The sequence below is a fragment of the Spirosoma areae genome, assembly GCF_054781775.1.
In genome coordinates, this window is sequence record NZ_BAAGTT010000034.1 from 171,079 (window position 1) to 286,421 (window position 115,343).

Consider the following 115,343-nt stretch of genomic DNA (forward strand, 5'->3'; position numbering starts at 1 on the left):
AGCAGTTGATCGGTGTTTTTTGCGCCAATAATAACGCTTGTCACGCTCGGTTTAGCCAGCACCCAGGCCAGGGCAATACGGGCCACCGAAACACCGTGGTCTTCGGCTATGTGCTGCATCACCCCGATGATATCGTAAGCCCGTTCCTGATTGACCGGCGGAAAATCGAATCCCAGCCGGCGTGAGTCGCCTTCGGGCTTATTGTCGCGGGTATATTTACCCGACAGAAAGCCGCCCGCCAATGGACTCCAGGGCAAAATAGCCATCTGCTGATCCTGCACCATCGGCACAAGCTCGTTTTCGAGGTCGCGCCCGGCAATGGAGTAATAATTTTGAGTGGATACGAATTTCGTCCAGCCATATTTATCGGCAATACCATTGGCTTTCATTACCTGCCAGGCAGCCAGGTTGGAGCAGCCAAGGTAGCGCACTTTGCCGCTTCTGACGACATCCTCCAGCCCCCGCATGGTTTCCTCCAGGGGGGTGATGGCGTCAAATCCATGAATCTGATACAGGTCAACATGGTCGGTTTGCAGGCGTTTCAGACTTCCCTCAATCTGCTGCATAATTTGCAGGCGACCCAGGCCTACCTGATTTTTCCCCTCCCCCATGCGACCCCGCACTTTAGTGGCAATCACGAGTTCATCGCGCGACAGACCGAGTGATTTCAGGGCCTGTCCCAACAGCCGTTCCGACTCGCCGAACGAATATACATTGGCCGTGTCGATGAAGTTGATGCCGTTATCGATGGCGGTTTTAACGATGTCGTTCACCGCATTTTGCTGGAGTTCGCCCATTGCCTTCCAGTAGCCGGTACCGCCAAAGGTCATGGTACCGAGACAGATTTCGGAAACCAATACTCCCGTATTTCCGAGCGAGTTATAATTCATGCGTTCGTTGATTGGATTTAGTAGTTCAACCGGGAAACCGACCGATTGTTGATTTAATTACTATCAATTAGCTGAAAATGATTTCTCAGTCAACAAAGAAGCCTCCAATCTTTTCAAAAAGTATTGGAGGCTTCTGCAGACGACGTCTACTTGAAAAACGCGCTATCTATACCCTCCCTAAAAAGTTCGTCGCCTACCTGCAGGCGTTGAGCATACATCGCTTTGGCATCCTCACCGGCTACGTACCGCAGTTGTTTCTTATCATCGGTAGCAGCTTCGTAAACAACATAGGCGATTTGTTCGGCAGTGGAACCTCTTTGCTGGCGTGCCGGGTCGGAAAAGGCAGCCAGTACTTTATTGACATAGGGAGTATAAGCCTCATGGTTAGTAAGCACCAGTGAGCGGCCAGCAAAATCGGTTTTGATACCACCCGGCGAAACAGTTTTAATGCCAATACCAAATTTCGACAACTCGAACGCCATACTTTCGCTCCAGCCTTCCAACGCCCATTTGGTGGCGTGGTAGACCGAGTTAAAGGGAAACGTAACCAAGCCGCCAATGGATGTCGTGGTGATGAATAAGCCCGATTGCTTCTCTCTGAAATAAGGAATAAATGCCTGTGTAACCCGAATAACGCCTAACAAATTGGTCTCAAGCTGTTTCACAATCTGCTCATCGGAGGTGCCCTCTAAGGGGCCAGCCAGGCCATACCCCGCATTGTTGAACACCACATCCACACCACCCCCCTCAATCACTTGCTGAACAATGGCCTGTACTTGCTCTGGATTGGTAACGTCTAAGGGTAATAAGCTGATGTTGGGTAATTGGTTCAGTTCGGTTTCCTTTTCGGGCTGGCGCATGGTGGCAATTACGTTCCAGCCTTTGTTGGCAAACAGCAGAGCGGTGGCTTTGCCTAAGCCACTCGAGGCACCGGTGATGAAAATTGTTTTTGTCATTGGTACAAATGGTTTGATATTCACAGTGTGAACAAACTGGAGTTAACTCCAGAATTCCCGAAACAGTACTTTTTTTTAGAAAAATGTCTATCCGCGAACTATCCAACCGAACGGGCTTTACCCCTGACACGATTCGTTTTTACGAAAAAATGAAGTTAGTGCAAAGTAATCGTCAGGGTCGGCGGGGGCATCGGCAATTCGACGAATCGCACATAGCCGGGCTTTTGCAGATTAAATTTATCAAAGCGATGGGCTTCACCCTCAAAGATATTCAGGAGAAATTCATGGATTGGCAGGCCGGTCGGCTGACGGACACTCAGAAGAAGGCTATCCTGGAAGAACAGCTTCAAAAAATGAACGAAGCCGCGGCTGAAATCGAGCAGGTCCGAGCCTATTTACAAAAAAAGATCGCCCACTTTGATGAGCTGTCCTGTTCGGCAGAGGCTGTCACTTCTCACCCGTCGCCAGTCGGTCAAACGCTGTAATGACTTCAAAACGGTTGGGGTTATCACGTCGATAAAAAACCGATACAAAGAAGCGTTCGGAACCGGCGGAAACAGTGGGAAGGTCATACTTGCCAAAAAGACGAGTACCGTACCGGGCATACCACGTATCAAACTTTCGTTTGCGTGCTGTTTCGCGCGAATTGGAATCATCGCAGATGTACAAGACAACGCGTTCGTAAGCCATAAAAAAGTGAGCGATACCCTTGATAATTGTTGCTTGCACAGACCTGTCAGCCGGAATTCTATCAGGATTAGGGGCAGAAACGAGGTCGATCACAATTTCAAAGACGGTATCCCTCCAGCTATATTCTGAAAAGACATATCCACTCGGCTTAAAACGAACTTCGTAAAAGCGTATACAGCATTTGTTCCTTCTTCCAGCGTGAAGTCGTAAGCAGGAACGCCTATAAACTCAAACGAAAGGGGTTCCTCGTTCTGCATTTCGTTTTAATAATGGCTCAACAGCCTTCCAGAATTCAGGATTATCAGCTTGTTTCCTGATTTCGGCCTCTGTTTCGCGCTTGCTCTGCATTAATTTCCGATAAAACACCAGCAGTCGCTCTTCTTGTCCGAGGGTGAGTTCTTCGTCACGGATGCCCTTGAATTTTTTCTGGGTTTCCATAGTCGTTGCTGTTTAGAACACAAACCTACAGGTTGTCAGAGACTAAACAAATGATGGGCTGAATTGAGTTCGGCCGTGCAAACCCATTTGCCTGTCTACTCGGCCAGATTAAACTTCACCTGCACCCCACCGGCCGTAGTGGCCCGGCGGAACGAGTTCGAGACGAGCGGGTCGTTGAAAGTCCGGTCGAAATAAAGATTGAAGTTTAACCGGCGACTGACGATGTAGCTAATCTGGGGGCGTAGCTGGAAATTCACATTGCCCGCCGTAATGATTTGTTCGGCATCTAACTTCCGCTGAATAGCCCGTGTGTCGCGCAGAGTCAGGTTGCAGGAGAACGTCAGGTCGTTTTTCAGTTTTTTATAGGCCCCGTTGATGCGAAACGGAATCCGCACATTTTGCCGGGTGAAGCCTACCGAGGCCGTCAGGTCTTTGTTGCTCAGCTCAGCTACCTGCGAGTTGGATAAACTCAGGGCCACGTCGCGGCTTTGGTTGTATTCCAGCCGCCCGCTAATGCGGCTCTTGGTCTGGAATTGAACCCCAATCATCGGGGCAAACTTCTCCGACATGGTGATGGTACTCATGGCCACAATCGGCACATACTGACCTAACTGGTTCACGGCCGCTATGAATGAACCCGACTGGCGGGCAATGGATTCGGGCGTGAAATCCTGAACGGCCAGGTTCACATAAGCGGCCCCGTACTCTAAGTTAGAAATGAAGTTGCCAACGCTGTAATTCGAGGAATAACTGTGGGTAATGGTAAAGGCGCTGAACTGCTTCTTAATAAATCCTAAACCCGACAGCCCATTGTAATCAATGCGCCAATTGGGGAGAGGGAAATTATAAAAGGGAGACAGTTGCGCTTTTTCGACCGGCTGACCGCTGTAGGCCGCAAAAAAAGCCGGTATCAGCACATCCTGTGAGGTTTTATCATACCGTCCTTTCGTATCAGGATTTGCCAGTGTCAGTTTGTCGATGAAATACTGACGATAACTCTCAAACCGGTCGAAAATTGGCGAGGTGTTGTCGTCACGCAGGCCAATAAATGCTGTTCTAAACGACCAGAACGACATGCTGAACTGCCCATTCCGCACGGGCGAGTACGTCTCGAACGGCCCGCCCTGCGAACCGGGTCGGTAATATTCCTGGTAGGCATCGGTCCGGTCTAATCGCCAGTTTATCTGCATCCGAAAATCCCTGAACGGCTCTAAGGTCGTGCTGGCCGTAAATTTCTTTGTAATGTTCTGCTGGAAAGCGGTATTGAGCACCGTGCTGGGCGTGAGCCAGCCCCGTGCGGCTGCCTTATAAGCAATGTCGCGGGCCTGACTGCCGAGCACAAAACCCAAACCGGGGGCGTTGTCCTGACCCAACCCGAAGAATCGTGGCGTGGGCAGGAAGCCCGGCAAAATGGTCGATTCCTGCAACGCATACGAGAAATTGATGCCCCGCACCGTGAGCAGTGCCCGCGTGAAATTTTTCAGGACTTTGCTTTCACTCCGTTCAATATCCTCAATGTCGCCGGGGTTGCGGGCAAAGTTTTTTCGCACCGGTGCCGGGGTATTGGCAAAGCGCAGGTAACGGATTTTGTTGTACAACCGGATTAAATCGACCCGGCCAGTAATGCCCTGTTCGCGGTTGTTCCGCAGGACGTTACCAAATGGAACTCCCAGCGAGTCGGCAATACCGAACGAGTTAGCCTGAAACTGGTAGCCCACGCCATACGAGGCATCGGCAGCAATCCAGTCGAGCAGGGGAATTTTATCTAAGGGCAGCCGATACGTCGCCCGAATGTCCTGCACAAAGTTTTTCATCCGGCCCAGCCGCTTCAGACTGCCAACGATTGAGTCGCGTTTGGCCTGGGTGTTGATGTCGCCCGCTGGTTCGTCGATGATGGCGTTGGCCTGGGCGTGGTAAGTCAGCACCAGGGAGCGGGTCAGGTTCCAGGTCAGGTCATAATACCGGTTAAACAAAAAATACTTCTCAAACTGCGGCACAATGCCGTTGGTCGTCAGGTCGGATGAGCGAAGCTGGGTTTTAATAAAACTCCGGTCTAAATCTGTCCGAATCGACACTAATGACGGCAGCAGCGTCAGGTTGAAATCTTTGAGCCAGCGCAGGTACGGAGCCTCAAACGACGCAACATTGCGGAAGGGTTCAAACGCTTTCGGCTGGCCGCTGTAGGTATAGGAAATTCCTCCCCGGTTCTGCCGTTGCAGGTATTCCTCCGTCAGAATGTTTGTGCGTTTGATGTCGTTGAAGGCATACGTAAACGCAAAGTTTTCAATATCCCAGAAATGCGATTTGGCGTTCGGGTTTGTTTTTACCTTCCTGACGTTCGAGAAATTGTATCCCCGGCGCGTGGTATTATCCTGCACCAACTGGCGGTAGCTGTCCCGTTCGTTTTCCGATTTGGTCGAAAGCGAGGTTTCCAGCGGCATGTCGGGGTCGAGCGGGTCGAAGTGCGGGTTCACATTCCGATGGTCGTAATTGATATAGAGCGGGATGCGAAGGCCCCAGCTTTCGGGCAGGAATTTATCGACCGACAGCGCCGACGACAGCCCAAACTCCGACGTTGTTTCGAGAGCGCGTTCGCCAATGCGCGTCTGCACCCCGCCGAACCCAAACGTCGTGATGCGCCCCGAAGCGGTTAGCGTACCCAGGTCAGCCAATTTCATATTCACCGCACCAATGGCGGCCCAGCCTGCGTGCTGATCATAGCCAAACGCCCGCAGTTCATCGACCCAGATGGTGAACGTTTTAGGCCGTTCGCCATCGCTCATAATTTTGGGATTCCGCACGCCAATCATGACCGACTGCACCGAACTCAAATCGGGGTTTCCAACCACCGTAAGCTGATAGCGCCCGTTTGTTGATGGCTCCGTAAAGGGCAGCGATGTCCGGCGGGTTGACTGCCGGTTTCGGTTGGCTTTCAGGTTGATAAGTTCCTCGAATGCAATGTCGAGTTCGTTGGCCGTAGGCCAGACAGCTTCAGGAAGCTGGTCACCGGCAGGAGTAGCGATCAGGCCGGGAATTTCAATTTCGTAGTAGTTGTCGGTATAATCGGTGCCAAGCCGCACAAAAGCCGACGTCTGACCGCTCTCGTCTTCGGCATTGTGCATGTGCACAAACATTTTGAGCCGCTCCCGGAACAGCAGGTTCAGGTTCGTATTCCGAAACGCCCCCCGCGAGTCGCCATCGCGCAGGTTCGTCACACTTAACCGCATGGACTGCTCGTTCAGTTCCACTACGTTCGGCTGGGTAAAATCGCGGTCACGAACATAGCCTGGCGGCACCGAGTAAATGTATTTTTGGCCACCCTGAGCCGATGTCTGTGTACTGCTGTTTTCTTCGATATTCACCGTCGAAACGGTGAAATTGGCGTCATACGGTTCGGGTACTTCCTGCAGGCCGCGCTGGGTCAGGTCGCCAGTGTATTTGCGGTACTGGTTGGCTTCCATCTGTAACTGGGCAAACCGCAGTACCACCGGCTGAGCAAAATCGGTCAGGTACATCCGCATAAAGCGCATTGACTTGAAGCCGTTGATGCTGCCTACTTTCCGCAGTGGCTCCCGAATGGGAATTCGGAACTGATACCAGGTCACAACGCCATTCGGCGCACCCGGCGTGGGAACGGACACTTTATCGACAATGTATTTGCTCTGACCCACCTCTAACCTGCCGGGGCGCAGGTCAATTTCGTACTCGTAATAAGCTTCGTTGTCGTTGACGGTGTTGTCGATGTTCAGGTCTTCAATGTCGGGCAGTGTGGAGGAGGCTGGGGTTAGATACTGATTTATATCGGAGCTTTCGGGCGAGTTGTTTTCCATGCCCATGAAGCGCTTGTAGCGGGCCACGATGTATTTCTGCTGGTCGGCTTCTTCGCCGAGGTAGAACTTAAAATCATCGCCCGACGGGTCCTGCTGAATCTCGGCCAGCACTTGTGGGTTTGTCACCCGCGTTTGAATAGCCGTTAGATACGACTGAAACCGGGTCTGTTCAGCATTATTTTTTAAACCCTCCAAACCAATATCCTGTAGGTCACGCGCTCCGCTCTGGAAAGCATTGGTCACAAATTGCTGGCGGGGTGCCCGGCCCCAGGGTGTATCCTCTGTCCCTCTGTTTCGTATCGTATCCCGCGTTGACGACGTATCGGCTGGAAACCCATTCTCAAACGCATACCGGCCGTCTTTAATGACGTCTTCCGAAATATCACCGAGATTAAAGACCAACTTCCCGCCCGTTGTATTGTTGATGTGCTGAGCCGGGTCGCTGCTACTCCGAATTTTACCAGCTTCGCCTGGCACGAACGGATCCATCAGCCAGAACGTCACATTCTCGACGTTGGCGTTGTCGAAATCATTGTCGGAGGCAATGGCCCGCGTCACGGACCCAAAATTCCCGCGGGGATTGGGCAGGCTGCCGGTCGCGTCCAGATTGGGATTGTAGTTGTACATGCCCCGTTCTGCCGGGAAATACGACACATCCAGGATACTTTCGGGCAACTGCACGGGTCTCGGCGACCGCCCCGGAAACAGATCCTGCGGCAAAAAAGGACGTTCGTACACGTGGGCGTTCACATCGTCGAGGTCGATGTTTGAGCTAACGCCCAGCGCACCGGACGAACCAAACAGGGTTGGGTCAACGGAATAAACCGAGATGCGGGCGCGATTAAAGGCATAGGGCAGCGGGTCGGCAAAGGAGCCCTGCGGAAACTGCTGGGGCGTGGCGCCCAGTCGCCACCGGGTGGGCTGGCGCGTCAGGTCGAAAATGGTCCGGGCCGCTTCAAAATCATCTAAGTAGCTCTCGTTCCGCGCTTTCTGGTTGGTGCCAGGGAAAAGCTGCGCCACCTCCGCATTGATTTGCACGGTCGACATTTCCTTTGTCTGCACAACGGGCAGGGCATCCAGCAGGCGCGTTAGACCGGGCGCATCTTTGCGGATGGTTGCGTTCAGCCCGACAATCGTGTTGTTGACCGGCTCGTTGCCCAGCGCCACCCGCGTCAGAAAACCGGCGGGCGTTTCTTTCATGTGCATAGCCGTCAGGCCAATGCTGATGTCGCGGTTAATGGCGTAGTCTAAGCGCGTGCCAATCAGCGTCCGGATCTGGTTCTGAAACAAATCGGGCTGTTCGTAGCTGATGCGAATTTCGCGCCCGGAGTTGGTTACGCTCTCGTTGATAATCCGCAGACGGCCAATCTGGGCTTCCAGTACGTAGTCCTGCCCCGCCACCAACGGAACACCCCCCGCCGTTACCGTTACCGACTGTTCATTGACGCCATACGGCAACTGTACCTCGGCCCCGTTGCCCGACTGGAACGAGCCTTTCAGGAAAAACTTGTTTTTATCGGCAATTTGCTGGGCATCGGCTAAGGTTGTCCGGTAGAGTTGATTGAACACATATTTGGCCTTCAAATCAGCCTCTTCCGTACCAAATTGCTTTTCCAGAAACGACCCAAACGGCTCCAGCACCGGGAAGATAATTTTCCCGTAGCGGCTATCCATCGTGTAGTTCTCGACGTAGTCGAAATTACCGTCGGGCTGGCCGTCTAACTGCTGGTTCAGCCGGTCCATGCCAAACAGTTGCACTAAGGGCCGATTCTGGGTCAGGCGGCCCTCCTGCAGGTTCGGGTTGTCGATACCCGTCAGGTCGTCTTTGTAGATAATACGTAGCTGAAACCCCTGCCGCGTAATCTGCGACGTGTTGAGGGAATAGATATTTTTCATCATCAGGTTCCACATCGGCAACTGGAGGTTGTTGCGAATTGTGGCCGACTTCAACAGCTTCAGTACCAGCACTTCGTCGTCGCGCCGGGCCTGGTAGTCTTCCGTCAGTTCACCAACTTTATAGCGTCGGCCCTGGTAGGTATATTCGTAGGCAACGGCCAGAATTTCGTCGTTGCGGAGCGGTGTCACCAGCGAGATATACCCCAGATCGGGCTGGAGTTTGTATTCGCGCTCAGTCAGGCGTTTGGCGCCCCGAAGCAGGTCATAATCCGTACCTTTAACCAGACCAAAGGTTCCTGTCAGCACCTCATTCGCCTGGTTAACCTGCCGAAATGGATTCGTCGGGTTGGCGACTAATTTATTATAAAGCCCGTTGGCCTCGTTCGCTGTCGGCGTTCGGTTGTTGCGGGAGAAAGGCGGCAGGTTCGGGTTCGTTTGAGCATACGGATTCCCTTCGCCCAGGTCCTGAAAACCCGCTAAATTTCGGAGTGACTCGGTGGTGTTGGTGCGGTTCGTGACATACACCTCGATGCGCGTAACATTGACCCCCGATGTCACTTGCGGCAATGTTTTGAGCGAGCCTTCGTAGTTGGCCCGGAAAAACTGTGACAGAAAGAAGTGGCGGTTCTCATCGTATTGGTCGGCACGTATTTCAAACGGTCGGTTTGACGTGCCGCCCCGCAACGTAATCTCGCTCTTGCGCGAGCGTTGTTGCGACGCCACCAGTGTGGCATTAAGTTTCCCGAAACGAAGCTGGGTTTTAATCCCAAACAGGTTTTGCACCCCCGGAATTAACTGGCTGTTAACGGCCCAACTGATATTACCTAATTCCAATCCCTGCAAAATACTCTCATTCTGGGGGGTAAAGTTGGGCATCGACCCATTTACACCCGGAACCCCGGGGAGGTTGGGTGCACCCGGCAAGTTGGGCGCACTGGGTAAGTTAGGCACGCTCGGCAACCCCTGCCCCGTGCCGAAAGCGGGCAGGTTGCCCCCTGGTTTATAGTTGAGTTTTAGGGCGTTCTCAAAATTAAAGCTGGCTTTGGTATCGAAATTGGCCAGTACACCTAATTTCTCGCCAATCTTCCCATTGAAGTTGATGCTGATTTGCTCGTTGAACAAAAAGTTGCCATTCCGACGCTGCCGGACGGGCAAAACCGGGTTGTCGATGAATTGGTAGAGGTAACCGAAATCGAGCGTGACGAAGCCGTTGGGTTTAAAATCAATCTGACTACCGCCAAAAAGCCGGTCGACAATGGGCGGCAGTTCGAGCTTCGGAATTAATCCGCGTCCACTTAACGCACTTTGCCCATCGCGCTGAGCGCCGTATTCCCGCCAAATACCCTGTTCAACGCGCTGATTCTGAATGGCATTATAGGTCGAAAACGGAATGGTTTCGGCGGGCCGATAGGGCAGCCCATACTGCGAGGGCGGCAGGGTCGCGACGGGCTGACGGGCTGTACCAACCAACGAAGTCCCGGAAGCAGGTGTCTGGCTCGTTTGGCCCTGCACATTATTTGACAGAGGGGCACCCGATAAGGATACGCCGGTACTTACGCGTTCGGTAACGCCAATACGTCCGTCGGTGTCAAGCCGAAAATCGGTCGAGACACCTTTCGGGTCACGGAGAATAAACGGTGATTTAGACGGGCGTTCCGAGAAACGAGTGGCGCGTCGGTCGGGCCAGTTGATGGTGGGTCGGCGATTGGCCGAGCGCAGGGCGCGAATACTGTCATTTCGGTCCTGAACGGCCTTTTTGGCAGAATCGGCCCGCATAACGGCCCGCCGTCGGGCATCGGCACGGGCCGAATCAGCAGCAGCGGCCTGCCGTCGTCCGGTGGCTCCGCGCCGGGGTTGAGCAGGCACGGTCTGGTCCTGTCCAATACTGATTCCCAGACCAATAAGCAACCAGAATCCCAGCACCAGCCAGCCGTTCGGAACGAACAGAAGCCGGCTGACAGTAGGAATAAGGTGGCTAATGGCAGAACTGTGAACAGAGTACGGGTTCACCATGGGGGGTACTTTCAGGTTCAGAATAGGTAGTGTACGGTACGTTACTTTGATCAAACGGCCAGAATTGGGGCAATCGTCTAATCTGGCAATAGATTTTTTTAACGGCGTTTTTCGCTTCTTTCGGCGCCAACGAGCGGCAAAAGTACGAATTGACTCGATGTCATACGAACAAATTATGCCGTGTGCCTCTGTTTAGTGACAAAAGCGCATAAACAAGCTTACAATTACCGGGCCATAATTTGTAGTGAAGTGCGGCCCAACCCCTCCGGGAGAGGGGTTGGGCCGAGGGTATAGAGCGGGAAGGGTCAGGCCTCCACAGGTGCCGGGCGGCTTCCTGCCTGAATGAGGGAATAGCCGGTTACCATGCCAAAGCCAACCATGAGCATGATATGCAGAAAGAACATACGAAAGTCCTGAATGTAAATGGCCAGCAGTAGCCCACCCAGGAAATACAAGGCCAGAAATCCTTCGGCCACTATGAGCCAGTTGATCGTTCGACTGACGTACTTATTGGCCGCCCAGCTATCGGCAGCCGTTGTTACGTTGAACTTAGGGGTTCGGACAAACGGGGTTTTTCGTCCGACGTACCCCTCAATGACGGCAATGGTATTGTGCAGCGACAGGCCCATCATTAACGACGAATACATGGGAAAATACCAGGCTAATTTTGCTTTGTTGGCGGGCTTCAGAAACCAGAAAGGAATGCCGTAAAAGGCAATGAGAATGAATAAGTTAAACTGAAACAGATTGATGACCACAAAAACCCACTCCCACTCGGGGTGCTGACTCCGAATATAAATAAGCGGCACGCTCATGACCCCCAATACGAGAACCAGAATAAATGTTGCGCTGCTAAACAGGTGAAAAAAGGCGTGCAGTTTCACCGCGACCGATAAGCCGGGTGTGCGGAGCACGTTAACGAAAAGTTTCCGGGCGCACTCAGCAGCCCCCTTCATCCAGCGGTATTGCTGCGATTTCAGGGCGTTCATAGCGACCGGCAACTCGGCGGGCGAACCAACATCTTCGCGGTAAACAAACTTCCAGCCCCGCAGTTGGGCACGGTAGCTCAGGTCCAAATCTTCGGTTAGGGTGTCACTCTGCCAGCCACCCGCATCAACAATGGCCGCTTTGCGCCAGATACCGCCCGTTCCGTTGAAATTCGCCAGAAATCCGGCGGCATACCGGCCACTCTGCTCAATGGTAAAGTGAGCGTTCAGCCCAAACGCCTGCAACTGAGTCATGAGCGAAAAATCTTCGTTGAGGTGCTCCCAGCGGGTCTGAACGATGGCCACTTTGGGGTCGGCGAAATGCAGCACGGTTTTAAGCAGAAAGTCGGGAGCGGGCACAAAGTCGGCATCAAAAATGGCAATAAACTCCCCCTTCGCCAGTGTCAGTCCGTAGGCTAATGCCCCGGCTTTAAAGCCTTTCCGGTCGGGTCGTCGAATGTGGTCGATGGCGAAGCCCTGCCGTTTATACTCGTTCACCTTGGCCGCAATAAGCTCCACCGTTTCATCCGAGGAGTCATCGAGAAGTTGAATGTCAAGTTTATCTTTTGGATACTGTAGCTGCACAATGGCGTCAATCAGCCGTTCGACAACATAGAGTTCGTTGTAAACCGGTAGTTGCACCGTCACGTGCGGCAGTTCGTCGGGCACCGTCAACTCAGCCAGTAAATTCATGGTCTGACGCTTTCGCTCGGAACGCAAATAGATGATTATCAAGCTTAATTGACCACAGTTATAGAGGAACAAGAGTAACAGCGTTGCTGCATATAAAATCAGAACCAGGGCTTCCATATGGTTGAGTAAAGCAGTTGTGGGTTAACGAATCGGTCAGAACCATTAAAACCACATCCTCCCACCACAACCACCTGATTTACGCTTTTGTTACTGATTGTGACCGTAGGGGCGTTTAGCCAATGTGTTCTTAAGCAACCCTATCTTACCAATACGAGTCTGATTCCCTTAAAATGTTCTATACTTGAGCATGGAAATTTCGTTCATCGGCGCGGGCAACCTCGCCTGGCACCTCGCCCCGGCTCTGGAAAATGCCGGTCATCACATCAATGAGGTCTATAGCCGTCAGCTTCAGCATAGCCGCCAGTTGGTCAGTAATCTGTACGATGCCCGCACGCATTCTGACCTGAACCTTGCCGATAGCCCGTCGCGGTTGTTTGTCCTGGCCGTTGCCGACGACGCCCTCGAGGCTGTTTGCTCGCGGCTGGTATTGCCCGAAAACGCCGTAGTTGTGCATACGTCTGGGGCGAAATCCCTTCATTCGCTGGAACAGTGGATGGCCATTTACAGCGATGTACCCGTTCGGACGGGTGTTTTCTACCCCCTTCAGACATTCACAAAAGGCCAGTCATTCATGCCGTTTGAGGAGATTCCACTGTGTATCGAAGCAACCGATAAAGACACCGAAGATGCCCTGGTTCAGGTGGGCCAGGAACTTAGCGATATTGTTTATTTGATCACCTCCGAAGAACGCCGAACCTTACACGTTGCGGCCGTTCTGGCGTGTAATTTTACAAATCACCTCTTGTCACTCGCGCATGAGCTGACAACGGATTACGGCCTGGAGTTTGACCTGCTCAGGCCGCTTATTACCGAAACATTCCGTAAAGGTCTGGCGGTTGCCAATCCCGCTGATGTGCAGACAGGCCCGGCCCGCCGGGGCGACCTAACAACAATTAGTGAACACCTTGCCTTCTTAGCCCATCAGCCGAAAGTAGCCGAAATTTACCAGGTTATGACCGACAGCATTCGACAACACTATGGACGGTAATTAAACTCTGATCCTTCGCAATTGTTACCTTTAAAATAAAACAGTAAATATAATTACATATTAAGCAAACCATTAAACCCATGTGAGATACTTTTTATATCAGTTATAGCCCACTTATTGCCTATTGTGGTAATTTGCAGACGTCATGGCTGGTAGAGACAATCAACGTTTGGCTTTGGTATAAGGGGTTTGCCCAATAGGGCTACTGGTTATTAATCTGATGAGGGTCATGGGTACGTTCAACCAATCGAACAGGAAACAGATTGCTCAGGAATCACTCCGGAAGGCCAGCCAGCTTGCTTTATACGAACAGTATGGTTCGATGGCGTATGGCCTTATTTTGCAGATACTTCCCAACAATCCGGAAGTAGCGCAGACTGTTCTGGTCGATGTATTCTCGTCGCCAGAGTTAAAAGCATTGGCTGAGAAATCCACGCGACCAGCCGGAGAGCTTATTCGGCTGGTCAGAGCCAACGCACTTGAGGCCCGGCAATCCACCATGGCCTCAACGCCATTACCAGCCAAATCACTTCAGGCCACGAACGATACTACTGAAAAACTCGTTTTCGATTTATCGTTCTGTCAGGGCTACACACCCGATGCCATTGCCGAGAGTCTACAACTATCCCGTCCGAACGTGCTGAAAGCTATTTACTCGTATTTTAAGCATCTTCGTTCGTCTTAACTGAATTGTCCTTGAAGAACTACCATTATTTGGCAAGCGGTGTTTTGGAAGCCTATCTGCTGGGGTTGGCTACCGAACAGGAGAAAGAAGAAGTCGAGCAATTGCTGACGACCGATGCCGACGTTTTAGCGCAGTTAAGCGAACTCGAAACGGATATGGAAGAGTACTTTATACGTCATGCCGTTCCTCCTCCACCGGGCATTCGCGAGGCCATTGAACTGCGAATAAGTGAAACAGACATTAAAAAATGGGAACCCGCCAAACAGGCCGGCCCAGAACCGAGGGAAACGCGTTCCAGGCAGCCACACTATGTGAACGTTGAGGTTGACGAGACGCACATCCGTGTCCATAAAAATTGGCGAACGGCCTTTATCGCCGTCTTTATTCTGTCGAAGATCTTTTTAATCCTCGGGCTTTATTTCTACTTCAAGGCAAACAGTCTGGAGCAGGAAATTACCCGGCTCAAAACTGCTCCTCAACAAACGGCACCCCTACCCCGAACCCAGTAAACCAAATTTGGGTTTGTGTATCTGACCGATGGCTACCCATTCCCGTCGTGGTTACTACGCTCCCAATGAAACATACTCTGCTCAGTCTGTTCGGCTGTTTAGGCTCTTTTTTTTCGGCCCGCGCTCAGTGGCAGCCACAGGTCATTGGCACCGATGCCAGTTTCCGGGCGGTGAGTGTTGCCAGCGCCGATGTTGCCTGGATTGGCGGCACCAAAGGCACATTTGTCCGCACGGCCGATGGCGGAAAAACCTGGCAGACGGGCACTGTTCCTGACGCCCAAACCTGCGACTTCCGCGATGTGCAGGCCATTGATGCCCAAACCGCCTATCTGATGAGTGCCGGACCCGCCGAGCAGGGCCAGGCCCGGCTATACAAAACAACCAACGGCGGGCAAACCTGGTCGCTGCTTTTCCAAACTCAACAGCAAGGTGTGTTTTTCGACAGCATGGATTTCTGGGATACCGATCATGGGATCGTGGTGAGCGATCCCATCGACAGCAAATGGTTCATGCTCACTACCGACGATGGGGGAAAAACCTGGCAACCTGTACCGCAGGCCACGTTGCCATTGATGGAGTCGAAGGAAGCAGCTTTTGCTGCCAGCGGAACGAGTTTGGTGGTGCAGGGAAAACGAAACGTCTGGATCGCATCGGGCGGGGGGCGGTTCGGGCGCGTGTTTCGTTCCACCGACCGGGGCCACACGTGGGCCGTAAGCAACACTCCGCTGCCAGGTGGCGAAACAACGGGGCTGTTCGGAATGCAGTTTTTCAGCACTAAGATTGGTGTGGTGGTAGGGGGTAATTACAAACAGGAGCAACAACGCGGCCCCAATGCGGCCATCACCCGCGATGGCGGAAAAACCTGGGAATTAGTCGCCCCGACCGATCCGCCCGGCCTGAAAGAAGCGATTGCCTTGCTTCCCGGCGACCGGTTGGTGGCCGTTGGCCCATCGGGCACGAGTTTATCTGCCGACCAGGGGCAGACCTGGCAACGGCTCGACACCGAAGGCTTTCATTCGCTGGCGTGTGCCAAAGGAACGTGCTATGCAGTAGGCGCGAAGGGAAAAGTGGCCGTGCAGCGGTTTAAGTAATGCTTATTGACGTCCATTTGTTCATCACTTCCGACGATGCGTGTAAGCGTTTTTTTACGTAAATTTGTTCGTGTAAAATTACCACCTCATGGTAGCAATCGAATCGACCGGAACCATAGATCAGCAGGGGCAGCTTACGTTAAATTGCCCGCTTAGCCTGCGAAACCAGAAAGTCAAAGTTTTGATTCTGATTCCTGACTTATCCGACGACGAAGCGTGGCTCACAACTATGGCGACTAACCCATCTTTTGATTTTCTGCACGACGAGGCTGAAAATATCTATACACTCGCCGATGGTGAGCCATTGACGGATGAAAAATAAAATTGTTCTTGTTCCCTTTCCCTTTGATGACTTAACAGGAAGCAAACTACGTCCTGCCCTTTGTTTAACGAATACTATTGGTACATACAACCACGTCGTTGTCAGTTTTATTACCAGTCAGGTGGCAAAGGCTAACGAGCCGAGTGATTTACAACTTCTGACCGCCCATCCGGCGTTTAAACTTACAGGGCTAAAAGTCGACTCGTCAATTCGATTTCATCGTTTAATTACCATTCCTACTTATTTGATCCAACGGCAGTTAGGCGTTTTACCAACAGCGTATCAGGCCGATCTGGAGCAGAAGCTTCGCTTGCTATTTGAGCTTCACTAATTTGTTTGACCTATTCTACCCTAACCCCTCGAGACAACCAGGAACGTGCTATGCAGTGAGCGCGAAGGGAAAAGTGGCCTTGCAGCGGTTTAAATAGTTTTCAAAAGCCAGTAAAATAGCCGCCCCATCTTCTTCGTTATTCTGCCGTGTTGTACGATTAACCCTCCCTGGTTATGTTTGTGAAAGCGGCTTTATCCCTGTCTATTTTCTTATTGATTGTCGCCTTTTCTGGCCCGTTGCCTGCCCAACCCCAGGAGGCCCCTGTGCGCCTTTTTGGTTCCGGTGCTTTTATTTGTAACTATACCGGTGGCAACGTTGGCCCACAGGTCATCTGCTCACCAACCACAACTTCCAACGGTCATGCGGAGAAAGTGGTGGACCGGATTCTGCGACCTATCGGGTTGATGCGTAATTTTAAGGTCATCGAGTGCTCCAACACCGACAACTGCTTCGCCACGGTGCTGAAAGGCCAGCGGTTTATCGTATACGATGGCGCGTTCATGGAGAAGATTGAAGAAGAAACCGAAACCGACTGGTCGGCTATCAGCATCATGGCCCACGAAATCGGGCACCATTTGCAGGGCCACACCATCGACGGGCGGGGCGGGCAACCCCAAAAAGAAATCGAAGCCGATAAGTTTTCGGGCTTTGTGCTGCACCAACTTGGCGCATCGCTGGAAGAGGCCTTAGTCGCTGTCAGGACGCTGGGCGATGAACACGCCACCCCGACGCACCCGGCTAAAATTGCTCGTCTTGAAGCCATTCGGAAAGGCTGGCACGAAGCCGAAGCCATGTACCCAAAAAGCCGAATCCCGGTGAGGGTTCCGGTGGCAACAGCGCCCAAACCTATGGCGGCTACCAGCACGAATTCAGTAGCCGCTACCCGGCCGGTAGTCGCGCCCACGGTTCCGGCCCGGCGGTCTGGTGGTTCAGCTACAGTTGGTTGCATGTCAGGCGATTGCCAGGACGGAACAGGCGCATTCGTTTACCCAACCCGCGAGCGGTACGTCGGCGAATTTGAAGAAGGTGATAAGCACGGCGAAGGTACTGAGTACTATGCCGATGGGAAGGTGAAGTACAAGGGGAATTTTCGGGATAACCTGCGCTCCGACTACGGCGTGTATTTCTACCGCAACGGCGACAAATACGCAGGCTGGTTCCAGAACAACGTTCCAAACGGCAAAGGAACCTACTATTTTGCTGATGGCGAACGCTTAGCGGCGACGTTCAGAAACGGACAACCTGTGCAATAGCTAAGGAGAAAGGAAAAGGCAGAAGGGAACAGCGACTGATTCCTTTCTGCCTTTTCCTTTCTCTTCTGTCTAAAACGCCAGCATCGTCTTCTCAATCACATCGCAGGCTTCGTGCATCTGGTCTTCGTTGATGACGAGCGGGGGAGCAAACCGGATTTTATCGCCGTGCGTCGGCTTGGTAAGCAGACCGTTGTCTTTCAGTTTCAGGCAGATTTCCCAGGCCGTTTCGTCGCCGAGGTTCGGGCGTTCAGCAATCACGATGGCATTGAGTAATCCCTTACCCCGCACCGATTTGACAAGGTCTGTTTTGTGGCTGAGCGCGGTCATGCGGGCGCGGAATAGTTCACCCATAGCGGTTGCATTTTCAGCGAGTTTTTCGTCTTCCACTACCTGAAGCGCTTCCATCGTGACAACGCAGGCCAGCGGATTTCCGCCATACGTGCTGCCGTGTTCGCCGGGTTTGATGGTGAGCATCACCTCATCGGACGTCATCACGGCCGATACGGGCATGGTACCGCCGGAGAGCGCCTTCCCCAGTACAAGCAAATCAGGCTTTACGCCCTCATGATCGCAGGCGACGCGCTTGCCGGTCCGGGCGATGCCCGTCTGCACTTCGTCGGCAATGAAGAGCACGTTGTATTTGGTGCACAGGCCGCGCACGCCACGCAGGTACCCTTCGTGCGGCACCACCACGCCCGCTTCGCCCTGAATCGGCTCCACCATGAACCCGGCAATGTTAGGGTCGCTTTTGAACGTATCTTCCAATGCGTTAAGGTCATTGTATGGAATGACGATATAGCCCGGCAGTAGCGGACCGAAATCGTTGGTGCTGCTGGGGTCCGTCGAGGAGGAGATGGCCGCCATCGTGCGCCCCCAGAAGTTTCCGGCGGCAAACACCACCTTCGCCTGATCCTGCGGAATGCCTTTGACTTTGTAGGCCCACTTGCGGGTGAGTTTCAACGCGGTTTCGCCCCCTTCGGCCCCCGAATTCATAATGAGCGCCTTATCGTAGCCGAAAAACTCGCAGAGAAATTTTTCGCAGAGACCGGTTTTATCGTTGTAGAACGCCCGCGAGGTCAGCGTTAGCCGTTGGGCCTGCTGCATCATGGCCTTTATGATGCGCGGATGGCAATGCCCCTGACTGACCGCACTATAAGCCGACAGAAAGTCGAAATACCGTTTATCCTCAACATCCCAAACGAAAACACCTTCACCCCGTGTCAATACCGCCGGAATGGGATGGTAATTATGTGCCCCGTAGCGCCATTCTAATTCCATGGCTTTATCGGCAGGCGAAGTAGGCGTTTTTGGCTCGATAGTCATCGCGAAAAGTAGTTAAGATGTGTTTGTTGGCGAAACGGGGTAGTTTTCTGCAACTAAAGGATGGTACAGGCCGTTTGCTTTCAAAAATACAGCTTCTTCCACAGACGCCCAAAATCATGCCCGTGCAGCCGCAGAAGAAAAAGATTCCGGGTCTACTGGATAACGACTATTACTATACGCCCGAAGGTTTCGTTGTCTTCACGGCGGCTTATCATCTTCGGCGGGGTTACTGTTGCAAAAGCGGGTGCCGTCACTGTCCATACGGATTCAAAAAAAAGCCGGATTGAGTTGCAGATTATGGATAGATTAGTTACTTTTGCGCCCTCATACGGAAAACGAGTACGGTAATGGCCAGAGTTTGTCAAATCACAGGAAAGCGCACACGCACGGGAAACAACGTTTCTCACGCTAACAATAAAACCAAGCGTAAATTTTATCCGAACCTGCAAAAGAAGCGGTTCTTCGTTGAATCGACCGGCGAGTGGATTACGCTGAAAGTGGCTACGTCGGCCATTAAAACCATCAACAAAAACGGCTTGGAAGCTACGCTTCAGAAAGCCTACGAGCGCGGTACGCTCTCAGTTTAGGCGTTCGCAGGATAATTCAGCATCAAGCCTCTTCCGGTCAGGAGGAGGCTTTTTGTGTTTTCTTTAAGTCAATGGGCGGTAGTCGATAGTGGCTGCCTCGCAACTATTGACTACTGACTACCGACCATTGACTTTCTTTTATGAAACTGAATTTTGAAGACCTGATCGTTTTTGAGAATGAGGATTACATACTCATCAACAAGCCGCCCCATGTCGCGTCGCTGGATGAACGTACCACCGACCGGGGCGGGCAGAGCATTATCCGGCTGGCAAAAGCGTACTATGCCGACGCCCAGCTTGGCCACCGCTTAGATAAAGAAACATCGGGCATTCTGGCCATTGCCAAAAACCCGGAAGCCTACCGGCACTTAGCCATGCAGTTTGAACACCGCGAGGTTACGAAACGCTACCACGCCGTAACGAACGGTGTGCATAATTTCGATGGCATTTCAGTGTATTTGCCCATTTCGCCCGTAAAAGATGGAACGGCGGTTCGGATTGACCGCGAGAAAGGCAAAGTGGCCGAAACAATTTTCAACACCCTACAGGCGTATCGCACCACCACACTCGTAGAGTGTATGCCCATTACGGGCCGGATGCACCAGATTCGGGTGCATTTGATGTGCCTCAAAGCACCCATCGTCAACGATGCAACGTATGGTGGGAAGCCGGTTTTTCTGTCCGACATTAAGCGAAAGTTCAATCTTAAACAAGACACTGAAGAACTGCCGCTGATTCACCGCGTTGCCCTCCACGCTCACTCCCTCACATTCAGCCTTATAAACGGCGAAGAACAAACGTTTGTGGCCCCCTACCCCAAAGATTTCAACGCGTTGGTGAAGCAGTTGGAGAAGTTTGCCTAAAAGAAATGAAAAATGGATAATGCACAATGAATAATACGCTGGCTACCCACATTATTCATTGTGCATTATCCATTTTTCATTCTTTATTTTCGTTATCTCTTTGTTCCTGAACTATTTGATTGATGGCGAAAGTCGTTTTTAGTTTATTTTTGAGTATCCTGTTGCTATGGATTGTTCCGGCAAACGGGCAGTCGGTGCCGGTGCTGAAATTCGACCAGTTGAACCAACTCATCGACCAGCCGAACGATACGCTGTATATCGTGAATTTCTGGGCAACGTGGTGCGCGCCCTGCGTGAAAGAAATGCCCTGCTTTGAAGCGGTTCGACAGGCGTATGCCGGGAAGAAAGTGCAGGTGTTGCTGGTAAGTCTGGACGATAAGGACAAATTGACTACGAACGTGAAACCGTTTGTCCGTAACCGAAGAATCCGGTCAAACGTGGTATTGCTGGATGAACCGGATGCGAATAGGTGGATCGACAAACTGGCCCCGGAATGGTCGGGGGCCTTACCCATGACGCTGATTATCAACAGAAAACAGAACGTTCGTCGTCTCATTGATAAGCCCGTAAAAAAAGGAGAACTCGAATCAATCATCAATCAATACAAACTATAATCGTCATGAAAAAGAGCACGTTGTTGTTAATCGCTGAGCTGCTGCTGGCAGTCGTATTAATGAGTGTAGGAACCATGTCGGATGGGTATAAGGTCGGCGATGCCGTAGAGGACTTTAAGCTCAAAAATGTGGATGGAAAAACCGTCTCACTGGCCGGCTGGAAAGATGCAAAGGGCTATATCGTAGCGTTTACCTGTAATACCTGCCCTGTTGCAAAAGCCTACGAAAGCCGGATTATCGCGCTCAATGACCAGTTTGCTCCCAAAGGCTACCCAGTTGTGGCTATTCAATCGAATGATGCCAGCGCATCGCCCGGCGATTCATACAGCGCCATGCAGCAACGGGCTAAAGCCAAAAATTACTTGTTTCCCTATCTGCACGATGACACCCAGGCCATTGCCCATGCGTTTGGCGCGAGCAATACGCCCCACATGTTCGTGGTGAAACGGGACGGAAATGCGTATCGGGTGGCGTATATCGGCGCCATCGACAATAACCAGCGCGATGCGTCGGGGGCTGACAGGAAGTACGTCGAACAGGCGGTCAATGAGTTGCTCGCCGGTAAGCCCGTAACGACGCCAGCGGCCCGCGCAATCGGTTGCGGCATCAAGTGGCGGGATGCATAAAAATTAAACCTATAAGCCGGACCGGCTTGTAGGTTTTGCTGCTCTTACTTTACCGCGCCATTTCTTCCAAACTTCGACCCGAAAAAGTCACCTTTGTTCCAGGTTGGGCGAGCGTCGGCCTGAGCCGTCAGGTAGCCGGTCAGAAACTGCAACTGCGCGTGTTTGGCGGCTGCGCCAAAGTCGAAGGGCTGGTTCATGTCGTCCTGGGGTGAGTGATAAATGGTGGCCCGCCAGTCGAGATTGAGTTTAGTGCCGTCGAGATTGGGGTTGCCCGTTTGCGAACCGCTTTTGATGAACAGGGCCGGAATGCCCTGTCGAACAAAGCTGAAATGGTCGCTTCGCATAAACACAGTTTGTTCGGGAATGGGGTCGGGGCTAACCTGAACACCTAAAGCCGCAGCCGCCTGCCTGACCTGCTGATTCAGGCTTGAATGTTCGGACCCGTAGGGCACAATATCGAGCAGCGGATGAAAGAAAAAAGGCATATCTAACGTCAGATTCGCGACAATTTTATCTTTTGGCACGGTAGGATTACTGGCGAAATAATCGGAACCCAGCAATCCCATCTCTTCACCCGTTACGCCTACGAACAGAATTGACCGCCGGGGTGCTTTAGGCAATAACGAAAAGAGCCGCGCCGTTTCGAGGTTGATGGCCACACCCGATGCGTTGTCGTGAGCGCCGTTGTTAATCGAGTCCCCTTTTATGGGTCGGCTAATACCCAGATGGTCGAGGTGAGCCACGTAGACGATATATTCATTTTTGAGCACCGGGTCGGAACCGGGCAGCATAGCCACTACATTTTGCCCGGCTATATCTTCGACCATGTCCGTCTGAGTCTGCATCCTGACCGAAACGTTTAGTGGAAAGGCCTGCGGTTTGTTTTTCAGGGCAACAGCTACGGCGTCTTTGAAGGAAATTGGTGCATTCGCAAACAGCAACCGGGCCGCCGAATCGCTCAGGGAAGCCGAACCGCGCAGGGCGGGGAAGGTCCGCTGTGGTTTCCCCTGCTTATCTACCCAGCGATATATACCCTGCCGGGCGCGGGGCGCGGCCGTTTCAATGCGATTGCGTAAATCCGTTGGCAAACTGAAGGCCAGCGTACCAACCGCCCCATGCGCGGCCGCATTCTCGGCTTTGGCTGATGAATAATACGCCCGCTGATTGGAGGGGAATGAAGCCGGAGCGCCATTTAGATAGACCACTAATTTACCCTTCACGTCGATGTCTGCATAATCGTCATAGCCCAGCTCAGGGGCCGAAACTCCATAGCCGACAAACACCACCGGAGCGGTTACCTCGCTGCTGGCATGGTCGGGCAGTGGATTAAGAATAAATTGCTTACCATAAACGAGCGATTGTTCAGTGTCTTTTCCACGCACCGTCAGTGCACTGCTGGCCTCGCGTACCTGCCACCGGCGCAACGGCACCGCCTGCCGATAGGTGTTGTTTTCCCCGGCCGGTTGCATCCCTAACGTTTTGAGTTGGGTTTGCATGTAGTTGGCGGCCAGGTCAAAACCTCGCGTGCCAGGTTTACGCCCCTGAAGCGCATCATCGGCCAGAAAGCGCATAGCGGCCTGAATGGCATCGGGGCGGGCCGTTTGAGCAATGCGCTTCACCTTCGCCGGGATGGCATCGGGTTGGGCCAGCAGCGGGCTTATACGATATAGGGTGGCACTTAGGGTAAGTAAGAGATAGCGAGAAAGATGCATATTGCAAAGATAAAAATTGAATCATGAAGAAACTACCCTTATTAATCGACTGCGACCCCGGCCATGATGATGCCGTTATGCTCATGCTGGCGGTGGGCGGTGGCCGGTTCGATATTAAAGCCATCACCACCTCGGCGGGCAATCAAACGCAGGCAAAAACGCTGACCAATGCCCTCAAACTGATAAGCTTACTGGACGTTGACATTCCGGTTTACAAAGGCTGCGACAAACCCCTGTTTCGCGAGTTGATTATTGCGGACTACGTACACGGCGAGATGGGTCTGGATGGCCCGAGTCTGCCGGAGCCGGTTCGCAAACCCGAACCCCAATCAGCCGTAGAAGCAATGGCTCAAATTCTGGCTGATAGCCCGGAAAAAATAACCATTGTACCAACAGGCCCCTTGACCAACATTGCTGTCCTGTTGCTGGCCTATCCACACCTGAAATCGAAAATCGAACGAATTTCGCTAATGGGTGGCGGCATCTTTCGGGGTAACATGACACCCACGGCTGAATTCAATATCTACGTCGACCCCGAAGCGGCTTCGGTGGTGTTTAGTTCGGGGGTGCCGATTACGATGTGCGGCTTAGACGTAACGCACAAAGCGCTGGTTTTTCAGGAGGATATTGAGCGATTCCGGTCGATTGGCAATAAATCGGGGAAAGTAGTTGCCGAATTGATGGATTTCTTCTCCATTTTTTATCGCCGGGAGCGGCCCGAATTAGGTGGTGGAGCCGCTCTGCACGATCCCTGCGCTATTGCCTGGTTGATGGACCCGTCTATCTTTGTCTCGAAACCGTGCTATGTGGATGTAGAAGTAGCGGGCAAACTAACGGCAGGCACAACCGTTGTCGATTTCTTCGATGTGCTCAAAAACGCACCGAATGCCGAAGTTGTGTATGATATTGACCGGGAGCGGTATATCAACCTGATTTATGAGGCCGTTCGTGTACTGCCGTGAACTATTTTTTGACAGGATTACAGGATTAACAGGATTTAAATAAAGAAGTACAAATCCTGTAATCCTGTCAAAAAATTCAGAACCACGGTCGTTTGACTTTAAACGATTTCTTCAGGCCACTAATCAACAAAAACGCACCGACAATTCCGAAGATGATCGCCAGGATGGTGATGTGCAGAATGGCGAAAACAACGGCTACCAGAATAACAAGCACCGACGCTTTGAGTTTCCAGCTAATTCGCTGCCACCAGTTCAGCTCTGGCCGCAGTTTCATGCCCAAACCCTCACGAATCTTGTTGCCGAGTTTAAGCTTCTTTTTGGGTTTCGGTTCGGGTTGTTTATCATCGGCCTGGGTCGAAACCGGCAGCAGCGACTGTGCCCGTTTCATCCGGTGTTCGACGCGGGTAGTGGTGGTCTGTGCCGGGCTGTTTTCCAAGCTGACAACCGCTGATCCTGGGGAGGCCACAACGGCCATTGATGGCGTTTCGACCGCTGCTAAGTCAGGCGTCGACGGGTCGGTCTGAGCTGTTGGCGACTTAATCGGCAATTGCGAAGCTGCCAGGTGAGGTGTTCGCTGAAAATACGCGACAGGCCGGTGGCAGGACGCCAGAAAAAGACAGAACGCAGCAACGAATAAGGCAATAGCGTTTTTCATCAGGTTGTGTTGGACGAACAAATTGCGGGGCAAAAATCCTCTTTACAACGAATCAGGGAGGTCGGTTAATATGAACCCGCCGAAAAAGCCGTTGTGAATCACGGATTCACTAAGTGAAAACCCGCCGGAAAAGCAATGCAACCAATCACTTAAGCCGGGTTTTAACCTGGTGAATCTCAATCTAAACAGTATGAAAAACAGGCAGTTTTGCTTTTCGCTGCGAACTGTTTTCCTGAATCTATTTATGAACCGAATCCTGCTGTGTCTGCCGCTGTTTCTAACGGTGATTTGCTCCGCAATGGCCCAAACTCCCGAACCAGTCTACAACTACGACGAAACGAAAGTTGGTGCCTACACCCTGCCCGATCCATTTCAGACCATTGCTGGAAAGCGGGTAACGAATAAAAATGAATGGGCGAGTCGGCGGGCCGAACTTCTGCAGTTGTTTGCTGAGCATGTATATGGCAAAACACCGCAGCAAGCCACTAAACTTCGCGTTCAACTTAGCCATACCGACAGCAGCGCGCTGAATGGCCTGGCTATTCGGAAGCAGGTTTCCATTTTCTTCACGGACTACCCCAAACTGCCGCCTATTGAGGTGCTGTTATATATCCCGAAAGCGGCTAAACAACCCGTTCCGGTATTTGTAGGCTTGAATTTCTGCGGGAACCACTGCATTACCACCGAAACCGACATTGCGCTCTCGACCCGCTGGGTGGGCAACGCTATCGGTGAGGTTTCGGTTAACAATAAGGCTACCGAGAAAGCACGCGGGATGCAGGCCCGGCGCTGGCCTGTGGAAACCATTTTGAAACGGGGCTACGCCCTGGCAACGGCCTACTACGGCGACATTGAACCCGACCATCCGCAGGGCTGGCGGTCTGGCATCCGATCGGTCCTGGGCGACACTACCCGCGCCAACAATTGGGGCGCTATTGGGGCCTGGGCCTGGGGCATGAGCCGAATTGTCGATTATCTCCAAACCGACCGGGCGGTTAACAGTCGGCGGGTCATTGCCATTGGCCATTCGCGCATCGGGAAAGCCGCTGTGTGGGCCGGGGCTCAGGATGAACGCTTCGCGGCTGTTATCTCCAATGAATCGGGCGAAGGCGGGGCGGCTCTGTCCCGGCGGTGGTATGGCGAAACGGTGGAGCGTATCAATACCAGTTTTCCGCACTGGTTTTGTGGCCGTTATAAAACCTACAACAAACGCGTTGCCGACCTGCCCATCGACCAGCACGAACTATTGGCCCTGATAGCGCCCCGGCCCCTGTATGTTGCCAGTGCAGAAGGCGATCAGTGGTCCGACCCGAAAGGTGAGTTTCTGGGTGCGCTGCAGGCGGAGTCCGTTTATGCTTTATTTGGCAAAACGGGGATAGGTAAGGTCGATTTTCCGGGCGTGAATCAGCCCGTTGGCCAGACGGTCCGCTACCATAACCGAACCGGAAAACATGATGTCATGGACTATGACTGGGATCAATACCTGAAATTTGCCGATGAATTAGTCCGGTAGTCGTGCCTACCTTTGCAGCATGCAACACGACAATGATCCCCGGCCCTGGCAGATCGAATCCTCTGAATACATTCATCAATTACCCTGGTTTACGGTTCGGAAAGATGCCATTCGGATGGAAAGCGGGGGCGCTATTCCTAACTATTTCATCTTTGAATATCCCGACTGGATCAACGTAGTCGCCGTTACCACCGCCGGGCAGTTGGTGCTGATTCGGCAGTACCGGCACGGCATTGCGGGCGTCCATTACGAACTCTGTGCGGGCGTGGTCGATCCCGGCGAAGACCCGCTTGTGGCGGCTCAGCGCGAACTACTGGAAGAAACCGGCTTTGGCGGAGGGCACTGGGAGCACTTAATGACACTCTCGGCTAATCCCGGCACCCACGCCAACCTGACGCACGCGTTTCTGGCGACGGGCGTTGACCTGAAACAGGGGCAGCACCTGGAAACGACTGAAGAAATTACGGTGCATGTTGTTTCACCGGAACGGGCGTTAGAGATTATTAATACCGGCGAAATGATGCAAAGTCTTCATCTGGCTCCGTTGCTGAAATACTTCTCTCAACGTTAATTTAGCTGGCCAACGTTGATTTTGATTATGTCTATGCCTGATGATTTATAGCATCAACCCGGCGACTATCTTTGCTGCCCAAATTGGTATGATGGCCTGGCTGTAAGTCAAAGTCGGTCCGATCAATCAGAAAAATCCCGGTTATGATTATCCCCCTGGCCCACCGTGCCGACCAAACACAGGAATATTACTTTTCCGTTAAATTAGCCGAAGTGCGTCGTCTTCAGGCGGCTGGTCACGATGTGATCAACATCGGCATCGGCAACCCCGACATGACGCCCTCAGCCAATACGCTGGATACGCTAACAAAGTCGGCGCAACAGCCAACAGCACACGGGTATCAGTCCTACAAAGGCACGCCCCCGTTGCGCCAGGCCATTGCTGGCTTTTATCAGCATACCTATGGCGTTACGCTTGATGCGGACACCGAAGTTTTACCACTAATTGGCTCCAAAGAAGGCATTACGCACCTTTCGCTGACGTTCCTGAACGACGGCGATGGCGTGCTCGTACCCGAACTTGGCTATCCGGCCTATCGCGCGGTAAGCCGTATGGTTGGGGCCAATGTTCAGCAATACCCCCTGCTCGAACAGGGCGGCTGGCAACCCGACTGGGAGGCTATGACGGACTTACTAACCGATACAACCAAAATTATCTGGCTGAACTACCCGCACATGCCCACCGGCGCGCCGGCGACTCATGCCCTGTTTGAGCGGGCGGTGCGGTTTGCTCACGACCATCGGGTATTGCTGTGCCACGACAATCCGTATAGCCTGATTCTGAACAAAAAGCCGCCCATTAGTCTGCTGTCGGTGGATGGGGCAAAGGACGTAAGTGTCGAGTTGAATTCATTGAGTAAATCGCACAACATGGCGGGCTGGCGCATTGGCTGGATGGCTGGAGCTAAAGGCTACGTCGATGCCGTGCTAACGATCAAAAGCAACGTCGATTCGGGCCAGTTTAAGCCCCTGATGGACGCAGCCACCGAAGCCCTCACCAACTCCGACGAATGGCATCGTGAGCGCAATGCCGTCTATCAGGGCCGATTAGAGGCTGTTCAGGCGCTGCTCAATACGCTGGGATGTACCTATACGAGCGATCAGGAAGGGCTCTTTATCTGGGCCAAACTGCCCGATTCGGTGGAGTCAGCAGAAGTATTTGTCGATGATTTACTGGCGAACAAACACGTTTTCATTGCACCCGGCTTTATTTTCGGTCCAAAAGGAAACCGGTACATTCGGGTATCATTATGTGTTAATAAAGAGCGTATTGAGGAAGCAACAAAGCGTATACGGGTATGACAATTAGCATTATAGGAATAGGTTTACTCGGCGGCTCCTTCGCCTTATCCGTGCGCGAAAAATACCCGAAAATGCGGTTTATCGGGGTCGATGCGTCGGTTGTGAACGGTCAGTTGGCCTTAGCCAAGGGCATTGTCGATGACGTATTGCCCTTAGCCGATGCCATTGCCCAAAGTACGCTGGTTGTGATGGCAACACCGGTCAACGTCATCATCGACCTGTTGCCAACTGTTCTCGACCACCTGCCAACGGGCGCAACCGTTGTTGATTTGGGTTCGACAAAAGGCACAATCTGCGACGTAGCCGACGCGCATCCGAAACGGGCACAGTTTGTGGCGGCTCACCCAATGGCGGGCACGGAGAACTCCGGTCCGGGCGCAGCTTTCCGGGAGTTATTGCCCGGCAAAAACCTGATCATCTGCGACCGTGAGAAAAGCCATCCCGACAGCCTGACCCTGACCGAAAGCCTGTTTCGGGACATTGGCATGAAGTTGTTCTACATGACCCCGCAGGAGCACGACCTGCATCTGGCCTATGTTTCGCACCTGAGCCACATCAGCGCGTTTGCCCTCGGCCTGACGGTACTCGAAAAAGAAAAAGATGAGCAGGCTATCTTCGATATGGCCAGCACCGGCTTCAGTTCGACGGTGCGGCTGGCGAAAAGCTCTCCGCAGATGTGGGCACCCATTTTCGACCAGAACCGGGCCAACGTTTCCGACGCGCTGGCCGCTTACATCGAATTTTTACAGCAGTTTAAGCAGGTAATCGATAATCAGGACATGAACACCTCGCTCGACTTCATGCAGCGGGCCAACGTAATCCGGCGGGTGCTCGACGGCATCGAGAAGCGGTAATTTTGGTATATTACATAAAAAAATAAAGCTATGACAAAGGCAGCCGCACAGGAATCAGTAGAAAAAATGCCGGATGAATTTCCAGTAGAAGAACTGATCGAACGTTTATTGTTTGTTCAGAATGTGCAGGAAGGACTGCTTCAGTCGGAGCGGGGAGAAACGATACCACTTGACGAAGTACGCCAGCGTTTACAGAAATGGTCAGCATACCGTTCACGAATCGGGCAGTTGCTGACCTTGATGCCATTGGCGAATATCACGCCCATTATTCCCCAGGCTATGCCAGCCATTTACAGGATACACTCATTGCTAAAGCTGATCTACTTCGCCATCAGCCGGAAATGGGCCGTAAAGTACCTGAATTTAATCTTCCATATCTGCATGAGTTAGTTCATAAATCCTACCGGATTGTCTATAAAATGGTTAGCCCCACGCAGATTGACATTATTACCATTCAGCATAGTTCACGGGATATGTCGGAGCGATTTTTCGAAGCTGAGTGATTTTCAGTATTGACTATATCGCTCGACTTCATGCGCGGGCCAACGTGATCTGGCGGCTGCTCGACGGCATCGACAAGCGGTGAATTTTAGGCGTTAATAAGCCGACAAATTAGTACAGGAAACGAAAATGCCCTGGGTGCTTAGCACCCAGGGCATTTTCGTTTGTCTGTCAATTACAATTCCCGAATCTGGATATTCCGGTACCAGACGCGCTCTTTGGGGCTGTGGTTTTGCAGGGCAATTTTGCCTTTAGCATGAGCTGTTGCATAAGGCCAATTCGCAAATTTACTCTTGGCAACCAATGCTTTCCAGTTGTCGGAGCCATATTCGTACTCGACAACTTTTTTGCCGTTCAGGTAATGCTCAACGTGGTTGTTGTTAACCAGAATCCGGCCTTTATTCCAGTCTCCGGCAGATTTCACCACCGACAAATCGGATGGAGCGATGACGTCGTAGTTAGCACCCGATAACTGACTGTCTTTCAGTTTATAGAGTTTACCCTCCCCGTCTAAATAGCCTTTGTCGTCAATCACCTGAAACTCAGGACCCGACATATAAGTCGTCTTAATGTCGGGGCTTTCAGTTACTTTATAAACAACACCGCTGTTGCTGCCTTTGGGGATTTTAAACTCGAATTCCAGCTCAAAATTTTCGTATTCTTTATCGGTCACAAGGTCGCCCCCGGTGCCGTCGGGCGTCATGGCGCCCTCTTCAACATACCAGCCAACAACGCTATTTTTCTGGTAGCTGTGCCACCCTTTAATCGTTTTCCCATCAAACAGAGAGGTCCACTTTGGGGGCGCTATAAAGGCAAGTGGGCTAAACAGAATGGAGAGCAGAAATAATCGTTTCATGGAGTTTAGAAGTTTAGGATAAAGGTATATTTTAAACGCAAAGAGCGCAAAGAAAAACGCAAAAGTCGTTAAAGGGGGTTTCCCGGCGACCTTTGCACATTGCTTTGCGCTCTTTGCGTTTAACTAAAATCAACTGGCCATTTCGCGGGCCGCCTGCGGGTCGTTGTATTTTCGGTCAAGCCCTTCGGTCGACTTCTGGTCGGATCGGTCTGGCCCCGAAATCATGTCCTGCGCCGTAATGCTGCTTTCGTCGGCCATCTCGCGGGGAAACGTCTCCGCTTCCTGTGCCTCTTCGGGGCGTTCACCGGGCTGGTTTTCGGTGGTATCTTTCGCATTTACATCATAGGGGCGCGCCGAGTCGCCGGTGTCTGGTTTATCTTCCATGCCCTCTTCGGTTCCGGGTGCTGCCGTTGCGCCGGCCGCTAACCCTTCATACTGTGTTCCCGGTACGGCTTCGCCCGGTTTCAGGTCATCGGGTTGCCGAACGCCCGGTGCTGATGAGGTAAACGTACTGCTAATCCGGGAGTTTATTTCGTGGGACCGGTCGGGCTGACTTGGTTCCTGAATTTCGGGCGTAACCGGATTTGGCGAACCGGGCAGGTCGGGAATTTCAGGGCCGGGCGTTGGTGGAGCGGGTGGGGTTTCGGGAATGCCCGGCACTGGCTGCATTGGGTCGGGAGTGCCCGGCGTTGGCGGAATCATATCACCACCCGGATAGCTGACACCGTTCCGGTTTCCAGACTCCTGATTTCCTCCTATGGAATTCCAGCCGCCAAACGAATTTGTTGGCGTTGTTTTGTCGTTTAGGTCGGCATTGGTATCTGATTCATTTTCCGAAGGCAGTCCTGTATTTACCGTTGAGCCAGCATCCGGATTGCCCGTAATATCGCCAACGGCAATAGGGTCGTCGGGCATGACCGATGGGTCGAACATCGTACCTGCACGCAGGGCGGCTTCGGAGTTTTCGTATTTCTTTTTATCGTCGCCCTGTAACGCCCGTTCCTCGTCGCTGCCCAGCCGAATGCGGGGCATATCCTCAGAAACATCGGATTCAGTGTCGCCCATTGAGACTAATTTGCCATCCACCAACTTCACCATGTTGGTTTCGGCCTGGTCGGCACCGAACATCGTTTCGGCATGTTCGCTGGAGACGGTATCGGCCTGTCTGGCTCCATCGGAAAGATTTGCGTTGTTTTCCATAATTATTGTGAATGTTTTAGGTGTATGGAAAACCACCGGGAGCCGAAAAGGTTTTTCGTAACGCGGCCGTCCTCCGTCCGCGTTACGTTAATGCGTCGAACAAAATTTCGGCGGGGTGCTGCGCTTTGCGACCCGTTCCGTCTTTAATCTGATGGCGGCAACTGGTACCGGCGGCTGAAATGATCGCAGTTTCGGCCTGGCGAACGGCAGGAAAAAGCACCAGTTCACCAATTTGCATCGACAGGTCGTAGTGCTCGGTTTCGTAACCAAATGAACCCGCCATACCGCAGCAGCCAGATGGAATCAACTGCACGTTGTAGTTTTTGGGCAGCGACAGCACTTTCTTCACCGGAATCATTGACGACAGGGCCTTCTGGTGGCAATGGCCGTGTACTTTCACAAGCCGGACTTCGGTTGTGAACAGGCTTCGGTCAATACGTCCGGCTTCTGCTTCGCGGGCGAGCCATTCCTCAAACAGAAATGTATTTTTGGCAATGCGCCGGGCATCGGCTCTCAACTCCGCCGGAACCAGATCCGGGTACTCATCGCGGAAGGTCAGAATGGCCGATGGCTCCAGACCAATCAGTGGGCTTTCATCAGTAACCAGGTCTTTAAGCAGCGTTACGTTTTTGATGGCTATTTTCTTTGCCTCATCGACCAGCCCTTTCGACAAGTAGGTTCGGCCACTCTCAACGTGCTCAGGGATGGTAACGGCATAGCCTAAACGCTCCAGTAACTGAACCGCCTTCTGCCCGACTTCAACATCGTTGTAGTTCGTGAATTCGTCGGCGAAAAGCAGGACGCGGGGCGGGGTATTTGCGCTCCCTGTTCCCTGCCCCGTGCTCCCTGCCCCCTGCCCTCTGCCCCGCACCCACTTCCGTAACGTCTTTCCTGCCAGTTCCGGCATAGTCCGGTTGGGGTGGAAACCCACGGCCTGGTTGGCAATTCGGCGCAGGGCAGGCGTGTCATAAATTGCATTATAGACCCAGGGCGCTATACTCGCCAGCGACATCAGTTTCGTGAAGTTGCCAACCAATCTCGCGCGCAGGGGAATGCCGTTTTCGCGGTATTTCTGCTGCGTGAATTCGGCTTTCATGCGTGTCATGTCCACACTCGACGGGCATTCGGCTTTGCAGGCTTTGCACGACAGGCATAAATCCAGTACGTCATTAACGGCTTCGTAGTCGTGGTCTGTTGGGTGTTGGGTGTTGCTGTAAAAGTGCCGCAGGATGTTGGCCCGCGCTCGCGTCGTATCGCGTTCGCGTCGGGTAGCCATGTAACTGGGGCACATGGTTCCGCCCGAAATTTCAGTTTTACGGCAGTCGCCGGAGCCGGAGCATTTTTCGGCCAGTTCGAGCAGACCACCATCTTTCGAGAAGTCGAAAACAGTTCTCGGCTGTGGAATGACCACGTCGGCTTCTGAGCGCAGCGACTCGTTCATGGGGGGTGTATCGACCACTTTGCCGGGGTTGAACGTGCTGTGCGGGTCCCAGAGGGCTTTAACTTCTTTGCACAACTGGTAATTTTCGGGGCCGAGCATAAATGCGATGCACTCGCCCCGCAGCCGCCCGTCGCCGTGTTCGCCCGACAAAGACCCGCCATATTTTTTGACCAACTGCGCCGTATCCATCAGCAACGCCCGAAACTTGGCGCGCCCTTCCGACGACTTGAGGTTGATGAGCGGCAGGGCGTGAATTTCGCCCGCTCCGGCATGGGCCGAGTATTCTAATTTCAGGCCGTGCTGTTCCCAGGCCATGCGATCCAACTCCTCGATGTAGTCGGGCAGGTCGCGCACATCGACAGCGGTATCCTCAACCACGTTGGCGGGCTTGTCAGCACCGGGAATGTTGTACATGATACTCAGGCCGGCTTTTCGCAATGCCCAGGGCTTTTTGGTCTCTTCATCGAACAAAATCGGATACGCATAGCCCAGCCCTTTTTTCTGCAATTCATCGACAAACGCTTTTGCCCGTTTTGCTACACCCTGAGTTGTATCATCAAAAAACTCGACCATCAGAATAGCCTTCGGGTCGCCTTCCACAAAGGTCCGGTTTTTGAGTTGCTCGATGTTTGTTTTGGTCAGTTCGAGAATGTAATCATCGACTAATTCAGATGCCGAACAACCGTGCGCCAACGCGACCAGATTCGCTTCGAGCGACTGGCGAATGGTCGAAAAATGGCCGCAAACCAGCGCGGTTTCTTTAGGCGGCAGCGGTAATAGATTTAGTTTAGCCTCGGTGATGAAGCAAAGCGTGCCCTCGGAGCCAGCAATGAGGTGGGCGAAATTGAAGGCAGGGGGCAGGGGGCGCGGGGCAGGGAAAGCCTCAGTCTTCGTGCCTTTAGTTCCCTGCACCGTGCTTCGTGCGCCCTCCTCAAAAAACGGCACTAACGCATCCAGCGCATAGCCCGTGTTCCGGCGGGTGACGGTTGGTTTGGGATAGCCTTCGCGGATATGGCGCTGAACCTCTGGCGTTGACAGCCAGTCCCGAAACTGAACGTACAGCCGTTGTTCGAGCGGGCTGACGACGTTTTCGCCCCGGCATTTAGCATCGAACTGTTCGGGCGTGAGTGGGCCAAACGTTGCTTCGGCCCCATCGCTCAGAATGGCCCGAACTTCGAGCAGGTGATCGCGGGTGGTGCCCCAGATGATGGAATGCAGCCCGCAGGAATTGTTACCAACCATGCCGCCAATCATAGCCCGGCTGGCGGTCGAGGTTTCGGGGCCAAACAATAGCCCGTGTGGTTTGAGGAAAGCGTTGAGGTCGTCGCGGATAACGCCCGGCTGAACGCGTACCCAACGCTCAGTCGCGTTCGTTTCCAGAATCTGACCGAAGTATTTGGAAATATCGACCACAATGCCGCTCCCTACCACCTGCCCTGCCAGCGACGTGCCAGCCGCGCGGGGAATCAGGCCCAGTTTATGCTGCCGGGCAAACCGAAGCAGCAGTTTAATATCAGCAACGGATTTGGGCAGGGCCACGGCGATGGGCATTTCCTGATAGACCGACGCATCGGTTGCATAAAGAATTCGCTGGGCGGTGTGTTCAGGAGATTCGTCGAAATACAGATCCCCCTCGAAGGAGGGCATTAGGGTAGCAAAGGGCAGTTTCTGAGTCAGGAGGAACATAACGGTCACGTTCTAAACGGCTTGTAAAGATACGAAAACCGACATGCGATGTTGGAAATAGTCGCTTCTGTTCAGCCCCTTACCCCCGGTCCAGCGCCCGCTTGAGCAAGCCGCCAATAAAACTGCCGACAAATGTGAGAATCATGGAGCCGTAGAGTCCGAAGTTTTCAATATCACGGTCGGCGGGGCCGTCGGGCGTGGGAACAAAAACCATGTAGCCAATCCAGATGGTAATCGCCTGAACCAGGGCCAGAAACCAGCCTTTTCGTGGCTCCAGGAACCCAATGCCTGCCGCCAGTGCGGGTGTAATGAAATAAGGAAGGTGAATAGTGTGGGTAACTTTGATGCACAGCAGAATGAGTACGCTGCTGAGAAGTGTCAGGCCGAGATTAAGGAGTAGCCGACGGTCGAAGAAAGTCGAATTCATATGTAATGAAAAATGTAGAATGAATAATGGATAATGATTAGCCATCTTAGACGAGCATTGTTCATTACCCATTATTCATTCTACATTTTTCATTCCCTACTGGTTCACATACACGCTGCCGCTGCTGGCCGAAAGCGTAACGGGAATGCCGCCCCCATTCAGGGTGCCTTTAATGTGGTCTTTTTCGGTGTCGCCACTGAAATTGTTGAGGGGAACTTTGATATGGTTGCCGCTCAAATTCAGCGTAATACCTTTGTTGAGGGGCATTTTCACCCGAACATTACCCGCACTGGTTGTTAGCCGGACGGGGCCATCTAATTTAGTAATACTCACATCGACGCCCCCCGCGCTGGTGCTGGCATCAATACTGCCCGCCACGTTCATGAGCCGCACCGACCCGCCCGACGTACTGGCTTTGATGTCGCCTTCGATGTCCTCGCCCTGTACACTACCACCGCTGGTTTGGGCGTCGATGCTGCCTTTCAGGTCGGTCAGTTGAATGCTGCCACCAGACGTATGCAGCCGCATCTTGCCCGATGAGGCTTTGGCATGAATCGACCCGCCCGATGTTTGCAGGTCCACATCTTTCCGGCAACGGTCCATATGAATTGAGCCGCCCGACGTTTGGCCATTGATATCGCCTTCCAGATCGGTCAGGTGCAGGCTGCCGCCACTGGTGCGGAATTTTTGGGTGCCCGTTAGGGTGGACAAATGAAGACTGCCGCCCGATGTGCGTAGATCCGTGTCGACGTTACGGGGCGTATAGAATTTGAAGCTGATGCTCAGCGACCGCTTCCAGTCGCGGTCGTTGTTCCGACGTTTTGCAGTGGCCACAATGGTACTTCCCTCCTGCGCGATGGTAATGTCATAATCACGCAGCCGCTCTTCGATTTCGGCTTTGTCGAGGTTGTTGTTTCCATTGTTAGACCGTACAAACATTTCAACTTTGGCGTTCATGTCGGTTCCGCCTTCAATGCTCAGGCTGCCGCCCGACGTTTCGGCCCGCACAGCGTTGATTTTCCCCGAAAAGGTTTTGGTTTGGTAGGGCGTATCCCGGTCGTCGCGGTTATCAGCGAGAGCGGTTAGGGAAAGAGTGGCTGCGCCCAACAGAGTGAGGAAGAACTGGTTGCGTTTCATAAGGATGTTTTGTTTATGGCTGAAAGATGCCGTTCTGTTTGAGAAGGTTGCACGACGCCTGATGGTTTCTGCATTGACCCGGTCGTCAATGCGTTCAGATAATATTTGGCAAGAGCCGTGCCATGAAATCAACTTATTGATAATCAGGAAAGTACTGAATACATTAAAAATAAACTTGTCCGTTGGTGGACAAGTCGTGTTCGCCGGCGGACAGTTCACGGATGGATTCTGCCTCAGTTTAGTTGATAGTAATCTCGACCCGCCGGTTTTTACGCCGTTCGGCTTCGGTTTCGTTGGCGGCAATGGGGCGCGTGCCGCCAAAACCAGTTGCCGTAATGCGCTCATCGGCAATGCCGTGCCGTTTCAGGTAAGCCGCCACGACTTTAGCCCGATGCTCCGACAGGGTCAGGTTTAGCCGGGCATCGCCCACATTATCGGTGTGGCCCATAATGGTAATGTGCCAGGTCGGATTGGCCTTCATGGCCCCCACTACCCTATCCAACTCAGCCGACGATTCGGACAGCAATACGTAGCTGCTTTGCTCGAACTGCACGTTATGCAAAACGAGAGTTGCGCCCGACTTAATGTCAATAGGCGGTTCGGTGGGTGGTTGGCGAATCGGTGCGACTGAGGCAGTCACTGTATCAGCACTGGCTGTGGTTTTCGACAGTGGCGGGCTGAGAACGGGTTGCGGCCCGACGATTGCCGGGCGTTTCCTGGGAAGACGTTTTGGTGGAGTCGAACTTGCTATTGAGGTGGTGGCAACGGGTTTTGCTGGTTTTTGGGGAACAATAACGGAGGATGGTTTTTGAGAGAAATACTGTGCTGTTATGGGGTCGCTGGGCTTGCTGAACCGATCCAGGAATGTCTTTTTGGCATCGGGGCGTTGCCAGAAAAGTTGGATTTCCCCTTCCAGCATATCGTTGAAGTAATCTACCCGTAAATCGTAATAGTGACCTGCTTCCAGTGCGACAGTACCACTGAAGTTTTGCGAATCATTCAACTGCCAGGAGTCCATCACTTTTTTGTTACCTACCCAAATGCGAATGCCATCGTCAACTTTAGCGTAAAACCGATATTCTCCCGTGGCGGGTGCCAGCAGTTTACCCGTCCAACGGATAGAATAATAGGAATGCGGAATACCGGGACCGGGATTATGGTTTCTCCAGTCGAAGTTGAGTTGAGGATCAACGCGGGTAAATACTTTCCGTTCGAAATTTATTCCGGTATAATAGTCTCCCTTCAGGCCCGGCTGAGCGAGTAGTTGCCCAGCCACCAGCCACAAGAATAGTACCCCAGGTGTCGCTATTGATTTCATCCGTAAGCCTTTGCGGCAAAGATGAACGTTTCGCGAAACCGGCGGTGCAGATTCGTACAGAAGGCTAAAAAATCAACTGAATGTACGTATTTCGATGTGAAGGTTTCCTGATGAAACCCCATGCTGCTTTCTAAGCCCTGGCCCTTAGCAAAGCTCGTTGTTTGATTAAATCTTCTTTCCTAACGAACGTGATGGGCACGAACTCGTCGGTTGGTGAGCCGATGTAATAAAGGGTCCAGTCCCGGTCGTACTCGGCTAAGAGTTGCTGGATACACTCGACCCGGTCGAAGGTCGGCACCCGGCAGTCGCCCCAATAAAACAATTCTACCCGATAATGCAGCGCCTGTTTCTGCCCGTTGATGGTTACGTCGATTTCGATGTCCTGTTTGCCGGGAAGCGAAGAGATAGGTATAGCGATGTATGACATAGTTTTTTTACGGTTAAGGGGTGATGCCGGTCGGTTGTGATTAACTTGACAGCCAGATAGTGAATGATTTTTACCGCTGATAAAGGGGTATCTCTACTGAACAGCCCAAATGTTATACCAGTACTATAAGTATCTGACAGTAACCACATTATAAAAATAAAATGAACGTAACGTGTCCGAAATCGGACACGTTACGTTCATTAGCGGACATCCAAATTCGCAGGTGCAAAAGGATGACTTTTTGCCCGTGCCGGTTTCTTGATTCTATTCATCAGGCAGCCTTACTGCCCGTTCATCTATCGTTCCTGCGACCTGATTGGCCAGTGTAATAATTCGGGAAGCCGTCGTGCGGTCGCATTCGTTGGAGAGCACAACGATACCCATGTTTAATTCGGGGTAGTTGACGCACAAACTGCTGAAACCAGGGATGTTACCATCCTGCCAAATGACCCGGTAACCGAAGGATTGCAGCATTTGCCAGTTCAACCCTGCCGAATACCGGCTTGTATTTCCCCAGGTTGGCCGATGCACCAGCTTGGCCGCTTCGCTCTGTTCGGCCACATTCCATTGGCTGTATTTCAGCATGTCGGTAACGGTCGATTTCAGGGCGCCCGCTGCCTGGAGTTGATCGGCAATGTTCGGCATGAACTCCCCTTTGCAATTATACCCTTTGGCAAAACGAGTCCGGTCCGACGGAGCCAGCGTAATCTTTGTGTCGGGCATGGCCAGCGGCTGGGTTAGTTTCAGGCGCACGAGCGTTTCATACGATTGGCCATATACCTGCTCCAGAATATACCCCAGTAACTGAGCGCCCGTGTTGGAATACCTGAACGTATACCCCGGTACGGTGTCTAATCTAATCCTATGCAAATCGGCGTAAAAATCAGTTTGGGTATAGGGGCGCAGGCGCTGCATGCCAACCGCCGAAGCGGGCGTAGTGGTATTTGTGAACGCTTCCGGGCGATCCGGCAACAGAAACGGCAAACCCGACCGGTGATTGATCAAATGAAACAACCGAATCGGTTGCCCCTGATACGCCAGATTCGGATACTCGCCCGTCAGGTATAAACGAACATCATCGTCCAGTTTCACTTTCTTTTCAACGACGGCCTGTGCCAGCAAAGCGCCGGTAACCGTTTTGGTGATGGACGCAATGGGGTATATCGTTCGGCTGGTTGGGAGTTGTTGCCGGTCTTTTTCGACCGTACCGTAATTATACACGTAGGTTCGTCCAGCTTTCAGAATGCCGATGGAAAGCCCTACGGCCTGCGGTGCCGCCATGAACCGCTGGGCGGCCTGCTCAACGATGGAATCAACCGAACTTTTCAAGGGGTTGTCTGTCGAAGCCATTTCTGGGAACGCAGCTATTGACGCGGGCCGGATCGGACTGACAGACCCTGACTCCAGGGCCACCAGCAGAAGGAAGGAAATGAGCCAGACGTTCATGAGGAATGGTTTATTTGTGTAGCCAGCCCGGCCAGGTTATGACTTTACTTCGCTTTGCGGATATAAATATTGCCGTTCATGTTTTTCATCATGACTTCCGGGCCGCCCCCGTTGATTTTGCCGTACACCCAATCCTCAATTTTCACCTGATACATGCCCGACTGGCTGGTGCGGCTCACTTTCGGCTGGTTTTTATCTACGTCGATATCGAAGTCGCTGTAGATATCACCCCGGTCCGATTTAAGTTTGCTGTTCGCTTTCACCGAAGCCGGAAAGGTTACGTCGACATTGCCGTTCAGCGTAGAAAACGCCATGGGTGTGCCCGAATCAATGGTTTTGAAGGAGGCAATCAGATTGCCGTTTACCGTACTGGCTACGGCCGAACCGGAAACATTGGTCAGGTGAACATACCCATTGACGTTGCTAACTTCCAGATTGCCATTCACATTCTCAATCTCGATGTTGCCGTTATTAACCGTACTGACCTTGAGCGAAAATCGCTGCGGCACTTTAATCGTTAAATCGACAGCGTGTTTAATGGAATTGGCGTGTACATCAACCACATTCGCCCGCTCTTCGGCGCTCACGTCGAGGGGCATCCCCATAGCAATGCGCTTCATTCCGTTAGCGGCCTTGTCGGAACGGTCGTCGCTCATGTCGTCGCCCCGTTTACCGCGTTTTTCACTCGCCACAATGTCGATAACAACCTCTTTACCAGCGTACCCAATTATGTTTATTGAGCCGTTGATGAGGCCTACATGCAGGGAACCGGGCTTGGCTGGGTCACTCAGCGGAACAACCAACTGCTCTTTCACGTCATTCTGCGCGGCCAGTGGACCCGTGGCAAGCAGCCCTATAACAATTAATCCAGGTATCAATTTATTCGTTTTCATCAGGATTGTTTTTTTATGTAAATGCTTCCGTTGAAGGTTTCAAACTTGAATGTCTTGCCGCCACTGCCAATGCGGATGGCCGTGTTTTTGTTGAGTTTATACACCGTGCCGGTGCCGGTTTGCCGGGTTGTTTTAATGGCCTGCACGGGCAGCACCTCGGTGTTGGGAAAGTCGGTAAAAAACTTACCCTGAAACGTTTTAAACTGTAAATCAGCAGAGAGATTAGCCGGGTAGCTCACGTTAATATTGCCGTTGAGAGTGTAGTACGACGAGTTTTCGGGTGGGTTCGCTACATAGTCGACATCCACGTTTCCATTGATGGTGTGGGCATCGGTCGTTCCTTTCACGTTCGTCAGGGCGATGGCCCCGTTCACATTACGCGCCTTTAGTGCTCCGTCTACATCCTTGACGGTCACATTGCCCCCATTCACGGTCGAAACGACTAAATTCAGCCCCTTTGGAACTTTCACCGTGAAATTGAGCGTGAAATCATAGTCGACGTCCCGGTCGTTGTTCCAGCGGTCCGCTGCACTGTTATTGCGCCGGTTACGTCGGGGCCGCGAATCGAACGGCTCGGCAATGTAGGCGATAACGCTATCGCCTTTTTGCTCAACCTGAAGCTGAAATTCCTTCTTGCCGGTTTCCAGGTCCTGGTTGTTTTTGGCGGTAATGGATTTATCAATTTCCAGCACGACCTTATCGCCCGAGTAGCCTTCGACTTTAATGAAGCCGTTGATATTATAGATAGCCAGCGAACTGTTGGCCGCTTTCGATACCGTAAATTCTTTACTGATGTGCTCCTTGAATTCCTGAGCGGTTGCCGGCGATTGGGTACAAGAGAGTACCAGCCCCACCAGCGCGGGGATTACGAATGGTTTCATCGGTTTGTTTGGATTTGTCTGTGAATAAGGCCTTTAGAGAGCATCTGTCAGCCCAGCGTTTTAACGTTGGGCCGGTGTATGAAAACGACCTGGTGCGAAACCGTTTAAACGGTTTTTATGGCATCGCTTCTTTTCCCATTCCACCGATTAAAATCGGTGGCTAATAAGTTCAGGACAAGTCCCGAATACTTTGCTCAATTTTACCCTTGACCAAGTGGTTCAGCTTATCGTCGCGGAGAAGTTGCCGGAGCGGTTTAATGGACTTTTTTTCCTGCAGGTTCACCATCACGTCGGCCAGCGCCGACTGCACCAACGGCGATTCCTGCCGGGTAATGGACTGCACTAAGCCTTCCCGCACGTTTGGGTTATCGGCCAGTTTGGCCAGGGCCTCCAGCGTCACCAACCGCACATTCACGTTTGGGTCGTTGTTGAGTGTTGTCAGCAATGCGTCGACTACTTGCTCATTTACCTGACTGATGTCTTCCGTGTAACTAACAGCCCGGAGCCGCTCAGAAGCTGCCGGGTTCTCCAGAAGCGAGAGCAGCATCATCTGGCGCATTTCCTGCACCTGCGTCGATAGGGTGTCTATCTGCTGCTGTTGATACGCTACTACGGGCGTGCTGGAACGCTGAAACCAATAGCCGACGGCTATACCAACACTCAGTAGAGCAAAACTATATGCCAGGCGAAACGCGGATGTAGGGGTCCAAAGCAGTCGCAGTTTCGTGAACAGGTTTTCGAAAACGCTTTCCTCTTCAGCTATAACGGTATCTTTATACGTATCGAGCATGGCCTGAAACCGAATCCGGGCAGTTGGGCTGGGTTCCGGCATGGGTAACGTTCCCATGCGTTGCCAAACTGCCCGCGCCCCCGTTGCCTCGGCCCGGCAGGCCGGGCATTGGGCGAGGTGCGTTTCCATAATGGCTCGTTCGGCATCGGGTAATTGATTGCTAAGCCATTCGGTAAACTGTTCCTGTGTTTGTTCACAGTTTATAGGCAGTCGTTCCATTTTCAATCGTCAGATAAATTTTCTTTAACTCGTTCATGGCGCGATGCACCCGTACTTTCACTGCCCCCTCCGTTGTGTTCAACACCCGCGCGATCTCCTCATATTTCAATTCCTGGAATCGGCTCAGCACCAATACTTCGCGGTTGTCGGTGCTGAGTTTCGCCATTGCCCGATGCAGCATATCCAGTTCCTGTTCTTTCTGGAGCCGCTCGTCGGCGGCTGGTCCACCGCCAATTTTGTCGGCCACATCGGCCAGGTCATATTGCTGCGCCGACCGCTTATTTTGTTTGTTATAGTCGACCAGAACGTTCCGGGCCAGGTGATACATCCAGCTTCTGAACTCGCCCTCGCCGGTGAACGTATGGCGGTATTTCAGCATCCGATAAAACACCGTTTGCAGCATATCCTCACTGGCTTCGCGTTGCCCTGTCATGTGAAAAAGGAACCCGAACAGCGGACGGTGGTATCGCTCGAAAAGCAACCCCATCGTATCCATTCGGCCTGCCTTTACCTGCAGCATAAGCGCATTATCTGTCAGAGCGTTCAAGCGTGTAAGAAGAAGGTTTAGTGGGTTTTGAACTGGAAACTTCGCGAAGTTGGGGAGGTTACAGAAAAAGGTAAATTTATTTGCAGGGGGCAGGGGGCAGAGTGCGGGGATGTCATGCGACGCAGAATCTGCTCCCTGCTCCCTGCTCCCCGCTCCACACACAGCGCGACCGCCTGAAAACACAAAAGCTGCTCAGGTGGGCAGCTTTTGTGGTATAACTCAGAAATTAACGTGTAAACCAATTCAGTGAGACGTATTCTTCTCTCAACATTTATAAACGCAGCCGAAGCGCCTGATGGCTGAAACCCCTTGCTCCCTGCCCCCTGCTATATTACTGATTCCCGGTCCTGATGCCGAAACTACGTTCGGTTTCTTTAATGATGGCCTGTTTTTCACGCTCAGTTTTGCCAATTACGTTGGCCGTGCGCTCGATGATTAACTCCTCTCCGTCCTTCTGGAAGGTGTATTGCATCCAGAGCCGCCCATTCTCTTTATCCTCCCGAACCAGCACCGACGATGGTGCCACGTCACTCGGCGAGAGCGATGAGTCGGTGCTTGCCTGCATCGATTCGGCAGTTGTTGCAGCAGTTGCTTCTGCGCTCCGGACTGAGGCTGTCTGCTCGCTGCACTGAGTTTTCGTTGACTTTGCTTCGTGCTTCTTCTCAACAACGGCGGTCTTGTACTGATTGGATGGCGCCTGATCCAATGAGTCGAGGATTTGACTCTCCAGTGCTTTTACTGCCTTTGCTTCCATATCCGCCACATCGAATGAGCGGCTGTAATGGACGGAGCGATTAGGCTCCTCAATGTCAACCCGAATGTGAAGCTGCCGACCATCGGTCGTTATGTGTTTGCTGGATGACCGTTGCGCTACGGCGCAGAAGCTAATACCAACCAGTAAGAGCGTACATAGCGTTTTCATAAATCGGCAGAATAGGTTGCTTGTTTAGATAAGTAGAAATACTCCCTCTATCATCGTGCCAAGTCCATAGTTATCTGATTTACAGACACTTTATACTGAGTATGTATACAAAATGTCCGCAATCGGACAAATTTTGTACGACAGCGGACAAGGGTTTTAAGCAGGGGGCGTATAAGGGGTACTTCTAATTGTAAAAAGAAGGTTTCTTTTATTTTTTGCCCGAATCTGATTATCAGGCAGTTATAAAATGAACCCAGAAGCACCAAATGTAAAAACTTGGATCGGCTTTGCATTAAGGTTGGAGAAATAGGACCAGGAACCCGGAAAACCAGGTATAAAATTGGAAAAGCCTTGCAGAAACATCCCGCTGCAAGGCTTTTTTATGGCTTAAATAGCCTTTAAATGGGGCTTACTGCTCTGACTCCACAAACTCGTTTGGCACCCACACAGCGGCTCCTTTATGGTCTCCAGAGAGTAGACGAACCCGCTTCTTAGCGAAACCAAGCTCAATCACCTTTACCTGGCTGTTATTGTCCACAAATACGGCTTTTCCGCTCTGAAGTAGCCCATTTAAGCCATCGGTGTCCTTTGCGGCTGCAAACGTCTGTATTTCGTCGTAAGCGTCCTTATTTAAGCCTGCTGGTAGTCCAATACGGATAATTCCTATATCACCGATATTCAGGGTCTTTTTGGCCGTTGGCGAGGGGATTTCAGGCGTTTTATCCGAAAAGGCGAAGATTGCAGCCCAAAGAAGTACGGCTATGGCTACGAGAACTATGGCCAGTTTGCGTACAAAGGGGTTTTGGCTGTTTTGAGAGGGTGTAGATGTGTTCATGGTTATAGTCAAAAAGATGGTTTAAAGGGCTTAAAATGTATCGCTAATTTTTACATTTGAAATTAGCGATACATTTAGCGATACATTTAGCGATACATACTGAATGGCTTTAATCCAATTCTACCGGATTCCCATCCATCATTACAGTCAGGCTTTGATGCCTGGCGATCTCCCCCACTTCCCAATAGCTTGTAAATGCGTTTGCTGCCTGAGCTAAATGTTTAGCTCGTTCCGGGCTTAGTACTGCTTGGGACTCCACAAGTAGGGAAAACTGCATCTTCCCCACTTCATCCGGTAAATGGTCCACCTCATCTACATCTACGCCCCCAATACGGTAATAAAATTCGGGTATTTGAAGTTTAAACGCATTGGTGAACTGGATGAAATGCGGCTTTCTGACTTTCAAATAAGTTCTAAAAGCACTGGGTAGGACATTGGCACTAACTTCAATTTTAATGGTACAGGTGACTTCGTTGAGAGTAGGCGTTCCAATCATTTATTGATAAAGTTTAGAAAAAAAGTAACACAAACTTAACCACTTCGCCTTATTAATAAACATAGGTCTACTCATATGTTTTTATTAATTTTTTTTATAATTTAAAACAATTGTCAGCCCCTCGCCTGGCTGCTTTTAGCTGCCTGATACATATCTCTATAAAGCGCAACACTATCTTCTAAGGCGGCAATCACCTTGTCTTTATCTGCCAATCTCTGTTCGTATATGTTTTTTTCTGCACTGGGGGTCGCCCCTGCCTGACTTCGTGCCTCATGGCTCATCTCTGAGCCTTCAGTAAGGTCTTTAAAGAGCAGAGTATCCGCATTAATATCAAATAATTTGATTATTGTCACCAATGTATTGAAGTCAGGATAAGACGTGCCTGTTTCATAGTTTGAGATAGTATTTGGCCTGGCATTCAGCAGAGTGGCCATTTTGTCCTGTGTCCACTTCTTGGATTGCCTTAGTTTACGAAGATTACTTCCAAAATAAACCATGAAATAACTTATCAAAAATTTTGATATATCAAATTATTCGATGAATATTGTACTGTTGTCACTCGGTAACAAAAGAAATGGAAACAGTACAGGAAATCAAATCGCATTTACGGAACGGCGATATGTCGAAGGTTGGTGAGATGCTGGGTATATCAAGAAAGTACGCAAATATTTTGCTTGGTCGGCCTACTGCAAAGCTCCATAAAGACGTACTGGAAACCGCTAAAAAAGTCGCAACTGCTAACCAGAATCTTGGACTGTGAAGTGTATAGCCGACATATGGTACACCGGCTTTGCGGAGCTAACGGAGTTGTGTAATATCAACGAAGTCACTGTGCGTCAGGGCATTAGACGCGAGTCCCCTCAGTGGGAATCCATAGCTGATCCAGACGACCGGCGCAAGCGTTTGATTCGCTACGACACGATGGCTCCCAAGTACCAATCCATCGTTCGCCGGGTGCTGTGTGGTGGTCTGGAACCCTGGGAAATTGCGGCCAAAAAGTCGGCTGAAGTTTTGAGCGAACGGCGGATCACTGAGTTGGTTGAAATTGCCCTAACTACCGGGTTTCGTCGGTATTGTGGACTATACCCGGCTGATGATACAAGCCGGGCGGCACTCAAAACCCAAACCTGCCTGGCGCGGGCGGCTGCTGTGGTCGAGCGCATTGGCACCTACATCCAGGAGCGGGATATTGACCCAAAGAGTTACAAGATGTACTATGAAGTTGAAGCCTGGCTGAAGCAGGATGACAACTATAATTTCTATTTCCCGAAAGGGAACCAGTATCTACCGCTTAACCCGATTCGCCTGAAGGAAAAAGTAGTACAGCGTTTCGGTAAGCCTGGCGTAGAGCCACAGCCAATCACAGAGGTGATCCGGCTCCCTCGTGAGGGTAACAAGTCGCGTGACAAGTTCGCTGGCGATGCCGAACTAATGGCCTGGATTGCAATGGCCAGGATGCAGGGCACTAATGACCCGAACGCTTATATCATTCGTAAGATTTCGGAAGTCTGTCGGATCGTTGGGCGGGACGTGCCTTCCAATAGCTGGTTTAGCCAGGTCTTAGCCAGTGGCCAAATGAAGCAGCTAACCGCTGAACCCCGCTTTGGCACTGGCACCAAACAGGCAGGCCGGTACACCCATAGCATTACGATGGCCAGGGCCATGTACGCGGGGGATTGCTGGATGATGGACGCTACCCGCGTCAACATGATTGAGCATGAGACGACGGAGAAGGGTAAATACGCCTTTTTGTACATCATTGCCGTTCGGGATGCCTATTCTGGCGACATCGTAGGCGTTCATTTCGACACCAAAGAAGACCGTTGGGCCTACACCAACGCCCTTAAAATGGCGGTCAAATCGACGGGCTATCTGCCTCACACGCTGGTTTATGACCGCTTTCCAGGGCATTTATCCGATGAAATGCAGTCGATTCTTGATGCGATGGAGCGCAAGGGCGTCAACCTGGTGTGTACCCATAAAGCAACGGGCAAAGCACTCTTAGAACGCTGGTTCGACACCCTGCAAACGGTATTTCTGTCGAAGTCGAAGTACTACTATGGGCAAGGCATTATGTCTACTCGTTCGTATGCCCATCGGTCGCCCGAATACCTGCTAAAAGTCAGGAAGGAAGCAAAGGCGGAAGGGTGGGATTTTGACCGTGCCTGGCAAGAAGCGTGGCAACGTATAGAGGAGTACCGTCAGACGCCTGTTTCTTACTATTCCAGGAAGCATAAAGGCTTAGACCTTAGCCCGGCTACGCTTCACCAGCAAAGCGAAAAGCCCAACGTCGTAGCGGTCGAATTGTGGGATCAGGCATCGCTCTTCTGGATGACCAAAGTGCTGGACATTCGCCGGAATCGACTGGAGCAGGAGGTGCATGGGGTTCGCTACGAATACCCAATCTATGATGAAACCCTACTGTATCGCTATGAGCGCGTGGCCATTCGCTACGAAGAAGCAGACCCGGCAAAAGTAATGCTGTTTGCTGTCGGAGCCGATGACCGGGTGACGGATTTCTTCATTACCGAACTGGCAGAGTCAACCCCAATTACGATGTATGGCCCGAATGCTGAACCGTCACGTTTGGCCGGTCGTCAGGAGAAAATAAAACAGTTTGAGGGGCGTAAGCGGGCCGATCTGCAACGTGCCGTGAACGCAGCAACGGTCGATCCTGAATACCTACTTAACCTGGGAGGGCGCGTACCCAAAGAAGAATTTGAGAGCGTTCAAACGGCCATTATCTACGAACAGATGGGTGTCAGCATTGCGGCCAATGCTCAGGCTCCAGCGAAGGGAAAGCAACCTAAGCCGCCCAAATTAAAGGTATTGCCAACAGCCACATCCGACGTGCCCTTTGACCCCAAAACGCACGTTTACAACAGCTTTTTCAATCAGTAATCACTATAAAACCTAATGAGAGATGATCGTAGAAATCAATGACTTCCAAAAAAAACTGGCGGTTCTTTCCCTGAACCAATATCTGAGCGCATTGCCAGTTCCCCCGCCAAATCACCCGGCAAATCCATTAGATAACACGTTTGACCTGGTTCGCGCTGAAGCGACACAGCTATTGAATGTATTGAACGGACCAGGTGAAGTTCGGATACCACGAAACAGCTTTAAGGATACACCTGAAAAGGTCGCTTAAATGCCATTTAACACCCTTTTAAACCTACATGAGAGATGGTAACAGATGTTCAGAAAATCGAAATCGGTCGGCTGATTGAGATAGAAGCCGAACGGCACAACGGTTGGCAACGAGCCGCCAACAAGCTGGGTGTAAACCAAACCCATTTGCGCTACAACATGCGTGACCCGGATAAATGGTATCTGGTAAGCGATGAGATGTGGGTGAAAGTAGCTGGCAAGCTCAACTATAACCTGAATGATGCTGGCTGGAGCCTGGTCAAGACAACCAATACGTCCATTGTGATGGAAGTGCTGGATAGGGCGCAAAATGAGCAGCTATTTATGGCGCTTAGCCACGATGCCGGGCATGGCAAAACGGCGGGGGTTCGGATGTACATGATGGAAAAGATGGGTGTCTTTTACGTCGAATGTGAAGAGTCCTGGAGCCATAAACGATTCGTGCAAAAACTGGCCGAAACATTAGGATTGCGGGTCGAGCGGTATTGCGTTTCCGACCTGACGGATATGATTATCAATATCCTTCGGGATAAGGCGGCAACCATCCGGCCCCTGCTGGTCATTGACGAAGCCAACAAACTCAAGCCCTCCAGCTTGCGGCTGTTCATTCCCTTGTTCAACAAGTTGCAGGACCAGGTTGGTATGGTCTTAATCGGGGCACATGACCTCAAAAAGCATATTCAGAACGGGGTTCGGCGGGATGGCCGGGGCTTCGATGAATTGGAGTCAAGATTAGGCCGCTCCTACATCTCCCTGGCGGGCATTTTTGAGCAGGATGTCATCGCCATCTGCAATGCCAACGGCTTAACCGACACAAAGGCTCAGGAGCGCATTTGGGACCGATTACGCCCACGCCGAATAGAGATCGAGGGGAAATACTATTGGGTTTCCAGTCAGGATTTACGGGTACTGAAACAGGCCGTGAAGCACGAGAAAGCGGCTATGCAGGTGGCGGCCGCTCAAAAAGCTCTGGCCCCAACGCACTTAGAGTCAACGATGGGGGGTAAAGTGGTTCCGGCATTGGCAGCAGTGGCATGAGAACGCTACGACGACGCAAGCGCGGGGAGTTAACCCCTTTAGAGATTCAGGCACAAATGGGGGGGGGTAAAACGCCTACTGACATGGAACAGAACGCCGGAATGGGCAAAATCATACGCTTCTACGCCAACATCAAACCCAGGGAAATCGTGGACGATCTGACAATCGAAGAACTGAAAGCGGCTGGCTTTGGCCCCTATCGCTATAGGGGTTTGAAAGACCCACTGACAGGTAAGTTCGCAACCGTCGAAGGGCCAAGATACTACGTCCATTCGTCGGTTCCAACGGCCAATTCAATCCATAGCTGTGAGTCGAAAGACTATGAACACCCATTAGTAAGCTATGAAGTAGGGTTCGGCTGGGAAGCCAAATGGGGAGCGGTTCGCTTCTCGCTTCGCAATGAGAAGGAGTTACGCGCCTTCATGAAGCAGTTCAATTATTACGCACCTATAATCAGTCAATAATATGGCTCCACTAAGTCAGGAAGACATTAAACGCCTTCAGGCGGATATGAGTACGCTCTTAGAAAAGCACGGCTTCACAGGTGCCTACCTGGTAGCTGAACACCGGGTTGGCGATAACGAAACTGCACAACAGTGCGTGGTAGCACTATCAGCAGTTTCCCCGTCGATGCCGACCAAATTTATCGACGCCCTGGCCAAACAAACCTTCTCAATCGTGAAGTCGGTCAGCAAAATGGAAGTCCATTTAAGAGACAATTAAACCCTATTCCAATGAACAAGAAGGACAGAACTAAGCTAACAACAGCAATGGAACAGTTTCTCCAGCTTAAAGGGCTTCAGGCCAGCCAGGAGAAGCAAATGGAGGCATTGAAAGATGTTATCATTGGTATAGCCAAAGATAATGCCAATGACTTTTCAGACGGTGAATTGCTCCTGGATGGGGTGGGACTTCTGAAGTACGTTGCCAACCCGCCAAAACTGGCTTTTACGGCTACGGGCAAGGCATTAAACGAAGTGGAAACCATTGGGCTGGTTAAGGATTTAGGCGAAAAATATGCCAAGTCAGCCATCAATATGGCACGGCTCAAAATTGCGGTCACGCAACAGGATCGGGAAGCCATGAGCGTCCTGTTGAATTATGGCGTCGAGTTGGTCTTGTCACAACGGTTGGATGTAAAAGCAGTATAGGCAATGGAAACGCAACAACTACCAGAACCACAGGACGCCACGAAAATAGCTATTCAAGGGTTGACGGATCGACAACTCAAAGCACTTCTCATTCTTTGTGAAGCGGTCATGGAAGACAAAGATGGTGCTGCTCTAAAGAGCATGGGGGCCATTGAATCCCTGATTGGCAGCGAAGGTGACGAAACGATGGGCTACTGGATTCCAATCCTTGCCTACAATGAAGCCAACAGGCGAATTGACCTAAAAACGCCTATGCCCTTTCCGCCAAATATGACTACTGAAGGGCGGGTGTAACTCCTAAAAACATCATGGCTAATCCTTGCCGGGCTGGACCCGGCCCGCTATTCGTGTCTCTAAGTGCTATCATTTTACTATCATTTTAATATCAAAAATCATGAAAACTCTTTTTCTAAGTGCCCTCCTTGTTTTTAGTGCCTTATTCTCCTGTGATTCTAATTCGGTAGAGTCAATAAAGACAGCCAAATCAAGGGCTAATGCACGTACCACCCTTGAAAACGATGCGTCCGGGCAATGGAAGCTACACTATGCAACCAATACGGCCTATCCCTACACCTATCCCCAAGACTGTGGTACGTGCTGTAGTGCTTCTGATGTCTGGTTGTACATGGCCAACGGGGGTACGCAGTACGCTTATCACACAATCACCAATTACAATCCCTGTAATACGCTGTCGTGGTCAGACTTTAAGAGTGACTTCAATGGAGGTGGTTTAGCCTGGGAAACCTACCCCACCTTTTCGAGTGAGTACAGCGGTTGGGTTGACAGTCCATATGATGGAGTGGATAAATTAACGATTGTGCGGGGCGTACCGAACGAGACAAGTGCGATTAGAGAGGTCTCCGTTAGCTTCAACAGCACTAAAACAATCATGTACTGGACTGCCCCCAACTACTCCGCCACCTGGATACGTGCCAGTGGCGGGCCTTCTATTCCTTAATGTGACAGCCGGGAAAGACCGGCACTCTGGAGAGTAGAACACGGGGGTGTAAGCAAGAGAAACTGACATCGAGTAAGCCAGAAGGGAGCGCGCTGGCGAAAGAGAAAATACTTGCGGGCTGAAGGTTGACTGTTCGATAAGCCCATTCAGGGGTTCGACTCCCCTGCTCTTCACAATGGCGATACTGCCAGAAACGAGTACCAAACCAATCATCAAATGGCCAAACAAAATACGTCGGCTACGCCTAAGACGATCAAGGCGAAATTTCAGGTAACATCCGTAGGCAATGACCGGGAACGGGTCTACATGCAAACGGTGGACACTCCCGATGCGTCGGGTAAGAATGAGAACACGGTTTTAGGCGGGGCGCAACTGACCATCCAGGCAGACGATGAAAAAGACTTCTTTCTGTCAGGTGGTGAATACTACGTGGAATTTACACCTGTAGCGGCAAAAGTTTAATCAACCGGGGCGGTCGTTAGCCAAAGCATATTTTGTGCAGCAGCTGATGGCCGTCCATGGAAACCAAACAATCTATGGCAACTGACCAAGACCCTCACGCAGATGATGCGCCCGTCGATGAAAGCAATACGCCGGTAGTCGAGAACGAAGAGCCGAATACCATTTCGGCGGAAGATTATTTTCTAAACTATCAATATTAGAGCCATGCCCAAACTAACATTTCAACGAGTCCAGGGAGCGGACTCCGAACCTCTTGATTTGGATATTGACATGATCGAAGGGGTTGCTGCCTCCATTATGGAAGGACGGTGTATCCTGGCACTACCCGGACGGGGTGTGCTGGTGAAGGGTACGGTCGAGGAAGTGCAGGCACTCATCGACGCGGCCCGCGCGGAAGCTCAGGAATTAGATGAAGACGATAATTGATCCCTTGAACGATGACACGCACATTAGAGCAAAACACAAAATTTCACAAGCTGGTAGGGCTTCGTAAACTGGATAAGGAAGACAAACAGGCGTTGGTGATGGAATGTAGTGGCGGTCGCACTACTTCCAGCGCGACCATGACGGTGCAGGAAATGGCCTTAGCCATCACCATCCTGGATAGTGAGCAGACCAGTTCACTCAAGAAGATGAGGGCCAAGATTATCCATGTGGCCAGAGACATCTTTGGTATGGCTCCAAAAGATGTTTGGGGACAAGAACACTATGACAGGCTGAATAAATTCCTCCTGGATAAATTCAAATGCCCCCTGCACAAGCTGACCTATCAGCAGTTGCCTAACGCGGTTACAGCAATGGAAGCCTGGCGGGGATGGAAGACAAAGAAAATGGTTAACGAACTCTTAAACGCTATTTAATCATGGTTTACTTAATGTGGATACTGGGCTTATTTATTCTTGCTGCCTTCTTCTACGCACTTGGGTTCTTTCGCGCCTGGGGGCTTTGGGAAGAGGTCACAAAAAACGAAAAACTCAGTCAGGAGTGCAGGAATAAAATTGACGGGCTATTATGAAAGTCAAGCTGAAATTGCGGCTCAAATCGGGCGAAGTGGTTGCTCTTAGTAAGCACTTAGCCACTACGTTAGGCAGTCAACAAGTTGAGGAATTGCGAAAAGAACCGGCTGATATGTTAATCATGTCTGCACTCTACGAAATATACAGCAAGGTGAAAGAGCAAAGTGAAAATATTCGCCTATTTGGTAATCGTAGAACCGATGAACTATACGCTGTTACTCTAACTCGTACCCAGGCACTGGCCTTGTGCTGTGTGGTGGTCGATGAGCCGAAAGCCGCAACTGCCATGCAAACTTACGAAGCCAATTTCTTGCAAGGTTTGTTAGGTACAATTCACCAAACCTTTTTAGTATAACCACTTAGTTAATCCTTTTTCGTCATGTATAAAAACTACGTATATTGTGCGTTACTTATTTGCCTCCTTTCGTGGCACCACCGTAACTCACTCATGAAGAACACTCCGAAGTCCTCCACTTCCAGTTCCTCTATGCCCCTTCGTGACCGGCGCAATGCTGACATCCGGGCGGAATATGTTCACCTTTTTAATGTCGAGGGCAAGCGCAACAAAGTAATCCTGGCGCTGCTGTCGAAGAAATGGTACATGGCAGAAGATACCATTGAGCGTATCGTTTTTCAGCGCGGGCGTTATCGGCAAACGCCATCGGCAACGGCATCGTCAGCCGTATTGCCAGCATGAACTTACTCTACATAAGTGATATGGATGCTGGCTTGATCGGCGTTGTGCTGGCTATTGTGCTGGCGGCATTGGGCGGGTTCGCCATCGGCCATTTGATGGGCAACCGGGAACGAAAAATGGAGGAAACGTTTAATCCTAAGTTTCGGCCTGACGGGGAGGGGGTTCGGCTATGATTTCGGTTGCTCAACGCTATTCTATCACTTCTCCCATGTTCGAGGGCCAATTGATGTTCTACTACAATGAGCAGGACGTATTGGAAGGCTTCAGCAACGAAGCTGAAATGAAGCCAGAGCAAATCAAATGGCTGGCAACCCATTTCCCAATGACGATAGCTGATTTAGAGTGGGTGGCCGGGTCAAGTTCTACCATTATTATTCGGCGGACAACTCAGGAGCTAACCTTCGATGAATTTTGGGAAGCCTACAAACTCAAGGTCAACAAAAAGGAGGCACAAGTGGCCTGGGACAAATTAACGGAGCCTGAACGAGTCCAGGCGTTTGAAAATATTCCAGGGTACAATTACTTTTTGATGTATCGACCCAATCAAAATAAGATGTACCCGGATACTTACTTGCGCGGTAAGTTTGCGAATGACTATAAGGCAATGGCTGCGGCCAAATGAGTGTTCATTAGTATTTGTTGTTTATATTCAAAATCCCCGCTGGCATTGCCTGGCGGGGATTTTCGTCTTTTAACCTAAATTATGATATGAGAGATTGCAAAGGTAGTCCTAAACTCGACGTTTTTTAGCCTGGCTAATTTCGACAAATGTTTTGCCCATTGCATAGAGTCCACCAGCGACCAGAAACGGCCAGGAGTCTTTCCACTCAAACTTTTGAGTAACAGCAGCATTGTTCAGCACAAACCCCGTCGATAGCCCGGTAACGTATAACGTCAACGAATTGAGCATCTTGATCGAGCCGCGTAGCTCTGACCTTACTGTAAAGTCCTTTTCTGCTTCTTCCATCTCATTTGGGGATTGTCGCTTGTGCGATAGCTGCTATTGCTGCCAGGATGACTATACCCCAAAAACGGGCTTCTTTGCTCTGCAACCGCTCATTTTGCTGATGCAGTAAGGTGTTTTCTGAAGCCGACTGGAGAAATTGTTTACGCTCGATATTCAGCGTATCCCGAACGGCCATCACGTTTTCGGCGGGTGGTGGCCAGTAGGTGGTATCCGTTTGCGCCAGCACGGGAGCCGCCAGCAGGAGTAAAATCAGGAGGAGTTTCATGGTTAGTTACGGTGAAACCCCCTAAGCTGACACTCCAGCTTAGGGGGTTGTGATTAGTTGTCTTTTACGAACCAAGACGAGGGAAATGCTTCAGCCGCAACGATCACTTCGCCAGCCGCACTAAAGTGAGTGAGGTCGGGAAAGGCTACGAAGATATTTGCGCGTTGTGTGTTGCTATTAACCGCTCCGGTTTCGGTCACGAAGGCTAAATTGACCACCCGCGTTACGCCGGGTAAGCCCGCCCGTATCGCATCGTTAATCTGAGCACGCTGGGCGACTTTGGTGGCGTCACCGGCAATGAGTCCATTCGAGGGCAATGTCGAAATCCAGACCTCTTTGCCAGCCGCTACCCCGTAATTAATGAACTGCTGCAACAGGTCCAGATACGCTTGAACAGACGGGGCATTCAGGGCATCGGTGCCCCCGATACCAATATAAAATACATCGCATTCGTTGTCGAGGGCTTGTGCAAGACCAAGACCGGAGCCGGTTTGGATGAAATGCGCTAATCGCATCGACCCCGCACCCACTCGTTTCCAGGCCGAACCGTTGGCGTTGAATGCGCGAATCGCATACCCCAACTCGACCACGCCACCCCCGCCCATTTCGAGGCTGGCCGACAAAACACATATACTCTTTTTCGTTACTTTCGACAGGGGAACGCCCACCAAATCAACGGGACCGAAACCCGTCACGGCGGTGGTGGTGATGGTGCCCGTTGCGCCAGCATCGCCTAAGATACTGCCCGCTGTAATCGTCCCGGTAGGGCATTGATTACCGCTTGTTACCGTTCTGACAACCCGTAGTTCACAATCGGCATTGGCGTACAGTGGAATCGGAAACGGGTCATTCCATAATTTGGCACCAGGCGTTAGGGTCACTGAATTGGACCGCTCAAACGTTATCTGCTTTTGGGTCGTACCATTGCTCAGATAGGCCTTCGTAATCGTTACATCGTTCGGCCCAGCGACATCGCCGGGTGTACCCAGCCCCAAATCCAGTATCCGCTGATTCGTCCACTCGAATTGGGCGTTTATCATGTCGAACGCTGGCCGGAAAATGTACTTATCCGTTCGTACTGTCTCCGTCGTGGGCGACAGTGCCCCGTAGTGGCTGGTAAATTTTGTATTGCCCGATACCCGGCGCGTACTAAATTTAGTCGTAGTTGAAACGACCGTCGTGCTGCTGCCACCACTGCTGCCACCTCCAAAGGAAATGGTAAGCTGCGCCAGCGAGGGCAGGCTCAACAAGAAGAGTACTAAAAGACTGAGTTGCTTTTTCATTGGCTGTTACGGGGGTTAAAATTCACTAATGATTTTAAAGGACATGAAATCAAGCCCTACCGCACTGGTGGAGGTGCCGTTACAGCGGGCAACCTGGGCACTCTGGCTGAAGTTGGTGGGAATGTCAGTTACCAGCGTGCCGCTGGCCGTTGCGCCCGTTGCGCCATTCACGATAGTGTATTTGATACTCGTTCCCAGCGAGGAAAACTTAAGCTTCAACTTGTAAAAATCTGTACTCAGCGAGTTGGCGGGAAAGCCGCTGCCCAGCGCGATTTTGTTGGCCGTACCCGTAGCGTCGTTGTAGATGATGCTCATATTGGCGTCACCCGCGTCGGCCCCAGCGCCGACCAGTTGAGTAAGTGTGCTTGGATTCGCCCCGGACCAGGTTCCGTTCATCAAGCCAGCGAAGGAGCGAACGTCGGAAACAGCCGCAGCATCGGAGGGAGCAAACGTAAAGACCCACTCTTGGTCATTGGCCGTTAGAGGAAACGAGTTGGTTAGCCGTAAGCCTGCCTGACTGTTGGCAGTGGTGGCACTCACGTACCCAGCCCGGTTCTTAATGGTGAGTGAATTGGTGGCCGCTGGTGTTCGTCCAGTTCCGGTTCCTAATACGGTTGGATTGGAAGGTAGACCAAATACACTTAATCCTACACCACTGCCCTGCGCCTTGACGCTGATAATATCCCAGTCTTTCAGTAAGTAGCGCGTGGAATCAATCGTAGTTCCTCCACTGCCACCCGAAGGGGTTGGTATGTTGAGGACACCGCCAATGAGCGTTGCGGGGCCGGATGTACCCGTGGTCGTCAGCGTCAGGCTGACGCTGCCCGATGGTGTCGGAATATTGAGCACCCCACCAATGAAGGTTGCAGCCCCGCTGCCGGTCGCCGTGACAGTCAATGAATTTTGTTTGCCAGTCAGCGCAGCCGGAAGTCCTGTAACCTGGCTCTGGGAAATCACACCCACCACAATGGGATTGGCAGGGGTTCCCGCCCCAACGGTCGTGTTATTCGCTGTGGTGATGGTTACATTATCAATAGTCAGGCTGCCGCCACTACCCAGCAGACTTGTGCCGCTCCCCCATGCGCCACTGGTTTTTGGGCCAAATATGGTCAGGGAGGTCGTATTGATAAAGAAGTCGCCGTTAACACCCTGGCCGGAGGTCGGGTTGCTCGTGCCGTTCAAGATTGTTTTGCCATCGGCTCCAGCCTGACCAGTAGTACCCAAATTGCCCTGAATACCTTGTAAGCCCTGGATTCCCTGTTGCCCAATTAAGCTGACACCCGCTCCCCAGGCTCCAGCAGTCTTAGGCCCATAAAACTGGCTGTTCGTGGTTCGGTAGTAGAAATCGCCATCGGTGCCTAATCCAGACGAAGGAACGGTTGTGCCTGATAGGATTGTCTTACCATCTGCTCCATTGCTGCCACCGCCACCGCCACCAATCAGACTAACCCCCGATGGCCACGAGCCGCCCGCCTTCGGGCCGTAGAGCATGGTCGTGGTGGTGTTGATAAAGTAATCACCATTAACCCCCTGGCCAGATGTCGGTGCGCTCGTGCCGGATAAGATAGTATTGCCACTGGGTCCAATCGGCCCCGTTTGACCTGTGTTTCCAACAGGGCCAATCAAGCTGATACCGGCTGGCCAACTCCCTGACGCTTTCGGGCCGTATAATGTGCTACTGGTGGTGTTCAGGTAGAAATCACCGTTCACGCCTTGCCCCGATGAGGGAGCAACTGTGCCTGATAGAATGGTTCGGCCATCAATCCCATTTTGGCCCGTAGCACCAGGAGGGCCATTATTGCCCGTTGCGCCAATCAAACTCACGCCAGAAGGCCAAGTGCCTGAAGCCTTTGGGCCATAGAGGGTAGATGTCTGCGTATTGATATAAAAGTCCCCGTTTGCGCCAATTCCAGACGAAGGGGCACTGGTACCGGATAAAATGGTTCGGCCATCGACACCGTTGCTGCCACCCGAACTATTGGTTAAGCTGGCCAGCTTACTAATTTCAGCCGGACTCATCATCCGGTATCCTGCCAGCTTGCGAACAAAAGCAGACGTATCGGTAATGTTGAGCTTGGAGGCTCGAAGGCTTGCGATTTGACCCTGAGTTGAGTTCGGACTTTGACCAAACGCGACAAAGCTGGTCAGGAATAAAAGGGCACTAAGAATGCGTTTCATGGTTCGTTTTAGTGTTACGGTGAATGAGGTACTGCGTTGACTTAAAGGTTGGGCACTAATTCAAGGGTGACTTTTCCTGTAAAGGGTGTATTGATCGCATCACTGAAAATGACCGTCGCCAGGTTAGACGTTGTTTTCTGAATTTTGATGCCGGTCACTGGCCAGCCCTCAGCATCTTCAAAATAGGCCAGCAGGTGATATTGGGTAACGTTGAGGTCAAACGTTGCGCCGAAATCGTGCTGAATATCAAAGCCGGTTGATATGCCAGGCGAAGGCAAGGGAAACGTTTGTTTGCAACCTTTACTGTTGACGGCTTCCGCGATTAGTTCATAGTCGGATAGCCTCATTTTGTTGGCGGGCGCAAGGGCACCTACTTTACTGGGCACTTTTTGTATAGACATAATTTTTAGGGTGAAATTGTGAATGGGGAAACTCAGAGGTCATTGATTAAATCAATGGGAAACTCGTAGGGGAATCCATCGCCTACTACTACATCGTCGTCTAAATCGAAGTCGAAATCATACGGGAACCCGTCGATGGGTAGGGCAACAATGGTGCTGACGCCGGGTTCGATGACGAACGAGCCGGTAAACAAACTAACTGCATCGTTGCCTTCAATTTCCACCAGGTCATAGCTGTAGCAGCCGGTCATCACGTCCATATCGACCATGCTTTTATAGAGATTGACCGACCGGGCCAATACGTCCTGATCGCCGGGTTCAAACGTCAGAATGGGATCAGCACCGAAACCCCGAACCTCCAGTTTATAGCCTTTGCCAATGGTCGAATGGCCGACATCCAAGTTCAGGCTAAAGCTCCGGTTCGCTTTGCAGTGTATATCCCGCTCAATGGCTTTGTTCACTTCGATTACAGCCTTCATCGTTTGGCTATGGATAGTTTGAGTTGATACAGAAAGACGTAGCTCACGATGGCCACCAGTAGCAGTCCAAGCGAGATGAAAAAGGCGGGCTTATACCAGGGCGCAATACCGAAACTGGCAACAGGTGGACACTTCGCCTGGAGCGTTCGGATAATGGTATCCGCTTTGCATTCGGCCTGAACCCTGGTGATCTCACGAGTTCGGTCGTAAATGACCCGTGCCCGTCCCTGCTCAATTACCCGGTGAATAGTAGTCGTGTCGGTTTTAAGCGAAAGCACAACGCTATCCTTCAGGATAGTTACGGTATCCTGAATCAATACCGTAGCGGAATCGGTGGCCAGGTACCCGAACTTGCGAAGGGCTTTATTGTACGTCATGCAGCCTGATAGGAGTAGGCAGAAGGCGGCAAATAGGAGTAGGTTGACCAGGATCAACCCGATGCGTTCAGTTCTCATGCTTGAGCGGTGGGTTTGTATAATAATGGATTGACTTGTAGCGTAACCTGCCTTTCCGTGTAAGTAGGGCCGGTTTTGAACTGCGTGATGTAGGTCTGTTCGACCACGTAAAAAGTGCCTGATGGGTAGTCGTGCGATTTGACCCGGCTCAACACGCCCGGCACCGACAGCACGGCATCATTCACCGGATCGCCTAAATCAAGTTCTTTCAGGTTCTTAGTGATTAGTGGGTCGGTCAGGTGGGTTTGAGCCGGTAGCCGTAAAATCAGCTTCACCGTGACGGAGCCATTGCCAAGCTGATTGCGGCCTGCCAGTTGGCTCCATTCGATTTCAGAGTGACCAATCAGGATGCCGGGCGTTAGAATGCTGTTGAATAGCTCCGGGTTATCCAACTGGCCTTTGTCGAGGTCGAACCAGACAAGCTGTTTTACCTGGTCGGCAATGGCCTGGGCAATAATGAAATAGGCATTAAACATCGTTTAAATGGTGTTTACGGGTTACTTAAAAATATTGTCGAGTTCGCGTTCAATCTTGCTGATAATCTTCTTGTCGAGTTGTCTGGATGGTCCCATGAATTGACGTTTCGGCATTCCATTAGTCCCCTCGTTATGCCGTTTGGCATAGACGACATCCGAACTGACCACTACGCTATCTCCATCTTCAGACCAGGTGAGCGAATCCCCTAAATCCCTTGAATCAGTCAGGATAGGCGACATATTGCCGTTCTTCTTTCGCTTCTGCTCCTTGCGCCGTTCGGTGATGTCCGGCCACTTCTCCAATGACTCATCGGTAAATCCTTCATTGTCAAAGGATTCTTTGAAGTGCTTCGTCGCTTCAACCCCTACGACCGTTGGTAAGCGGTTTTTGATAAAATCACCCGCCCGTTTTGCCGCTCGTTCAAATTCCTTTGGACTCATGACCTATTGTGTTAAAAATTTTGTTATACTTGTGGACCGATACACAATCCCAATGGCTCAGATAAACCCATATGCTACCCCGTCAGGAGGCCCGAAAGAGGGTCAGACGGCTGCTTGGGCAGCCTGGAACCAGGAGCGTGAAACTGAACGGCGGGAAACCCTATCCCCTGAGCAGCGAACGGAAGAAGACAATGACCGTCGCCAGCTTCAGCGTCGGATGAATGCCGAACTACCGCTTTAATTTTGTTTCGGTTAGGTGTATCCATGTTTCTTGTCCGATTTCCTCTATTTTGTTGACGGTAAACCAGGTGCCTGCATCGAACAGCACTTCGTCCTCACTGGCAAACTTGCTGATCTTGACAATGCGCCTGCCTGTCTTCGACCGAATGACCATCTTGACACCCTCATTGAAAGCCTTTAGCGGATTAGCCGACGTGGAGGTAAATGATTTGTGCTGAATCGGTTTGCCCCGTTTGAGGTGGTCTTTGTACTCATTCAGGATGTCAGCCGGTAGGGTCGTTCCCCGATACACGTCTTTTTTATAGGCGGGCACTTTCTTTAGTGCTGCTGACAATACCCGGTTCAGGGCTGCGTAGTGTTCATCCTTGTCAATCAGTTCGGCCCGTAAAAAGCGGTTTAAGTCGTAGTATTCGGATTCGGTATAGGCCCAAATAGAAGCCAGTTCTTCATGATCGACTTTCGGCCAGGCAGCTTGCAGTTTATCGGTCTGATTAAGCGCCTTCATGAAATCAGCATGTAAGCGCAATCGCTGATAGTCTGCTTCGCGCTGGAGCCGTTCCCCTTCCCTGTCGATGGCCGCAAGGTCTGCTTTCGATTCTTTTAGGTTTACCGTGTACGGGTGGGTATTGCTGAATACCTGTTCAGTTAGGCCGGGATTATGGTCGAGGCCGGGCGTGGGTTGGGGCTGCTCTTCAGGGAGCGGGGTAACGTCGCTGTCGGTTGGTTCGGCTCCACACAGGCAGTTATAGTCGCTGGGTGGGTAATGCTTCACCCAAAACTCATCATCCAGCTTCCTAATCACATGGTAATAGGGCTTGTGCTCTGGGCGTGGTGTGGCGGCACGGCTGGGCAAGTACTCCAGATTGGGATAGAGGTCAGCACCGGCCTCGAACGCCTGCCAGCGGGAACCCATACGAGCGGCCCGGATAGCCGTGTTGTACTCCGTCTTTAGCCAGGTCTGATTGTAATTACCAACGATGGGTTCAGCGGCTTTCTGGAAAGACTTCCAGGAGCGTTTCGTTTTGCCATCGTCGCTCATCAAGAGCCTGGCTAATTCCTTCTGTTGTACAACCGATTTGCGGGCGGAAAACCACTGGTTCACTTTCTGCATGTGTGCCAGGAATGCCGGGTTGGGTTTGCCATACTGGAGTACACCCACACTGACCGCCTGGCCTAATGCGTCATTTGTAATCTGGAAAAGATTAGGCTCTACCAATCCCTCAAAGCCCTCATAGACATTCTTGAGGGCTTTGCCCGTCAGGGCTTTGATGTCGATGAAGCCAGGCAAATCAATTGCTTCCTCATCGCCAGCCGCTAAGTGCAGGTGGTCGATGTGGTCACAATAGTACAGGTGGCGCATGGTCGCCCCGAACTCCGATTCAGTTACCGGGTCGGGGCTTCGACGAAAAAACTCTTCAGCTTTGAGGCAAGCCAGGCAAAGCCAATCCCGTCCGGATCTTCGTCCACATCGGGAGCCGACTGCTTTGCTTTCTTGCCCGGTTTAGCAGGCTTTTCCGGCTCCTGGCTTTGTGCCTTCTCCTGTTGTTGCTGTTCGGCCTGGCTTACCTCATCGTCGGAATCATTGACAAACTCCACATTATATTCCTGTTGAAAGAAACCCTTTTTCAGCTTGCCGACTTTGGTGTGGATGTCTAAATCCATCGTAAGCCGGTCTTTCTTTGAGATTTCAGCTTCTTCCTCCACAAACTCGAATGCGCCCCCTTCAACGGGAAAGCCCTGGGCATTCAGCATCGCTATGCCCTGCTCGTTGAGATAGGAAAGAATGTGATCCTGATCGTCGTAGGTAATGTTATCGGCTACGCGCTCATGAACTTCACCCTGGCTTTTGCTGCTACCGTCCTGAGTGGTCATGGTCTGACCAACAATCAGCTTGGATAAACCCTTGTCACAATAGTCAGCCAGACCCAAATAGGTATCTTTCGCCCCGGTTTTATTGGATTCGACAAACTCTACATTCGAGCCTTCGGGAACCACGACGTGGGCGGCACTCCCCATACTGGCCAATGCCTGTTCTAACTGTGTTTTCTGGGCCGGGTCGAGCGGGTTGTAGGTGCCTTTGCGGAGCGGCTGGCCATAGAGTTCGTTGAACGTTGCCCAATCGGATACGTCCCCCCGCTTCAGCAGGACCAGCGGCACGGCACTAATCAGTAACCCCAAATCGTCGGTATCGCCAACGGCTAAGTATAGCGTATCGTAAGGTGGTTGACTGTAATCAATTCCAGTCGTGTCGTAGGGCGTGACAACAACTAACGTTTTGCTGGGCACAACGTGGGGTCTGGGAACTAAGCTGGTTAGCCGGTTCACAAAATCGACACCAATCAAACTGTACCCATAGAACCGGGCATCCTGAATGTGATGCAGGAGTTGTCGAAAGAATCGCTTTTTAATAAGCTCCTGAATTTCGTCAACCTCTTCGCCATCCCGTTTGAAGACTAATTTCGTTCTCGAAATTGCCAGCCGACGTTGATCCAGTACCGACCGCAAATGTTCATCCAAGCAAACATCGGCGTAGCTATCATAGAGGGTTTTGCGGGTGGGATGCACCACCGATTCCGCTGAGATGATGGCACTCTTCCAATGGTCGAGCGTCTTTCTGCTCCGATCCACCGAACGAATGTGAATCGAGCGGTCGATTACGTCGATAGCGGCTGCTTTCTTTCCTTGTCTCTTTGCCATGTCAAAACGTGCGATTCAACGCACGATCTATCAGTTACGGTCTTGGGTGTTCGCGCCAAACGAGCGTTGAACCTCGAAGCGTTTAAACGGTATTTAAACGGGGTCAATACAGCGATGGTCGGCGGGGTGTGCTACCCCAGGCGATTTCGCTCCCCGTTGTACTGGTTTCATCAATTGGAGCGGGGTCTACGCCAGGCAATTTGATTTTGCCTCCTGCCAGCATCTCCAGTAATTTGGCGGCACGGTCACACGCCTTATCAACTTTGGTGGGTGTGGTCTCCAGTGGTTGATACAGGTAGCAGATGACCAGCGTTTTGGCAATCTGTAAGAGCAGCTTATGCCGGGCATCGCCTACCTTCTCCAGTTCAGGCCGGATGTCATAGCGGCCACACAGATGGCTTTCGATTTCCGATTCTGCCGTCAGGCAGTGTGCCATTAAAATCCCTTCATCGTAACGGGTGGCCATCGCAACCACTTCCGGGTATACGTTGGTGAGTAAGTCGGCTTTGTTGATGAACATGGCTTACCAGCGGTTTTGTCGGCGTTGACCGCCTACGGTGATGGGTACGGATACGGCAATGAGTCGGTTGAGTTTCCAGACCGCACCCTCGAATGAATCGGGCGCGTCATCGTGCGCGTTGGGGAATCCCAGCAGTTGATCCAAAAAATTGCGGTAGTGCGGGTCTTGCTTTAGGTTGGCATTGATGCGAACCAATCCCTGCTCAAAGAGTGGGGTTAGTTGCTCAATACGACCATACTTATCCGGCTTTTTACGATCATCGGAGCGTATGGACAGCATCCATCCGCGTTTTTCAGATTCGTCCTGGTACGTCTTCAGGTGCATATCCTGCATGAAGTTGGCTTCCATGAAGTGATAGGCGTTGTCATAGCCGCCATCCGTAAGCCACTGCTGGATGTCGTAATGAGCGCGAACCATTGCTTCCGTCGTGGCCTGGGCAACCCAGCACTTTAACAGGTCGTAGTAGCGGCCAATTTTGCCAACGGCAACGATGGCTTTAAAATCGTTCCGCTTCGTGTCCTTATACGACGGGTCATTGTAGACCACAATGCACTGATAGGCGGATAGCTTGGGTAGCGTCTCGTATAGAATCCAGTCGGTTTTAAAGATTCGACCTTCCGTAATGTGCCGGTGGAAAAATTCGCGTTGCGCCAGGCGGTAGCCGAACTTATCCATTTCGACCTTCAGCTTTTGGCGGTCGAATTTCTCCTTCCAGGCGGGTACGCCCTTCTCGCTCTGATCCTCTTTGTGCGTTTTTGGATTTTCGAGGGCGAATACTTTGCTATGCGTCACCGTCGGATTGATGGGATCGCCGTCTTCCAGGTCGCCAACCAAATGGGCTAATATGGAATGACGGTGGATTCGGTTGCCGACAACGACAAAGCGACCGCGTGTCATATCAAAACAGCCGCGTAAATCGCCATTCACCCAATCGACAGCCTCTTGCACCCGGTCGGGATTCTTGACAACATCAGCATCGTCAATGTCATCGACCACGATGTAATCAGGCCGACGCTCCCCTTTTCGTGTGCCCCTGGGTGACTGTCCACGACCAAACGCCCAAAAACCAACCCCGTCACGAGTCGTAAAAGAACCTTCCCCCCAATCGCCGAAAGTTTTCTGTTCGCCAAAATCCGCCACAAAGCGGGTATTGGTTTCTAACTGTAGCTGAATGTCGATCAGGAGCGTGATGGATTTGACCTGATTCTGACCCGCAATAATCATCCCGTTCAGTTCGCCATTGGCCAGCAGAAACATGGGAACCATGATGTCAGCAAACACGCTTTTGGCGTGGGCGCGGGGCCACTCCAGGACTATATTGATTAAGGGGTCGGCAATGATTTGTTTGGCCGCTTTGAGGTGAAAATAGCCTAATTTTCCCTTCATGTGTTGCGGGAAATAATGCCAGCAAAAACCCTCAAAGTCAGCCTTCAGGCGGTCGATCCTGGCCAGGCGAATCGGAGCAGGTTCGTGAACATCGGGGCCGGGTGCCTGGCTAAGAATCCTTTTCGTGGCATCGTAATACTCCTGGAGGGCTTTCTTTTCATTGGGCTTCAAACTCATGCCGTAAGCACCTCCTTCTTAGCCAATAAGAAATCGTTGGTATACGGCACAAGCATTTTGGCCAAGTCAGGCGAACGCTGGCTTAAAAACTCAATCAGTTCCCGGATGACGGTAGCCAACATCGCAAACGACAATTCTTTGCCTTTGATGGTAGCGAACATTTTCGCCAGGGCATCAACATCCCCTTTGTCAATCAGCTTGAGGTCGCCACTACGCCGGTTGTCATCCTTAATCTTATTGAGGGCTTCCAACTGGTAATCAATTAGTCCGAGCAAGCTATCCTGAATGTTCTTCTTGAGGGCCATGCCAGCAGCCCGCTCTTCGCGCCAACCGCCTTTAGTAACCCAATTAGAAACGGTCGTCTCCGATACGTCGAGCGTGCGGGCGATCTCCACATTGGGCACATTCAGCATGTAGAGAGCTTTCCCGGCTCCCATTATTTTCTCCTGACTGCTCATTTCTTGGTACGGTAGGTGCCTTTCGGTTGAATCAAAATTGAGCAGTACGGGCGGATTCTGCGAATAGCTTACGTACCGATTCACCTGAAAAGGTGACGCTGTCCCCTGTGGAGGTGAATCGGTACTGACGCTTTTTGCGAGCGTCAATTTGTCCCCCCAACTTCACAGTCACTTAAGAGCCGAGGCCCGCCCTGTCGAGCCAGCTACCGTACCTACCGTACACTACCTATGAGCAAGACCCCTGAGTCAAAAACCTTCCTCGTTAGTGATGAAAGCAGAAACTCCTATGGGTTCGTCGTGCTGACTTCCGGCATCGACACCACTGCTTTCGAGAGCAATCCAGTGATGCTGCACATGCACCAGCGGGGAAAGGTTTTTGGGTCATGGGCCAATCTTCACAAGGAAGAGGGAAAGCTATTTGCCGATCCCGTCTTCGATGTAGCCAGCCAGGATGACCAGATTGTTTTCGTGGCCGGTCAGGTTGAGCGCGACGTGCTGAAGGCTTGTTCCATCGGTATCGACATTCAGGAGGTGGAGTGGAACGACGGGTTGAGTTTGTACGTGGCCACCAAATCCGTGCTGGAGGAAATCAGCATTGTGGACATTGGTGGAAACCGCAACGCCATCCGGCTCTATTCTAATGGCAAGCCGCTCAGTGAGGTAGAGTTACAAAACAAGCTGGCAACACTGGCCGCGCCCCCCTCGTTGGACACAATTCAAACCACTAACACCCCCGTACACATGGAGTTAAAGAAGACCGCCGTCTCCCTGGGCTTGCCCGAAACGGCCACCGAACAGGAGGTTGAAACGGCCCTGGCCGCTCTTGCTGCTGAGAAAGGCTACAAGAAAAAGTTTGAGGACCTGACGACGACCCTGGCGACCAAACAAAAGACAGAGTCGGATACCCTCATTGCTGATGCCATTGCCGATAAACGCATATCGGCAGAAATGAAAGGCAGTTACGAGGCTCTGTTTGCCCTGGATTTTGACCATACCAAAGCCGTTTTGTCGAGACTCAATAAGCCGGTCGATCTGACGCAGTTTGCAAAAACAGGAGAAACGACCCTGGCGTCTAAGACTACTGAAGACGCGGCTAAACTCTATGATACGATGGATAAGGCTGGTACGCTGGCAAAATTGAAATCCGACAACGTAAACGAATATGGTCGCCTGTTTGAAGCCCGCTGGGGCCGCAAACCGACCGCGTAGTATAAACCCAACCCGAACCGGACGCTGCTGAAAGGGGCCGGAATTGTCCGGCCCCTGCATTGATTCCGACAGACCTTTTACCCCGTAACTTAAACGTAACTTAATCGTGGCACTTGAAAAGGAAATCTGGAGAACCGACATCGTTGGCAATCTCTACAAAGACAATGAGTTTTTGAACCGGGCAACCAATGCCGATCAGTATGTATTGGCGGGCAAGGTGGTTCACATCCCCAACGCCAATGCTGCGTCGGGAGCCGTTAAAAACCGGACCAGCTTACCGGCATCCGTCACCAAGCGGACGGACATCGACGTGGTGTACGCCCTGGATGAATACACCTCCAACCCTATCTTGGTGCCCAACCTGGATACTGTTCAGTTGAGCTACGATAAGCGGACATCGGTGATGGAAGAGGACATGGCCGCTATCAAGCAACTCGTGGCCGAATGGATGCTTCGCAACTGGGCACCCACTACGGCGGCTCAATTCCTTCGCACAACGGGCGCAGCTGTAGGTGGCGCGGCTGATTCGGCAACGGGCAACCGGGCCGGGCTGACCAAAGAAGATGTTCGCCGGGCACGCACAATGCTCAATAAGCAGAACATTCCAAAGCAGGGTCGGGTGGCGTTGATTCCTTCGGACCAAATGGACTTTCTATTATCGGACTCGGATTTGCTGAAGCGGGATTATGCTGGCGAAATCGACGTAAAAGGCGGGGTCATTACCCGGCTGTTCGGCTTCGATCTGATGGAGCGGTCATCGACGCTGGTTTACACCAACGCAGGTACGCCGGTGGTGAAAGACCCTGGCGCGGCTGGCGCGGCAACGGACAATCAGGCGGCCATCTTCTGGCATCCCTCGGCGGTCGAGCGGGCATTGGGTACGGTCGATGTGTTTGACAACATCGGCGATCCAACCTACTACGGTGATATTTTCTCCTTCCTGCTCATGTCGGGTGGCCGGATACGTCGCAATGACGGCAAAGGTATCGTTGCCGTCATCGAAGCAGCCGCTGCTTAATTAACCAGTCTCGTATAACGTAGCCCGTTCGCTTGTGTCGTGGGCATAAGCGAACGGGCTTTTCTAACCTACTAAACGGCAATGGCTGGATTACCAAGTGTTGATATTGAATACAAGAACGGCGGATTGGGCCTGGTGGCTCAGGCTGAAGACCGGGTTATGGGGCTATTAATCAATGGCACTGACGATGGGTTTGCTCCGTTCTTCGTCACCTCCTACGATGATTTTATTACAAAATATTCGGCCCTCCAGTCGAATTTAACCGATTTCTTTTCTGTAGAAATCATTCGGCATGTGCGGGATTTCTACGCGGCTGCCGGTACGGGAGCCGAGTTGTGGCTGAAGATTTGCGCGGACACGGATGCCTTCATAACGGCCAATGCCAGTAGCTTAGTCGAAGCGGCTGAGGGACGTATCAATGTAATGGGTGTCTATTCCATCACTGGCGTTAGCGTCAACCTGCTTACGTTGCTTGGCCAGGTAAATGCGTTTGCGGTGGATTGTGCCGCTAAACACTATCCCATTCGGATTATTATCGACGGGAGCAATTACGGCGGGGATGCGAGTGTGTTGCCTGACCTAAAGACCAGTACCTATAACCGGGTTGGCGTTTGCATCGGGTCAAGCGAGGCCAGCTTTCACGCATCCATTGGCCTGCTACTGGGACGCATTGCCGATAGCCCGGTTAACCGGAATGTCGGACGGGTGAAGTCCGGTATTGCTTCGGCATCGGATGCCTACCTAACCAATAATAATACCGTCAAATCGGCTACCGCAAGCCTGACGGTGTTGCACAATAAAGGCTACATCTTCCTGCGTAAGCTGCCCAATAGAGCGGGTTACTACTGGAATGATGACCATATGGCTTGCCCGGACACGGACGACTTTTACAGCCTGGCCAATGGCCGCGTCATCGACAAAGCGGCCCGGATTGCTTTCGCTACCTTTTCGGAAGAGTTGCTGGATACGGTGTTTGTCGATGACAAGGGTAAGATTGTCAAAACGACCCTCAAACAGTATCAGTCGAAAATCGAACGGGCAATCGGCTTAGACATGGGTGCGAATGGGGAGATCAGCTTTGTAAGTGCTTTCATCGACCCGAATCAGGACATCCTGGCCACCTCAAAAATGGTCGTGGATTTGCGGATTACGCCGACCGGAACCAACCGGATTATCCTGGTCAAATTAGGCTTGTTCAACCCTAACGTCGCATAATCATGGCAGATACAAAATTCAATTCGGAACAATACGCCTGGTCTGATGTGACGATTCAGGTAGGGAGCCGGGTGCTGACGGGGGTTCAGCAAATCAGCTACAAACGAAACCAGGAGAAAGGGTTCGTCTACGGGAAGGGCAATAAGCCCCTTAGCATTCAGCGGGGTAACTATGCCTTCGAGGGATCAATCAAAATTCTTCAAAACGAACTGGAGACCCTGATTAAAAACGCTCCTGACAAAGACTTGATGCGCTACCGCAACTTGACAATCAGCATTGGCTACGAGGATGAAAGTGGCAAGTCAGTGATTGATAACGTGGTCGGTGCTGAGTTTTCGGAGGTGGAAAAAGCGATGGAGCAGGGTAAGCAATTCATGGAAGTTGAGTTGCCGATTATGTTCTTAGACGTTCAATACGACGTATAATTATGAAAGACTTTGCGGCAAAAGTGGTCGATTTTTTGGCCCTTGACCATGTGATTATTACGCTGTTCGGGCTATTAGCGGCCCTGCTAACGTCAGCCCGGAATGATGTGGGACTGCCCATATTGGCCCGTTCCATTAACGTGCTGACGGGCTTTTCGTCGGCGTGTCTGGCTGGCTTTATCCTGCACGAATACGGCTGGGCTGCCTGGCTAAGTTCGGGTGTTGCCTACCTGACGGGGTATCTGGGCAATCGCCTAATGAGCGTTTTGCTGGTCGTTTTGAAGCAGGCCGAAATCGATCCGTTTTCAACGGCTGGTAAAATCATTGGGTTAATCTGGTCCTGGAAACTGCCCGTTCAATCCAAAAACGATGGGCGTCAATAAAGACATCGCCTTGTGTGTCCCACGCTTGCAACAAGCGTGGGCACACCTCCAGCAACAGTACAGCTCGCTGTATCCGAATGGCCCGAAACTAATCTTAGTGGAAACGTATCGGAGTCCTGACGTGCAGCGGGCGTACTACGCTCAGGGCCGGGAAAAGCTGGCCATCGTCAACAAGATCAGGATGGCCAACGGCCTGGCTGCGATTTCGGAAGCGGAGAACCGTCACACGATTACTAATGCCAAACCCGGAAGCAGCAAGCACCAGCAGAAGCCTGCAAAGGCGTTCGATATTGGGTTTGTCGAGGGCGGCAAACTGGTTTGGGATGAGGCCAATTACCTACGGGCTGCTGAAATTCTGCGGGCTGATTTCCCGGACATCACCTGGGGGGCTGACTGGAATGGCAACGGGCGAACGAGTGACGAACGGTTTATTGATCGCCCCCACTTTGAAGTTCATTAAAACGCCGTTTAAACGGCATTTAAACCTATTTAATCTCCCTTGAAAATGGCTAAGAAAAATTTGACAACGGCGGAAATTACGCCTGAAGTTATTGCCGAATGGAAAGTAGAATTTGGCGAAGTGAGTAAAATCACAGTGGCTGACAAGTCGGTCAAATACGATCCCCACATGGTCCCGGCGGACGACGATGAGATTGAGAACGGGCGGGTGGCCTACCTTCGCAAGCCCACTGATAAGGAGCTTTCGTTTGCCATGTCGAAACTGCCCGTTATGCTCGATGCCGGTAAGGTGCTATTAAAATCCTGCTGGCTGGGTGGCGACGACGAAATGAAAACGGACGGGGCACTCTTCAATGCAGCCGCAATGGAAGCCCTTCAATTTCTGGAGGTCCGCCAATCCAAATTGGTAAAGCTCTAACCGACTGGCCTGAGATCACCAAGCAGTCAGGGGATGGCTTACAGGGCATGAGTGCGACCATCCGCTACATCTTTCCGGGTGTTGACCCCTGGAGCCTGGAGACTGAAGACTTCGTTCGACTCTGGCGAGAAGCCCAATACATTGTGAAAACCTTCCGACTCATTACAAAAGAAGAATGAACCGCGTCTATGAGTTTGCCCTAAAGCTAAAAGACCTGGTCAGCCCAACGCTGGCCAGGGTTAGCGCAACCTATTCCCAGACGGTTACGGGAATGGAACGGCAAACCAGCCGGATTCAGTCGGCATTCGCAAAGGCTGGCCAGTCGGTAGAGCAGCTTAAACGTAAGCTGAGTTTTGGCAAGGAAATTCAGTCAGTCAATACCCTGAATGCCAAATTAGATGGCCTGACCAAGCGTCGGAATATCTCCGTTGATTCGAGTGAAATCAAACGACTCAACAAGGAGATTGGCCTAACCGAACGAAAGCTGGCAAAGCTGAAGGGCGGGGGTGGCAGTGGTGGGGGTGGCAGTGGTGTAATAGGTATGATTGGCGCGTCTGGATTGGGTGGCGCGGCCATCGGTGCCAGTCTGGTAGCCGGTGCCTGGACCATGCTCAATGCGGGCATGAGTGCCGAACAAACCAAATTAGCCTACACCCAATTTGCCGGTGATAAAGCCGGTCAGGTTTATCAGGGACTCAATACATTTGCCAATCAGACCGCCTTTTCCAATGAAGAGATTTTAGCGGGTGGTCGCACGATGCTGGCGGCTGGCTACCGGGCTGATGAGATTGTGCCGATGGCCAATACAGTGGGTAACATTGCCGCTGGCGCGGGCAAGAACTACGGCGATCTGATTGCATCGGTTGCGAAGATCAAGCAAAAAGGTTTCGTAGACGGTGGCGAACTGCATCAGGAATTTGGTGGGACTCCACTCATGGAAGTCCTGCAAAAGAACTTAGGCGTTGATGGCGAAGAGCTATTTAAGATGGCTGAAGCGCACAAAATCAAGTACTCTGATTTGGTGAAGGCAATGGTCGATATGACCACTGGCAAAGGCATCTTCGCGGGTTATCTGGAGAAAGACATGAACACCACGAAGGGTAAGCTATCGACCTTTTTGGGTACGCTCATGTTTAAAATCAGTCAGTTGGGTGAAGCCCTGAACCCGATCATCTCCTTAATCTTAGAGGTGGGTAGTGGGTTGCTGGATGCGTTAGACCCCGTATTTACGGCTATAATGAATCTCTTTAAAGCATTTTCTCCCCTCTTCCAGGCCATCGGTTCGCTACTCAAACTGTTGGGCATCGGTGGCGAAAAGGCCGGGTTGCTTACGCTGATTATGCAGGGGCTGGCGGGTGCTATTAATCTCGTTGCCTGGGTGGTTAACCTGCTGGCTACAGGTATTCAGTACTTGGTTGAAAGTCCCATTGCGCTCTTCCTGGTCAGTGCCGGGCTTATCATTATGAACCTGGGCACTATCGTTGGGTGGTTTGGCATCCTGATTGGCTGGGTTACTACAGCGTTCACCTGGATCGTTGCATTGGCCGAATCCGTCTGGGCGTTTAGTGCTGCACTGCTGGCGTGTCCGGCTGTCTGGATTGTGGCGGCAATAGCTGTCATCGTTGCCGGGGTGCTTTGGCTCTGGGATAACTGCGAAGGGTTCCGTCACGCGCTGATTAAACTTTGGGAGGTAGCGAAGGCCGTGTTTGGATCGATTGGTAAAGCCTGGAACGCGCTCATGCAGGGAGACTTTGCGGGCGTAGGCAAGGCATTTGCCGAAGGGATTCAGAAAGGCATGGCGAATGCGGCTGTTAAAATCACGGCGGACAAAGCCAGTCGAGCGGCTGGTAAAGCTCCCAAAGTTCCGGCTGCTCCAGGACTCAACAAACCCGCTATGCCATCCGCTCCAGGCGCGGGCGGGGCTGGTGGGGCAGGTGGCAAGAAGGATGGCATTGGCAAGGCGGCTGGCCTGGATGCAACGACTGGTGGCACGAAGTCAACGACCATCACCATCAACCTAAAGAGTTTAGTTGAACGGCTGAACATCAATGCTGGTAGTGTTGGGGAGGGCGTGAAAGATATGGAAGGCCAGGTTACGGATGCGCTGCTTCGTGTGCTGAATAGTGCCAACTCAATGTCAACCCAATAAGATGGACTTTACAGCAGTTGCCACCACAGGCGTAACGATGCAGTGCCCGGTACGGCTGGGACTCAAGAAAAACGGCTCCGATTTGTGGACAATCCCGTTGGAGCCGATCGTAAGCGTTAAGGCCAGCAAAACCATAGTGCGCCGTAACATCGCCAAAGCCTATGGGTCTGGCACGGTGAAAGAAGTCTGGAGCCTGGACGATTACGAGATTACCATTTCAGGTTTGCTACAATCTACGGAAAATGGCGAGTTCCCGGAATCGGCCTTGTCGAAGCTTCAGACGTTTCTAAAGCCCATGCAGAGCATCGTCATTCATTGCAAGCTGCTGGACTTGATAGGGGTAAACCTGATGTGCGTCAGTAGTTGGGACTTGCCACATACGGCGGGCATCGAAAACCAGCTCTACACGTTTTCGGGCTATTCAGACCAGTATTTTGAACTTGTTTAAACCCAATTTATACCTATGAAAAAGTACCTATGTTTCAGTTTATCATTCGGCATGTTGATTAGCCTGGTCAGTCTGACCACTCACGCTATCCCTGAAAAGACCATGTTCAAGATGGATTACGAGGTTCAGATAGGAGCCTATAAACTAAAAGGAATTGAATCGGTAACGGTCGAGTCGAGTGCCGATCTGCTGGCTGACCAGTGTAAGATCATGATTCCCAGCATGGCCTATAATAAGGCGTATGATGTCGAGAAGAAAATCAAGCGTGGGGATGTGGTGACGGTGAAGCTGGGCTATGATAGCAACCTGCACACTGAATTTAAAGGCTATTTAAAGGCTATTCATCCAAACGCGCCCATGAAGCTGGAGTGTGAAGACAGCATTTATTTATTCCGAAAAGAAATTAAGGATAAGCAGTTTAAGAAAACGAATGCAGTCGCTATCCTTCAGTACGTAATCGATCAGATTAATCCCCAACTGACAGGCACTAAAATGAAGTTGGTGACTGACCTAAGTGGCCTGCAATTCGACACGTTTACGATTGTTCGGGCCAATGGCTACGAGGTACTGGAGAAGTTAAAAAGCGAAACCGGCCTGGCGATTTATTGCCGGGACAATGAATTGCACTGCCATCTGCTCTACACCAAAAAGCGGGGCGACGTGACCTACAACTTTACCAAAAATCTGGAAGATTCGGATGATTTGGAGTACGTCAGGGCGCAAGATGTCAAGGTGTTGGTCAAAGTGGTTGGTCGCACCAAGAAAGGCGCAACGGTCGAGGTCGAGGTGGGCGAGAAGGGTGGCGATGTTCGCACGTTCCAGAAGCCAACCATTTCGGATAAAGCTACGCTGGAGACCGTTGGCCGGGAAGAGTTAAAGAAGCTAAGTTTTGATGGCTATAAAGGTGCCGTGAAGGGCTGGCTGCTTCCTGTCTGTGAATTTGGCTATTCAGCCAGGCTGATCGATGTGGACTATCCCGAACGCGAAGGGCGGTATTATGTAAACGCCGTGAAGACTGAATTTTCCAGTTCCGGGGGGCGTCGGACGGTTACGCTGGGGGTGAAGGTTTCCGTATAAAATTTGGTTGGTCAAGAGCAAAAACCCCTGACTCATCCCTGACCCCGCCCGGCTCCTGTCGCCATCACCGTCATTGAGACCATTTTCTGTTCTGCCAAACCAAATAATCTATGGATAAACGCGCTCAACTACTCGCTGCCTTCAAAGGGCTTCAGTCGGATTCGCCTGTTCAGGTTTGGCCTGCTATCGTGAAGTCGATACAGGGTAACGATTGTACGGTTGACATCCTGGGCACGGACCTAACGGACGTGTCTGAAGTGAACCTTCGGGCGGATGATGAAGCGAAAGAGGGTGTGTTGATCGTACCTCGTGTTGGCTCGTTCGTTTATGTGGCCGCTGTCGAGAATGCGATGGATAACCTGTTTGTGTGTCTGGTGTCGGAAGTGGATCGGGTCGAAGTCAAGATTGATAAGGCAGTTGTAATAGTCGACAAAGACCAGGTAAAAGCCGTTCGGGACAAATGCGAATTGACCCTAAGTGACAAGGCCACACTGAAGCAGGATCAGACTGTCGTGGAGTTGGCCAATGGCAAGGTGAAGATTAGCAATGCCGGGTTCAGTTTGAAAGGCTTGTTCGATGATTTGACCAGCCTGCTCCAGACGTTTCAGGTCACTTGCGCGGCTCCTGGTGCGCCATCGGCCCCCTTTCCGGCATCAGTCACTCAGGTAACACAATTGGCAACTAAGGTTAATCAACTCCTGGCATGATAACCGATATCCTTTTCCATCCCGAAACCGGCGATCTGTTGATTAAGAACGGAGAGTTGGTAGTAGGCGATTCAACCGACCAGCATACCAACGACCTGATCCAGTCGGATAAAGGATGGTACAAGCATTTCCCGCAACGGGGTGTAGGGGCAACCAATTTTATTAACGACGAAGAAAACCTGGCTGGCCTGTCGAGTGCGATTCGTTCAGAGCTATTTGCTGACGGTCAGAACGTCGAATCCGTAACCATTAAGCCAGGCGGCAACCTGGCCATTCAAACCAGCTATCCAGCATGAGACAATACACCATATTGGATCAACAGTCCCTTTTTGACATCGCTGTGGAGGTGTATGGCGATGTGGACGCGGTTTTCTGGCTGTTGGAAGATAATCCAGGCGTAGGGCTAACCGATAGGCTACAAGTCGGGCAATCGCTCAATATCCGGGAAGCAAAGATGAACCCACGCCAGGCAGCGGAATTGGCCCTGTATAGCCCGTTCCAGACCATTGACGAAGAAGACCGGCCAGAAGGTATCGACTACTGGCTAATTGATGACTATGAAGTACAATAACCAGCCGTAACAAAACGATGAGAACAAGTGCAGAAATTCAAGCCGAAATGGAGGTCGTTCAGAATCAGTCCCCTGAACTCAAGAAACTCACATCGACCAGTCAGGTTAGCTTTTTTAGGCTGCTAAAAAATATGTGGGTGTCGCTGGTCATGGCCATCGAACAGCGCGTGGATACGTCAATAGCCGCCCTCTCGAAGGCCATCGCTGAAGGGCAGGTGGGGTCAGTGCTTTGGTACGTGGCCACCCTGAAAGCGTTTCAGTACGGGGATAGTGTCAGCCTCTACGACGGGCGGCCTGGCTACCCAACCGTAAATAAGGCCAAACAAATCATTGCCCAGGCGACCGTCAACGAGCAGCCAGACGGTCGGCTGTTAATCAAGGTCGCCAAGAATCAGGCGGGTGTTTGGCCCTTTCAGCCGCTTGGGGCAGACGAATTGATTGCCTTGAAAGAATATGTTCGGCAGGTGAAATACGCCGGGGTTGCAGCCGACATTATTTCCTTGCCCGCTGACGAAATGCAGTTAGACGCCACCCTGGAGTATGATCGCCAGGTGCTAACGGCGGATGGTCGCTTACTGTCTGATTTAACGCGCATACCCCCCTTAGAGGCTATTTACAGCTACGCCCGTTCGCTACCCTTTGACTCGGTTTTTTCCTCAACTGGCCTGACGGATGAGGTGCAGAAAAAAGAGGGTGTTCTTGATTTTCAGGTCAAGCGGGTGTTGATCCGCCCGGCTGGTGCGTCTGCCTGGCAGGAGGCTACCCGTGAAGCCAACTCTGCCGCTGGTCATATCAACGTTATAGCCGCCAATATCACTTATGTTTGACCTGACCGCTTTTATCCGTCAGCTATTGCCAGGCAATCGCAAGACCCCGCTTAATGTGGCATTTGTTCGGATGCTCTTCGTGCCGATGCAAACCCTGCTGCTGGCTATTGAAACGGGCCGGACCAAACTGCTCTACCAGGCCAGGGCAACGGGTCAGGTGATCGTACTGGAGGCTCTATTGAATCAGGCCGTTTTTGGCTCCGATGTGGGTAGTGTCTACATTCTGGATGCCAACAGTGCGGCCTTTGATTTTCAGGTCGTCATTCCTTCGGGTTTGAGTGCCACCCTGACCAGTACCCTGATCGGCATTTTGGATGCCCACAAACAGGTGGGCAAACGTTACCGATTGCTGCCCGATGCGACCTACACCGTGCCTGACGAGAACGCTGGTGTGCTGGCCTGGGAAGCTGGCTATCCTTACTTGGGTGCCACGAAGCTGGTCTTCGCCATCAAAAAGACGGGCTTGCAGCGGGTGATCCTGAAGCAGAACGGCGCGGTTGTCTACGATGAGGGGTTGAGCTTAGTAGCAGGCCAGGCGTATGAGTTGGACGCTCCCCTGTCGAATGTGGCCTACACCATCGAAATTGGCAACCTGTCCACCTCGCTGACTCGTGCCACTGCGACTGGCGTTATCGGGGCCATTACCTATCAGCGATCCGGCTCCAGTTTGTCAATACTGGTGCAGGTGGATGTGGGGGATGTGCAGGTGAAGCTATCCGGGCGGGGCGGCACTACATACACGGACGATTTCGCGGATGCCATTGTTTTTGACTCGACCGTCAATGGTATACTTTACACCCGCAAGCGGACTTTTACCAGTGTGCCGGATGGGGATTATACGGCACAGGTTCGGGCGAAGGGTGCGACCATTGCAACCTCAATAGACTTCACGCTCTCAACTTCCAATCAACCGCCTATCGTGGTCAATCCGATGCCTGACCAGGTGGGCAAGGTAGGTCAGCCGTTTGTTTACAGCATTCCGGGCAATGTCTTTTCTGATCCGGATGGCTTTATTGCCAATTATCTCACGACGGGCTTGCCTGCTGGCTTGTCTCATTCCCCAGGAAACCCCATTGCCGGAACCCCCACCACAGAGGGCACTTACACGGTTCGCGTGACCGTCACCGATAACCGGGGAGCGACGATTTACGATGAATTTAATTTGGTGATTGCTCCTGCCGACGCACCCGATCCGGGTTCAGGTGGTGGCGGAGTGCCCGATGGCAGCACGATGATTGTCAAGTACAATCCGACGGTGCTGAATCTGGTCGCGCAGTCGAACGGCTCCAAGTGGCGGGTTGTGGACACAGCGAATCATCCTGTTGATGGAAACAGACAGGGCTTTTGGTTCGTCAGTGGACAACCCGCTGTGAGTAGTCTTTCGACCGAGTATCAATACGAAGAAGGCGATGAAATCATTGTCTACTACGTCATTGCGACCTCTGGTAGTGTATCGAGTTCCAATTGGGATACGAAAGGTTGGTCGAAAGTGGTATTTGGTACACCGTAACACGAACGAATATGGCAGAAGTATTTGCTCCTACCTGGCATGACAGGTATAATCTCTGGATAGCGACCAGCCAAAAGAATGCGCCCGCTTTCACCTTGCCCGACGGTCGTATTCACACGACGGTTAACCGGCGTAAAGACCAGGCGTCAGCCGACATTATTGGCCGGGCTGGAATCAATGCGATCATGAATAGCGGCATTGACCGCAACATCTGCTATGAATGGACGCATAGCAACATCATGGGCAATAGCGGTAAGGGGGCCGCTGTTGGGGCGGATAACCCAGCCCAAAACCTGAATGAACAGGATTGCAAAAATGTCGCCCAAACTATTCCCCTCTCCTGGATGGAAGCCAATGAGTTGGGCGAAGGTAGTCCCTGGGGAATGCCCTATTGGGCACCGCAAAAGAGTTGGTTCTATAAAGAACGCCGTGCCATGTATGAAGCGGCTGGTAAGCCTTACCGCAACTATGGCACCTACGGGGGCTTTGAGAACTACAATGGAGACCCCTGGCTCTATAAGACTGATGGCAATCCCAACGTATTGCCCAATGCCGATAATGCACCCTTCAAGAGTTTCATTCAGACGGTCAACGGAGCGCGGAGTAGTTGCGCTTACTTCTCCGTGTTTGAGAACCTGGGCGTGGGGGCTATTGTGAAGAACTACGCCGATTCCGCTGACTATTATGCTGACTATTACCGCAAGAAATTCGCGGCTGAAGTCATGGGTAAAGGGATGGGGCGAACCGGCGGCATCGGGCCGGGAAAACTGGCTTATCTGGATTGGGGGAAAATTGAAGGATTAGGCTCAGATAATGGCGATTTACACAATGGGTTCACCGTAGTTCGTACCAAGCCCAATGGCAGTACCGTAAACCATCCTGAACTGCACCCCCATGTCGATTATCCCTGGTTGCTGGCCTGTAATTTCATTGTTGGGTTTTGCCTGACTGACGGCTCAATCCAGTTTGACGAACGCAGCCCAATTTGGGGCGTCGATCCGACCAGTGACGACTTCCCAAATGAGCCGCAAAGTTGGCACAATGCCAGCTTTGAAGCCGCTTATCGCTACAGCCAGTGCAATCGCACCGAAGGTCAGTCCTGGAAACAGGCGCGGTATCGCTTCGATGGGTCGGAGACGTGGATTGACCCCAAAGCCGATGGTACGACTACGCTTGATCATGCCAGTGCATTCGGTGGGCCGTATGCCACTGGTTCCAACGCCCGGCGCGGTCGGCCTGATGCGATGTATCGGGAGAAGAACGGCGCATTGGATTTCTGGGCTTTCGATCCCAGCCAGGGGATGCACAAGCGCGATACGATCATCATCCAGCCTGTACCGAATAAAGAATATAGAGTCACGTTGCGGGGTGGCACGCTTCGCCAGTTCCGTGAAAACATCTAATCATCATGCCTAAGCTAACCAAAGCCGCTTTGAAGGCGTTGTTCACGACCGGAAAGAAGCCCAAACAACAAGACTTTTTCGACCTGATTGATAGCATGGTTCATCTGGACGATCAGACTGCCGTTGACCAGCAGGTCGTCAATGCCAAAATCAGCACCTACGATACCGCTTTAAAAGCCCGTCAGCCGGACGGAGTGGTTAGTACATTGGGCGACGTATTTAAGGTTTTGGAGGGGTATAGCGATACTCGGTTTATCCATAATGAACTCAAATGGATAGGCTTACCGGGTAGGCCGGATTCGCTCAATCTGGAGTGGACGCAACAAACGATTGTGACCGATGAGGGGCCGTACAATCCGTTAGGGTCAGCAGGCTCACCGGGTTCCGGTCCTTCGCAACGTTGGTTAGGCTCAACGGTTGCAGGCTTGACGGGCGCGTTTTTGGTGAATGACATCAAAACGGATCGTCGCTGGGTCGAAACGGGCGTAGGCCAGGGCTATTACGCAGATCGAATCATCGCCATGAAAGTGGCCATCACTATCAAAACAAACTTATGAGTTCTGTAGACTGTAAGCTAATCGTCAACCGGAATGGGCTGCTGTCAGCTTGCCCCACCGTCGAAGCCTTTGACCGGGGGGCTTTCTTCACTGATTCAGCCCGGTTTTTAGTTTTGTCTGTCAGTGTCGGTCCTAAGACTCGTCAGCATCTTTGGGACAATGCTGATAACGCTTTTATCCTGCATCCTGAGTTGCCCCCGCATCAGGAGGAAGAAGGTCGAGTCTACTATCACCTTGTTGAAGGAAAGATAACGGGTTCACTATACCTCCGTAGAGGAAAGAACGCTATAACTGATGTTTGAATAGCGTTTAAAAAAGATCGTTCGGCTACTGGACTGGTCGGGCGGAATAGGGAGAGTTTGAGAAAAGGCACTCAATTTTTTGGGTGTCTTTTTTGTTTAATGTTAGAGCATTATATCCTAATCTGGCCTGTTTTTGCAAAATCCATCATATCCAAGGTGGCTTCCTGAGTGCCATTCATATTAAAGACTACTTTACTTGGAAGCTCTTTATAATAGCAACAATAAGCAGTGTTCGAGTTAGCGTTATAATACATAGATTCCACCCACCATAGTTTATCCTTTGATAGGCTGCTATTGCATTCTGCTTCATAGACATTAAGTGGTGGACCCTGTTTAGTGCCAGGACAAAGAGAGATTTGGGCTTTCTCTTTTTCTTCGATTGGAACGCCAATGTAGAATTTCGTCCATATTGCCACTCTTGGTGCAATTTTAATATAACCAGAATAGAAAGAGTTACCATTAAGCGGCACTAACTCAACGGTGAACGGTAATAATCTCTCCCTAATTATAGTCAAGGGGGTTCCCTTGACTGCCGAAACAATACGCTCCAGCCAATGTTCGTCCTCTATACTAACATACAGCCTTGTTTTGATGGCAGATGGTATTAAGGCTTGATCGATTTGATAGGGAAAAATGCCAATTAATGGGAAGTTTGCACCCCTTGAACCCAACGCCCGATTTAATGCGTAAGCGATTTCTTCTTTACAACGCTCACTGCTTAAGCTGTTGTTAGTGGCATAAATTGCCCAAGCATCAGACTCTATGGGATCAATAATAAACTTATCTATTTGTTCCCAAAGGCGTTTGCCTGCATTTATATTCCATCGGTCTATTTTAACCACTATCCCCTTAGATTCGATTTCTTGAGCTATATATTCAACTTCTTGAGATTTATTGTCCTCCCAAGAATACGTAATCCATAAAGTTTTTGCCATCTCGTTCGATTGTGAAGGATGAAGCGAATATAGTCGATTTAAGGCTTTATAAACTATTTTGTTTATTTGAATAGGGCTAAAAAAAGATAATTGAAGGCCATCAACAATGCTGCTCTAAGTGTCAAAATCAGCGATTTCAACCAAATTTTAGAGAGTCATTTTGACCATATTAGCCAATTGGCCTTATCCCGTTTAAATACAATTTGGGGGTACGCCAACTTTTTACATTTGGAAATGTGCGTTTTTACATTTGGTTTTGTGATTTATAGGCGCAGAGCCGGGAGCACGGTTTTACGCCCGGCTCCACGCACTTATTCACTTCGCAAACTTTTCACCGGGTTCATCAGCGCGGCTTTCACACTCTGGAAACTCACTGTCATCAGCGCAATGGCAATGGCCAGCAACCCCGCCCCGGCGAACACCCACCACTCAAGGGCAATTTTGTACTCAAAATTCTGTAGCCAGCGATTCATGGCCCACCAGGCAATGGGCGACGCAATCATGATGGCTGCCAGGACTAATTTTAAAAAGTCTTTCGAGAGCAGCGTAACAATGCTGGCCACCGATGCGCCCAGCACTTTGCGAACGCCAATTTCTTTCGTGCGCTGTTCGGTCGTGAAGGCAGCCAGCCCGAACAACCCTAAGCAGGCAATGAAAATGGCCAGGCCCGAGGCTACCGTAAATACCTGACTGTATTGCTGCTCGGTCTGGTACTGCTTGTTGTAGTTCTCGTCGGCGAAGTAAAACTCGAATGGATTGCCCGGATAGCTGGCCTTATAAATCCGCTCCAGGTCAACCAGCTTATCCTGAATGTTATCCGTCGTGAGCTGAACGGTCAGGTCACTAACCGACCGGCGGGGCAAGAAAATGACGGGTTCGATGGCCTGCTGTAAACCCTGGTGATGGTAGTCTTTGACAACACCCACGATTTCAAACGCCTGACCCCAGTTGATGAGTTGCCCAACGGCTTTGTCGGCCGACGCAAAGCCCAATTGCCGCGCTCCGGTTTCATTTACCATTAGTTTCGCGCTTTTCTCCCAGCCTGATTCGGCTTCACGAATCGTGAAATTTCGCCCGGCGGCCAGCCCGATTTCGTAAGTTGTCAGGAAGCGGTCGTCAATGATACCCATCGAATAGCTTTTCTTGTCGTCTCTGGGGCGGGGGGTTTGTTTGGTGATGCCAGTCGCGGTGAAGTTGTAGTAATTGCCCGGCACAATACCCGTCTGGCAGAAGTTTTTCACGTAAGGCAATTGGCTTAGTTCATGTTCGAGGGCGGCTGTTCCAGGCTTAAAGGAGCCATTCTGCTCGACCGCTGGCCCCTTGATAACAACACGCTGTGCCAGCCGAACGCCGAGGTCTTTATTCTGCATGTATTGCAACTGTCGGTACAGTACCATCGTGGCAATAACCAACGCTACTGATGCACTAAACTGCGCGACGACTAATGTTTTCCGCAGCCAGCCGCCTTTACCGGCCCGGAGGGTTCCTTTGAGTGTTTGCACCGGCTGAAACGAAGTAAGGGCAAACGCGACATAGCCGCCCGATGCCAGCGCACCCGCAATTAGCAGAATCAGCCCAATCAGCCAGAATCCATTGCTATTCAGCACACTCAGTGACAAATCTTTCTTCACAAACTCATTGAACGCGCCCTGTAGCGAAGCAACCAGCAGGAGGGCCATGCCAAAGCCAACGATGTTCAGAAGCAATGACTCACCCAGAAACTGCCCGATGAGTTGGCCCGGCCCCGCGCCGATTACCTTCCGAACACCTACTTCTTTGGCTCGTTTTAAGGACCCGGCGGTTGACAGGTTTACGTAATTAAACCAGGCAATGAGTAAAATCAGGCCCGCAATGCCGCTCAACAGATAGACGAACCCTAAACTGCCGCTGGTTCGGTAGGGGTCGCTCAACGACGCGGCTAAGTGCATATTTTGGGCGGGCTGCAACCGAAACACGCTCTCGTCCTCTGGCTTGACTTTCTTTTTGTAGGCATTAAACTTGGTCTCTAAAGCTTTATAGTCAGTTGGATTGCCGGGTTGGCTTTCGGGTAGTTGCAGAAATGTGGTCAGGAACGTGCCGTCGAAACCATCTAAGCGCGCCCAGGTATTGCCATTAAGATTGGCTGGATTCGCCAGCGTTTGCAGCGAAAACATGGCGTCGAAATTCAGGTCGGAGTTTTTAGGTATATCGGCGTACACCGCCGTGACGGTGTAGAGCGTTTTGCCAAATTGATTATTAAGCGTTATCGTGCGGCCAATTGGTTTCGCATCGCCAAAGTATTTCCGGGCCTGCGACGCTGATAAGGCCACCGTATTCGGCTGCATGAGCGCTGTAGATGCTGTTCCCTGTACCAGCGGAAAGGTGAATAGCGTGAAGAAACTGGCATCGGCATAGCCTAATTTATCCTCCCGAAATGACTGCGGTGAACGACCGTCTTTTCTACTGGCAATACTCACGATCCCATTGGCAGAACTTTCGGCCACGCGGCAAAAGGCGCGAACCTCCGGGAACTGTTGTTTAGCCAGTGGGGCCACTGCCGGAGCCATATTAATCCAGATCTCGCCCTCGCGGGTTTGCGTCAGCATCCGGTAGAGGGTTGGGAGGTTTTTGTGGAACGTGTTGACGCTGCGTTCGTAAGCGACATATTCCAGAATCAGCACGAAGGCGGCAATGCCAAGAGCAAGCCCCGCAATGTTAATAAATGAGAACACCCGGTTTTTACGCAGGTTGCGGAGGGCGATTTTGAGGTAGTTGACGAGCATTGTTTAGGTTTTTAGTAAGCCGATTGGCAATAAGGTTAACCCAGTAAGGTTTTGTCGACCTTTTAGGTTTTGTCAGTCGGGCAGGTTATAAATACGTCCATTGTCGTTGGCTTTGAGCGTAACAACAGGCGTTCCATCTACTTTCCCGCCGGTCATGGCAACCCGCTGTTGATTCGTATCGAGTTGTTCGATTTTGGTGCCGACCGGATAGGTTTCCCGACGTTTGCCATAAGGGCCCAGCGTTGTGTTCACGACTCCATACGTTGAATTACCGGGTTCGGTGAAACGCAGCGTGACGGTTCGGGGAGTGGAGCTGTTGTTCTGCAGAATGACCGTCACCAGCTCGTCGGTCACTGGTTTCTGCGTTACCTCCTGAATGACTGAGCGGTTTGCTGTTTTGTTCACATTCCGAATGGTAGCGTGCGCGGCCTGCTGCGAACTAAGCTGACGGGCGTTGACCTCAACCGTTGCGTTGGCCTGCGTGATCACGCTGGCTTTCTGAACCGTGAGTCCCTGCGCCTTCACATCACCGTTGGCCGCGCTAACTACGTTGAGTTGCATGACCGACCCGCGCAGAGTTACGTTACCGTTTCCCTGATTGGCCAGATCAAACGACTCCCCGGTTAAGTTATTCACCACCACATCGCCGTTCGATTCGTTGCGTAAACGCTTGAGTGAAGGCGTTTTAACCGTAACCTGAAGCGTTCCTTTACCCAGCCAGAAGGGTTTATTATCCGGGTCTTTAAAGTCGAGGGTAAGCACGCCATCAACCGTTTCGATCTGGAGAAACTGTTTAAAATTATCGTCAAACTCAACGCTCACCGTCGATTGCGTCCCGCCAACGTCAACCGTCACCTTCGACAGAAACTGCCGGATGTTAATCGCCTGAAAGGGCGCAACCGTTCGATCCTCCCGACTGATTTTGCCACTGCCACGCAGTTCCCGCTGGCTGCTGTATTTGTTGTCCTGAGCGCATAGTCTGACGGATAGCAGGCTCAGTAAAAGGAGTAGAAAAGAGGCTTTTTTCATTCCGGTTGTCGAGTTAGTTGGTTGATTTATCTCCGGCACAATAGGCCCATCTGAAGGCCTGCAACATAGTCGGGTGAATGCCGGTGAGGTGATTCAGACCCGGAAGTATGGTCGTCTTCAGTTGAAGGGAGGGGTAGTTTCGGCTCTGTAGCAGGGTCGCCAGTTTCTTCTCGCCATCAATCATATTATCGTCCTTTTCGCCTACCGACAGCCAGACATCGACGGGCAAATCCGAATGCGTCCTGGCAAATTCCGGCTCAAATTTACGGAGTATCACTTCCTCATCGGCCCACACCGACGGGCTGCCAATCAGGACTTTTTTGAACAGTTCCGGCTTCGTTAAAAGCGCAAATGAGGCAAATAGTCCCCCATACGAATACCCATACAAGGCCCGGTTTTTGCTGACCGGATAGTTTTTCTCCACAAACGGAATCACTTCCTGCTCAATAAACTGTAAAAATGCCGGAGCACCCCCTCCACCACTGGCTCCCCAACTGGTTTTGAAGGCGGTAGGTGTAAAATCCCGGTCGCGTTTGTTGCCGGGCGTATTGATAGCGGTGCCATCCGAAATCCCCACGAGCAACGGTTCCCTAAACTCATTGCCGCATTCGCCATGCAAAATACCCAGACAGGCTATTGCCGATGGAAAGTTGTTAATCCCATCGAGGGTAAGTAGCAGGTTGTACCGTTCAGTCGGTTTGTAATTCTCCGGAAAATGTACCAGAAGCTGATACGTCTCTCCGTTTAATACACTGGATTTGATTGACCGAATTTCTGTAGAGGGTAAGGATACAGGCGGGTTCGACTGCCCGTAACCCAACGAATAAACTGCCAGTAATAGCAGTGTAAGGACTGTTTTCATGTAGTTGTCGGTTAAGCTGTTACCCCTGTATAGGTCAACAGCCGTGCCACGAACATAAAAGGCCGTTTCCGGGTCAGAAACGGCCTTCCTGCCAATTTCATTGTCCGAATGTGGACAGGCATTCGTCCGATTGTGAACGGGCAGAGAGCTTATAGAAGAAGCCAGGATGATTCCGGTTTAAACGTAGGTTTTCGTGTCGTCCGGATTTGTGCTGAACTTGTTCTAAACAGTTGCTTATTATGTACTTTCCAGCGGTGACTCAACCGCCCGTCGTCGGCGAAGATTTTGGTGTCTGGGCACCGGCTGAACATCAGCGTGTCATAGCCAAATTAACCGTTGGGTTAGGCGTTCTTTTCTACCGCGAAAAATCCATCGCGCTGGAACCGTTGCCAGAAACCATGCTCGACGAAGGGAAAGCCAGCCGGAACGCCGGACCGCAAGTGCCTGATGTTTCGCTTCTCCTACTCCGAACTTCTCCGATTAGACCTGAACGAATTTCTGCTGTAGAGATACAACCGCATCGGCAACCCGGCCCTTGCGTCTCTACTCCGACCGCAAACTCTTCACCGGATTCATCAGGGCGGCCTTCACGCTCTGAAAACTTACCGTCATCAGCGCAATGCCAATGGCCAGCACACCTACCAGCGGAAAGACCCACCAGTCGATGTCGATTTTGTAGGCAAAATCCTGGAGCCACTGACGCGCAGCGTACCAGGCAATGGGCGACGCAATCACGATGGATACGAGCACCAGTTTCAGGAAATCTTTCGACAACAGCGCAACGATTCCCGGAACCGATGCGCCAAGAACTTTGCGGATACCAATTTCCTTCGTGCGTTGGGCAATCGTGTACGACGACAGCCCAAATAAACCTAAGGAAGCAATCAATACGGCCAGCAGCGAAAAGAAGGTAGTGATTTTACCAAAAATCTGATCGTCGCGATACTGCCGGTTAAACTGCTCATCCATAAAGAAATAAGAGAAGTTGTTGCCGGGAAAAAAGGTTTGGTATTGCTGCTTCACCCGATCAATCGTTCGGTCCAAATCAGTCGTCGCAATTTTAACCGAATAATAGCCGCCGTTGGTGTAGAAAGGCTGAAACACAATCGGCTCAATCGGGTGCCGCAGCGACTGCTGGTGAAAATCGCTGACCACGCCCACAATCTCCCACTCGCGGCCAAAGAGTTTGACCTTCTGCCCTACTGCCGAAGCCGCGTCCCGAAAACCCAGCAACCTGATGGCCGAGTTGTTCATGATCGCGTTGACGACCTTATCGCCATTCGTATGCGAATCTGTCGGCAGGAAATTCCGCCCCGCCAGCAGCTTGATTTTATAGGTGTCGAAAAAGTCAAAATCAACACCCATTCGGCTGACCGTTACGCCCTTAGCCTCACTGGAACCAATACGTTTGACATTGAAGGAGCGCGAAAGCCGGTCGCCAAACAGATTGACCGAGGCCGTTGCTGCTTTGATGGCCGGGTAGCGTTTCAGTTCGGTTTTGAAACTGCTGATGCGCTCGATGGAGGTTGAATCCCAGCGGGTCAGGCCGGGGCCGGTCATAACCAGCATTTGCTCCATATCGAAGCCGAGATTTTCTTTTCGCATGTAGTCGATTTGGCGGAAAACAATGAACGTACCAACAATGAGCACAACCGACGCTGTGTATTGAAAGACAACCAGCGATTTTCGCACCCAAACACCTTTGACCGACCGCCTGAAACTGCCTTTCAGCACGCTGATCGGTTGAAAGGCAGCGATTGCGAAGGCCGGATAAAAGCCCGACAGCAGCGTTCCCAGGCAAAACACGGCTACCAGCCCGACAACCATCAAACTGCCGCCATACCCGTTTCCGGTAAGCAGCGATAGCGAGAGCGGCTTGCCAATGAGATTATTCAGGAGGGGCTGTAAGGCCACGGCCAGTCCGAGGGCCAGCGCCAACGCCAGTAGGTTTAACAGCACCGATTCCGACAAAAATTGCCCAATAAGCTGGCTCGCCGTTGCCCCCGCCACTTTTCGCACGCCCACTTCTTTGGCCCGCTCCAGCGACCGGGCCGTTGCCAGATTGATGTAATTGATCCAGGCAATGAGCAGAATAAAGGCGGCAATAGCTAACATGGTCCAGACCGCTTTGCCATTATTGACAATCCCGATTTCGTACTCATAATCTGAATACAAATGGGCCTTCCTGAGGGGCTGAAGGTAAAACTTTTCGACGCTTCCTGATACCTTGTCACCGTTGAAATGGCGGGTACTGAAAGCCGGAAATTTCCGCTCCAGACTGGCGGCATCAGCCGCTGGTCTGAGTTTCAGGTAATGCCACATATCGGAGCCTTCCCAACTGGTTTTCACCCAGTCGCCCTGGGTTCTGACCAAGGTTTCGTAGGAAATCAGGGCGCCAAACTGGAGGTGCGACGTTGCCGGAACGTCGGTCATGATGCCCGTAATCTGATAGGGTTGCGTATCCAGGTCGATCAGCAGCGATTTGCCAATGAGTTTGGCGAACTCGCTGGGCTGAACACCAAAAATTCGCCGGGCGTTGCTTTCGCTCAGCACCAGGCTGTTGGGTGCTTTCAGGGCGGTTTTGGGGTCGCCCACCAGCAGCGGGAAGGTAAAAAACGTCAGAAAATGCTCATCCACAAAGAAGCTTTGTTCCTCCGTGAAAACCGTGTTCGCCCGGCGCAGCTTAATCCGTCCCCCCTCACCCATCGTCGTGTACGAGTCGATTTCCTGATAATCGGTTGCCATCGCCTTGCCGATGGTGGGATAGGTTATAGTGCCGTGCTGCACAAGTTTCCCCTGCTGAAAACGGTCATTCGTGACCCGGTAAATGCGGTCGATGTCGGGCTGAAACTGGTCGAAGCTCAGTTCAAAGCTAACGTATTGCAGAATCATCAGGCAGGCCGTAATGCCCACCACCAGACCCATGAGATTGACAGTGGAGAAAACCTTGTTTTTCCACAGGTTGCGAAGCGCGATTTTGAGATAGTTGCGTAGCATAGTTTTGGGATTTTATGTAGAGACGCAATACGTTGCGTCTCTATTCGCTTCTTAATGATTTCACCGGATTCATCAGCGCGGCCCGCACAGATTGATAAGCGACCGTAGCAAAGGCAATGCCAACGGCCAGCAACCCGGCCAGGCCAAAGGCCCACCAGGGCATATCGATCCGGTAGGCAAAATCGGCTAACCATTGGTGCATAGCATACCAGGCAATGGGCGACGCCAGTAGAAACGCCACCACGACCAATACCAGAAAATCTTTGGAAAGCAGGGCCACCAGACCGGGCACCGACGCACCCAGTACTTTGCGAATGCCGATTTCTTTCGTCCGCAGCCGGATCACGTACATTGCCAGCCCCAGCAAGCCTATACAGGCAATGAAAATCGCCAGCAGCGCAAACAGCCCGAATATCTGCTGCGCCACCTGTTCCGACTGGTACAAGGCGCTCCAGTCGGTTTCTAAGAACGAGTAATGAAACGGCTGATCGGGCAGGTAGCGTTTCCAGACGCGCTCGATCTGGCTCACCACCGCGCCGGGTTCATTGGCCCGCATCCGCACCACCAATTGATTATCCGTTCGGCGGGTGAGCCGGTCATTCAGCACGAACAGCGGCCCGATGCGCTGGTGGAGTGACCCAAAATGAAAATCGCGGACGACACCCACCACCGTGTAGGTCACGGGCGGGCCGTCGCGCTGGGTAAAATTATCGGGGCTGGTAACCGGTTTGCCAATGGGGTTAGCCAGGCCCATTTGCCGAACGGCCTCTTCGTTCAGAATCACCGACAGCGAATCGTTGAACGCCCGGCCAAAGGGTCGCCCGGCCAGCATATCCATCTGGAGCGTTTGCAGATACTGGTCATCGACGATGCATCCCCGGCCCGTAACGGTTTCGGTCTCGCCATTTTTGCGGAACGTAATCCCGAAAAACCCTTCTTCGCCCGGTGCGCTGGACGTGCCGCCGATACTGGCCACACCCGCCAGCCGGGCCACTTCCTGCTTAAACGCTTCGGATTTCTGTTCTAAGAAAAATGCGCCCTGCAATTTAATTACCGCTTCTTTGGTGAAGCCCAGTTCTTTTTGCTGAATGAAATTCAACTGGCTGAACACCACAATCGTGCTGACGATGAGCAGCACCGACACGGCAAACTGAAACACCACTAAGCCATTTCGCAGCCATTGTCCCTGACGGGTGGAGGTAAATTTCCCTTTCAGGACTTTGATTGGGTCGAAGGCCGACAGCACGCCCGCCGGATAGCTGCCCGCCAGCAAGCCAACGCCCACCACCCCACCCAGCAGCAGAGGCAGTGTTTCCCAGCGCACAACCGATAGCAGTGTGAGGGGCTTACCCGCCAAATTGTTGAAGGGCGTAAGCACCAACGCTACCAGCAGGATGGCAACGCCTAAACTAAGCACACTCAGCAGTACCGACTCGGTTAGAAATTGTGCCGCCAGTTGAGCCGTCGTTGAACCGAGCGACTTGCGAATGCCCACCTCCCGCGCCCGCTCCGACGACCGGGCAGTGGCTAAGTTCATGAAGTTAATGCAGGCAATCAACAGCACAAAGGCCGCAATAACCGAGAAAATCGACACCAATGATCGGCTGCCATTGGGTTGGTGTTCGGCTTCGAGCTGTGAATCGAGGTGAATGGCGCGGAGAGGCTGCAGGAAATAAAAATAGCCATTACCCGCCTTCACATAGTCGCGGTAGGACACACCGAAATTGCGCTCTACTTCCCCGGCGGCATACTTTTCGACCACAGCGGGCAGTTTGGCCTGAACCGTTTCGGGCTGTGTGTTCGGGCGCAGAAGCAGATACGTATGGGCCGCAAAACTGATGTGGTTTGGGATGGAATCCTGCTGAAGTCCCCGTGTCGATGCCAGGAAGTTGAACGTAAAATGGGCGTTACGAAGCGGGTCGGCGCAAACGCCGGTCACTTCTAATTTAGGTCCCTGCACAACCTCAAGCACTTTTCCGATGGGATTGACCGTCCCGAACAGCCGTTTGGCTGTACTTTGCGTGATCACGACGGTGTTGGGGCGGGTCAGGGCGCGGTTGGGTTTGCCCCGCAGCAGCGGCATCTGAAACACCTGAAAAAAGGTTGAGTCTACAACCAGGAATCCCCGTTCTTCCACCGTTCGCCCATCAATCCTGAAGAGCGTCGGCCCGTTTCCACCGAAGTTAAAAACGCGCGTGACCTGCTCCACTTCAGCCACTTCCTTCTTAACCGATCGCGCATAGGAGGGCGGAATAATGGCGTATCTGGCGCTGCGGTCGGGGTATTTTCGTTCCAGCGCCATGCGATAAATTCGTTCGCCGTTTGCCCAGTGGCGGTCGTAATTCAACTCATCGGATACATACAGCACAATGAGCAGGCAACAGGCCATGCCGATGGCCAGTCCAGCCATGTTGATGGCGGTATTGGCCCGATGTTTAGCCAGATTTCGGAGGGCCAGTTTGAGGTAGCTGCGAAGCATAGGGTTGTAAAAGTTAGGCGTGGGGCAGGGAGCGCGGGGCAGGGCGTAAAATCGTGTTCTCCGCTCCACGCCCCATGCAATTATTCAGAGCGCAAACTCTTCACCGGATTCATCAAAGCCGCCCGGACGGCCTGGTAACTCACCGTCAAGAGGGTAATGAGGGTGGCACCGATGCCGGACAGGGCAAAAATCCACCACGAAATGGTCGTGTGGTACTCGTATTGCAGCAGCCAGTCGTTCAGGAAATACCAGGCAATGGGCGTGGCAATGAGGAAGGAGATCAGGACCAGCCGGACAAAATCTTTCGAGAGCAATCCCCACAAACTGAACACCGATGCGCCCATCACTTTGCGAACCCCAATTTCCTTAATGCGCTGTTCAGCCACGAACGACGCCAGCCCAAACAAGCCCAGACAACTGATGAAAATAGCGAGCACCGCAAAAATTCGGGCGAGCTTGCCGACCCGTTCCTCAGCCCTGAATTTGGCGTCGTATTCATCGTCGGTGAATTTAAAATCGAACGGACTGTCGGGGTTGTATTTTTTGAATACCGCTTCTACTTTCTTCAGCGCATCGGCAACGGGAACCGTGGGCTTGAGTTTAATATTGATCAGGTTGCTGGCCCACTCATAATCAACCGCAAAAATGGTGGGTTTAATGGGCGTATAGGGCGACTCCATCACCATGTCTTTCACCACACCCACCACCTGGCGGGGCCGACCGTTGTAGCGGATGATTTTGCCCACGATGTTTTTCAGTCCAGTTAGTTTAACCGCCGATTCGTTGAGCACAAAAGCCGCCGTGTCGGTTGAGTAATTCCGTGAAAAATCGCGGCCTTCGATAATCTTCCAGCCGATGCTTCGCCCGAATTCAGGGGTACAGCCAATGATCCCGAACAAGGGAATCGACTTGGGGTCTTTACCTTCCCACTCGAAGCCAATCTGGTTCGACCACACGCCGGTTGTCGGGCTTGATGATTGACTCATATCATACACTGCCCCGGTCTTGAGCAGCTCGTCGCGCAGCACATTGTATTTACCGGCAAGCGCCGGACCAACGCCAAGTTGCAGTAATCCCGTGCGGTCGTAGTTGACAGGTCGGTTTTTGGCGTGCTGGATTTGCTGAAAAACGATGATCGTACCGATAATGAGCGTAATGGACACCGTAAACTGAATCACCACCAGCACTTTGCGGGGCAAGGCTGCCCACCGTCCTACCTTGAAGGTTCCCTTCAGCACCATCAGCGGGTTGAACGAGGATAAATACAGGGCCGGATAACTGCCCGACAATAAGCCGGTCAGCAACGAAAAGCCAATAAGGAGCGCCCAGAAAAGGGGGGCCTGGTAGGGAATGCTGACCTCTTTGCCCGACAACTCGTTGAAGGCCGTCAGCGAAAGCAGGACTAACAGAAGGGACAACGCCAGCGCGAAGAACACCACCAGCATCGACTCGCTCAGAAACTGCATGATCAACTGCCGCCGGAGCGAACCAACGGCTTTGCGGACGCCCACTTCTTTGGCCCGTTTTTCGGAGCGGGCTGTGCTCAGATTCATGAAATTAATGCAGGCCAGCAGCAACACAAACACGCCGATGATGCCGAACAGCCAGACGAACTGAATCCGGCCGCCCACGTTTTTACCCTCTTTAAATTCGGAATACAAGTGCCAGTTGCTCATCGGATGCAGAAAATATTCCGGGTTCTCCTGGGCTGACGTATGCTTTTTCTCGACGTCCCTGATCCGGCCCGACACGCTGGCCATGCTGGCTTTGTCGGCAATTTGGGCGAAGCACTGAAACGAGTGGTTGCTCCACTGCTGCTGGGATTCGTTCACCCACTTTTGATCGGCCAGATAGGCGCTCCAGGGCAGGTAAAATTTCACATCATAGAGGCCCGAATTAAACGGCAGGTCGGCAAAAACACCCGTCACTTTTACGTCCGTTTTGGTATCGATCCGAATAATTTTACTGATCGGGTCCGCATCGCCAAACAGCGTTTTGGCGACCGACTCCGATAGCAGAATGGAGGCCGGCTGGTTCAGGGCCGTTGCATAGGAACCTTTCAGCATGTTAAGTGAGAGCATCTCCGGGAAAGCAGGCTCGGCATACATGCCCTCCTTATTGATTTTCTTTTCCCCGTTGACTAACAGGTGATTGTAACTCCAGGAGGCCAGCGATACGTGTTTGAAGCTGGGCGCGTACTTCGTTTTTATCTCGGTAGCCGACGGAATAGAAACTGCCGGTCCCGTGCCGGTTTCGCCATTAAAGGTTTGGTTAATGTAAAGCTGCGCCAGCCGGTCGTAGTTCCGGTGGAATTTATTGAACGATAACTCATCGTATATCCATAGGCCAATAAGCATGGCAACGGCCATTCCGACCGCCAGACCCAGGATGTTGATGGCCGAATACACCTTGTTTTTGGCTAAGTTGCGGAGGGCGATTTTGAGGTAGTTGCGAAACATGAGGTTGGGGTTTAGAGCAGGGGGCACAGAGCATGGCGCACGGTTTTTACCCCTGCCCCGCGCTCCTGGCTCCACGCTATTCAGAACGTAAGGACGTAACCGGATTCATTAACGCTGCTTTCACGCTCTGAAAACTTACCGTTAGTAGCGCTATACCAACGGCCACAAAGCCCGCAAGAGCGAACATCCACCATTCGATGTCGACTTTATAAGCAAAGCCCTGTAACCATTTCGTCATGGCCCACCAGGCTACGGGCGAGGCAATCACGATGGCAATCAGCACAAGTTTGAGGAAGTCCTGCGAAAGAAGCCCGATGATACTGCCCACCGATGCGCCCAACACTTTCCTGACCCCAATTTCTTTGGTGCGCTGCTCGGCAGTGAAGGTCGCCAGCCCAAACAGGCCTAAGCAGGAAATGAAGATAGCTAAGAAAGCAAAGTAATTGGCCAGACTGCCCACGATGGACTCGCTTTTGTAGAGTTTCTGGTATTCATCGTCGGCGAATTGGTACGAAAACGGAAACTTCGGGTTCTGCTGCTTCCACAGGGCTTCTATACTGGCCAGAGCCTGTTTGGCCTGACCCGGCTGCGTGCGGATCATAAGGTTTTGCGAGCCGGGTTCGGTGCTTAGCCGCATAATCAGCGGGGCAATGGGTATGTGCAGCGACTGGAAATGAAAGTCCTCCATCATGCCAATGATTTTGCCGGGGCGGCCCCACATCGTAATTGGCTGGCCAACTGGATTCTTCATCCCCATTCGGGCGGCAGTAGCCTGGTTGATGAGGTAATTGGTGGTGTCGGTGCCAAATTCCGGTGAGAAGTCGCGGCCCGTCAGTTTGACCTTCAGCGTTTTCATCAGGTCATACCCCACCGACGTTTGCGTGATTTCGATATTGACGTTCGGGTCTTTGCCGGGCCAGGTAACGCCCCCCGTGCTGCTGCCAATGTGGGTCGGCACTTCCTGCATCGACGACACAAACTGCACGCCCGGCATTCGCAGCAACTCGTCCTTGAAGGTTTTGTATTTTGTTGGCGTAGCCAGTTCACCTTCTACCGGCACATAAATCAGGTTCTCGCGGTCGTAGCCTAAGTTTTCGGTCTGGATAAAATCTACCTGCCGATACACCACGATGGTGCCCACGATGAGTAGCATCGACAACACGAACTGAAACACCACCAACCCCTGCCGAAACAGCCGCGCTCCCGAACCAAACGTCACAGCACCTTTTAATACCTTCACCGGCTGAAGCGACGATAGAAACAGGGCTGGATAACTCCCCGCAATCAGGCCGGTAACGAGCGTTGTACCCAGCAGCAGCAGCCAGAACGATGCGTCGGTCAAATGCAGACTGATGTGCTTGCCCGTCAGCGAATTGAACGCGGGCAGCAGGACAAAAACCAGCGTCACGGCAAGCACCAACGCCAGCCCCGCAAACAAGACCGCTTCGCCCATGAATTGCCCGGCCAGTAAACTCCGCATGGCACCCATTACTTTCCGGACGCCCACTTCCTTCGCCCGTTTGACCGACCGGGCCGTGGCTAAGTTCATGAAATTGATGCAGGCAATCAGCAGCAGAAACACAGCCACCACGCCAAACAGCCGCACGTACTCGATGCGGCCACCATCCTGCTGACCGTTTTTGAAGTTTGAGTACAAATAGCCATCAGCGTAGGCCTGCAGGAAAAGCTGCGCGTCGTAATTTTTGCCAATGTTCCTGTCATATTTCCGTAGAAATGGGCCGAGTTTCGCATTCAGATTCGCGACGTTCGCGTCGGGGCGGAGCATGATGCGGGTGTGCGGGCCGTTATTTCCCCACTCCCTCATCCAGGGATTACGGCTGATGCAGTCTTGCCAGTTAATCAGAAAATCGTATTTATCCGACGAATTGTCGGGCAGGTTCTCGAACACCGCCGTCACCTGATAATCAGTCTTGTTGTCGATGCGGATGCTTTTGCCGAGGGCCGCTACCGGGTCGCCGAAATAAAACGCTGCTACGTTGCGGGAAATAGCCATCCCGGTCGGCGAGTTGAGTGCCGTTTCGGGCGTACCGGCTAAGAGCGGAATGCTGAACATGTTAAACCAGTCGGCTCCGGCCCAGTGCCCCATTTCTTTGTTGTTTTTGTCGCCAACGGCAAACGTCATGTTCGCTTCCCAGCCGGTGTAGCCTGCCGCGTACCTGATTTCGGGAAATTGCTTTTTCAATTCGTCGGCCAGAATACCCGGCGTATTATGGCCCGCTTCGGCTTTGCCATCGTATAACTGCCGTTGCATGACATTGTAGAGTTGCGGGCCGTTGGCGTGGTAATTGTCCACACTCAGTTCGTCCTGAATCCACAGAAAAATCAGCAGGCTACAGGCCATGCCGAGAGCCAGGCCCAGAATATTAATGGCCGAAAAGGCTTTGTTGCGGACGATATTGCGCCAGGCGATTTTAAAATAGTTGCGAAGCATGTTGGTTCGTGTTTTGTTATCTTTGAGAAAACCGATTTATCTGTATGCACCTTAATGAATTGTCTCCCGAAACGTTTGAACGACTGAAGAAAAGCCGTTGGGACCGAATCATTGAAAAACACGAAGGTCCTGAAACATGGGACTGGCGATTGGAAAAACGTGACTACCCACCTGGCGACTTTATTTACCAGATTGAACCCGACTACGACCCAATTGCAGCACTACCGGAATTCATGCAGGTTGGCGAACATTGGGTTTTGCTGCCGGTCAGTCGGAAGCATCATCCGAATATTACCATCCTGCATTACTTCCTGAGCGAAGACAAGACTAAGCTTGTTCTTTATCTGAAAGACACCACCTTTGATGACGATTGGTCCATGTCGGGATTTGTCAGTATTTGCGACTGCCAACCCGAAGGATTCTACGTGGCTACACTTTATCATGAATGGTTTATTATCGACTACGACGCTGAAGCAAAACACTATTACGGTATCGAATCATAACCTGCTACGGGTGTAGGACAAGTTTAGTGTGGGCATAATAAAACGCTTTTTTCGACAGGATGAACAGGATTTTCAGGATGTATTGAGATGGATATTCGCAAAAAAAATCTTGGAAATCCGGTTAATCCTGTCGAAAAAAAGAACTTGTCCTACGCCCCCTGCTACTCACTCCGTAAACTCTTCACCGGATTCACCAAAGCCGCTTTCACGCTCTGGTAAATCACGGTTGCCCAGCAGATGAACAGCGTGAGCAGGCAGGCCAGAACGAACACCCAGATGCCAATGTCGGTTTTGTACGGGAAATTCTGCAGCCATTTGTACATCGAATACCAGGCAATCGGAATGGCGATGGGAAACGAGAACAACACCAGTTTCGTAAAGTCTTTGGACAGCAGCAGCACCACGCTCGACACCGACGCGCCCATCACTTTCCTGACCCCAATTTCCTTCACCCGCTGCTCGGTGGTGAACGTCGCTAAGCCGAACAAACCCAGACAGGCGATGAGAATCGTCAGGCCCGAGAACGCCGTGAAAATCCGCCCGCGCAGTTCATCCGCCCGGTAGGCCGACTCAAAATCCTGGTCCAGAAAGCGGTATTCAAACAAGCGGTCGGGGTAGATTTCGCGCCATTTCTGCCCAATGAACGCCACCGTTTTGTCGACATCCTTTGCCTGTATTTTGATGTGAATGACCCCGTTGGCCCGGCGGCACAGCATGATCATCGGCTCAATAGGATTATAGAGCGACTGCTGATGAAAATCTTTGATGACCCCAACCACCTGCGCCGTCGGCGGTGGCGGACCTTTATCACTGGCCTGTGGCAGACCACCAAGAATGACTTTCTTGCCCAGCGGTTCTTTCCAGTCCATTCGCTCCACTGCCGCCTGATTGATAATCACCGCGTTAAGCGTATCGGCCGGAATTTTTTCGGAGAAATCACGGCCAGCCATGACGTTCATGCCCATCGTTTTCAGGTAATCGTAGTCGATTTGCATGGGTTTAAAGCCCATTTCTTTCAAGCCCGTATTGGACTCAACGCCGAAAATGAGTCGGCCACCGATGTTGCTGGTCGGCGACGAGGCAGAGGCAACTGCCCGAATATTCGGATTAGCTAATAGATTGTTTCTTAGCGCATTGAACTGAGATCGGGGCTGTCTGTCCTGGTAATCAATCGTTAAGACCTGCTCGCGGTCATAGCCTAAGTCATGATTTCGCATGAAGTTGAGCTGCTTATACACAATCCAGGTACAGATGAGCATGACCAACGAAATGGCAAACTGCGCCACGACCAGCGTTTTCCGAAAAAAACTCCCCCCTTTCGCGTTGAACGAGCCTTTGAGTACCGCAGCGGGTTCGAACGAGGACAGGTAAAACGCCGGATAACTGCCGCTGATGAAGCCCGTAAAGACGACGATGGCTAAGCCAATCAGCAGAAACTGCGGGCGGAGCAATTCGCGAAACTGAATTTCTTTTCCCGACACGCTATTGAAGAACGGCAGCAGGGCGACAACCAGAATCAGACTGGCCGCTAACGCCAGCACCGTCATCAGCACCGACTCGGTCAGGAACTGCGCCATCAGCCGACTCCGCAGCGACCCCATCACCTTCCGAAGCCCCACTTCCTTAGCGCGTTTGGCCGACCGGGCCGTCGCTAAGTTCATGTAGTTAATGCTGGCCAGCAGCAACATAAAAAACGCCACCGCGCTGAAGGTGTACACGTAGCCAATATTGCCGTTGGATTCGCCTTCGAGATTCGAGTAAAGGTGAATCCGGGTCAGCGGCTGTAGCTCATACGTAACCCTGATATTCATCCGCTTGAAAATCGGACCTATGTATTTGTCGTAGACCTGCGGAAACTTGCTTTCAAGAATCTTCGTGTTGAAGTTTTCGGGCAATACCAGATAACTGTAGATGTAAAAACCACCCCAGTTTGTTTCCTGCTGGCGTTCATTCTGGCTTCTGGAAATCAGGGCATTGAACGTAAAATGGGAGTTCTTCGGAACGTCTTCCAAAACGCCCGTTACTTTATAGAACGTCGTGTCGTTGGTTTGGAGCGACTGACCCAATGCAGAGCGGGAACCGAAAAATTTCTGGGCCGACTTTTGGGTCAACACCACGTTGCCGGGCTGAGCCAGTGCCGTTTTGGGGTCACCTTCGATAAATTTATAACTAAACACATCGAACACGGTGGAATCGGCGGCATAGACATCGTCTTCGTAAAACCGCTTCTCGCCCTGCCGGAACAGAACCCGACCGTAGGGAAAGAACCGCACGTAATTTTTGACGAAGGGATAATCCTGTTTCAACGTTTTGACCAAAGGCGGCTGGGTGCTGCTCCAGCGATTGACTTTGTCCGGCTCGGTGATGTGCGAAACGATTCGGTAAATCTGGTTGGCATTGGCGTGATAACGGTCGTAGCTCAGTTCGTCGGTTACGTACAGCAGCAACAGCAGCCCGCAGGTGACGCCGATGGTCAGCCCCAGGATGTTAATGAGGCTGTAGAATTTATCTTTCCGAAGGTTGCGCCAGGCGATTTTGAGGTAGTTCGTGAGCATGATTTTTTTGTTTTGTGTAGAGACGCAATACGTTGCGTCTCCTGTGCGTCAGCAATATATTTCTGCCAGGGAAACGCGAAAACCATCCGGTCAGGAGACGCAACGTATTGCGTCTCTACTCCGTTCGTAAACTTTTAGCGGGGTCGGTTTGCGCGGCCCGGTACGTTCGCCAGCCGATGGCCAGTCCTCCCACCAGCAACATCACAGCAAAACAGGCTCCCAAAATACCGACGCCAATGTCGATGTGATGAGCAAATTCGTGCAGAAACAACCGCCCGGCTGCGTAACCCAGCGGCAGAGCGATTACGCCCGCCAACAGCAACAGCCGCACAAAATCCTTCGATAACAGCGCCACAAGCTGACCCACAGTAGCACCCATTACTTTCCGAATACCTACCTCTTTAATCCGCGTGGCTGTTGAGTAAGTAACCATGCCCAGCAAACCCAGACAGGCGATGGACAGGGCCATAAACACCAGCAATCCAGACACCGACAGGTCGTCGAGGTGCAGATGGTGGTTGTAGATTTCGTCATCGACCCACTGATACGTGAACGGTTCGTGGGGCGCAAGCTGTTTCCAGACCTGCTCCAGCGCAGGAATAATGCTGGCTTTTGCACCAGGCTCCACTTTAATGTTCACGTAATGAAACTCGTCCGGTATGTAGCGCAGCATGAGTGGACGAAGTGGCTGCGACAGATTTTGGTAGTTGAAGTCTTTCAGCACGCCCGCTATCTGTACTTCGGTGCTGTCATCGAGCCAGAGCAATTGCCCAACGGCCTCCCGCGCACTTTTGAACTTCAGAGCCGTAACCGCTTTTTCGTTGAGCAGCACAAATCGCCCGGCAGAGTCCGACACCGACGGCGGCATGTTCTGCCCCGCCAGCAGGGTTAGCCCCATGTTTTTGACAAAATTGGCATCGACGGAATAGGCGTTGGACGGAATATAATTTCGATTTCGGTCCGGCGAAAGTCGGGCAAAGCCACTGTGAAAACCGAGCGGACTCGACGTAGCGGCAACCCGTTCTACACCAGTCTGCTGCGCGAATTTGTCGGCCAGAAGGCGGTAATTTTTTGGGGCAACGGCGATGCTCAGGCTGTTTTCCCGGTCGAATCCATACGATGCGGTCGCCATGTAGAGGAACTGCTGGTACATAACCGCCACGAAAACCATGAACACCAGCGACACCACGAATTGCGCCACCATCAGCCCTTTCCGCAATCCCATACCCCGAAACAATTTCGGGCCAAATTGACCACGCAACACCTGAACGGGCTGATAGTTGGACAAAACGCGGGCCGGAACCAGACCAGCTACAATCCCCGTCAGTAAGGCAAAACCGACGAAATACAGCCAGAGTGTGGCGTCGCGCTGAACGGTTTGGGTACTCCGCAACACCGTGGGCAACAGTTCCATCAGGGTCAGAAAGACATAAGCCAGGCCCAGCGACAGCACCGACAACAGCACCGACTCGGCCATGAACTGCCCGACAATTTGTGCCCGCAGCGCACCGGCCACTTTACGTACACCTACCTCTCGGGCGCGGCTCAGCGAACGGGCCAGCGTGAGGTTGACGTAGTTGAAACCGGCCAGCACCAGAATCACTAAAGCCAGCCCGCCCATTGCCAGCAATCCTCCCAACGTGGGTTCCCAGGTGCTGTTGCGAAATTCTTCGCGGGCGGGCGAGATGCCCGAAAGCACCTGCGAACGTAACGTGTAGGTTTGGTCGGCTTTGGTTCCCATCGCTTTCACGCCCTGCGCGGCAAGGGTTGCCAGTGCCGTTTCGAGGGTTTGGCGCGGGGTGCCTTCGTTGAGCAGGACGTAGGTGTACGCCGAAGTCGTCCAGTGGCTTTTCCAGTCCGTCAGGTGCGGTTCGAGCTGACGACTTTGCTCCAGCAGCGGCACCGACGCCATCGACGCCAGCAAGTCAAAATGCAGGTGGGATTTCAGGTGATTCGTGGCCAACACCCCCGTGATGGTGAACGAACCCCGGTCTTTTACCGCTACTATCTTTCCAATCGGATTGGCTTTGCCAAAGAATCGCTCCGCCGTGCGCTGCGACAGAACGACCGTGCGCGGCTCGATGGCTGGTCGACCGATGAGCAACCGAAAACCGAACAACTCATAAAATCCTGCATCGGCAAAAGCACCGTTGGCAGGCATGGTCTTCTGCCCAACTGACACATCTGCGCTCAGGTTGTAGTAGACGCGGGCGGTTTTTTCGACAAAGCCGTAATTTTTCCGCAACGCGTCGGCAAGCGGCAGCGGGGAGGTAGCCACCGCCGTGACGTCTCCCTGTGGCGTGGTTACATCCGTGATAATGCGGTACGTCCGGTCGGCATGGGGGTGGAATGTGTCGTACTCAACCGCATCTTTCACCTGAATCAGGGCCAGCAAACACACCGTCATCCCCGACGCCAGCCCAAAGATGTTAATGAAGGAAAACAGCTTGTGTTTCCACAGGTTCCGCCAGGCGATTTTGAGATAATTCCGTAGCATAATCGTAAGAATCTATTCACTTCGTAATGACTTCACCGGATTCATCAGGGCCGCTTTCACACTCTGAAAACTCACCGTTAACAGCGCAATACCCACCGCCAGTAAACCCGCCCCGGCGAACACCCACCAGGCAATCTCGATTTTGTAGGCGAAGCCCTGAAGCCACTGGTTCATGGCCCACCACGCGACGGGCGAGGAAATGACAATCGCAATCAGGACCAACTTCAGGAAGTCTTTGGAAAGCAGCGAAACGATGCTGGCAACACTGGCACCCAGCACTTTGCGAACGCCAATTTCTTTGACGCGCTGTTGGGTAGTGAATGTAATGAGACCAAACAAACCCAAGCACGAGATGAATACCGAGATGGCGGCAAAAATCCGAAAGGCATCGAACACCAACTGCTCGATGATATAGCCCTTTGCCAGCGATTCGTTCAGAAATGTGTACTGATAGACATCCTGGGGAAAGAGCCGTTTCCAGGTTTGTTCAATGGACCCCAGCGTTTGTCCGGCATTCAGCCATTGCCCGTCGCGGGTCTGCAACGCTACATGAATCTGCTCATAAAAGTCTGTATTCCAGCACATCAGCACGCATGGCTTGATCGGCTGTTGCAACGATACGTTATGAAAATCCCTGACTACGCCTAAAATGGGTGCTTCACCTTCGCTGATGGCCACGGTTTTGCCAATAGCCATTTCGGGAGTCAGGCCAAGCATGTTTACCATTGTTTCGTTCAGGATGAACCCATTGAAGCGGGAGCCATTTGGCACGATATTCGACGGCGAAAACCAGCGACCAGCCACCATCTGAAGCCCAAAGAGCGACTGATACGCCAAATCAACCAGCTTCATTTCGGCCTGCCGATTCATCTGGACAGCTTCTGATTTTAGCCGAAAGTTGGTGCCGTAAAAATTTTTGGTGATTGGTGCCCCCGACGAAAAACTGACGTCCCGAATGGTGGAATTTCGCAGCAACTGCTGGCGAAAAACGTCTAATTTCCCCGGTATCTGATTACGTGGGCCATTAATCGTCAGGACCGCATCCTTCGCAAAACCCAGGTCTTTATGCTGAAAGAAATCCATCTGCTGCGACGCCACAAACGTCCCGACAATCAGGCCGTAGGTAATGCAAAACTGCAGGACAATCAACCCCTGACGGAGCGAAAAGCGGTCGCGTCGTGGAGTAGTCGTGTTTTTCAGGGCCGTGATGGGCTGGAATTTTGACAGCACGATAGCCGGATAGAACCCGGCCAATAACGCCACAATGAGCACTAAACCAGCACTAACTACCCAAACGGCAGCATCAGGACGAAGGTCCAGGTCGATAATGGTTAACGACCGGTTGAGCCAATCCAGCAACACCGTCAGGGCACCTACTGAAAGCAGTCCGGCCACAGTGGCGATGACCAGTGTTTCGCCAATGAATTGGCTAAACAACTGCAACTGCGTACTGCCCACAACCTTACGCACACCCACCTCTTTCCGGCGTCGGATGGCCTGCGCCGTTGTGAGGTTGATGAAGTTAAACGACGCAATCAGGATGAGAAAAACGGCCAGACTCGCCAGTCCCCACAACACCTCGCGACTGACTAAATAGCCGCCCAGAAAGTCTTCATACAGCGGTTCGGTGTGAACGTCCGTGAGGGGCTGGAGAACGTAGCTGATTCGGCGATTGTCCTCCGCATTCATGTACTTTTTCTTCAACGATACTAACTGACGCTCAAAGGCTTGCGGACTGGCCCCCGCTGGTAACGTTACGTAGGTCGTTCCCTGGTAATTACCCGACCAGTTGGCGGCCTCATATTGGTTGTTCGACTTGAAAAACTGGTAATTGACCAGCATATCGAACAGCAGGTTCGTGTTGCGGGGCGGATTCCGAATGATGCCTGATACGACTATCAGGTCGGAATTGTTCAGGGTTAAGATTTTGCCCAGAAGCTGCTCATAACGACCCGCATAGCCAGCGAAATACCGCTCGGCCAGTTTCTGCGTTAACACAACCGCATTGGGTTGTCGGAAGGCTGTTTTGGCGTTGCCAGCCAGCCAGATGCCATCGGGAAAAACGTTGCTGAAGTCGAACGTTTTCAGGTAGTGCTCATCCGTGAACATCAACCGATTTTCCTCAAAGCGGTGCACATTTCCCCGGCTATCCACTGAACTGATGATGCGGCTAAGCGGTCCTGCCGTTTGCGTAACCGTAACGCCCGGCACATCCCGGCGAATGGCCCCGGCCAGTGGGTAGGCCGTCGTGGGCCAGTGCTGCACACCGTCTGCTTTCCGGCTGTGTTCAACGATTCGGTATGTCCGGTCGGCGTGCGTATGAAAGCCGTCGAAGCTAAGCTCATACCGGACGAAGCTATAAATGACTAAGCAGCCCGTCATGCCCAGGGTTAGCCCCAGCACGTTGATCGCCGTATTGCTCTTGTCGCCCCAGAGCCGACGGAAAGCGATTTTGAGGTAGTTGCGTAGCATAATCGTAAGAATCTATTCGCTTCGTAATGATTTGACCGGATTCATCAACGCGGCTTTGATGGCTTGATAACTGACTGTAATCACTGTGATGAGCAGAGCGGCCAGCGTTGTCAGCCCGAAAACCGACCAGCCGATCTGGGTTTGGTAGGCAAAGTTTTGTAGCCATCGGTTCATGACATACCAGGCCACCGGCGAGGCAATGACAACCGCAATCAGCACCAGTTTGAGGAAGTCGCCCGACAGCAGCATGACCACATTGCCCACCGACGCGCCCAGCACTTTCCGAATGCCGATTTCTTTGGTCCGTTGCTCGACATTGAACGAAGCCAGCCCGAACAGACCTAAGCACGAAATCAGGATGGCAATGAACGTGAAGTAGCCCACAACGGTGGCCAGCCGACTCTCGGCCACGTAGTTTTTCTGAAATTCTTCGTCTAAGAAACTATAGGCAAACGGCTCACCAGGATTGGTTTTCTGCCAGACTGCTTCAATGGATTTAAGGACGGTTTGCAAGTTGCCTGCTTTGGCGTGGGCCACTATGTAATTGTAATCGTCGCTCTCGTTGAGCGTGAACGCATACGGTGTAATGGGCAGGTGCAGGTCTTCGAAGTGAAAATCCCTGACGACCCCAACAATCGTAAAGCCCACCCGCTCACCACCTCGTTCGACGAACGCTTTTCGGCCGACCGCACCCTGGGCCGATTTGTAGCCCAATTGGTTCACCGCCCGCTCGTTCAGGATGATGCGCCTGTTGGTATCCGCCGGAAACGCCCGCGAAAACAACCGCCCGGCCACGGGTTTTATGTTCAGCGTATTGAGGTAGTTGACGTCAATCCGATTGGTACGGGTGTGTTTGCCGTCCCGCACGGTCTGGCCTTCGCCGAAAAAATTAGCGTCTTCGGGATTGAAAATACCAGGATAATAAGCCGACGCGCCCACCGACTGAATCTGGGAATTGCTGGCCAACGCATTTTTCAGGGCTGTATAGCTGGCTTTGGCAGGGGCGCTCCGCAACGGAATAACCAATTGCTGGTCTTTGGTGAATCCGAGGTCTGCCGAGCGCAGGAAATTCATCTGTTTGCCAATCACCAGCGAGGCCACAATAAGCACGACCGAGAGCGTAAACTGAAACACAACCAGACCCCGGCGCAGCGAAACGGCAGCCAATGCGCCCATCAGTTTTCCACTCACTGCCCCCCCTTTCAGAGCCAGAATAGGCCGGAACGACGACAGGTAGAACGCCGGGTAACTGCCTGCCAGCAAACCCGTCAGCAGGCTCAAGCCAAAAAATCCGCTCAACAGGAGCAGGCCCTGGCCCGGCTTAACATGCAGGCTCTTGCCCGATACCTGTTCAAACACGGGTAGCAGAAGCCACACAAATACGATAGCCAGCCCAAAAGCGAAAAAGCTGAACAGGAACGATTCGCTCAGAAACTGCCGGATCAGCGAGCCTTGCCCAGCCCCTAATGCTTTCCGAATGCCCACCTCGCCCGACCGCTTCGACGAGCGGGCCGTGCTGAGATTCATGAAGTTGATGCAGGCAATCAGGAGTGTGAAAATGGCAACTGAGAACAGAATATACAGGTACGTCAGGCTACCGTTTGGGGTTACGTTATGCGTCAGGTCGGTATGGAGGTGAATATCGGTTACGGCCGTCAAAAACTGCCGCTTGTCAAACGATGCGGCTTTCAGGTCTTTCCGCATGTATTTTTCGACGAACGCAGGCAATTTGGCTTCCAGCTTTTTGGCATCGGTATTCGGCTTCAGTTTCAGGTAGGTGAAAAACATATTGTTGCCCGCCATGCCCGTCTGACTTTTCACGTACTGCGACAGGCCGCCCCCGTCGAACGACATAAAAAACCGCCCGTCAATGTGCGACGGTACGCTACCGGGCCTGAACACCCCCGTTACGGTGTAGTTATTGTCGCCATTGGTATTGCTTTCTACATGAACAACTTTGTTCAGAGCCGGTTGATGGCCAAACAGTTTGCGGGCTATCTCCTCCGAGATCACCAGGGTATTGGGCGCAGTCAGGGCCGACTCGCCTTTGCCTTCCAGAAACTCATAATTGAAAAAAGAGAAGAACGCGGAGTCGGCCAGATAGCCGTTCGTTTCGTAGAAAACCCGGCGTTTATTGGCCGGACCATCGTAACGAAGCAGGGTTTTGTCTTCGGCAAACAGGCCAACCAGCCGGGTCGTGTTACTAATTTCGGGGTATTCCTGTTTCAGCGAAGGAGCCATCGGGAAGGGGGTAGCTGCGGTTTTTTCTTCGCCCTCGCTGCGGACAAATACCGTCCCGATCTGGTAAAGCTGCTCTACGTTTTTATGCTGCGTATCGTAGCTAAGTTCATCGTAGATGTACAAACTAATCAACATACAACACGACAATCCAGCCGCCAGCCCGACGATGTTGATAAACGAAAACGCTTTGTGTTTAGCGAGATTCCGCCAGGCGATTTTGAGATAGTTTCGGAACATGATTGTCAGGGCTTATTCGGTTCGTAAACTATGAATTGGATTGGCCGTTGCGGCCCGGTACACTTTCATACCGATGATGAGACCACAGGAAAAAAGCAGAATCAGGAAGGTGGCAACGTAGGCGAAAGGGCCAGCGTCAGTGTGGTATTTGTAGATGAACTGGAAAATCAACTTGTTGGTAAACAGGTAGCCCAACGCCGAACCGACCACAAACGCAATCAGCAGGATTCGGACAAACTCCCGGTTGATTAAGCCCAGAATCTGCCCCACCGTAGCGCCCAGCACCTTCCGCATCCCGATTTCTTTACTCCGCCGGTCGATATTCAGTGAGATGAGCGCGAACAGGCCCGATGCCGACAACAGCAACGTAACGATGGCCAGAAAAAAGGCGACTGATTTGAACCCCTGATTCAGTCGGACTTCCTTCTCGATTAATTCGGACTGTAAAAATCCCCGATACCGCCTGTTCGGTATCACCTTGTGCCAGGCAGTTTGTAAATAGGTAGTCACCAGAGGCAACTCCTGCTCGCCCGACCGAACCACCATAAATTTGTACTCTTCTGGTTTAGCTAAGCGCAATACGCAGGGGGGCACCAGCCCGTGCAGGCCGTACTCTTTGTAGTCGTTCACGACACCCACAATGGTGTAGTTTGTACTGTCTAACTTAATGCGCTGACCCAGCGGCTGCGGCAGGTGCAGTTGTTGCACAAAGGTCTGATTGACCAGAATGGACGCGTCGGCATCAACACCGTTTTCGTAAAAATGACGGCCCTGCGTCAGGCGAATCCCCATGCTGTTCAGGTAGGCTTCTCCGCCAATGTGGGCAACCTGCGCCTGTACCTGCTGGCCCTCCGTTCTGGCCGTAACGGTGTATGAATTCTCACCGATGTGCTGCTTCGTTCCGGCCACACTTCTTACCTGCGGATGCTGACGAATGGTTTGGCTGAAGGCCGTATATTCCTGCGGATTGCGAACCTCAACCACGGCAACCTCATTGATGGCATACCCAAAATCGGCGTTCTCCTGATACGACGCATTTTGGGTTAAAATGATGCCGACGACCAGGGCGAAACAGGAAAGGCTGAACTGAGCAATCAGCAAAAAACGCGTGAAGCGGTTAGCTGACCCGAACGTTGTTTTGCCTTTTAAAATCTTGACCGGTTGGAACGAGCTGATGTACACGGCTGGATACAGACCCGAAAACAGGGCCGTAACCACCGGCATCAGAACCAGAAATAACCACAACCCGTAGTTTTGACTGAAGTCAAGCGATAAGTCGAGGTTGGCGACGCGGTTGAAGGCAGGCAGTAACAGGCTGACGAATAGCAACGCCATTGCCGAAGCCAGCAAACACAGGACGACGTTCTCGGTCAGAAATTGCCGGATTAGCTGGCTTTTCACCCCCCCAATCACTTTGCGAATGCCAATCTCTTTCAGCCTTCCGCTGGCAAAGGCAATCGAGATGTTGGTGAAATTGAAGCAGGTGATGAGCAGGATAAACAGCGACATAACCGCCGGAACAATCACCAATACGCCCCGTGGGTTGGGCGTCAACTGGCTCCCATGCACGTAGCCCGGCATGTCCACATCCGAACTGGTTGCTATCTGCCGGAAGGGCTGTAGGTAAAAGCCCGCTACGGTCCAGTCGGTATGGCTGCGGTTGTGAATCGCTGCGTAGGGTTTGAGGTTGGCGGCTATCCGGCTGATGGTCCGCTCGTCGGTTACTTCGGCAAAGGTGGTAATCAGTGTTGACGTCGCCCAGTCGTTCCGACCGGTCGTAAATCCATTGTCGAATGCGGTGATGATGTCGAACTGAAAGCTTGAATTAGCCGGAATCGTCTGCGTTACGGCACCGACGGTATATATTTTTTCTGTACTGTCCTGACCAACGACCGTCAGCGTCTGACCAATGGGCATCTGACCGGGAAAGTATTTATCGGCAGCGGCTTCACTGATAATCACCTGATTTGGCTGACCAAATCCGGCGAGGTTGCCCTGCTTCAGCGGCAGGTTGAAAAACGAAAAGAGAGTTTTGTCGGCGTAATGAATGCGTTCGTCGAAGGTGTTTTCGCCACGTTTCACAAGGGCATTTGCACTGTGTAGCCGGGCAATGCGTTTAACCCCGGCCAGGCTTTTTTGCATCGCTTCGGCCAGTGGCACCGGCGAAACGGCCCACGGCTGGGTTCCTTTGTCAACGACCCGCAGGCTGTTGAGTCGATAGATGTGTTCGGTTTGGGTGTGGTTGCTATCGAAACTGGCCCGATAGTTATAATTAAGATACGCCAACAGGCAACACGCAATGGCAAACCCCAACCCCACTAAGTTGATCGCAACATAAACCTTGTTGCGCCAGAGAATTCGGAGGGCAATTTTCAGATACGTGCTAAACATGGTTGTTGGGGTTTTATGGCAGGGGGTCGGGAGCGCGGGGCAAGGGACCCTGCTCCTTGCCCCGCGCTCCACGCATTATTCGGAACGTAAACTCTTCACCGGGTTCATCAGAGCCGCTTTCACGCTCTGGACACTCACCGTCAGCGCGGCTACGAGTACAGTGGCGAGAATGGCGATGGCGAAGATGCGGGGGCCGAGGTCAATCTTGTACTGAAACTCCTGTAGCCACTTCGTCATGACCCACCACGCCACCGGAGCCGCCACCACAAAGGCGACCACAATTAGCCGGGCGAACTCCTTACCGAACAGCCACAAAATGCTGCCGATACTGGCCCCCAGCACTTTGCGAACGCCAATCTCTTTGGTCTTCTGCGTGGCCATAAACAACACCAGTCCGTAGAGGCCCAAACAGCCGATGAACACCGCAATCCCGGCGAAGAAATTGACTAATTTCGACATCGTTTGCTCCTGGCGATAGCTGCGTTCGATCTGGGCATCCACAAACTGATGGGTAAAATAATTGTCGGGATATACCTGGCTGTAGCGTTTCTCCAGTTGTTTAATTACCCGCTGGAAGTTGCCCGAATGCAGTTGAAGATTGGCGAAGTAATAATTTTCGGCCCTGGTTGCCAGAAAGAGCGGGTCAATAGCGCTTTTGAGAGCCTGCTGGTTGAAATCCTTCACCACACCCACAATTTCTACGTTTTTCCGGTCGACAAACAGTAGCTTGCCCAACACCTGAGCGGGGTTGTTCAGGCCTATTTTGCGGACGAACGTTTCATTGACCAATACTTCGCGGGCCGTGTCGGCCGGGTACAGGTTTCGCCCGGCCACGAGCCTGATGCCATACAAATCGAGGTACCCGGCGTCGATGTATTTCCGATGAATGCTAAAATCTTCCTCTTTGGGCCGATTGTTGTATTTTACGCTTGTCTGACTCACCCAGCCCGACTGCGGGGCACCGCTCATGGAATAGCTGAACTTCTCGACGTCAGGAATACTGGTGGCGAGGTTGCGGAATGTACTCAACTTAACAATATCCTGATTGGGTGTAGACGGCATTTCGACGGTGAGGATGGCGTTTTTACGGAAGCCTAAGTCTTTGGTCTGCACCATCTGCAATTGATTGGCTACCACCACCATGCCAATGATGAGCATTTGCGAGATAGCAAACTGCGCCACTACCAGCCCTCGTCGCACCGAAAAGCCCCCCACCTGCTGTGCGGTAATTTTGCCCGCCAGGGCCATCACAGGTTTGAAGCCAGCCAGCACCAAAGCAGGATAAACACCCGATAGCAGCAGGACGCCCGTGACCAGCAAAATCAGCCAGCCAACAACCGACGGGGTGAAATAGAAGGTAAACCGAAACGCCCCGCTTAAATTCTCCTGAATAAGACCCTGTCCAACCTGAAATAACCCCACAGCAATGGCCGTGGCCACGATCGTAATCAGGGCCGTTTCGCCTATAAACTGCCAGAACAATTGAGCACGGGTGCTGCCCATCACTTTTCGAACGCCTACCTCCCGCGAACGGGTGAGGGCCTGCGCCGTCGCCAGATTAACGAAGTTGATGCTGGCCGTAACGATCAGAAAAATGCCGATGATGAACAGCGATAAAATTAACCCTTTACTCACTCCGCCGTGATCCGTAGAGAAGTGAATCGCGCGCAGGGGCTGCATCGGGAACCGGGTATCCTTAACGCCGTCCGGCTTGTATTTCTTCACGAATGCCAGCATCTGCCGGTCCCAGTCGGCGGGGGTGAACCGCTCATTCAGGGTCAGGTAGCACTGGGTACTGCTGTTGGTATTACCGAAATCCTCGTCCACACGTCCCCGGTATTCGGTCAAACTGGCCCACGACGGCATGATCTGGTACGGAAAATCGGTGTTGTCCCGATAATCGGCAAAAATGCCAACAATTCGCAGATTCAGCCGGCCATTGTATTTGATGGTTTTGCCAATGACGTTTGTCGCCGGAACGCCGAAATACTTTTGGGCATTTCTGGCACTGAGAACGACCGTGTTGGGCTGATTCAGATCGGCCGGGCCACCTGCCAACCAGTCGTAATCGAAAATGCGGAAATAGGCTGGCTCTACGAACGCGCCCATCGCTTCGGTTTCTTTGAATTTTTTGTCGGGCCCGTTCCTGACCGCAACCGACACCACCGGTTCCTCATCCTGGTCGATCATGGCTACGTGTTCAATATCGGGGTGGTCGTTGCGGAGCGCCTTCCCGAACGGATAGGGTACGCCGGTTGTATGAAACTCGCCTTCGGGCGAGATAAATTTTGAGGTTACCCGGTAAATGCGGTCATACTTCTGGTGGTGCGTATCAATGCGGTAATGGTAGCGAACCAAAGCGAACACCAGCATGGCGCTCCCAATGCCGAGCGCCAGCCCCGTTATGTTAATGAGCGCATAGGCCCGATTTTTAAGTACGTTCCGCCAGGCGATTTTGAGGTAGTTGCGTAGCATAAGCAGCCCCCCTGCCCCCGAAGGGGGAGTCTGTGTGATACTGGATGCTCCCTTTGGGGGTTAGGGGGCTTTTACTCACTTCGTAAACTCTTCACCGGATTCATCAGAGCCGCTTTCACGCTCTGGAAGCTCACCGTCAACAACGCAATCAGCACGGTCAGACCACCGGCCAGCAGAAATACCCACCAGTGAATATCGGTCCGGTAGGCAAAATCACTCAGCCAGGTGTGCATCGCATACCAGGCCACCGGCGACGCGATGACTAAGGCCACAATCACCAGCTTCATAAAGTCTTTGGAGAACAGAGCCACCAAACTCACCTCCGACGCGCCCAGCACTTTCCGAATGCCGATTTCTTTGGTCCGCTGCTCGGCCATGAACATCGACAGGCCGAACAGGCCCAGACACGAAATCAGAATGGCCACGCCCGCAAAAATGCTGAACAGTCGCTGCTGGGTTTGTTCGCGGGCGTAGAGCCGGTTGAAGCGGGCGTCTAAAAACTGGTAATCGAACGGCCGCTCCGGAAAGAATTTCTTCCAGACAGCTTCAACACGCTGCACACCGGCGGGAATGTTTCCCTGGAGCGGGACCGACACCCAGTTGAGTTGTTGGGGTGTTAGAATCATCGCAATGGCCGAAATTTGCTGATGCAATGATTCGAAGTGGTAATCTTTCGTTACGCCAATGATTTGGCCTTTGGCCGGTCCATATTCAAACGGTTTGCCAATGGCCTGCTGGGGCGTCCAGCCCAGGAGCCGCGCTGCCGTTTCGTTCAGCACCACCATCGACGTATCGGTGGAGTAGGAACGGGAAAAGTTGCGCCCGGCGGCCATACCAATCTGATAGGCCGGAATAAAATCATAGTCGACCCGCAGGCCCCGCAGGTTAATCTTGATCGGCGCCATCGTGTCGCCTTTCGGGGCGCGGGCGCCATACGAATCCAGCAACCGCCCCGACGGTATGCGCGACGAGCGGCTCATGTCGCGAACGGCCCCGGTGGCAATCAATTGCTGCCTGAGGGTTTCGTAATTCGTGGTCGAGTCACCCACATCCGACAGCAGCAGCATCTGCTCTTTCTGGTAGCCCAGCCGATAATTCTGAATGTAGTTCATCTGGTTGTAGACCACCGCCGTGCTGATAATAAGCGCGATAGCGATGGCAAACTGGGTAACAACCAGCACCTGACGCAATTTACCGCTACGCATGGCCGAAGCGATTTGCCCTTTCAGCACGCCCAATGGCCGGAAGGAAGTCAGGAAGAAAGCCGGATAACTCCCCGCCACTAAGCCGGTCAATAGCGTGATGCCAATCAGAATACTCAGAAAAACCGGGTCGAGCAGTTGGCTGAACGCCAGTTGTTTGGTTGTGAATTCGTTGAGCAGCGGCAGACAGACCACCACCAGCACCATAGCGATGCCTAAGGAGAGGATTACCAGTAGGAGCGATTCGCTCAGAAACTGACCAATAAGTTGCGAACGCAAAGCCCCTACAACCTTACGCATCCCAACTTCTTTGGCCCGCCCCGCCGAACGGGCTGTTGCCAGATTCATGTAATTGATGCAGGCAATGAGCAGAATGAATAACCCGATGGCCGAAAACAAATAAATATAGCTGATGTCGCCGGTGGGTTCCACCTCCGAGTCGGTATGCGAACGCAGGTGTATGTCGGTGAGTTTTTGCAGGTTCAGCATCGAAAACGTCGAGGGCTTGTTGCCGCCATCTGCCGGAACGTGCCGGTTCTGGAACGCCGGTAAGGCAGCCTCGATGCGTTGCGGATTCGCACCAGGCTTTAGCAGCATGTAGGTATTGAACGAGTTGTTGCTCCAGTTGGTCCGCAACTGCTCGGCTCCGTAAACGCGCGGGTCGTTGAAGGTCGAGAATGAGATGAGAAAACTGGGGTGAAAATGCGATTGTGCGGGCAACGGTTCAAAAACGCCCGTAACGGTCAGGTCATACTGATTGCCATACCGGACGGTCTTACCAATGGGGTTCTCGCTGCCGAAATACTTCTCAGCCATCGGGCGCGAAAACAGAATGGAAAAGGGGTTGACTAAGGCCTGGCTGGGATTGCCGCTGACAAGGTCGAAACTAAAGACCCTGAACAGGTTAGCCTCGGCAAAGTACATATCCTCTTCGTTGAACGAGTGTTCGCCGTAGCGAAGCAGGCCACCGTTGTCGATGGTTCGCACGACTTCTTGGGCCTCCGGGAAATCCTGTTTCAGCAGGGGGCCAAAGGGCGGGGCGGCCTGCGCCAGCCGCAACGAGGGTGTACCCTCCGACGAGAGGAACGTTCGCGTTACGCGGTAGATGCGGTCGGCGTTGGCATTGTAGCGGTCGTAGCTCAGTTCGTCTTTTACATAGAGCGCGATGAGCAGGAAACACCCCAGCCCAACAGCCACGCCCGTGATGTTGATGAAACTGAACGCTTTGTATTTCCGCAGGTTGCGAAAGGCGATGAGCAGGTAGTTACGCAGCATAAATCAGGTCGGGTTGAGGGCGTACAACCTAACCTTATGCCAAATGCCGTACCAGAAAGCCAACTAACTCATTATCAGAAGCAATTTTTAACTTAACTAAAAATAGATGTCCGTAAACGGACGCTGGACGTACAGTTGCGGACAGGGGATTTGTAGGGCCGCAACATCTTGCGGCCCTACATTACTCGGATCGTAATGAGTTGACCGGGTTCATCAGGGCCGCTTTCACACTCTGGAAACTAACCGTCAACAGCGCAATACTGATGGCCAGCAATCCGGCCAGCGCGAAGACCCACCAGCCAATGTTGATTCTGTAGGCAAAGCTCTGAAGCCATTGGTTCATGGCGTACCAGGCAATAGGTGTTGCAATCAGGATAGCAATCAGCACTAATTTTAAAAAGTCTTTCGAGAGCAGCGTCACAATGCTCATTATGGATGCCCCCAGCACTTTCCGCACCCCGATTTCTTTGGTCCGCTGCTCGGCAGCAAAAGCCGCCAGCCCAAACAGGCCCAGACAGGCAATCAACACGGCCAGAACCGTAAAAATCAATAAGATTTCGCCCTGCTTCTGTTCGGTTTTGTACTGCTGCGAAAAGTTTTCGTCGAGAAAATGAACGTCAGGGGTACTGGCCGGATCGAATGTTCGATAGACT

General features: G+C 52.0%; 112 protein-coding genes (2 of these 112 only partly in view). 57 read left to right on the top strand and 55 right to left on the bottom strand.

Translation table 11 applies throughout. The features are described from left to right. Positions 1-890: the 5' portion of an aldo/keto reductase gene (locus tag ACYVI1_RS19910; RefSeq protein ID WP_460912516.1), read on the bottom strand. 172 nt of this gene lie to the left of the window's left edge; only the first 890 of its 1,062 coding nucleotides appear in the window; its start codon is at positions 888-890; its stop codon lies off the left edge, out of view. 146 nt (positions 891-1,036) lie between these two features. Beyond that, on the bottom strand, positions 1,037-1,846 hold the full coding sequence (locus ACYVI1_RS19915) for an SDR family oxidoreductase (RefSeq protein ID WP_460912517.1): 810 nt from the start codon (positions 1,844-1,846) through the stop codon (positions 1,037-1,039). A gap of 83 nt (positions 1,847-1,929) precedes the next feature. On the opposite strand from ACYVI1_RS19915, the gene ACYVI1_RS19920 reads away from it, so the two are divergent. Beyond that, complete coding sequence (locus ACYVI1_RS19920; RefSeq protein ID WP_460912518.1) at positions 1,930-2,331, top strand: MerR family transcriptional regulator; 402 nt, start codon at positions 1,930-1,932, stop codon at positions 2,329-2,331. On the opposite strand, the gene ACYVI1_RS19925 is transcribed toward ACYVI1_RS19920, so the two are convergent. The 4 genes from ACYVI1_RS19925 to ACYVI1_RS19940 all read right to left on the bottom strand — a co-directional run bounded on the left by ACYVI1_RS19925 (position 2,294) and on the right by ACYVI1_RS19940 (position 12,509). After that, positions 2,294-2,629 (bottom strand): DUF6169 family protein, encoded by a 336-nt coding sequence (locus ACYVI1_RS19925; protein WP_460912519.1) that lies wholly within the window; start codon positions 2,627-2,629, stop codon positions 2,294-2,296. The genes ACYVI1_RS19920 and ACYVI1_RS19925 overlap by 38 nt on opposite strands. 135 nt (positions 2,630-2,764) lie before the next feature. Then, positions 2,765-2,974, bottom strand: a complete 210-nt coding sequence (locus ACYVI1_RS19930) for a hypothetical protein (RefSeq protein WP_460912520.1) — start codon at positions 2,972-2,974, stop codon at positions 2,765-2,767. Positions 2,975-3,069: 95 nt separating this feature from the next. Beyond that, positions 3,070-10,713: a T9SS outer membrane translocon Sov/SprA gene (gene sov / locus ACYVI1_RS19935; protein ID WP_460912521.1), complete on the bottom strand. Its 7,644-nt coding sequence runs from the start codon at positions 10,711-10,713 to the stop codon at positions 3,070-3,072. A gap of 305 nt (positions 10,714-11,018) precedes the next feature. Then, positions 11,019-12,509 carry a cellulose synthase family protein gene (locus tag ACYVI1_RS19940; protein WP_460912522.1) on the bottom strand — a complete coding sequence of 497 codons (1,491 nt, stop codon included), beginning with the start codon at positions 12,507-12,509 and terminating at the stop codon, positions 11,019-11,021. A 190-nt stretch (positions 12,510-12,699) separates the two neighbouring features. Between ACYVI1_RS19940 and ACYVI1_RS19945 the strand changes: the two genes are divergently transcribed. From ACYVI1_RS19945 to ACYVI1_RS19975, 7 genes are all read left to right on the top strand, one after another. After that, complete coding sequence (locus ACYVI1_RS19945; RefSeq protein WP_460912523.1) at positions 12,700-13,500, top strand: Rossmann-like and DUF2520 domain-containing protein; 801 nt, start codon at positions 12,700-12,702, stop codon at positions 13,498-13,500. A gap of 229 nt (positions 13,501-13,729) precedes the next feature. Then, on the top strand, positions 13,730-14,185 hold the full coding sequence (locus tag ACYVI1_RS19950) for a sigma-70 RNA polymerase sigma factor region 4 domain-containing protein (RefSeq protein WP_460912524.1): 456 nt from the start codon (positions 13,730-13,732) through the stop codon (positions 14,183-14,185). 11 nt (positions 14,186-14,196) lie between these two features. Then, positions 14,197-14,694, top strand: coding sequence for a hypothetical protein (locus ACYVI1_RS19955; RefSeq protein ID WP_460912525.1), 498 nt, complete (start codon positions 14,197-14,199; stop codon positions 14,692-14,694). 65 nt (positions 14,695-14,759) lie between these two features. Beyond that, on the top strand, positions 14,760-15,785 hold the full coding sequence (locus tag ACYVI1_RS19960) for a WD40/YVTN/BNR-like repeat-containing protein (RefSeq protein WP_460912526.1): 1,026 nt from the start codon (positions 14,760-14,762) through the stop codon (positions 15,783-15,785). Positions 15,786-15,873: 88 nt separating this feature from the next. Continuing rightward, the gene (locus tag ACYVI1_RS19965) at positions 15,874-16,107 is read left to right on the top strand and encodes a hypothetical protein (protein ID WP_460912527.1); all 234 of its coding nucleotides are present in this window, start codon (positions 15,874-15,876) and stop codon (positions 16,105-16,107) included. Continuing rightward, positions 16,097-16,438, top strand: a complete 342-nt coding sequence (locus ACYVI1_RS19970; RefSeq protein WP_460912528.1) for a type II toxin-antitoxin system PemK/MazF family toxin — start codon at positions 16,097-16,099, stop codon at positions 16,436-16,438. Before ACYVI1_RS19965 ends, ACYVI1_RS19970 begins: the two co-directional genes overlap by 11 nt. A gap of 173 nt (positions 16,439-16,611) precedes the next feature. Continuing rightward, positions 16,612-17,691: a M48 family metalloprotease gene (locus ACYVI1_RS19975; RefSeq protein WP_460912529.1), complete on the top strand. Its 1,080-nt coding sequence runs from the start codon at positions 16,612-16,614 to the stop codon at positions 17,689-17,691. Positions 17,692-17,760: 69 nt separating this feature from the next. Here the strand turns inward: ACYVI1_RS19975 and rocD are convergent, their stop codons facing one another. Beyond that, entirely contained in the window at positions 17,761-19,014 is a 1,254-nt protein-coding gene (gene rocD / locus ACYVI1_RS19980) for an ornithine--oxo-acid transaminase (protein WP_460912530.1), read from the bottom strand. A gap of 116 nt (positions 19,015-19,130) precedes the next feature. Between rocD and ACYVI1_RS19985 the strand changes: the two genes are divergently transcribed. The 5 genes from ACYVI1_RS19985 to ACYVI1_RS20005 all read left to right on the top strand — a co-directional run bounded on the left by ACYVI1_RS19985 (position 19,131) and on the right by ACYVI1_RS20005 (position 21,704). Then, on the top strand, positions 19,131-19,301 hold the full coding sequence (locus ACYVI1_RS19985; protein ID WP_460912531.1) for a DUF5522 domain-containing protein: 171 nt from the start codon (positions 19,131-19,133) through the stop codon (positions 19,299-19,301). A gap of 60 nt (positions 19,302-19,361) precedes the next feature. Next, positions 19,362-19,601 (top strand): 50S ribosomal protein L28, encoded by a 240-nt coding sequence (gene rpmB / locus ACYVI1_RS19990; protein WP_460912532.1) that lies wholly within the window; start codon positions 19,362-19,364, stop codon positions 19,599-19,601. A 140-nt stretch (positions 19,602-19,741) separates the two neighbouring features. Next, positions 19,742-20,464 (top strand): RluA family pseudouridine synthase, encoded by a 723-nt coding sequence (locus tag ACYVI1_RS19995; protein WP_460912533.1) that lies wholly within the window; start codon positions 19,742-19,744, stop codon positions 20,462-20,464. 122 nt (positions 20,465-20,586) lie between these two features. Then, positions 20,587-21,078, top strand: coding sequence for a TlpA disulfide reductase family protein (locus tag ACYVI1_RS20000; RefSeq protein WP_460912534.1), 492 nt, complete (start codon positions 20,587-20,589; stop codon positions 21,076-21,078). A gap of 5 nt (positions 21,079-21,083) precedes the next feature. Further along, positions 21,084-21,704, top strand: a complete 621-nt coding sequence (locus tag ACYVI1_RS20005) for a thioredoxin family protein (protein WP_460912535.1) — start codon at positions 21,084-21,086, stop codon at positions 21,702-21,704. A gap of 44 nt (positions 21,705-21,748) precedes the next feature. Here the strand turns inward: ACYVI1_RS20005 and ACYVI1_RS20010 are convergent, their stop codons facing one another. Further along, on the bottom strand, positions 21,749-23,416 hold the full coding sequence (locus ACYVI1_RS20010) for a M28 family metallopeptidase (RefSeq protein WP_460912537.1): 1,668 nt from the start codon (positions 23,414-23,416) through the stop codon (positions 21,749-21,751). A 23-nt stretch (positions 23,417-23,439) separates the two neighbouring features. Here ACYVI1_RS20010 and ACYVI1_RS20015 point away from each other — a divergent pair, with 23 nt between their 5' ends. Then, positions 23,440-24,378 carry a nucleoside hydrolase gene (locus ACYVI1_RS20015; RefSeq protein ID WP_460912539.1) on the top strand — a complete coding sequence of 313 codons (939 nt, stop codon included), beginning with the start codon at positions 23,440-23,442 and terminating at the stop codon, positions 24,376-24,378. Between the two features lie 76 nt (positions 24,379-24,454). On the opposite strand, the gene ACYVI1_RS20020 is transcribed toward ACYVI1_RS20015, so the two are convergent. Then, positions 24,455-25,033 (bottom strand): hypothetical protein, encoded by a 579-nt coding sequence (locus tag ACYVI1_RS20020; RefSeq protein ID WP_460912540.1) that lies wholly within the window; start codon positions 25,031-25,033, stop codon positions 24,455-24,457. Between the two features lie 190 nt (positions 25,034-25,223). Between ACYVI1_RS20020 and ACYVI1_RS20025 the strand changes: the two genes are divergently transcribed. From ACYVI1_RS20025 to ACYVI1_RS20045, 5 genes are all read left to right on the top strand, one after another. Further along, the gene (locus ACYVI1_RS20025; protein WP_460912541.1) at positions 25,224-26,546 is read left to right on the top strand and encodes a glucuronyl esterase domain-containing protein; all 1,323 of its coding nucleotides are present in this window, start codon (positions 25,224-25,226) and stop codon (positions 26,544-26,546) included. A 19-nt stretch (positions 26,547-26,565) separates the two neighbouring features. Then, positions 26,566-27,117 (top strand): NUDIX hydrolase, encoded by a 552-nt coding sequence (locus ACYVI1_RS20030; RefSeq protein WP_460912542.1) that lies wholly within the window; start codon positions 26,566-26,568, stop codon positions 27,115-27,117. Positions 27,118-27,260: 143 nt separating this feature from the next. Then, on the top strand, positions 27,261-28,418 hold the full coding sequence (locus tag ACYVI1_RS20035; protein ID WP_460912543.1) for a pyridoxal phosphate-dependent aminotransferase: 1,158 nt from the start codon (positions 27,261-27,263) through the stop codon (positions 28,416-28,418). Then, on the top strand, positions 28,415-29,272 hold the full coding sequence (locus ACYVI1_RS20040; RefSeq protein WP_460912544.1) for a prephenate dehydrogenase: 858 nt from the start codon (positions 28,415-28,417) through the stop codon (positions 29,270-29,272). Before ACYVI1_RS20035 ends, ACYVI1_RS20040 begins: the two co-directional genes overlap by 4 nt. A 197-nt stretch (positions 29,273-29,469) precedes the next feature. Further along, positions 29,470-29,775 (top strand): type II toxin-antitoxin system RelE/ParE family toxin, encoded by a 306-nt coding sequence (locus ACYVI1_RS20045; protein WP_460912545.1) that lies wholly within the window; start codon positions 29,470-29,472, stop codon positions 29,773-29,775. 173 nt (positions 29,776-29,948) lie between these two features. Here ACYVI1_RS20045 and ACYVI1_RS20050 read toward each other — a convergent pair whose 3' ends face one another. The 16 genes from ACYVI1_RS20050 to ACYVI1_RS20125 all read right to left on the bottom strand — a co-directional run bounded on the left by ACYVI1_RS20050 (position 29,949) and on the right by ACYVI1_RS20125 (position 45,791). Beyond that, entirely contained in the window at positions 29,949-30,629 is a 681-nt protein-coding gene (locus ACYVI1_RS20050) for a 3-keto-disaccharide hydrolase (RefSeq protein ID WP_460912546.1), read from the bottom strand. A 129-nt stretch (positions 30,630-30,758) separates the two neighbouring features. Further along, positions 30,759-31,829, bottom strand: coding sequence for a hypothetical protein (locus ACYVI1_RS20055; RefSeq protein ID WP_460912547.1), 1,071 nt, complete (start codon positions 31,827-31,829; stop codon positions 30,759-30,761). Between the two features lie 82 nt (positions 31,830-31,911). After that, positions 31,912-34,956, bottom strand: a complete 3,045-nt coding sequence (locus ACYVI1_RS20060) for an FAD-binding and (Fe-S)-binding domain-containing protein (RefSeq protein WP_460912548.1) — start codon at positions 34,954-34,956, stop codon at positions 31,912-31,914. 79 nt (positions 34,957-35,035) lie between these two features. Further along, entirely contained in the window at positions 35,036-35,383 is a 348-nt protein-coding gene (locus ACYVI1_RS20065) for a hypothetical protein (RefSeq protein ID WP_460912549.1), read from the bottom strand. 96 nt (positions 35,384-35,479) lie between these two features. Next, the gene (locus ACYVI1_RS20070) at positions 35,480-36,520 is read right to left on the bottom strand and encodes a DUF4097 family beta strand repeat-containing protein (RefSeq protein WP_460912551.1); all 1,041 of its coding nucleotides are present in this window, start codon (positions 36,518-36,520) and stop codon (positions 35,480-35,482) included. Between the two features lie 238 nt (positions 36,521-36,758). Continuing rightward, complete coding sequence (locus ACYVI1_RS20075; protein WP_460912552.1) at positions 36,759-37,838, bottom strand: OmpA family protein; 1,080 nt, start codon at positions 37,836-37,838, stop codon at positions 36,759-36,761. Between the two features lie 130 nt (positions 37,839-37,968). Then, on the bottom strand, positions 37,969-38,265 hold the full coding sequence (locus tag ACYVI1_RS20080; protein ID WP_460912553.1) for a hypothetical protein: 297 nt from the start codon (positions 38,263-38,265) through the stop codon (positions 37,969-37,971). 264 nt (positions 38,266-38,529) lie between these two features. Next, positions 38,530-39,711, bottom strand: coding sequence for a serine hydrolase domain-containing protein (locus ACYVI1_RS20085; RefSeq protein WP_460912554.1), 1,182 nt, complete (start codon positions 39,709-39,711; stop codon positions 38,530-38,532). A gap of 44 nt (positions 39,712-39,755) precedes the next feature. Continuing rightward, on the bottom strand, positions 39,756-40,604 hold the full coding sequence (locus ACYVI1_RS20090) for a DUF4097 family beta strand repeat-containing protein (protein ID WP_460912555.1): 849 nt from the start codon (positions 40,602-40,604) through the stop codon (positions 39,756-39,758). Then, positions 40,604-41,485 (bottom strand): DUF4097 family beta strand repeat-containing protein, encoded by an 882-nt coding sequence (locus tag ACYVI1_RS20095; protein WP_460912556.1) that lies wholly within the window; start codon positions 41,483-41,485, stop codon positions 40,604-40,606. The genes ACYVI1_RS20090 and ACYVI1_RS20095 overlap by 1 nt, the downstream gene beginning before the upstream one ends. A gap of 169 nt (positions 41,486-41,654) precedes the next feature. Next, complete coding sequence (locus ACYVI1_RS20100) at positions 41,655-42,494, bottom strand: HEAT repeat domain-containing protein (protein WP_460912557.1); 840 nt, start codon at positions 42,492-42,494, stop codon at positions 41,655-41,657. Next, positions 42,469-43,014 carry an RNA polymerase sigma factor gene (locus ACYVI1_RS20105; protein ID WP_460912686.1) on the bottom strand — a complete coding sequence of 182 codons (546 nt, stop codon included), beginning with the start codon at positions 43,012-43,014 and terminating at the stop codon, positions 42,469-42,471. The genes ACYVI1_RS20100 and ACYVI1_RS20105 overlap by 26 nt, the downstream gene beginning before the upstream one ends. Positions 43,015-43,372: 358 nt before the next feature. Further along, positions 43,373-43,963, bottom strand: a complete 591-nt coding sequence (locus tag ACYVI1_RS20110; protein ID WP_460912558.1) for a hypothetical protein — start codon at positions 43,961-43,963, stop codon at positions 43,373-43,375. A 409-nt stretch (positions 43,964-44,372) separates the two neighbouring features. Beyond that, positions 44,373-44,798 (bottom strand): hypothetical protein, encoded by a 426-nt coding sequence (locus ACYVI1_RS20115; protein ID WP_460912559.1) that lies wholly within the window; start codon positions 44,796-44,798, stop codon positions 44,373-44,375. A gap of 109 nt (positions 44,799-44,907) precedes the next feature. Beyond that, entirely contained in the window at positions 44,908-45,294 is a 387-nt protein-coding gene (locus ACYVI1_RS20120; protein WP_460912560.1) for a hypothetical protein, read from the bottom strand. A 113-nt stretch (positions 45,295-45,407) separates the two neighbouring features. Continuing rightward, a complete protein-coding gene (locus ACYVI1_RS20125) occupies positions 45,408-45,791 on the bottom strand; it encodes a helix-turn-helix domain-containing protein (protein WP_460912561.1) in 384 nt (127 codons plus the stop codon). 77 nt (positions 45,792-45,868) lie between these two features. On the opposite strand from ACYVI1_RS20125, the gene ACYVI1_RS20130 reads away from it, so the two are divergent. The 17 genes from ACYVI1_RS20130 to ACYVI1_RS20210 all read left to right on the top strand — a co-directional run bounded on the left by ACYVI1_RS20130 (position 45,869) and on the right by ACYVI1_RS20210 (position 54,388). Beyond that, positions 45,869-46,054, top strand: coding sequence for a hypothetical protein (locus tag ACYVI1_RS20130; protein WP_460912562.1), 186 nt, complete (start codon positions 45,869-45,871; stop codon positions 46,052-46,054). After that, on the top strand, positions 46,051-48,195 hold the full coding sequence (locus ACYVI1_RS20135; RefSeq protein WP_460912563.1) for a DDE-type integrase/transposase/recombinase: 2,145 nt from the start codon (positions 46,051-46,053) through the stop codon (positions 48,193-48,195). The genes ACYVI1_RS20130 and ACYVI1_RS20135 overlap by 4 nt, the downstream gene beginning before the upstream one ends. 22 nt (positions 48,196-48,217) lie before the next feature. Next, a complete protein-coding gene (locus ACYVI1_RS20140; protein WP_460912564.1) occupies positions 48,218-48,445 on the top strand; it encodes a hypothetical protein in 228 nt (75 codons plus the stop codon). A 35-nt stretch (positions 48,446-48,480) separates the two neighbouring features. Beyond that, positions 48,481-49,482: an AAA family ATPase gene (locus tag ACYVI1_RS20145; protein WP_460912565.1), complete on the top strand. Its 1,002-nt coding sequence runs from the start codon at positions 48,481-48,483 to the stop codon at positions 49,480-49,482. Then, positions 49,479-49,946 (top strand): hypothetical protein, encoded by a 468-nt coding sequence (locus tag ACYVI1_RS20150; RefSeq protein ID WP_460912567.1) that lies wholly within the window; start codon positions 49,479-49,481, stop codon positions 49,944-49,946. The genes ACYVI1_RS20145 and ACYVI1_RS20150 overlap by 4 nt, the downstream gene beginning before the upstream one ends. Before the next feature lies 1 nt (position 49,947). Further along, positions 49,948-50,205: a hypothetical protein gene (locus ACYVI1_RS20155; RefSeq protein ID WP_460912568.1), complete on the top strand. Its 258-nt coding sequence runs from the start codon at positions 49,948-49,950 to the stop codon at positions 50,203-50,205. An 11-nt stretch (positions 50,206-50,216) separates the two neighbouring features. Then, complete coding sequence (locus ACYVI1_RS20160) at positions 50,217-50,633, top strand: hypothetical protein (protein WP_460912570.1); 417 nt, start codon at positions 50,217-50,219, stop codon at positions 50,631-50,633. Positions 50,634-50,636: 3 nt separating this feature from the next. Further along, positions 50,637-50,927: a hypothetical protein gene (locus ACYVI1_RS20165; protein WP_460912571.1), complete on the top strand. Its 291-nt coding sequence runs from the start codon at positions 50,637-50,639 to the stop codon at positions 50,925-50,927. A 100-nt stretch (positions 50,928-51,027) separates the two neighbouring features. After that, entirely contained in the window at positions 51,028-51,591 is a 564-nt protein-coding gene (locus ACYVI1_RS20170; RefSeq protein ID WP_460912572.1) for a hypothetical protein, read from the top strand. Between the two features lie 216 nt (positions 51,592-51,807). Next, positions 51,808-52,053, top strand: a complete 246-nt coding sequence (locus ACYVI1_RS20175; RefSeq protein ID WP_460912573.1) for a hypothetical protein — start codon at positions 51,808-51,810, stop codon at positions 52,051-52,053. Positions 52,054-52,127: 74 nt separating this feature from the next. Further along, complete coding sequence (locus ACYVI1_RS20180) at positions 52,128-52,253, top strand: hypothetical protein (RefSeq protein ID WP_460912574.1); 126 nt, start codon at positions 52,128-52,130, stop codon at positions 52,251-52,253. 4 nt (positions 52,254-52,257) lie between these two features. Next, entirely contained in the window at positions 52,258-52,479 is a 222-nt protein-coding gene (locus ACYVI1_RS20185) for a hypothetical protein (RefSeq protein WP_460912575.1), read from the top strand. 11 nt (positions 52,480-52,490) lie between these two features. Then, the gene (locus ACYVI1_RS20190) at positions 52,491-52,913 is read left to right on the top strand and encodes a NinB/YbcN family protein (RefSeq protein ID WP_460912576.1); all 423 of its coding nucleotides are present in this window, start codon (positions 52,491-52,493) and stop codon (positions 52,911-52,913) included. Positions 52,914-53,064: 151 nt separating this feature from the next. After that, positions 53,065-53,424, top strand: coding sequence for a hypothetical protein (locus tag ACYVI1_RS20195; protein ID WP_460912577.1), 360 nt, complete (start codon positions 53,065-53,067; stop codon positions 53,422-53,424). A 93-nt stretch (positions 53,425-53,517) separates the two neighbouring features. Then, positions 53,518-53,766: a hypothetical protein gene (locus tag ACYVI1_RS20200; protein WP_460912578.1), complete on the top strand. Its 249-nt coding sequence runs from the start codon at positions 53,518-53,520 to the stop codon at positions 53,764-53,766. Further along, on the top strand, positions 53,763-53,939 hold the full coding sequence (locus ACYVI1_RS20205; RefSeq protein WP_460912579.1) for a hypothetical protein: 177 nt from the start codon (positions 53,763-53,765) through the stop codon (positions 53,937-53,939). The genes ACYVI1_RS20200 and ACYVI1_RS20205 overlap by 4 nt, the downstream gene beginning before the upstream one ends. Further along, a complete protein-coding gene (locus tag ACYVI1_RS20210; protein WP_460912580.1) occupies positions 53,936-54,388 on the top strand; it encodes a hypothetical protein in 453 nt (150 codons plus the stop codon). The genes ACYVI1_RS20205 and ACYVI1_RS20210 overlap by 4 nt, the downstream gene beginning before the upstream one ends. A gap of 108 nt (positions 54,389-54,496) precedes the next feature. On the opposite strand, the gene ACYVI1_RS20215 is transcribed toward ACYVI1_RS20210, so the two are convergent. The 9 genes from ACYVI1_RS20215 to ACYVI1_RS20255 are packed head-to-tail and all read right to left on the bottom strand — an operon-like array spanning position 54,497 to position 60,711. Continuing rightward, positions 54,497-54,733, bottom strand: a complete 237-nt coding sequence (locus tag ACYVI1_RS20215) for a hypothetical protein (protein WP_460912582.1) — start codon at positions 54,731-54,733, stop codon at positions 54,497-54,499. Between the two features lies 1 nt (position 54,734). After that, positions 54,735-54,998 carry a hypothetical protein gene (locus ACYVI1_RS20220; RefSeq protein ID WP_460912583.1) on the bottom strand — a complete coding sequence of 88 codons (264 nt, stop codon included), beginning with the start codon at positions 54,996-54,998 and terminating at the stop codon, positions 54,735-54,737. Between the two features lie 53 nt (positions 54,999-55,051). Then, positions 55,052-56,281: a hypothetical protein gene (locus ACYVI1_RS20225; RefSeq protein ID WP_460912584.1), complete on the bottom strand. Its 1,230-nt coding sequence runs from the start codon at positions 56,279-56,281 to the stop codon at positions 55,052-55,054. A 15-nt stretch (positions 56,282-56,296) separates the two neighbouring features. Continuing rightward, positions 56,297-58,459 carry a hypothetical protein gene (locus tag ACYVI1_RS20230; protein WP_460912585.1) on the bottom strand — a complete coding sequence of 721 codons (2,163 nt, stop codon included), beginning with the start codon at positions 58,457-58,459 and terminating at the stop codon, positions 56,297-56,299. 41 nt (positions 58,460-58,500) lie between these two features. Beyond that, positions 58,501-58,860: a hypothetical protein gene (locus tag ACYVI1_RS20235; protein ID WP_460912587.1), complete on the bottom strand. Its 360-nt coding sequence runs from the start codon at positions 58,858-58,860 to the stop codon at positions 58,501-58,503. Between the two features lie 32 nt (positions 58,861-58,892). Beyond that, the gene (locus ACYVI1_RS20240; RefSeq protein ID WP_460912588.1) at positions 58,893-59,339 is read right to left on the bottom strand and encodes a hypothetical protein; all 447 of its coding nucleotides are present in this window, start codon (positions 59,337-59,339) and stop codon (positions 58,893-58,895) included. Beyond that, entirely contained in the window at positions 59,336-59,794 is a 459-nt protein-coding gene (locus ACYVI1_RS20245; protein ID WP_460912589.1) for a hypothetical protein, read from the bottom strand. The genes ACYVI1_RS20240 and ACYVI1_RS20245 overlap by 4 nt, the downstream gene beginning before the upstream one ends. Then, entirely contained in the window at positions 59,791-60,270 is a 480-nt protein-coding gene (locus ACYVI1_RS20250) for a hypothetical protein (RefSeq protein WP_460912590.1), read from the bottom strand. Before ACYVI1_RS20250 ends, ACYVI1_RS20245 begins: the two co-directional genes overlap by 4 nt. A 21-nt stretch (positions 60,271-60,291) precedes the next feature. Further along, a complete protein-coding gene (locus ACYVI1_RS20255) occupies positions 60,292-60,711 on the bottom strand; it encodes a phage virion morphogenesis protein (RefSeq protein WP_460912591.1) in 420 nt (139 codons plus the stop codon). A gap of 52 nt (positions 60,712-60,763) precedes the next feature. On the opposite strand from ACYVI1_RS20255, the gene ACYVI1_RS20260 reads away from it, so the two are divergent. Next, entirely contained in the window at positions 60,764-60,952 is a 189-nt protein-coding gene (locus ACYVI1_RS20260; RefSeq protein WP_460912593.1) for a hypothetical protein, read from the top strand. On the opposite strand, the gene ACYVI1_RS20265 is transcribed toward ACYVI1_RS20260, so the two are convergent. The 5 genes from ACYVI1_RS20265 to ACYVI1_RS20285 all read right to left on the bottom strand — a co-directional run bounded on the left by ACYVI1_RS20265 (position 60,941) and on the right by ACYVI1_RS20285 (position 66,189). After that, positions 60,941-62,311 (bottom strand): ADP-ribosyltransferase, encoded by a 1,371-nt coding sequence (locus ACYVI1_RS20265; RefSeq protein ID WP_460912594.1) that lies wholly within the window; start codon positions 62,309-62,311, stop codon positions 60,941-60,943. The genes ACYVI1_RS20260 and ACYVI1_RS20265 overlap by 12 nt on opposite strands. Before the next feature lie 23 nt (positions 62,312-62,334). Further along, the gene (locus ACYVI1_RS20270; RefSeq protein ID WP_460912595.1) at positions 62,335-63,648 is read right to left on the bottom strand and encodes a phage portal protein family protein; all 1,314 of its coding nucleotides are present in this window, start codon (positions 63,646-63,648) and stop codon (positions 62,335-62,337) included. Between the two features lie 103 nt (positions 63,649-63,751). Continuing rightward, positions 63,752-64,168: a phage protein Gp36 family protein gene (locus ACYVI1_RS20275; RefSeq protein ID WP_460912596.1), complete on the bottom strand. Its 417-nt coding sequence runs from the start codon at positions 64,166-64,168 to the stop codon at positions 63,752-63,754. A gap of 3 nt (positions 64,169-64,171) precedes the next feature. Then, positions 64,172-65,725, bottom strand: a complete 1,554-nt coding sequence (locus tag ACYVI1_RS20280; RefSeq protein WP_460912597.1) for a hypothetical protein — start codon at positions 65,723-65,725, stop codon at positions 64,172-64,174. A 2-nt stretch (positions 65,726-65,727) separates the two neighbouring features. Next, positions 65,728-66,189, bottom strand: a complete 462-nt coding sequence (locus ACYVI1_RS20285) for a hypothetical protein (RefSeq protein WP_460912598.1) — start codon at positions 66,187-66,189, stop codon at positions 65,728-65,730. A gap of 228 nt (positions 66,190-66,417) precedes the next feature. On the opposite strand from ACYVI1_RS20285, the gene ACYVI1_RS20290 reads away from it, so the two are divergent. From ACYVI1_RS20290 to ACYVI1_RS20380, 19 genes are all read left to right on the top strand, one after another. Next, positions 66,418-67,398, top strand: a complete 981-nt coding sequence (locus tag ACYVI1_RS20290; RefSeq protein ID WP_460912600.1) for a hypothetical protein — start codon at positions 66,418-66,420, stop codon at positions 67,396-67,398. A 106-nt stretch (positions 67,399-67,504) separates the two neighbouring features. Then, the gene (locus ACYVI1_RS20295; protein ID WP_460912601.1) at positions 67,505-68,416 is read left to right on the top strand and encodes a phage capsid protein; all 912 of its coding nucleotides are present in this window, start codon (positions 67,505-67,507) and stop codon (positions 68,414-68,416) included. 81 nt (positions 68,417-68,497) lie between these two features. Further along, positions 68,498-69,631 carry a DUF2586 family protein gene (locus tag ACYVI1_RS20300; RefSeq protein WP_460912602.1) on the top strand — a complete coding sequence of 378 codons (1,134 nt, stop codon included), beginning with the start codon at positions 68,498-68,500 and terminating at the stop codon, positions 69,629-69,631. 2 nt (positions 69,632-69,633) lie between these two features. After that, positions 69,634-70,056, top strand: a complete 423-nt coding sequence (locus tag ACYVI1_RS20305) for a hypothetical protein (RefSeq protein WP_460912603.1) — start codon at positions 69,634-69,636, stop codon at positions 70,054-70,056. Positions 70,057-70,058: 2 nt separating this feature from the next. Then, positions 70,059-70,439 (top strand): hypothetical protein, encoded by a 381-nt coding sequence (locus ACYVI1_RS20310; protein ID WP_460912604.1) that lies wholly within the window; start codon positions 70,059-70,061, stop codon positions 70,437-70,439. Beyond that, entirely contained in the window at positions 70,426-70,899 is a 474-nt protein-coding gene (locus ACYVI1_RS20315; RefSeq protein WP_460912605.1) for a M15 family metallopeptidase, read from the top strand. The genes ACYVI1_RS20310 and ACYVI1_RS20315 overlap by 14 nt, the downstream gene beginning before the upstream one ends. A 45-nt stretch (positions 70,900-70,944) precedes the next feature. Continuing rightward, complete coding sequence (locus tag ACYVI1_RS20320) at positions 70,945-71,316, top strand: hypothetical protein (protein ID WP_460912606.1); 372 nt, start codon at positions 70,945-70,947, stop codon at positions 71,314-71,316. Positions 71,317-71,363: 47 nt separating this feature from the next. Beyond that, a complete protein-coding gene (locus ACYVI1_RS20325; protein ID WP_460912607.1) occupies positions 71,364-71,495 on the top strand; it encodes a hypothetical protein in 132 nt (43 codons plus the stop codon). Further along, a complete protein-coding gene (locus ACYVI1_RS20330) occupies positions 71,492-73,465 on the top strand; it encodes a tape measure protein (RefSeq protein ID WP_460912608.1) in 1,974 nt (657 codons plus the stop codon). The genes ACYVI1_RS20325 and ACYVI1_RS20330 overlap by 4 nt, the downstream gene beginning before the upstream one ends. Position 73,466: 1 nt before the next feature. After that, a complete protein-coding gene (locus tag ACYVI1_RS20335; protein ID WP_460912609.1) occupies positions 73,467-73,913 on the top strand; it encodes a DUF6046 domain-containing protein in 447 nt (148 codons plus the stop codon). A gap of 15 nt (positions 73,914-73,928) precedes the next feature. After that, positions 73,929-74,990, top strand: a complete 1,062-nt coding sequence (locus ACYVI1_RS20340) for a hypothetical protein (protein WP_460912611.1) — start codon at positions 73,929-73,931, stop codon at positions 74,988-74,990. A 110-nt stretch (positions 74,991-75,100) separates the two neighbouring features. Next, a complete protein-coding gene (locus ACYVI1_RS20345; RefSeq protein ID WP_460912612.1) occupies positions 75,101-75,697 on the top strand; it encodes a hypothetical protein in 597 nt (198 codons plus the stop codon). Next, positions 75,694-75,993 carry a hypothetical protein gene (locus ACYVI1_RS20350; protein ID WP_460912613.1) on the top strand — a complete coding sequence of 100 codons (300 nt, stop codon included), beginning with the start codon at positions 75,694-75,696 and terminating at the stop codon, positions 75,991-75,993. The genes ACYVI1_RS20345 and ACYVI1_RS20350 overlap by 4 nt, the downstream gene beginning before the upstream one ends. Next, positions 75,990-76,268, top strand: coding sequence for a hypothetical protein (locus ACYVI1_RS20355; RefSeq protein ID WP_460912614.1), 279 nt, complete (start codon positions 75,990-75,992; stop codon positions 76,266-76,268). Before ACYVI1_RS20350 ends, ACYVI1_RS20355 begins: the two co-directional genes overlap by 4 nt. 17 nt (positions 76,269-76,285) lie before the next feature. Next, the gene (locus ACYVI1_RS20360) at positions 76,286-77,095 is read left to right on the top strand and encodes a hypothetical protein (protein WP_460912615.1); all 810 of its coding nucleotides are present in this window, start codon (positions 76,286-76,288) and stop codon (positions 77,093-77,095) included. After that, complete coding sequence (locus ACYVI1_RS20365) at positions 77,088-78,605, top strand: Ig domain-containing protein (protein ID WP_460912616.1); 1,518 nt, start codon at positions 77,088-77,090, stop codon at positions 78,603-78,605. The genes ACYVI1_RS20360 and ACYVI1_RS20365 overlap by 8 nt, the downstream gene beginning before the upstream one ends. Before the next feature lie 11 nt (positions 78,606-78,616). Next, complete coding sequence (locus tag ACYVI1_RS20370; RefSeq protein WP_460912617.1) at positions 78,617-80,008, top strand: hypothetical protein; 1,392 nt, start codon at positions 78,617-78,619, stop codon at positions 80,006-80,008. Between the two features lie 5 nt (positions 80,009-80,013). After that, complete coding sequence (locus tag ACYVI1_RS20375) at positions 80,014-80,565, top strand: hypothetical protein (RefSeq protein ID WP_460912618.1); 552 nt, start codon at positions 80,014-80,016, stop codon at positions 80,563-80,565. After that, positions 80,562-80,867 carry a hypothetical protein gene (locus tag ACYVI1_RS20380; RefSeq protein WP_460912619.1) on the top strand — a complete coding sequence of 102 codons (306 nt, stop codon included), beginning with the start codon at positions 80,562-80,564 and terminating at the stop codon, positions 80,865-80,867. The genes ACYVI1_RS20375 and ACYVI1_RS20380 overlap by 4 nt, the downstream gene beginning before the upstream one ends. Before the next feature lie 110 nt (positions 80,868-80,977). On the opposite strand, the gene ACYVI1_RS20385 is transcribed toward ACYVI1_RS20380, so the two are convergent. The 8 genes from ACYVI1_RS20385 to ACYVI1_RS20420 form a co-directional block, all read right to left on the bottom strand. Then, positions 80,978-81,802 carry a toll/interleukin-1 receptor domain-containing protein gene (locus ACYVI1_RS20385; RefSeq protein WP_460912620.1) on the bottom strand — a complete coding sequence of 275 codons (825 nt, stop codon included), beginning with the start codon at positions 81,800-81,802 and terminating at the stop codon, positions 80,978-80,980. 311 nt (positions 81,803-82,113) lie between these two features. Then, entirely contained in the window at positions 82,114-84,564 is a 2,451-nt protein-coding gene (locus tag ACYVI1_RS20390) for an ABC transporter permease (RefSeq protein WP_460912622.1), read from the bottom strand. A gap of 72 nt (positions 84,565-84,636) precedes the next feature. After that, positions 84,637-85,593 (bottom strand): GIN domain-containing protein, encoded by a 957-nt coding sequence (locus tag ACYVI1_RS20395; protein WP_460912624.1) that lies wholly within the window; start codon positions 85,591-85,593, stop codon positions 84,637-84,639. 13 nt (positions 85,594-85,606) lie between these two features. Then, positions 85,607-86,455 carry an alpha/beta hydrolase gene (locus ACYVI1_RS20400; RefSeq protein WP_460912626.1) on the bottom strand — a complete coding sequence of 283 codons (849 nt, stop codon included), beginning with the start codon at positions 86,453-86,455 and terminating at the stop codon, positions 85,607-85,609. 543 nt (positions 86,456-86,998) lie between these two features. After that, a complete protein-coding gene (locus tag ACYVI1_RS20405; RefSeq protein ID WP_460912627.1) occupies positions 86,999-89,452 on the bottom strand; it encodes an ABC transporter permease in 2,454 nt (817 codons plus the stop codon). 40 nt (positions 89,453-89,492) lie between these two features. Then, positions 89,493-91,931 carry an ABC transporter permease gene (locus ACYVI1_RS20410; protein WP_460912628.1) on the bottom strand — a complete coding sequence of 813 codons (2,439 nt, stop codon included), beginning with the start codon at positions 91,929-91,931 and terminating at the stop codon, positions 89,493-89,495. Between the two features lie 80 nt (positions 91,932-92,011). After that, positions 92,012-94,390 (bottom strand): ABC transporter permease, encoded by a 2,379-nt coding sequence (locus tag ACYVI1_RS20415; RefSeq protein WP_460912629.1) that lies wholly within the window; start codon positions 94,388-94,390, stop codon positions 92,012-92,014. 76 nt (positions 94,391-94,466) lie between these two features. After that, positions 94,467-96,842, bottom strand: a complete 2,376-nt coding sequence (locus tag ACYVI1_RS20420) for an ABC transporter permease (RefSeq protein ID WP_460912631.1) — start codon at positions 96,840-96,842, stop codon at positions 94,467-94,469. Positions 96,843-96,886: 44 nt separating this feature from the next. Here ACYVI1_RS20420 and ACYVI1_RS20425 point away from each other — a divergent pair, with 44 nt between their 5' ends. Continuing rightward, the gene (locus ACYVI1_RS20425; RefSeq protein ID WP_460912632.1) at positions 96,887-97,345 is read left to right on the top strand and encodes a hypothetical protein; all 459 of its coding nucleotides are present in this window, start codon (positions 96,887-96,889) and stop codon (positions 97,343-97,345) included. Between the two features lie 161 nt (positions 97,346-97,506). Here ACYVI1_RS20425 and ACYVI1_RS20430 read toward each other — a convergent pair whose 3' ends face one another. The 8 genes from ACYVI1_RS20430 to ACYVI1_RS20465 all read right to left on the bottom strand — a co-directional run. Further along, positions 97,507-99,900 (bottom strand): ABC transporter permease, encoded by a 2,394-nt coding sequence (locus tag ACYVI1_RS20430; RefSeq protein WP_460912633.1) that lies wholly within the window; start codon positions 99,898-99,900, stop codon positions 97,507-97,509. Positions 99,901-100,015: 115 nt separating this feature from the next. Then, complete coding sequence (locus ACYVI1_RS20435; RefSeq protein WP_460912634.1) at positions 100,016-102,397, bottom strand: ABC transporter permease; 2,382 nt, start codon at positions 102,395-102,397, stop codon at positions 100,016-100,018. 12 nt (positions 102,398-102,409) lie between these two features. Further along, positions 102,410-104,869: an ABC transporter permease gene (locus tag ACYVI1_RS20440; RefSeq protein ID WP_460912635.1), complete on the bottom strand. Its 2,460-nt coding sequence runs from the start codon at positions 104,867-104,869 to the stop codon at positions 102,410-102,412. Between the two features lie 12 nt (positions 104,870-104,881). Next, on the bottom strand, positions 104,882-107,347 hold the full coding sequence (locus ACYVI1_RS20445) for an ABC transporter permease (protein ID WP_460912636.1): 2,466 nt from the start codon (positions 107,345-107,347) through the stop codon (positions 104,882-104,884). Between the two features lie 12 nt (positions 107,348-107,359). After that, the gene (locus tag ACYVI1_RS20450; protein WP_460912637.1) at positions 107,360-109,738 is read right to left on the bottom strand and encodes an ABC transporter permease; all 2,379 of its coding nucleotides are present in this window, start codon (positions 109,736-109,738) and stop codon (positions 107,360-107,362) included. 75 nt (positions 109,739-109,813) lie between these two features. Continuing rightward, a complete protein-coding gene (locus ACYVI1_RS20455) occupies positions 109,814-112,213 on the bottom strand; it encodes an ABC transporter permease (protein ID WP_460912638.1) in 2,400 nt (799 codons plus the stop codon). A gap of 71 nt (positions 112,214-112,284) precedes the next feature. Then, positions 112,285-114,690, bottom strand: a complete 2,406-nt coding sequence (locus ACYVI1_RS20460) for an ABC transporter permease (protein WP_460912639.1) — start codon at positions 114,688-114,690, stop codon at positions 112,285-112,287. A gap of 181 nt (positions 114,691-114,871) precedes the next feature. Continuing rightward, positions 114,872-115,343 carry the final stretch of an ABC transporter permease gene (locus ACYVI1_RS20465; protein ID WP_460912640.1) on the bottom strand. Its footprint extends 1,910 nt past the window's final position, so the window shows 472 of its 2,382 coding nt (coding positions 1,911-2,382); its start codon lies off the right edge, out of view; it ends in the stop codon at positions 114,872-114,874.

Excerpts from the sequence above, each read along its gene's own strand:
- ACYVI1_RS20030 (WP_460912542.1), top strand. The coding sequence starts at position 26,566 with ATGCAACACGACAATGATCCCCGGCCCTGGCAGATCGAATCCTCTGAA.
- ACYVI1_RS20440 (WP_460912635.1), bottom strand. The coding sequence starts at position 104,869 with ATGCTACGCAACTACCTCAAAATCGCTTTCCGTCGGCTCTGGGGCGAC.
- ACYVI1_RS20330 (WP_460912608.1), top strand. The coding sequence starts at position 71,492 with ATGAACCGCGTCTATGAGTTTGCCCTAAAGCTAAAAGACCTGGTCAGC.
- ACYVI1_RS20260 (WP_460912593.1), top strand. The coding sequence starts at position 60,764 with ATGGCTCAGATAAACCCATATGCTACCCCGTCAGGAGGCCCGAAAGAG.
- ACYVI1_RS20425 (WP_460912632.1), top strand. The coding sequence starts at position 96,887 with ATGCACCTTAATGAATTGTCTCCCGAAACGTTTGAACGACTGAAGAAA.
- ACYVI1_RS20140 (WP_460912564.1), top strand. The coding sequence starts at position 48,218 with ATGATCGTAGAAATCAATGACTTCCAAAAAAAACTGGCGGTTCTTTCC.
- ACYVI1_RS20320 (WP_460912606.1), top strand. The coding sequence starts at position 70,945 with ATGGCTAAGAAAAATTTGACAACGGCGGAAATTACGCCTGAAGTTATT.
- ACYVI1_RS20230 (WP_460912585.1), bottom strand. The coding sequence starts at position 58,459 with ATGAAACGCATTCTTAGTGCCCTTTTATTCCTGACCAGCTTTGTCGCG.
- ACYVI1_RS20055 (WP_460912547.1), bottom strand. The coding sequence starts at position 31,829 with ATGGAAAACAACGCAAATCTTTCCGATGGAGCCAGACAGGCCGATACC.
- ACYVI1_RS20105 (WP_460912686.1), bottom strand. The coding sequence starts at position 43,014 with ATGCTGCAGGTAAAGGCAGGCCGAATGGATACGATGGGGTTGCTTTTC.
- ACYVI1_RS20460 (WP_460912639.1), bottom strand. The coding sequence starts at position 114,690 with ATGCTGCGTAACTACCTGCTCATCGCCTTTCGCAACCTGCGGAAATAC.
- ACYVI1_RS20115 (WP_460912559.1), bottom strand. The coding sequence starts at position 44,798 with ATGAACACATCTACACCCTCTCAAAACAGCCAAAACCCCTTTGTACGC.
- ACYVI1_RS20010 (WP_460912537.1), bottom strand. The coding sequence starts at position 23,416 with ATGCATCTTTCTCGCTATCTCTTACTTACCCTAAGTGCCACCCTATAT.
- ACYVI1_RS20150 (WP_460912567.1), top strand. The coding sequence starts at position 49,479 with ATGAGAACGCTACGACGACGCAAGCGCGGGGAGTTAACCCCTTTAGAG.
- ACYVI1_RS20000 (WP_460912534.1), top strand. The coding sequence starts at position 20,587 with ATGGCGAAAGTCGTTTTTAGTTTATTTTTGAGTATCCTGTTGCTATGG.
- ACYVI1_RS20005 (WP_460912535.1), top strand. The coding sequence starts at position 21,084 with ATGAAAAAGAGCACGTTGTTGTTAATCGCTGAGCTGCTGCTGGCAGTC.
- ACYVI1_RS20240 (WP_460912588.1), bottom strand. The coding sequence starts at position 59,339 with ATGAAGGCTGTAATCGAAGTGAACAAAGCCATTGAGCGGGATATACAC.
- ACYVI1_RS20120 (WP_460912560.1), bottom strand. The coding sequence starts at position 45,294 with ATGATTGGAACGCCTACTCTCAACGAAGTCACCTGTACCATTAAAATT.
- ACYVI1_RS20405 (WP_460912627.1), bottom strand. The coding sequence starts at position 89,452 with ATGCTACGCAACTATCTCAAAATCGCGCTTCGCAACCTGTGGAAAAAC.
- ACYVI1_RS20275 (WP_460912596.1), bottom strand. The coding sequence starts at position 64,168 with ATGTTCATCAACAAAGCCGACTTACTCACCAACGTATACCCGGAAGTG.
- ACYVI1_RS20370 (WP_460912617.1), top strand. The coding sequence starts at position 78,617 with ATGGCAGAAGTATTTGCTCCTACCTGGCATGACAGGTATAATCTCTGG.
- ACYVI1_RS20345 (WP_460912612.1), top strand. The coding sequence starts at position 75,101 with ATGGATAAACGCGCTCAACTACTCGCTGCCTTCAAAGGGCTTCAGTCG.
- ACYVI1_RS20375 (WP_460912618.1), top strand. The coding sequence starts at position 80,014 with ATGCCTAAGCTAACCAAAGCCGCTTTGAAGGCGTTGTTCACGACCGGA.
- ACYVI1_RS20060 (WP_460912548.1), bottom strand. The coding sequence starts at position 34,956 with ATGTTCCTCCTGACTCAGAAACTGCCCTTTGCTACCCTAATGCCCTCC.
- ACYVI1_RS20015 (WP_460912539.1), top strand. The coding sequence starts at position 23,440 with ATGAAGAAACTACCCTTATTAATCGACTGCGACCCCGGCCATGATGAT.
- ACYVI1_RS19915 (WP_460912517.1), bottom strand. The coding sequence starts at position 1,846 with ATGACAAAAACAATTTTCATCACCGGTGCCTCGAGTGGCTTAGGCAAA.
- ACYVI1_RS20400 (WP_460912626.1), bottom strand. The coding sequence starts at position 86,455 with ATGAAAACAGTCCTTACACTGCTATTACTGGCAGTTTATTCGTTGGGT.
- ACYVI1_RS20145 (WP_460912565.1), top strand. The coding sequence starts at position 48,481 with ATGGTAACAGATGTTCAGAAAATCGAAATCGGTCGGCTGATTGAGATA.
- ACYVI1_RS20170 (WP_460912572.1), top strand. The coding sequence starts at position 51,028 with ATGAAAACTCTTTTTCTAAGTGCCCTCCTTGTTTTTAGTGCCTTATTC.
- ACYVI1_RS19970 (WP_460912528.1), top strand. The coding sequence starts at position 16,097 with ATGAAAAATAAAATTGTTCTTGTTCCCTTTCCCTTTGATGACTTAACA.
- ACYVI1_RS20095 (WP_460912556.1), bottom strand. The coding sequence starts at position 41,485 with ATGAAACCATTCGTAATCCCCGCGCTGGTGGGGCTGGTACTCTCTTGT.
- ACYVI1_RS20250 (WP_460912590.1), bottom strand. The coding sequence starts at position 60,270 with ATGTTTAATGCCTATTTCATTATTGCCCAGGCCATTGCCGACCAGGTA.
- ACYVI1_RS19960 (WP_460912526.1), top strand. The coding sequence starts at position 14,760 with ATGAAACATACTCTGCTCAGTCTGTTCGGCTGTTTAGGCTCTTTTTTT.
- ACYVI1_RS20025 (WP_460912541.1), top strand. The coding sequence starts at position 25,224 with ATGAAAAACAGGCAGTTTTGCTTTTCGCTGCGAACTGTTTTCCTGAAT.
- ACYVI1_RS20270 (WP_460912595.1), bottom strand. The coding sequence starts at position 63,648 with ATGGCAAAGAGACAAGGAAAGAAAGCAGCCGCTATCGACGTAATCGAC.
- ACYVI1_RS20430 (WP_460912633.1), bottom strand. The coding sequence starts at position 99,900 with ATGCTCACGAACTACCTCAAAATCGCCTGGCGCAACCTTCGGAAAGAT.
- ACYVI1_RS20210 (WP_460912580.1), top strand. The coding sequence starts at position 53,936 with ATGATTTCGGTTGCTCAACGCTATTCTATCACTTCTCCCATGTTCGAG.
- ACYVI1_RS19945 (WP_460912523.1), top strand. The coding sequence starts at position 12,700 with ATGGAAATTTCGTTCATCGGCGCGGGCAACCTCGCCTGGCACCTCGCC.
- ACYVI1_RS20225 (WP_460912584.1), bottom strand. The coding sequence starts at position 56,281 with ATGAAAAAGCAACTCAGTCTTTTAGTACTCTTCTTGTTGAGCCTGCCC.
- ACYVI1_RS20385 (WP_460912620.1), bottom strand. The coding sequence starts at position 81,802 with ATGGCAAAAACTTTATGGATTACGTATTCTTGGGAGGACAATAAATCT.
- ACYVI1_RS20310 (WP_460912604.1), top strand. The coding sequence starts at position 70,059 with ATGAAAGACTTTGCGGCAAAAGTGGTCGATTTTTTGGCCCTTGACCAT.
- ACYVI1_RS20290 (WP_460912600.1), top strand. The coding sequence starts at position 66,418 with ATGAGCAAGACCCCTGAGTCAAAAACCTTCCTCGTTAGTGATGAAAGC.
- ACYVI1_RS20395 (WP_460912624.1), bottom strand. The coding sequence starts at position 85,593 with ATGAAAAAAGCCTCTTTTCTACTCCTTTTACTGAGCCTGCTATCCGTC.
- ACYVI1_RS20085 (WP_460912554.1), bottom strand. The coding sequence starts at position 39,711 with ATGAACGTCTGGCTCATTTCCTTCCTTCTGCTGGTGGCCCTGGAGTCA.
- rpmB (WP_460912532.1), top strand. The coding sequence starts at position 19,362 with ATGGCCAGAGTTTGTCAAATCACAGGAAAGCGCACACGCACGGGAAAC.
- sov (WP_460912521.1), bottom strand. The coding sequence starts at position 10,713 with ATGGTGAACCCGTACTCTGTTCACAGTTCTGCCATTAGCCACCTTATT.
- ACYVI1_RS20125 (WP_460912561.1), bottom strand. The coding sequence starts at position 45,791 with ATGGTTTATTTTGGAAGTAATCTTCGTAAACTAAGGCAATCCAAGAAG.
- ACYVI1_RS20450 (WP_460912637.1), bottom strand. The coding sequence starts at position 109,738 with ATGTTTAGCACGTATCTGAAAATTGCCCTCCGAATTCTCTGGCGCAAC.
- ACYVI1_RS20200 (WP_460912578.1), top strand. The coding sequence starts at position 53,518 with ATGAAGAACACTCCGAAGTCCTCCACTTCCAGTTCCTCTATGCCCCTT.
- ACYVI1_RS20235 (WP_460912587.1), bottom strand. The coding sequence starts at position 58,860 with ATGTCTATACAAAAAGTGCCCAGTAAAGTAGGTGCCCTTGCGCCCGCC.
- ACYVI1_RS20185 (WP_460912575.1), top strand. The coding sequence starts at position 52,258 with ATGCCCAAACTAACATTTCAACGAGTCCAGGGAGCGGACTCCGAACCT.
- ACYVI1_RS20070 (WP_460912551.1), bottom strand. The coding sequence starts at position 36,520 with ATGAAACGCAACCAGTTCTTCCTCACTCTGTTGGGCGCAGCCACTCTT.
- ACYVI1_RS20445 (WP_460912636.1), bottom strand. The coding sequence starts at position 107,347 with ATGTTCCGAAACTATCTCAAAATCGCCTGGCGGAATCTCGCTAAACAC.
- ACYVI1_RS20285 (WP_460912598.1), bottom strand. The coding sequence starts at position 66,189 with ATGAGCAGTCAGGAGAAAATAATGGGAGCCGGGAAAGCTCTCTACATG.
- ACYVI1_RS20020 (WP_460912540.1), bottom strand. The coding sequence starts at position 25,033 with ATGAAAAACGCTATTGCCTTATTCGTTGCTGCGTTCTGTCTTTTTCTG.
- ACYVI1_RS20110 (WP_460912558.1), bottom strand. The coding sequence starts at position 43,963 with ATGAAAACGCTATGTACGCTCTTACTGGTTGGTATTAGCTTCTGCGCC.
- ACYVI1_RS20090 (WP_460912555.1), bottom strand. The coding sequence starts at position 40,604 with ATGAAAACGAATAAATTGATACCTGGATTAATTGTTATAGGGCTGCTT.
- ACYVI1_RS20075 (WP_460912552.1), bottom strand. The coding sequence starts at position 37,838 with ATGAAATCAATAGCGACACCTGGGGTACTATTCTTGTGGCTGGTGGCT.
- ACYVI1_RS19985 (WP_460912531.1), top strand. The coding sequence starts at position 19,131 with ATGCCCGTGCAGCCGCAGAAGAAAAAGATTCCGGGTCTACTGGATAAC.
- ACYVI1_RS20175 (WP_460912573.1), top strand. The coding sequence starts at position 51,808 with ATGGCCAAACAAAATACGTCGGCTACGCCTAAGACGATCAAGGCGAAA.
- ACYVI1_RS19920 (WP_460912518.1), top strand. The coding sequence starts at position 1,930 with ATGTCTATCCGCGAACTATCCAACCGAACGGGCTTTACCCCTGACACG.
- ACYVI1_RS20160 (WP_460912570.1), top strand. The coding sequence starts at position 50,217 with ATGAACAAGAAGGACAGAACTAAGCTAACAACAGCAATGGAACAGTTT.
- rocD (WP_460912530.1), bottom strand. The coding sequence starts at position 19,014 with ATGACTATCGAGCCAAAAACGCCTACTTCGCCTGCCGATAAAGCCATG.
- ACYVI1_RS19940 (WP_460912522.1), bottom strand. The coding sequence starts at position 12,509 with ATGGAAGCCCTGGTTCTGATTTTATATGCAGCAACGCTGTTACTCTTG.
- ACYVI1_RS20365 (WP_460912616.1), top strand. The coding sequence starts at position 77,088 with ATGTTTGACCTGACCGCTTTTATCCGTCAGCTATTGCCAGGCAATCGC.
- ACYVI1_RS20340 (WP_460912611.1), top strand. The coding sequence starts at position 73,929 with ATGAAAAAGTACCTATGTTTCAGTTTATCATTCGGCATGTTGATTAGC.
- ACYVI1_RS20255 (WP_460912591.1), bottom strand. The coding sequence starts at position 60,711 with ATGAGTCCAAAGGAATTTGAACGAGCGGCAAAACGGGCGGGTGATTTT.
- ACYVI1_RS20155 (WP_460912568.1), top strand. The coding sequence starts at position 49,948 with ATGGCTCCACTAAGTCAGGAAGACATTAAACGCCTTCAGGCGGATATG.
- ACYVI1_RS20420 (WP_460912631.1), bottom strand. The coding sequence starts at position 96,842 with ATGCTTCGCAACTATTTTAAAATCGCCTGGCGCAATATCGTCCGCAAC.
- ACYVI1_RS20165 (WP_460912571.1), top strand. The coding sequence starts at position 50,637 with ATGGAAACGCAACAACTACCAGAACCACAGGACGCCACGAAAATAGCT.
- ACYVI1_RS20415 (WP_460912629.1), bottom strand. The coding sequence starts at position 94,390 with ATGTTTCGCAACTACCTCAAAATCGCCCTCCGCAACTTAGCCAAAAAC.
- ACYVI1_RS20205 (WP_460912579.1), top strand. The coding sequence starts at position 53,763 with ATGAACTTACTCTACATAAGTGATATGGATGCTGGCTTGATCGGCGTT.
- ACYVI1_RS20065 (WP_460912549.1), bottom strand. The coding sequence starts at position 35,383 with ATGAATTCGACTTTCTTCGACCGTCGGCTACTCCTTAATCTCGGCCTG.
- ACYVI1_RS20100 (WP_460912557.1), bottom strand. The coding sequence starts at position 42,494 with ATGGAACGACTGCCTATAAACTGTGAACAAACACAGGAACAGTTTACC.
- ACYVI1_RS19995 (WP_460912533.1), top strand. The coding sequence starts at position 19,742 with ATGAAACTGAATTTTGAAGACCTGATCGTTTTTGAGAATGAGGATTAC.
- ACYVI1_RS20190 (WP_460912576.1), top strand. The coding sequence starts at position 52,491 with ATGACACGCACATTAGAGCAAAACACAAAATTTCACAAGCTGGTAGGG.
- ACYVI1_RS19965 (WP_460912527.1), top strand. The coding sequence starts at position 15,874 with ATGGTAGCAATCGAATCGACCGGAACCATAGATCAGCAGGGGCAGCTT.
- ACYVI1_RS20325 (WP_460912607.1), top strand. The coding sequence starts at position 71,364 with ATGAGTGCGACCATCCGCTACATCTTTCCGGGTGTTGACCCCTGGAGC.
- ACYVI1_RS20050 (WP_460912546.1), bottom strand. The coding sequence starts at position 30,629 with ATGAAACGATTATTTCTGCTCTCCATTCTGTTTAGCCCACTTGCCTTT.
- ACYVI1_RS20360 (WP_460912615.1), top strand. The coding sequence starts at position 76,286 with ATGAGAACAAGTGCAGAAATTCAAGCCGAAATGGAGGTCGTTCAGAAT.
- ACYVI1_RS20390 (WP_460912622.1), bottom strand. The coding sequence starts at position 84,564 with ATGCTCGTCAACTACCTCAAAATCGCCCTCCGCAACCTGCGTAAAAAC.
- ACYVI1_RS20080 (WP_460912553.1), bottom strand. The coding sequence starts at position 38,265 with ATGTCATACATCGCTATACCTATCTCTTCGCTTCCCGGCAAACAGGAC.
- ACYVI1_RS20265 (WP_460912594.1), bottom strand. The coding sequence starts at position 62,311 with ATGCGCCACCTGTACTATTGTGACCACATCGACCACCTGCACTTAGCG.
- ACYVI1_RS20195 (WP_460912577.1), top strand. The coding sequence starts at position 53,065 with ATGAAAGTCAAGCTGAAATTGCGGCTCAAATCGGGCGAAGTGGTTGCT.
- ACYVI1_RS20130 (WP_460912562.1), top strand. The coding sequence starts at position 45,869 with ATGGAAACAGTACAGGAAATCAAATCGCATTTACGGAACGGCGATATG.
- ACYVI1_RS20215 (WP_460912582.1), bottom strand. The coding sequence starts at position 54,733 with ATGGAAGAAGCAGAAAAGGACTTTACAGTAAGGTCAGAGCTACGCGGC.
- ACYVI1_RS20300 (WP_460912602.1), top strand. The coding sequence starts at position 68,498 with ATGGCTGGATTACCAAGTGTTGATATTGAATACAAGAACGGCGGATTG.
- ACYVI1_RS20305 (WP_460912603.1), top strand. The coding sequence starts at position 69,634 with ATGGCAGATACAAAATTCAATTCGGAACAATACGCCTGGTCTGATGTG.
- ACYVI1_RS20350 (WP_460912613.1), top strand. The coding sequence starts at position 75,694 with ATGATAACCGATATCCTTTTCCATCCCGAAACCGGCGATCTGTTGATT.
- ACYVI1_RS20040 (WP_460912544.1), top strand. The coding sequence starts at position 28,415 with ATGACAATTAGCATTATAGGAATAGGTTTACTCGGCGGCTCCTTCGCC.
- ACYVI1_RS19930 (WP_460912520.1), bottom strand. The coding sequence starts at position 2,974 with ATGGAAACCCAGAAAAAATTCAAGGGCATCCGTGACGAAGAACTCACC.
- ACYVI1_RS20410 (WP_460912628.1), bottom strand. The coding sequence starts at position 91,931 with ATGCTTCGCAGCTACCTCAAACTGGCCCTCCGAAATCTGGCTAAACAT.
- ACYVI1_RS20180 (WP_460912574.1), top strand. The coding sequence starts at position 52,128 with ATGGCAACTGACCAAGACCCTCACGCAGATGATGCGCCCGTCGATGAA.
- ACYVI1_RS20435 (WP_460912634.1), bottom strand. The coding sequence starts at position 102,397 with ATGCTACGGAATTATCTCAAAATCGCCTGGCGGAACCTGTGGAAACAC.
- ACYVI1_RS20220 (WP_460912583.1), bottom strand. The coding sequence starts at position 54,998 with ATGAAACTCCTCCTGATTTTACTCCTGCTGGCGGCTCCCGTGCTGGCG.
- ACYVI1_RS19975 (WP_460912529.1), top strand. The coding sequence starts at position 16,612 with ATGTTTGTGAAAGCGGCTTTATCCCTGTCTATTTTCTTATTGATTGTC.
- ACYVI1_RS20335 (WP_460912609.1), top strand. The coding sequence starts at position 73,467 with ATGGACTTTACAGCAGTTGCCACCACAGGCGTAACGATGCAGTGCCCG.
- ACYVI1_RS20035 (WP_460912543.1), top strand. The coding sequence starts at position 27,261 with ATGATTATCCCCCTGGCCCACCGTGCCGACCAAACACAGGAATATTAC.
- ACYVI1_RS20380 (WP_460912619.1), top strand. The coding sequence starts at position 80,562 with ATGAGTTCTGTAGACTGTAAGCTAATCGTCAACCGGAATGGGCTGCTG.
- ACYVI1_RS20315 (WP_460912605.1), top strand. The coding sequence starts at position 70,426 with ATGGGCGTCAATAAAGACATCGCCTTGTGTGTCCCACGCTTGCAACAA.
- ACYVI1_RS20245 (WP_460912589.1), bottom strand. The coding sequence starts at position 59,794 with ATGAGAACTGAACGCATCGGGTTGATCCTGGTCAACCTACTCCTATTT.
- ACYVI1_RS20455 (WP_460912638.1), bottom strand. The coding sequence starts at position 112,213 with ATGCTACGCAACTACCTCAAAATCGCCTGGCGGAACGTACTTAAAAAT.
- ACYVI1_RS20355 (WP_460912614.1), top strand. The coding sequence starts at position 75,990 with ATGAGACAATACACCATATTGGATCAACAGTCCCTTTTTGACATCGCT.
- ACYVI1_RS19950 (WP_460912524.1), top strand. The coding sequence starts at position 13,730 with ATGGGTACGTTCAACCAATCGAACAGGAAACAGATTGCTCAGGAATCA.
- ACYVI1_RS20045 (WP_460912545.1), top strand. The coding sequence starts at position 29,470 with ATGGTCAGCATACCGTTCACGAATCGGGCAGTTGCTGACCTTGATGCC.